The sequence below is a fragment of the Leptospira sp. GIMC2001 genome (assembly GCF_028462125.1).
Taxonomy (GTDB): Bacteria; Spirochaetota; Leptospiria; order Leptospirales; family Leptospiraceae.
In genome coordinates this window covers 2,473,559-2,588,901 of record NZ_CP115468.1, presented here as the reverse complement: position 1 = coordinate 2,588,901, position 115,343 = coordinate 2,473,559, and the positions used below count along the sequence as shown (strand labels likewise).

Below are 115,343 nucleotides of genomic sequence, written 5' to 3'. Positions count from 1 at the left end.
ATAAGAATATAAATGGGACTCCTCTTGTGAACTTTTCAATTGCGAATAACAGATCTTATTCGGTCGCAGGCAATCGTAAGGAAGAAACTCATTATTTCGACTGCGAAGCTTGGGGCAAATTAGCGGACATTATTCGACAGTATGCAACCAAAGGTAAGCAAGTTCTTGTAGAAGGAAGACTTAAGTTAGATTCCTGGGACTCACCTGAAGGCAAGAAAATGAGTAGGATTAAGATTTTTACTGAGAATCTCCAATTATTGGGCGGGTCAGCTGGAGCTGGTTCCAACCAATCAAATGCAGGTTCTGGTGGAGACTCCGGATATGGAAGTGGCAGTTCAGATTCTTCAACTGATTATGATTCATATGATCAATCAGCTACCGAAGACGACATGCCTTTTTAACAATTAAGATAAGGATTGATAATAAATGGAAGATTATAAACAAGATTCAAGACGCGATAGAAATTCTGGAATGGACGATGACGATAAGGGCGGATACAAAGGTAAAGACCCAGATTCGAAATTTGGTAGAAAGAACCCTAAGTATAAGAAAAAAGTCTGCAAATTCTGTGCTGATAAAGACATGGAAGCAGGTCTTGACTACAAACGAGTTGATATTCTAGAAAGATTTATCACTAACCGTGGTAAGATTATTCCAAGAAGAATTACAGGAACCTGTGCTAAGCACCAAAGAGTTCTTGCAAGAGAAATTAGAAAAGCAAGAAGCATCAGTCTTCTTCCGTTCAAGGTTCTGTAAGAGGTTAAATATGAAAGTAATACTACAAAAAGATGTAAGCAATCTAGGTGATGCAGGCGAACTCAAAGAAGTAGCTGATGGATATGCTAGAAATTTCTTATTTCCTAAGAAGTTAGCGATTCGTGCAAGTGATGGAAGTGCCAAAATGGCTCTTCACCAGAAAAGACTTGCTGATCTCAAGAAAGATAAAAGACAAAAAGATATGAAAGGTCTTGCAACTTCTTTGGACGGTCAAGCGATCGAGATCAAAGTGAAACAAGGTGAGAACGAGAAAATTTTTGGATCTGTTACAGCTCTAGATATTTCACAAGCTCTATCAGCTAAAGGATTCTCTGTTGACAAACGAAAAATCGACCTAGACCAACCAATCAAAGCGACTGGTGAATTCAAGATTCGATTGAAATTGTCTGAAGGTGTTCAAGCTAATATCAATCTAACTGTAGTCGGGGAAGCCTGATTTCGGATTCCGAACTCTAGGTTTAATAGGTAAAGGGAGAAGATGAACCCCAGCTCTCTCCATGAAGTAGAGACGGAGAAAGCACTTCTCGGTTCCCTTCTTATGAAGGGTACCGGGGGTAAATCTGACCTTGCCTTAAAACCTGATGATTTCTATTTAGATATCCACAAAAGAGTCTATGGTGCTATAGACGACCTAATCGCTATGGGGGTTGACATTGATCCAGTATCTGTGATCAACCTTCTCAAAGAAACTTCAAGAATCACTGATGAGACAAGAGATGTTGAATACATCATGTCCATATACCGTGATACGATTCCAACGCATTCATTAGAATATTACATTGGTCGAATTAAGCGACTTTCTGATAGGCGAAAATACAATAAAGCATTACTTGATTCTCAAGAAATTCTTCATGAAGCACCTGGTGATAATGACGCAGTTTTCTCTAGAATTGAACAAGCTCTTATGGATATATCTCGCGTGGAGAGATCTAAGGGTTTGCGTCCAGTAGAGTCCGATAGAGTTGATCTAATTGACTATGTAAAAATCCTTCTCGAAAACAAAGGTGGTATAATGGGTCTTCGGAGCCATTATACTGAGTTAGACGAAGTGACTGGTGGTTTTAAACCTCACGAATTGATTGTTCTTGCTGCACGTCCAGGTAATGGTAAAACAACTTTTGCCCTGAATATTGCTCTAAATGTTGCACTCAAAGAAAAGAAAACTGTTGCCATTTTTACAACCGAGATGAGTCGGATGGAGATGTTACTCAAAATGGTGTGCGCAGAAGCGAGAGTGGATTCAAGACTTTTGCAAAGCGGAAGCATTCCCGCCAATCAATCTAGAACGTTACTCAATGCTATAACGAATATTACATCAGCACCAATCTATATTGATGATTCGGGCAATTTTAGTATTCAAGAAATTTCCGCTCGAGTGAGACAACTCAAGACAACAGAGAATCCTGCATTGGTAATTGTAGACTATATTCAGCTTGTCAACGATCCAAAAGTGCAAGGACAAGGAAGACAAGTTGAAGTTTCTAGCGTATCAAGACATTTGAAACTTCTGACAAGAGATGCCGGTTGTCCTATTCTTGCTCTTTCTCAGATGTCTCGGGAAGTGGAGAAGAGATCCAAGGATCAGAGACCAGTTCTTTCCGACTTACGGGAGTCAGGTGCTATTGAGCAAGATGCTGATATTGTTGCGTTTATTCATAGAGAAGAAATTGTAAAGGGAGAAGAAACTCCTCCAGAAAAGCGAGGTAAGGCTGAGCTTATCATTGCAAAGAACAGAGCGGGCGCTCTCAAAACTTTTGAACTATTATTTACACCAAAATACAGCCGCTTTGATAATATAAGCGGCGAACCACAAATACAATCGTAAAGGAAAGATCGTTGAAAGACTGGGTTAAATCAAATTTTAAAAATCGTATTCAAGCAGAAAGCTTAGACAAAAGCCAAATTGGCAAAAAAGTTTTTCTATCAGGTTGGGCATTTCGTTTTCGCGATCAAGGAGGAGTGATATTTATTGACCTTCGAGATCGTTCTGGAATTGTGCAGATCGTTGCAAGAAAAGAATCTCTAGGAGAGCAATTCGCCGTTGCAGAAAAGATTCGTTCAGAGTATGTAATTGCTATCGAAGGGGAATTGGTTGCCCGCGACCCAGAGGCAGTCAATCCAAAGATGAAGACAGGTGAAGTAGAGATAATTCTTACTTCTATTGAAATATTGAATATATCTAAGACTCCTCCATTTTCTTTGGATGAATACGACGCATCTGGAGAAGAAGTTCGATTGAAATACCGTTATCTGGATATGAGAACCCTGGAGTTACGAGATCGATTGATGCTTCGTCATAAATTTATTTTCGCACTTCGGGAGTATCTTGATCGTAGTCAATTTTTAGAAATCGAGACTCCGATTCTGAATAAATCTACACCAGAAGGTGCCAGAGATTTCTTGGTGCCTTCAAGATTGAATCCCGGTGAATTCTACGCACTTCCTCAATCTCCACAGATTTTCAAACAAATACTTATGATTGGTGGAATGGAAAAATATTTCCAAATCGTAAAATGTTTTCGAGACGAAGATCTTAGAGCAGATAGACAACCAGAATTTACTCAGCTTGATATGGAGTATTCATTTGTTGATGAAGAAGAGGTTTTTGCTTCCATTCAAGATATGATGGTGAATGTTTTTGCAAAGGTATTTGGAAGGAATATCGATGGAAAATTTCCTCGCATAACATACAAGCAAGCAATGGAAGAATATGGAAGTGATAAACCAGATTTACGCTTCGGTATGAAGTTGCATGATGTATCATCCATTGTTCAAAATTCCGATTTTCAAGTTTTTACTGCTGCAGTTGAATCTGGTGGAATTGTAAAAGCTATTTGCGTTCCAGGTGGTGCATCTATTTCAAGAAAAGAAATTGAAGATCTGACTGCTTGGTTGGGTAGAGATTTTAGATCGAAAGGTCTTGCATATATGAAGCATGGTGCAAATGGTTTGGATTCTGCCATCACGAAAAGATTTAAACCAGAAGAACTAGATGCAATTGCAAAAACTGTGGGTTCCAAAGAAGGAGATATGGTTTTCTTTGGTGCAGATCGTGCCAAAATTGTTCATGCGAGTTTAGGTGCTTTAAGACTTCGCCTATCAGAAAAATACGATAAGCCAGATCCGAACGAATTGAACTTTTCTTGGGTTACTGATTTTCCTATGTTTGAACTTGATGACGATTCAAAAAACTGGATCGCTCTTCACCATCCGTTTACGGCTCCCAAGTCTGAAGACATGCATTTGCTAGACGAATTGCTTCCAGGCAAACATCCAGAAAGAGTCATACGTGCAAAGGCGTACGATTTGGTTTTGAATGGCAATGAGATTGGAGGAGGTTCAATTCGTATTCATGATGAGAAAACTCAATCTCAAGTTTTTCGAATATTAGGAATAGGTGAAGAAGAAGCTCGAGAAAAATTTGGCTTTTTATTGGATGCTCTTGCTTTTGGTGCGCCTCCGCATGGCGGAATTGCTTTTGGGATTGATCGAATCATGATGATTCTCACGAAAGCGGAATCTATTCGCGATGTGATTGCTTTTCCAAAAACACAGAAGGGAACTTGTATGATGAGTGGATGTCCAACTCCTGTTATCAAAAGTCAATTGGAAGAATTGAAATTGAGAACTGTGACGATATAATTTCCATTCTTTTTTTTCTTGCCAGATCAAGCGAATGGGATAGATTTCTTATTTAGAGGTAACCCATCGTTTGATTACAACCAATCAGAATTTTGACTTTCAAGATAAAGAGCTATATCAGAAGATCTGTGGTATCGGTGATGTCCGTCTCAAGGAAGTGGAAAAGCAGTTTGGAATCAAAATCATACCTCGCGGTATAAGTTTGATTTTTCAAGGTGATGAAGATCGAGCAGGGAATGCGTTTACCTTTTTTACACAAGTTCAGAAAGAAATACTGTCGAGACCTGATAGTGATTTCATGGACACAATTGATCTCGATGGTTTAATCCAGAAAATGTATCCTCCTATGGATATGAATAATAACTCTAACAATACTTATACGGATTCAGAGGGGAATCATTGGACTCCCAAGAATAAAATATTAGTAACTTATAAGAATAAGCCAATTTTTCCTAGAACAGAAAACCAAGAAAAATTTGTTGATTCACTCAAGAATAATTTTATCAGTTTTGGGCTTGGACCTGCAGGAACAGGAAAGACATTTCTTTCTATAGCCTCTGCATGTCGGATGATGCAAGCAGGAGAAGTGGATCGGTTAATACTGACTAGACCTGCAGTTGAAGCAGGTGAGAGTCTTGGATTCTTGCCTGGTGACCTTATACAAAAAGTGAATCCGTATCTTCGTCCCATCTATGATGCGTTACATGAATGCATCGGTTTTGAAAAGACAACGGAATTGATTTCTGTTGGAAAAATTGAGATTGCACCTATTGCTTTTATGCGAGGGCGAACTCTGTCCAATTCATTTATTATATTGGATGAAGCACAGAACTGTACTCTACCTCAATTGAAAATGTTTCTTACTAGATTTGGAAAAAATTCTCGTATGAGTATATCTGGAGATATCACGCAGATTGATTTGGAGTATGGAAGATCTGGGCTCGAGAGAACAACTCAGATTTTAAAGGGTGCAAAAGGAATAGAATTTATATTTTTCAACGAGAATGACATCACAAGGCATCCAATCGTTACAACTATTGTTAAAAGATTTGAAGGAAAAGGTCTATGAATTTTAAATATTTAGAAAATTTCATGGCCAATGTCACAGAAAGTCTAACGCGCGTAAGGCCTTTGTATTTTGTTCGAAACCTTCAATTTGTATTGATTTTTATTACTTTGGCTTGGGTCACATTCATACTGGTAAAGCCTTATTTTGGTCAACCAAAAGTGGATACTTCACCAGATGGTGCCTATTCTGTTGGGAAATCGGCACCTGAGACAGTTGTCAGCAGCAAAGAAATTTATTTCGACGATGAGGAGAAAACCCAGCAAGCCCGAGCGAAAGCCGAACAATCTGTACCTTATCATTTTGACAAAGATTATTCAATTCTAACCAATGTAATAGACCTTCATATTAGTGAAGATGTGGAGGCACTCAAGGAGCACGCCGCATCTTCTAGTAGTTCCAATTACAATTCTCTGAAAGCTGCAATTCCTAGGTGGAGGAATCGGACAAATGATGAGCTGAAGGTATTACTTGATTATCCAAGAAAAGACAAATTAAAGCAATCTATTCAGCAATATTCGAATATTGTTTTTAGTGTTTCATGTGTTTTAAAGGAGAGTCATCCAGAATCCCAGAATTTAGAAAAAGTCGGAGGAAAGATTCATAATGAAGGAAAAAAGGAATCTGAATCTTTTCTATCCGGAGAGAATATATTTCCAAGAAGTGAACTCTATAGAAATACGAATATTGTAAATAAATTGAACTCAGTTGCCAGTGAAAATATCAAAGGATATAGCCCAGAAGTTCTAAATGTAATTGTAAAGATTGGACTTTATTATATTTTTTCTTACCCAGCATGTACTTACAATTCAGAATCTACTGAAAATGCAAGAGCTAAGGCTCGAAAATCAGTTGAGACTGTTAAAAGTAAAATTTCTTCTAATCAAATTTTAGTTAGATCGGGAGAGATAATCACACCAGAAATCCACAATCGAATTGAAATTACCAATCGCTATGCCTCTCGGGCGAATCTATCGTCTATAATTTCAACACTTTTGATTCAGATTATTTTCGTTTTTATTATAGCTAGTTTTCTAATTAAATACAATCATAAGAGACTCAATGATGTTTCGAGTAATGTTGTTGTATTTTCCATGATCTGGATGATTTGCATTTTTACTTTTATAGTTTCGCAGATATACTATAATGTTGATGCGGACTTTATGACGACTTATTACTTTACATTGTTTATTCCGCTTGGAATGGTCTGCTTACTTATTAGTTTTATTTATGATGAGAAGATGGCTCTCGCCATGGGTTTCTATTTATCGTTTTTTATTTTCTTTGCATCCAAAACCAATTCAACGAGTCTATTGCTCGCAATATCGACATCAGTCGTCGGAGCACTCTATGGTGTAAAAATACGCAAACGAATAGATTTTCTTAAGGCTGCTTTGCTTCTTACAATAGTACAAATGGCGGTGTCAACAAGCGGTTATCTTTTCGATTCAAGAGACTATTGGGTTTCCAATCCGAGCGGTTCGTTTATTAATGATTTCTTTAATTCTAATATATTTCGCTTATATTTACTTTGTATCATCAATGGATTTCTATCCGCAATTGCGATGCAATTTCTGCTTCCTATTTATGAATATATTTTTAACATTCCAACAAGGTTCAAACTTGTAGAACTTGCCGATACTGGCCATCCGCTTTTGCAGGAATTATTGACTAAGGCTCCATCCACTTACACCCATACTTTTCTTGTCGCTGCTATGTCTGAGCGAGCAGCGAGAAATTTAGGACTGGATTGGCTACTTACTCGAGTCGGTGTTTATTATCATGATATAGGTAAAATTCCAAATGCAGGATTTTTTATAGAGAATCAGCATTTAATTCCTAAACTCGAGCATATTGATAAGAACAATCCTTCTATTGCTGCCAAAGTAGTCATTGATCATGTGTTAGATGGGATAGAAATGGCGAAGAAGGCAAGACTTCCTCGTGAAGTTATAAATTTTATTCCGGAACATCATGGAACAAGTACAATGGCTTTCTTTTATCATAAAGCTCTTGCAAATCTATCGATCAAACAACGAAGAAATATCTCTAAGTCAGATTTCCAATATCCAGGACCAATTCCACAATCCAAAGAAACTGCGATCGTAATGATTGCGGATTCGCTAGAAGCAGCATCACGTTCACTAGACGAAGTCAATCCACAGGCTTTGGATGATCTTATAAAGAAAATCATCAATTCCAAACTTGCTGAGAATCAGCTAGATGAGAGTGGTCTTACTTTGGGTGATCTGGAAGTTATCAAGACTTCTTTTAAAGAGGTATTACTTTCAAGTCTTCATCAACGACCTAAGTATCCAAAACCAGAAGATACAAAATTGTTAGAGACCCAGCAAAAGAGCAAAGCGAAATCTAAAAATTGATCCAGATTTCTATTGAATCAACTATCCATTCGACGGTTTTAAATTCGGAGGAAATTGATTTAAAAAATATAGAAAAAGATATAGAAATCATATTAAGTTTATTGAATCCGAGCTGGCTTATAGGTTATGAATTTTCACTGAAAATTGTAACTGACAATGAGATGAAAAGTATTAATAGATTTCGTCGTGGTTTCGATAAAACAACAGATGTTTTGAGTTTTCCTATGTTGGACTTGGATAGCCAGCTTCCCATTCAGATAATCGGAGAAATTATTATATCATGGGATAAAGCTAAACGTCAGGCACAAGAAATTGGTCATACTATAAAAGATGAATTCTATAGATTGCTTGTCCATGGAATTTTGCACCTGTATGGTTATGATCATGAGACAAATTCTGAGGATGAAATTATAATGAAGAGCAAGGAAGATGAATTACTCTTGCGCGTATTAGGTGAAGGTGATTGGCTTTAAAAAAAGACAAAGGTCTAGTGATTGCAGTTCAGAATATTGGAGAAAAAGATCGCATTCTCTCAGTACTCGGTGAATCTGAGCCCAGACAAAAATACTTTCTTCGAGGAATTAGAAATTCTAAGACACGGCCGATGCTTGCTGCAGAAATTGGCTCCTATATTGAGCTAAATTATTATGATCGGGAGGGAAAGGATTGGAAAGATGTTAAAGAAGTATTTTTAGTCGAACGATTTGATGAGATTAAATCTTCAGTGCTTGGTCTATATTTTATTTCCTATTTATGCGAGATGGTTTCGTTTCTTTTGCTCGAGGGAGAGAATCATGCAAAGGAAGCAAAATTATTGTTTATGGCTTTTTCGGAAGTGGAAAAAAATGGTTTCCATTTCGGAATTCTCCCTTTCCTTAAAGTGAGAATTCTAGGGTATTTAGGACTCTTACCAGAGGAGTTTCAATGTTGTGATTGCGGAGAAGACCTATGGAGTAAAAAATCTGCTGATTACATTGATAGCAGTTTTGAAATGTTTTGTGGAGATTGTAGAAGTTTACAAAGCAATCGTATCGATGTGATTCGATTCTTTCGAGATTGCAATAGAATTCGATTTAGTGAATTATTTAAAGAGCCTATTCCTTATTCGTTACTAAAAGAACTCGACATAAGTTTGAATCATTTTTTAGATCAATATTTAGGAAGAACATTGAAGACTTCTGCAGAATTTTATAAATTATTGAATGATGAACTACGGAATTAAAACAATTATTCTTGCTCTAAGTTTCTCACTTGTAATATTCTCTTTATTTCTTGGGTTTAAAAAGGAGAATAAAAAGAATTCTACAATTAAGCAAGTCTCAGTGACAAAGGATTCAACTTTTCAAGTTTTTTTACATAGGATAAAACGTGAGAGCTTTGTTGAATTAGAAGAAAATTTCCGTCAGAAATTCAATTGCAAATCTCCGTGCACTCGAGATTCTACCAAGTAGAATGCACTCGAATGATTTATTAAAAGAAAAAGTACTCAGTATCCTAATATCTGCCGCAAATAAAATGGCAGATGATTTAGCCAATGGTCTCGAAACAAAAAGTAGAATTGAATATTCCCGAGATGAGAAATTTGGAGACTATTCCACTCCTTTTGCATTAGAAAATAAAAATTTATTTAAAAAACCTCCACTCGAAATTGCAAATATTTTAAAAGAATATATTACTAAAGAAAAATTGAGTTCGGAAATATTTTCAGAACTGACAGTGACTCCTCCAGGATTTATCAATTTTCGAATCAGCATAGAATACAATTTGCGCTATATTAATAATTTTCTTATGCAGGATGATTTGTATGCAAAAGTTGATAATCCTAAAAAAATCATTTTAGAATTCGTAAGTGCAAACCCCACAGGTCCTTTGAACATTGTGTCCGCAAGAGCTGCATCGTTCGGTGATGCATTGGCAAGTGTTCTAACGACTTTAGGACATAAAGTGGATCGAGAATTCTATGTTAATGATTATGGCAATCAAGTGCAATTATTGGGCGTGGCTTGCATTCTAAGGTTTAAGGAGTGGTTAGGGGAGACTATTCAATTCCAAGAATCAGATGATGGACGAACCATTTCTCAACTGATTGAAACGAATTATTTTCCTGCTGAGAGCTATAGAGGTGAGTACATCATTGATATCGTTCATTCTCTTGTTGGAAAACAAGAAAAAGTTGATTGGATCAAGAATTTATTGAAATCAAAATCGTATGATGAATTGATTGAATTTTTCTCACTTTATGCTGTTCAGTTCAATTTGGGAGAACAGAAAGAAGATCTGAAAACTTTCGGTGTAAATTTCGATCGATTCTTTTCGGAAAGATCCCTTCATGAATCCGATAAGGTTTTGGGTGCTCTTGCAGCCTTTGAAGGAAGTGGCGATATAATCAATCAAGAAGGCAAGAAATTATTTCTTTCTACTAACTATGGTGATGATAAGGATCGAGTGGTAGTTCGCGATGATGGAAGACCAACTTATTTACTGGCAGATATTGCGTATCACAAAGATAAAATGGATCGTGGATACGACGAGATCATTGATATATGGGGACCAGACCATCATGGATACATTGCAAGATTGAGTGGAGCGATGGAATCTATGGGTTATGCAAAAGAAAAATTCAGAGTAATCATCTGTCAGCAAGTCAATCTATTGGAAGATGGCAAAAAAGTTAAGATGAGCAAACGATTGGGAAATTTCCAAAGAATGCGAGATCTAATTTTATACTTAGGTAAGAACGCAAAAGATGTTAGTCGATACTTTTTTGCTACAAGAACAGCGGAGGCTCCGTTGGATTTTGATTTAGATCTAGCTCAAGATGAGTCGGATAAGAATCCAGTTTTCTATCTTCAATATGCACATGCTAGGATATCATCGATTTTTCGTGAGGTTGGGGAGCAATGGCGTTCCGATATTGATTCTGATTTCGAATGGACAGAAGATCGAGCTAGATTGTTATTTTGGATATCTCGTTTTCACGAAGAAGTTTACGATGCGGCAATTTCTTGCGAACCACATAGAATTACTAATTATCTTCAATCCTTATGTAGAGCTTTCACGCGATTTTATGGAAATAAACAAAATCGACTTAAAGACTATGATAACGATACTCGTCTGTATCTAGCATATCTATGTAAGGCGAGCCAAATTGCTATCCGTGAAGGTTTGCACTTGCTTGGAATATCTGCACCTAATAGATTGGATCGAGAATGACAAAAGTTAACCTAACAATAGTAGCGACGGGATCCGAGATCACAGGTGGCAAATCTATCGATACCAATTCAGGTTGGATCGCCAATGAAATAGCAGGCGAGGGCTTAAGCGTGAGGAATTTTATTGCTCTGCCCGATGTCCCAGAAACCATTCTGGAAGAATTGGCTCATATACAGAGCAAAGCAAATAAATCAGATGATATTTTTTGGATAATCATGACTGGTGGACTCGGTCCAACGGAGGATGATTATACTGTAGATGTTGTCGCGAAGCTTATCAATCAAGAAACAGAAGTAGTTGAGAAAGCAAGATTGCGATTAGAATCCATCCTTCGAGTGAGAGGCAAAGATTACGAATCATTATTGCCGAGCGTAATGCGACAGACACGCGTTCCTATGACTTCCAGAGTTTTGGAGAACAAAGTAGGTATAGCTCCCGGATTTATTGTGGATTTGGCAAAAAATTGCTTTCTTGCATGCCTTCCTGGAGTTCCTCCCGAGATGAAAGAAATGTTTCACAAAAGATTACTTCCAATTCTCAGAAAGAGTTTTTCTGAAAAGGAAAGATTTCGCGGAGAGAAATTTCTTTGGAATATCGGTGAATCGTTATACCAAGATCAGTTTATCAGTAAGCATCCCATCATCCAAAGAGGGAATGTTGAATGGGGGGTTACAGCTAAAAGAGGATTCATTAAAGTAACTTTTTTATCAACAAATAAAGCAGAGATCGATACATTGTTAAATGATCTTGAAGCTAAATATCCAGAGCAAATATCCAATGATGTATTCACTGAACTTCATAATAAACTAATAGCTGATGGTAAACAAATTGCAATTGCAGAATCTTGTACGGGCGGCTGGCTTGCCAAATTATTGACTGATCAACCTGGATCTTCTACTTATTTTATTGCGTCGCTTGTAACATACCATAACCAAGCAAAGGAGAATTTGCTATTCGTATCTCAGGAGACTCTTGAGACGAAGGGAGCAGTAAGTGAAGAGACAGCAAGAGAAATGATTGCAGGATTAGAGAAGCATTTCGATATTGATTACTCACTGAGTATTACAGGGATTGCTGGTCCTGAAGGTGGCAACGATGAGAAGCCAGTTGGATTGGTGTATATGGGTGTGAAAGCGAAAGGAAGAAGTGCACGCATCATACGATATAATTTTCCTGGTAACCGAGAACTTGTTCGGGAAGCTACAGCAAATAATGCGATTTTTCAATTGTATAAGGAACTATTTTTATGATTAAATATTTTATTTCTAGTTTGATATTTTTCTTTATATTTATGTATTTTCCCGCAACCAATCATAAATTTTTACCAAATGTAATTGAATCATGGATATGGAATAAGTCCGGTGGTTATGGCACTAGGCCTTATTTGGATGCTGAGAATCCAACAAAAATATTAAATGGATACAAAATGAAGGATCGATTCTTTAGTTTTGTTTCTAAAGAATTTTATTCAGTCTCTTCAGATATCTTGATTGAGTATCCAATTCTTGGACAAGGATTTTACGAATACAAAAAATTAGGCGACGAAGTCTCTTATTATAATGGCTATAAGGAGTTGTATTGGAAGAAACCTTACTCAAGTTATCCTAGACCTGGATACTATGCGGGAGTCATTCCATTGATATCAGGAGATGGAAATACAGTTTTTATTGCAGATCAGAATGGTAATTTGTCTGGTCCTGGCGAAGTGAATGGAAGATTTGTTGTCGATGTCGCTTACTCTTATCAAAATGAAAGAACATTGGTTCTCTTTGCTGGCGGAGAATACTTTTTATTTGATAAAAGCGGAGCAATCATCAATCAATATATTCCAGAAAAAATAAAATATTCTCAAACCTATTTTGCAAAATCAGCATCAGTCTCAGCGGATGGTAAATTATTTGCTATTCACTACCAAATGGGTGATTTCGATTATATAGATGTTCATCAAGAATCTGGAAAAGTTATTTTGAATCATAAACTGCCAATGATCATACCGCATAAATTGTATTTTCAATTATCCAATCTAAGTTATTTATTTATTGGATTAGAGGATTCTTATTTACTCTTGGATGATGATGGGGACGAAATAATAAATTTTTCAAGTAACTCTCTCAATAAAATTTACAAACCAATTTTTATTCTAAATGAATTATTTATTTATCATTCTGAAAATAAAGTTCGTATTGTGAATGCTGATGGAAACTTGATCCGTGAGATCAGCCTTGAATCAAGTCTTTCGCCGATCCGATTCTTACCTGGCAAATCAGAAGATGTATTCTATATTGAAACATCCAATGACATTCGACAAATTGCGATTCGTTAATTCAATTTAGATTGATTAGTTCTCATATATGGAAAGAGATTTGAATCCAGATCGACCAGATTTGTCAATAAGGGAAATAATTTCCGTTTTCTGATCATGCTTTATATTAAAGATCAATTGATCACTGATTTCTCGACAGATATACAAACCCCGTCCATGCGAATCTGAAATTCCAACAGGGAATCCGGTTGTATCGTCACTGGTGATATGTCTATCTAAGCGGTGCAAAATTTCATCTTTTCGAAGAGACCCAAATCGATCTTGGGTAACAAGAATAAAAGAATCTTTACTCTGTCCATATCCAATGGTAAAATAATCTTCTGGTTGAAGGTCAATATTTTCTAGAGGTACAATTAGATCATTGGATGGAATTTCAAATTGATATTTATACCTACCGTCATTGTCTTTGGGTGCACGAATCATTGCGTTAGACGTTAGTTCTTCTAAAACTTGTTGAATAGATTTAGGAGCTCCATTTTGAATCATGAACTTGGAGATTTTGCCAGTGAGAATATTTCTCTCTCGATCTGATTTAATCGTTTTGTAAATGATTCCTGATTTCGGTGGATCTTCATAGGGTTTGTCGGCACGATTAGTGATAACTTCGAAGTCACTATCAAAATATTTCTCTACTCCGAAAATATCTTTCGTGAGAAGTTTATACACCATTACTTCAATAACTTTGATATCTAGAAATGAATACTTTGGAATAATATTCCAAACATCATGTTCCTTAGCAAAATGAATATAGTCATTTATATTATAAGCTGTGATTAGTGAATAAATAATATTCGGATAATTGGTGCGGATGTATTCAACAAGATCTAAACCAGACTTTCCTGGCATTCGGATATCAGTAATTACTAAGTCAATTTTTGTGTTTTGTAAAATTTCTATAGCCTGATCATAATTTTCTGCATCGGAAACTAGATAATTAGTGGATAGTAAATCCTTAATTCCTTCTCGAATAGAATGAATATCTTCAACAATAAGAATATGTTTAGTATTCATGAATCCAACTTGCTTGGGTAAGGTATTGAGATTGTAAATCTAGTTCTATCCTCATAGCTTTTAACAATAATGTTACCATTATGCTCTTTTATAATAGAATAGCAAATAGATAACCCTAGTCCAGTACCATTTGACTGCTTATTATTAGAATAAAAAGGATCAAAAATCTTATCAATAATTTTCTGGGGTATTCCTCCAGCATTATCTTCAATGATAACATGAAGCATATTCTTTGTTTTTCTTACTTCGATTCGAATAAAACCTTTGCGGTAATCAAAAGCTTGTAGAGAGTTTCGAAATATATTCAGAAACACACGTTCCAATTTGAACGGATTGAACGGAAGTAAATAGTGGTTTTCAAATTCCAATTGCCATTCTATATTCTTGCTGAGGACAGGATACAAGCGCACAACGTTTTCTCGAGCTTTGGTAATAGTTTCGCAGATATCACCTTGGCTTACTTTTAGTTTATCTGATTTCGCGAAAGATATGATTTCAGAAACAATCATTGCTGCGCGAGAGGCATCGTTTCGAATCATCTCTAACCTTTTTTCAATAAACTCTATTGAACTTGTTTTAAGACTATTCTGTAGATTTTGCAATGTTAAGCTAATGCCAGTTAGTGGATTGTTCAATTCATGTGCTACTCCAGACACCAATATCCCGATTGATGCTAAATTTCTCATACGTAGAGATTCTTCTTCTTTTTCTTTGATTGATGTAATGTCCGAAATTTTCTCAACAATCGAAGTAAGAATTCCATTTTTCTCAACTGGAAAAAAGTCTATGTAGAGATTTTGAGTTCTTTCTTTTTTCTTGAAGAGAATTTCTCTACTTTTTGATAGAAATTTTCCATTATTTTTTTTGGTAAAAACCTTTTCCATTGGAATTGTGCTGTTACCTTCAAGCATTGGGCAATAGGGGCAGATTTCCTCTCTACCATAGATTGCTTCATAGCAAAGTTGATTCATCAATGGATAATTTTGGTTTGAAAAATCTTTTGTGGATTTGTTAGCTATTTTTATACGGAAATCTAGACCAATTTGGAACAGTGGGTCACTGATTCCGTCAAGCAGAGACTCCAATTCAATAACTTTTTCTTGATAGTTTATTGAACTTGGTTCCATCTCAATACCCTAAGGAATTTTTGAGTTGGTTCAGTTTTTTGTCGTGATAGTTATTCTGGGATTTCTTTTGTAATTCCAAAATTAGATTCACTTGCATTAGTGAGTCTTGTAATAATTTTATATAAAAGTTCTTTTTGAAACTATTGCGTTGGTGATTGATTCCGTCATTGGGAAGGGCGGAGATAGGATAGAGATCACCTGAAGCTCCTTCGAAGGCATGGATTTCAATATCATTCATATTAGAATCCATGGGAGTCTCGTCAACAATGCGTGTGTAATTTCTGGGAGTGGAGCCGGTTTCTTCTATTTGAACATTGTATTCAACTTTGGATAGAACAGAACCATTGAATTCCAAATAGATAGATTTCTCTTCAGAAGTTTTTATATTGAGTCTATCCATTGGATCTTGGACTACATTGTATTTTACAATTTTCATTCCAGTTCGATTTGGATACTTACCTTTGAACGTAACGATTGTGTTAGCTGGCAAAGTTTTAATATTCTGAATAGATAACAAACTTCTAGATCTAGCTAGGCCAGAATACAGGTTACGAATTGTCTCATCCAAACGAAGTTCTTCCCGATCTGCTGCACTTATAGCAGACTGCGGATGAATAGAGTTGAGAGGAAGTAGAGAAATAAAAAAAGCAATAGCTGTAATTTTAAAATACAGACTTTGAATTGAGGATAGATTAGCTCGAATCGGTAAGAAATTTCTACCGATTCTCACAAATTTTGAGATTCTACTCTCCGGCAGGAGTTGTTGCTTCTTGATTTTCTGCATCAGGAAGAGCTTCTATCAGTGAACCTGCGGGCATTGTTTCTGGAACTAAAGTGTCATCTGTTTTTGCAAATAGAAACGAAAGAACTAGAGCGAGGACAATGAATAGTACTCCCGACCATCTTGTAATTTTGGTCATTACATCAGCAGTAGACGCACCAAAAGCGCTGGAAGATCCACCACCGGTTAGCATTCCGCCAGTGCTTCCGCCTTTGCCAGACTGAACCATTACGAGGAAGATTAGAAAAAGGCAATTGATGCCAAATAAGACCAAAACTGTAGTAATTAAAAAACCCATAGTATCTCCAAATTATGAATTGTGCTCCTGTAGGACAATCAAAAACCAAGAATAGGATGATTTCGCCCGAAAAACGGGGTTTATTTATGATATTGGACGGAAGATTTTGTGGATTCTAAATCCAAATTTTCCTATTTATCAATAGAATTGGAATTTATTATGCGCTTATCTACAAATAGATAAATAGCATTGAAAAAGGTGATTGAATTTGAAGGATCTAAACTTTTACGTAAAAGCCTATAAGGATCAACTCGATCAAGGCGATATTCAAGAAGCATATATAGGGCTTATGAAGTATATGTCTAGACTCGGAACTGCCTTGTCAAAAAATCTTACCGATAGCTACAGCTTTGGAAGTCTCTTCCAAGGTTATATGGATTACACCTATTTCTATTACTCTAATGAGTTCCTAAAAGATAGGAAATTAAAAATGGGTTTGGTTCTCAATCATGTAAAGATGCAATTTGAAATTTGGCTATTGGGGCAGACGATTCCGATACAAGAAAAATATTGGGAATATTTTAAAACAACAAAGTGGAACAAAAATCGAACCACAAAACCACAGTATTCGATTCTCGAAGCAGTTCTAATCGAAAGTCCGAACTTCAATGACTTAGATAAGCTAACCAAGAAAATTGAAGAAAAGCTAGTTATTACAACCGATGAAATTCTCCAGGAAATAAAACTGAGCAAAATAAAATAGATGGGGAGAATTGGTGATGGATGGAAAAGAGCAGGGCTTAAGCCCTGGGCAAGATTGCGATTCAATCTATTTAATAACCAATTCTCTTGTCCATTTCGATTTACAACTAAGATTTACAAATGTATTTTATGTGATTTGTGAGAAACTACCCTAATCCGAAAAAATTTGCATAAAAAAAATGGGAACGAAAGCGCGAATCAATTTCTTTGCGTATACTTTGTGTCTTTTGTGGTAATAAAGATTACCACAAAGTTCGCTAGGTTCGCGCAAAGATCACTAAGAGCAATATTAGGTTTGGTAGTTGACTGTTTTATTTTTAGTTTGTAATTATTGTTCAGTCAATTTTTTATTTTTTCTGTGTTCTTTGTGTCTTTGTGTGAATTATTTTTTTTGTGGTAAAAAGGTGTGGTTAAAATAAACTACGAAGAGGTTTCACACAGAGGCACAGAGTTAAATCAAAGATCACGGAGAGTGGTGATGGACTTGGATGTTATTAATGTTGATTTGATTTGGTTAGGATATAATATAATATAATATAATTATAATATAGAGAAACTCCAGTGAGCCATTGCCATCTCTCGCAGCACCCCACGGAAGGGGTGCGTCGGGATTTTGGATCAGGATGTCCAACTCCCGACGAGAGATGGTAAGGCGAACCTATACATCAACCCTCGTGCGAATCCAGCACCACTCAGTCGCTGACGCTCCTTTGTTGTAGTGGTGACTGGACTAAAAGGTGAGTCGGGACTTGTCCAGCATAACTTTCCGAAGGAAATTGTGCTGGGGAGAAGGGGCTACTTCGCCTAAAACAAACCTAAATAAGACGAAACTTTCTGACTAGCACCACCAACCAGACCGCCATCAATATCTTTTTGATCAAGAAGTGATTTGACATTGTCTGGTTTAACAGATCCACCGTAGAGAATTGGCATGGCATCGGCGATTTTATCACCACCAACAAATAGCTGAGAGATTTCCTTACGAATAAAGGCATGTGCTTCTTGTGCAATTTCCGGGGTTGCTGTCTTACCAGTTCCGATTGCCCATACTGGCTCGTAAGCTAACACGAGTTTTGTCATAAGATCGCTTGAGATGTCCTTGAGTCCTTCTTTGATTTGGCTTGAAAGAATATCGAAAGTTTTGCCAGCTTCTCTTTCTTCAATCTTCTCACCAATGCAATAAACCACAGTCCATCCCTTGGTGAGAAGGAAATGAACTTTTTCTCTACAGACAGCATTGGTCTCACCAAGAAATTGTCTGCGTTCAGAGTGTCCGACAAGAGCAAGTTTGATTCCAAAATCTTCACCTTGATCAGGAGAAATCTCACCAGTCATGGCAGTAAGGGCAGATGGATAGATGTTTTGCAATCCGACCTTGACATTGGTTCCAGACAAAATTTCCGAAACGCCTGGAATATGCAAATGGCTTGGGAAAACCCAAGCTTCTTTCTTAGAATCCGATTTGTATCCGTCACGAATTCCCCGAGCAAGTTCAGTAGCTTCACTCAAGGATAGATTCATCTTCCAATTGCCTGCAAGTATTGTTGGTCTCATTCTTTGGCTCCTTCGATCAATGCCTTAACACCAGGAAGAGTTTTGCCTTCTAGGAATTCTAGAGAAGCTCCACCACCCGTTGAAATATGCGTGATTTTGTCGGCAACCTTAGCTTTATTGATTGCGGCAATAGAATCACCGCCACCAACTATAGACACTGCTTTGGACTTGGCAACTGCTTTTGCGATTTGAGTGGTTCCGTTTGCGAATTTATCCATTTCAAAAACACCCATAGGTCCGTTCCAGAAAATGGTCGCGGCATCCTTGATGATTTTTTCGTAATTGGATACGGTTTTCGGTCCAATATCCATTCCCATCCAACCATCCAGAATTCCCATTTTATCAACGGTTTTTGTTTTGGCTTTATCGGAAAATGAATCCGCAATCACGTGATCAACCGGAAGTTGCAGGTTGATTCCTTGCACGCCAGACGAATCAATCAATTGATACGCTTGCACTTCATAGTCTTTTTCAAAAAGTGAAGTTCCAATCGGAATTGCACGGGATTTGAGAAATGTATAAGACATTCCACCGCCAATCAAAATATAATCCACCTTGTCGATTAGGTTCTTAAGAATTTTAATCTTCGTGGATACTTTTGAACCACCAATGATCGCAACAAAAGGTTTCTTCGGACGAGTAACGAGAGAGGAAAGCATTTCGATTTCTTTTCTCATGAGAAGCCCAGCAAAAGAAGGAATCTCATGAGTGATTCCTTCGGTCGATGCATGAGCTCTATGGGCTGCGCCAAAAGCATCGTTGATATAAACATCAGCGAGTTCGCTCAAAGATTTGCTAAATTTTTTATCATTGGCTTCTTCTTCCGCATGGAATCTGAGATTTTCTATGACCAAGATTTCACCATTCTTGAGTGATTGAGTGAGTGCCTTAACTTCGGGGCCAACTACCTTATCAGAAAATGCAACAGGGCAAGTTACCAATTCTTTGAATTTCTCGAAGACCTGCTTCATAGAAAATTCTGGATTTGGTTTGCCTGCAGGTCTTCCCAAATGGCTTGCGATCACAATTTTTGCACCTTGTTTTATAAGGAGTTCAATTGTAGGAAGGGTTTTCTCAATTCTCGTAACATCTGTTACGACTCCGTTTTCTAGGGGGACGTTGAAGTCCACCCGTAGAAATACTCTTTTGCCAGCGAAATTCTCATTTTCAATTTTTGGAAGATTCATTCTTATCCTTTTGAAGCCATATAGCGGATTAGATCCAATACACGATTGGAGTAACCCATCTCATTATCATACCAAGAAACAAGTTTGAAAAATTTATCATTCAATTCAATACAAGCATCGGAATCGAATACAGAAGATAGAGTAGATCCGATAAAATCATTGGACACAACCATCTCATCTGTAAATCCAAGAATTCCTTTCATTGAACCCTCAGCCGCTTGTTTCATTGTTTTTCTGATCTCAGCCAGAGAAGTGGATTTCTCAGTTTTCATTGTTAAATCAACAACAGAAACATCAGGAGTTGGAACTCGAAATGCCATTCCAGTCAATTTTCCTTTTACTTCTGGAATACAAAGTCCTACTGCTTTTGCCGCTCCAGTAGAAGCTGGGATGATGTTCTGAGCTGCCCCACGACCACCACGGAAATCTTTTTTAGATGGACCATCAACTGTTGGTTGAGTTGCAGTCATCGCATGAACAGTTGTCATAAGTCCTTCAGCAAAACCATAATTGTCTAACATAACTTTTACGATAGGAGCAAGACAGTTTGTTGTACAAGATGCATTGGATACTATATGATCTGCACCTGGATTGTATTTTTCATTATTTACGCCCATCACATAAGTTGGGATATCTGCGTCTTTTGCAGGAGCAGAGATTACAACTTTCTTCGCACCAGCAGCAAGATGCTTACTTGCACCTTCTCTATCTGTGAAAAGTCCAGTTGATTCTACTACGAAATCAACACCTAGATCTTTCCAAGGAAGTTTACTTGGGTCTCTCTCAGAAATACATTTTACAAGTTTACCATCAATGATGATTCCTTCATCCGAGTGCTCGACTTTGCCGTCGAATCTACCATGGGTCGAATCATATTTTAGCAAATAAGCTAAGTTATCTGGTGTAACAAGGTCATTGATAGCTACGAATTCAAGATTTTTGTCTTTGATTCCGGAACGAAGTACTAATCGTCCGATTCTACCGAATCCATTGATGGCAATTTTGGTCATGTCCTACTCCGAGGTTTTTTTTCCACTTTGTGTCATAACGGATATCTGTAAACTGAGATTCAGGGCGAAATCGTACCTAAAATGCATTGGAAGGGCACAGTGCCAAAATGCCTAGAGTCCATTGATTCATCTCGATTATCTCCAATTAGAAAAAAGTTATTTTCCGGAATTCGAATCGCACCTAGATTATCACGATTTGTAAATTCTATTGGAAGACTCGGTCTATCGTCTTTCCATACTGCCGGGTATAGATTGGGTGGCAAAATTTCTCCATTTCGAATAATTGTTTTATTGTCTATGGCAATTGTGTCGCTTGGTTTTCCCAAAATTCTTCCAACAACCATGCCCGCCTCTCTCTCACAGAGCACAATATCACCCAAAACTAAATTGTATGGTTTTGTCCATTTATTCAAAAAATAAACTTGATCCTTATTAAGGGTTGGCTCCATGGAAACTGTGGAAATTCGAATCGGATTGTAGAAAACGGAACGGATCAGAACAGCAACCAATCCTCCGATGATAAGTCCGACTACAAGAATTCTGAGAATTAACTTTGGATTGAATTTGGATTGAGATTTTTCTAAATTGTAAGGAACAGCCACAGCATTAGTTTAGGGAAAAACGAACTCTAATTACAAGAATTATTTTTGCAAATGAAAGAACTCATCCTCGAGAAAATCAAGAATCTCAAAGATCAACCAGGTTGTTATCTATGGAAAGATATCAAGGGTGAAGTGATTTATGTTGGCAAAGCTCTAAGGCTTGCCAATCGGATTCGAAGCTATCTAAATCCGAATATTACGGATACCAAAACTAGACATTTGCAAATTGAGATTCATGATCTGGATTGGTTTGCGACCACAACCGAAGTCGAAGCCTTAATTCTTGAATCTACCTTAATCAAAAAATACAATCCAAAATTCAATGTAAGACTCAAAGATGATAAAAGATATCCTTTTATCTGTGTGTCTACGTCAGAAATGTTTCCTATGGTTTATCTATCGAGAAGGCCAAGAGCCAATGGAGATCGATATTTTGGACCTTTCACAGATGGACGGGCTGCACGTGATGCTCTGCAGATGCTTCACAAAATTTTCCCAATACGCAAAACAAAGCTAAAACTTCCTTTAGCCAAACCCATAAGACCTTGCCTGAACTTTCATATTGGACGCTGCCTTGGTCCCTGTCAAGGAAATATCACCAAAGAAGTGTATGGTGAGATGATTGACAGAGTTCTCCAATTTCTTGAAGGCAAAAAAGATATACTAATAGATAATCTTCGTGCTCGTATGATTTCTCACTCCGAAAAAATGGAATTTGAACTTGCCGCTCACTTTCGGGATATGTTAGAGCGCATCAATCATGTTCGAGAAAAGCAAACTGTTGTAAGTGTTGAAGGAGGTGATGAAGATGTTGTTTCTTTTGCGAGGCGAGATAATGAAGGACAAGTTGTACTTCTCGAAGTGCGTGCGGGAAGACTAGAGGCTAAGAAAACTTTTCCCTTAACTGGACTCATTGATTCGACCAATCGAGAATTGCTAGAATCCTTCTTGAGAGATTATTATCTTCAAGCAAGATTTATTCCGACAACTATTTATTTACCGGAAGAAGCTAGGTCGGGAATTGAACCGCTCATGGATCATATTCAAAATGAATTTGGTTTTCGCCCGAAGATTCGAGTTCCAGCCCAAGGTCAGAAAAAATCCTTACTTAGGCTTGCCGAAAGAAACGCAGAACTCTCTCTTACGGAACGAATTCTTGCAACTAAATTGAAAGACCAGACGTTGGCTTTAAAGGAACTCCAAGAAAATTTGAACCTAAGTGATCTTCCACGTGTGATTGAATGTTATGATATAAGTCATATCCAAGGATTTGAACCAGTTGCCAGTGGAGTTATGTTTGTTGATGGCAAACCCTACAAGCAAGGTTACAGACATTATAAAATCCGAGGACATGAAGGAATCAACGATCCAGCGATGATGCACGAAGTTATCGGGCGTAGATTGCAGAGGCTCATCAATGAAGGTGAGCCACTTCCTGATCTAGTAGTCATTGATGGTGGACCAACTCAACTAAACCGAGCATGCGAAGTGGCAATTGCACTTGACATTCACGATCTTCCGATGGTTGGACTTGCCAAAAAGCGCGAAGAAATTTATTTCCCGGGTGAAAAGCAGCCTTACAGTTTTGCGATCAATTCTCCTTCGATGAGACTACTGCGTAACCTAAGAGACGAAGCACATCGATTTGGTGTCACCTATCATAGACTCAGGCGAAATAAGGCAGAATTAAAACTTCTGCTCGACGACATTGCTGATATCGGAGTTACAAGACGCAAAAACCTATTGAAGTATTTCCAAGGCAAAAAGAAAATATCGGACGCGACCTTTGAAGAACTTTTGCAAGTGGATGGGATTGGCGAGGCTACAGCTCGAAAAATCGTCGATGGACTCAAGAAACCGAAATCACAGTAAAAGCATAAATTGCAACAGTAGCAAATATAATCAAAAAAATAAAAATATAAAAATATAAATATAAACCTCCAAATGAATTAAATCTAGAAATTTTGGAATTTTAATTAGGAATCATTCATTTGTAAATCGGTAAAATAAATTAGTAAAATTTACCAAAATTGAATTTTTTTTGTAAATTCTGTAAACCCTCTCTTGATTAGGAAATACCCCAATCAAGAGGGTATCCATACGAATTATCTAAAACTTTGCGAGTTTTTTCGATTCATTTTTATATCAATTTACTTCGCATCCGTAGTCGTTGCACTGTTTGGTTGTGGTAAATCGAGTGAAGATGGTTTTTTTGTCTCACCCAATGCAACCGAAGATAAGATCTTAAGCCTAAGTTATGGATGGGAAGATCCATTGCCTGACGATGTGAAGGATTATCCTGAGAATGGATTCTATCCAACAGTTAGAGTTACCGATAGGCAAATTTGTCTGGATTCAAGGCATCTAGAAACTTTTGATTTAGGACCTAGGCTCAGTATTTGTTTTCTAAGGGAAAATTCGACTAACAGCGAATCTTCGACTGAAGCAAATTCAATTTTACCTGTATCCAATGAAGTATTTGATTCCTTGATTGATACGCTACTAAGACCTGATGATTCTCGATCTTATCCTAGTTTTCGAATACAAAGTACGATTGGTGAATTCTCTTTCTCTTTTGTGACAGAACAGATTCTTCGCAATGAATGGAAGAAAACTCCCGGAGACAATTGGTTCTTTGCTGACGGCAAGCTTATAGATAAACTATCGATCGAACCATCGTACAATTGGTTCGGTAAATCTGGATTTATATCCAAAACTTACGGAATTCCATATTGGAATTCCTACAAAAGATTAAATGAATGTTATGTGATATTCTCTCCTTGGGATATAGATGTTGCGAGCAATACTAGAAGGCTACTGCGAATCCAAATTCCTTGTGAAGCTTGGGAAAAGGAAATGGACGTTTTTATTGCAAATCTTTCGGAATTCAATGAATTCCAAGAGAAGTCTTGTGGAAAAATCAAGCCGCAATTGATTGAATTTTTCAATCATTCCTCATCTAGACTGCATCGATATCTAGAAATTTATAATCCAAATAAATCAAGTATCTGTTTAAATTCATTGTTAGTTGAAGATTCGAAAGGTAAGCGATCTTTGGTTGATTGGAAAGCAAAAATCCTTTTCCCATATGAAAGAATCATATTAGTAGATTCGAATTCGGTATTGGAAGGGATAGTCACGCAGGAGAATTTTCCTTGGACTGATCTTTCGAATGGTAAAACCAAGCTTAGATGGATAGATGCCGAAATTCCAGAAATAGATTTAGCCAAGTATGATTTGAATTCTGAGGAAGTTTTAGTTAATATTTCCGATTCCTTAGATACGATAAAATATTTCTCAGCTTTCCATTATGAGGGAGAATTCTTTAGTCGTGATGGAGAAATCAAAAATTGCGCAAAGCAGATCAGTCCTTATAAAACCAAAGAAAAACATTGCGGTAGTCCAGGAATTCCTAGCTATACTTTACCTGATTCAAATAGATTCTGTTCCATTGATGATCTAGAGCTAACAGAAATCAATGCATTTGGTTTTGTTGAAGTCGATGGAGGAAAAAACACCAGAGCAAAATTTCTAGAAATACATTCTAAACCGAATTTGCAAAACTCAGGAATCCATGAATGCGATATTTCTTCTCTTGCCATTAGAATTGGAAGTAATATATATCCATTATCATTTGAACCTAAAAAGATACGTCCAGATCAATATTTTATAATATCTGCATTTGAAAGCGTTCCAGACTCTATAGTTCGCATACCAAGAAATATCTTTAATCTGAAATGGTCAGATTCCATTGATCTGCTAGACTCGAACAATCTACAAAGTAAAAATATATATTCAGGATTGGATTATTATATCGTAGAACAGGATATAGATGGAATACCTTATTCTCTAGTTCAAGTATCTAGAGAGGATAAAAAGGCTATGATCCATCATCCGCAAGTTCTTGATTCCAAAATTTTACCAAATTACAAAATATTTATGAGTCCTGGATACAGTTCGTTCTCAAACGAAGGCAGTATTCAATCGAATTCATTCAAAGTTTCTATATCCGAATTGAATTGGGCAGGGAGCTTTTCGAATGGAAAATCGATTCTTACGGATCGTTTTATTGAATGGAAAAACGATACTGCCTCAAAAACTTCATTTCTACTGGATTTCCAATATCCGAACAATCCGTCCAGGAATAGGAGATTTCTTGTTCCTAATGAAGGTCAGACTTATGGATTATTGTCCAACTCTTCACTGACCTGCTTCCCATACTCCAAGCCTTTGATTCACAAGGATTTTCAATTGTACAATGATCTAACACATATTTCTATTTTGGATCCTTGGGATCTGACTTTATTGGATCATAGTGAATTGGATCCAAGTCTTGCTGGTTTGAACATAAATTCAACGAATACGAGGAAGTCAGCTGTTCGTTCAATCATTTCAGGCATTTGGAGAAATTCAAATTCATTTTCAAGTCATTGTATTGGAAATAATTTCGGAGATCCAGGAATTGCAAATTATCATACACCATTTGTGTATCATGCTAGCAATTCTTTGGTTGCAGATGATTTAGAAAAAAGAGTCTTCGCCATCCGATCTTTAGGAGAACCAAGAATAAATTTCCAGATTCGATTTTGGCAGCCAAAAGATTTAAAAGAAGTTATCTATGATTTAATTTTTCCATCAAATGAATATGTACAAGATATCACATCAGAGATCCCAGAGAGCAATAGTCTGGTATATGCTTACATTGATGAAGAGTTAGAAGGAATCATATCATCTGGAGGACTTTTAATCGAAGCACTTCAGCCTTTGCCTGGATCCGGTAAGTCCGCATGGATTCAAATCTGCAATCGATCTAATCAAGTATTTAATACAGACCAATTGATCTTGGAGACTGATAAGGGAAGAGATTCACTTCGCCCGAGTGATGGAAGTCTATTTGCTTTTATTTATCCTAAACAATGTGCAGTGATCACAACCAACACTTCGCAATGTTTTCTTCCGAGCTTTATACAAAATAATTTATTTCTTCAATTTAAAAATACTTCTCAATTTCCCGGAGGTTTGAATTCCAAAACGGCAATTGATTTGTTTTTGCAGAATGGCACAAAAGAAATCCATCTACATTCCTATGGCAATAAATATCTGGGAGAAATCGACACTCTATCACTTACCCAAGCAAAAATAGCGAAGATTCGAATGAATACGTTAGGTGGAAGTGCAACCAATTATAGTATCGAGGTAGATGATTTATGAGAAAATGCAAAAATTTAATTCAATATTACGTAAATAAAAATCCATTCGATTTAATTCCAATTCATTTAAAGAAAATCCTATTCGTTTCTATTCTAATATTACTTATCAAAACATCTTCTTTGCATGCTTGGGTTGATGTCGGATGGGAACCAAATTTTTATAGTATCCAGACATTTTACCAAGATACCAAATCAGATTTTAGAAACCGAAGATCCACCCATGCCCAGAGACTGAGTGCTAAATTGGAGCAAGAGAGCGATCTAGCCAAATTGGATTTGGAGGTAAGTTTGGTTTTCGGTGATGGCATTCAAGAAAATATTTATTTGGGAAGAAATGCTAATATAAGTTATGCCATCGGTGAATTCAGTATCTGGCTCGGACGCAAGGAATTTTCAAGATTCGATCGTAACTTATCAATTTCTGAATTGGATGGAGGAGAAGGGATTGGACTTGAAGTTTTGCATTGGGAGAATCTAACTTGGGAAGCTTATCTCTGGGATTACTACCGTGGGTTTCCAATCTGGGAGAATAATCAAACACGCGTATTTCGAGATAAAAATTTTGAGACGAATCGAAAAGGTGAGAGGTCGAGACATGGAACTCGGATATTGTATAAATCGGATTCACTTGATTTCGATTCCGATTTTTTCTATCTAAATCTTGGCAATTGGGGAGAAAAATCGAAGGAAGACTTACTACTTTTAGAATCTCAAGGAGGTGATTCTGATTTTCTCTACAGATTTCGGTCTGGGCTATATTATAAATGGAATGAACTTCGAATCGGTACGAGTTTTCATTTCAATCGTGGGATTCAGAAAACATTTTCGGATCCGAATCGACCAGAGAGATCGCTTCCCATTCGCGGTGAAGCGATTCTTCCACAGATTTCTTGGACGAGTGAACACTGGGGCTTTCGTTGGAAAGGATTTTTTCCCAATACTGCAAAGACAGGAGATAGTCTATCTGAGTTAACAATAGGTTATGTGGGGATGGGCAATCCTATTTCAACTGGAACTTTTTTGAATCGTGAATTGAATTATTTACCTTCGGCTTGGGTTACAGAAGCGGGATTTGAAAATACTGTTTCTGAATTTGGAGCTAGGCAACCTTCCTTATTTTCTGGTTTAGAAATCAACTATGATTGGAGTTTTGTTCGTTTCGCATTGAACTGGGAATATATCGTTCCAAGAAAAATCATCATTCAAGATCCAGGCCAAATCAGTTTTAGAAAATCAGATTATACTGATGAATTCTTTTCTGAGCTAGCCATTCGTCTAGAATACGGTAAGTCCTCGGACGATTCAGCAAGCTTTATTGGTATATCTCCAGGATATTTTTGGACAAGCAAAGATTTGAATCTTCGCGGAAGTATTGTTCATGTTTATGGGAGGTTTGTATTTTGAAAATGGATGAAATATTGCATAATACGAATATATTTTTCCTGACAATGATTTTGTTTTTTCGTAAAATGCTGAGTGTCATTTTTATCTTTATTGTTTTTCAATGCAAATTAGAAACTTCTAATTCGGATGGGGATTTGCTTTGGAGTGTTCTTATTCAACCAGAGATCAGTTGGAAAGTATTTTTTTCCTATCCTGGACGCAATACACCCACTGAGAAAAAGGAGCAGGCAAAAAAGGAACTGATTCAGCTCATTGACTCAACATCAGATGAACTGATTATCCATATCTACGGACTTACTGATTTGGATGTAATCGATTCTATCTATAAAGCCATTTCAAGGGGAGTGAAAGTTCAGATCAAGGTGGACAGTGATCGCAACTATGATGATATGCTGAAGTTAGAAATTCCTTTGAATATATGGAGCGGTTCTGGACTCCATCATCCCAAGGTTGTTATATCGGATAGAAAGAAAATATTTACAGGAACTGGCAATTTTACTAAGCAAGGATTGCTTTTGGATTTTGACAGTTATATAATTTTCCAGATTCCGGAGTCGATCGGAAATGATTTTAAGATATTTATGGATGAACAATACCAGCTTCCATTTTTTCAATTTGATGGATTTCTTTTTTTGAATGCACCCAGAGAAGGTGTCCAGATCCAAAATCGAATCATCGAAGCCATTAGAAGTGCTAAATACAGTATCAAATATCTAATCTATACTCACTATGATCCTATCATTTCGTTTGAGTTGATTCGTGCGGCTAAGAGAGGCGTGCTAGTTGAAGGAATCTATGATAGACCAATCAATCCGGAGGGGATTTTTCTTGCTAAAAATATTACAAAATTTGGATCCAAAATTTATGAAGAGCAGAATGAAGATAGAATCGATAATGGAACGTTTGGACTAGGTGGATTGCTTCACCACAAAACAATGATTATTGATAATGATTTACTACTTAGTGGATCTTTTAATTTTTCTAAATCAGCGAGGGATAACAACCGTGAGTTGTACTACGAGACGAGTGATTATTATCTCATTTCCGAACATTTACAAGAATTCAATCGAATTCGAAATTACTCAGCTCAGATTATGGACTACAATCTTGAAGAACTAGAAAATTCTTTCTACTACAATCCCGATCCTGATTCAACCCCATTTACTGAATTCGATAATAATTCCGCGAACAATTCCAGTTTAGATTATTATGTTTTTGAATATGGCTTTGGACTCTTCCATAGCATGGGAGTTGCCAATTCAATGGATACGAATAAACTTAAATCAATTTCGAGTAATTTATTTTCTAAGAACGGATCGAATTTTAATATTCCCTTAAATGATATAGGAACATGGTTTACGAGACATGATGCTGCAATCAATCTAGAATCCTCCGACTCTAATACAGCAATATTGAATGCTAATGCATTGCTTTCATGGCAGAGAGATTCTTATCTTCCTATCCATTTAGAATCCTTAGAGCAATTTGCTTCATCTAAATGGAGATTGAAACTTGCTACTAATTCAATTGCTTGGACGGAAGTTTTGTTTTGGAATGAATCAGGATTGGTTCAGCGCTATTCGTTACAGCCAATTGAGCAAAATGGTTATACAACGGATGTTTTACTCGAAGGACAAACCATAAAGTCGTTACCGAAGTCAGGAATTTTATTATTTCGAAAAGGAGATGAGAATTTCTCTGCTATAGCTTGTTACAATCGAAAGGGCACCCAAGCTTCGCAAAAGATAGAGAATATATGGAAGGAAAACTTAATTCGAATTAGAGGTGGAATGATTGGAGAGGGAACAAACTGCACTCTTGTTCAATGAGGAAAATACAATGGCGCGGACAGGATTCGAACCTGTGGCCTTTGGGTTATGAGCCCAACGAGCTACCAGCTGCTCCACCGCGCGGTGTATAATGTCATGATTTCTGAGACCATTTTTCTTGCAATTTCAATAAAATTGTTTACTCGATTTTAATTCTAAGTAGTTTGGGTGCTTAATTCGAGCTAAGGTGGTTTGCAACTTGAGTCCTGCAGGAAATGAATTCGTTATCGAACATTATGAAAAGAAAATTTATGACCAGAAGCAATTACTGGAGATTTCAAAAGCACTTAACTCAACTCTTGATTATAGATATCTGATTGATGTGATTCTTAATATTTGTTTGGCTCAGTTGCAGACATTGAATGCTGCTATGTATCTAGAGCCAGAAGTGGATTCTACTATGTTTCGTTTAGAGCAGAGCTTTAAAGGATTCGAAATTGGTGATAGGGAGATTAATTTTGCGATTCCCATGGATTCTCCTATGGTTCATTTTCTTGCAGAAAAACCAAAAGCTACAATGCTCAAAGCAATTTTGGCGATTCCAGAATTGACCAAGGATCCGATCGTTACTTTTTTCCATAAGCTAGGTGCAGAAGTGATCGTGCCTCTTAACGCAAAAGGACGAGTCAATGGGCTTTTGATTCTTGGTGAGAAGATGACTATGAGCGAATACCTAGAAGATGAGAAAGAGTTTATGACCACACTCGCTTCGTTAGCTGGGATCGCTGTTGAGAATGCCCGCTTGTATGAATTGGCAACTGTAGATATGATGACCAGTTTGAAAGTGCATCATTATTTCCAAACCAAACTAAAAGAAGAAATGGATCGTTGCCGCAAGAAAGGTACGAATCTTACGCTTTTGTTTACTGATATTGATAAATTCAAAGTATTCAATGATACTTATGGTCATCAAGCAGGAGACGTTGTCCTTATAGAGGTTGCCAAGCAATTGATCAATAATGCTGGTAAGCATGATATTGCTGCAAGGTACGGTGGTGAGGAATTTTGTATTGTGATGCCTGGAGCGACCGAAGAAGAAGGTTATGAAATGGGCGAGCGAGTACGCAAGTCTGTTGAGAGCATGGTTGTAGCCAATCCAAACGGTGGCGAGGATCTCAAAGTGACATTGAGTGTGGGAATATCGAGTTTCAATACCAATGATCGATCGAATAAAGATTTGATCGAAAGAGCAGATAAGGCTCTGTATCAAGCAAAACATTCTGGAAGAAACCAAACAATTTGTTTTAAGCCTTCTTGAAATATCAACCGAGACTATAAATAGTCGAGGTCGATTTTATGGCAGAAGTTGCAATCAAGGTTTACAATAAGAATGAAGAATCTTTAGCGGAACGTATTCGTGACAGAGCACTTGGTAAATACAATTTCAACTTCTACCCATATGCATGCTATATTGAATATAGAGCAAAAGATCCTAAGACGGGTGTTGAATTTCGGGATTGCGTTGTCGACTATACTCGATGCCCAAACCAGAAATGTATAAAAAAACTTACCTAATCTACTTTATATCTTTTGTTCTAATATTCAATTCTTGTAAGCAAGCAATTCTTCAAAATCCCACTACCAAAAAGTCTGATATCGAATATCGATTTGCAAATGGCCAAATTTTTATTCGATTAGAGGCTCGCACTGGAGTCCAACGTTACCCAAGAAAAATCTGGGCTCTACTCGATTCAGGCTCCAATCAAAATCTCGCAGTTGGGCTCAATGAACCAACGCAATTCCAAATCGCTTGGCAAGACCAGATCCAAAAATTTGATTTTTATCCACTTGGCTCAAATCTTCCTCCTGAATACGAGATGATCCTGGGTCAGCCATTTTTTAGAAAAAACTGTATTGAACTCGAATTTGGAATTCCGAAACAAATTTTTGACAACAAAAACAAAACCTGCGATTGGGGAGTAAATGAGCACGTTCAATCTGTCCAGATTATCCATGAATCTAGTCAATACTATGTAAAAGCAAAAATAGCGGAACAAACTCTCAGTGTAGCCTTAGATACCGGATCAGCGATTACAGCTATTCCTGGACAGAAATTTGGTCATCAGATGTCAGCTCTTCCGCAAGCGAAGAGAGTTTTGGATATCTACGGAAGAAAACAAAAGTTGATTGTCTATAAATTGGAAACCAATATATCGATCGGACAGAATGAATTTTTTCCAACAATTGTTTTAAATTCAAATGAAATTTGGATGGAGGAAGGGGAATATAAACCAACCGTCGGAATGGATTTTTTTCTAACATTTCGCATTTACATTGATTTTGGTTCAAAAATACTGGGAATAGAGAATCATGAGCAATTCAAAAGGTAAAATTATAGTCGCGATGAGTGGCGGTGTTGATAGCGCAGTTGCTGCTGGATTGTTAATCGAAGAAGGATACGAAGTGATCGGTGTAAATCTTCGCACATGGGAATATGAAGCACCGGCATGTGATACCACTAAGAAATCTTGCTGTTCTCCAGAAGACATTCGAGATGCCCAAGATGTAGGTATCTCACTGAAGATACCTTTTTATGTTGTAAAAATGGAAAAAGTTTTCGGTGAACGAGTTATTCAACGTTTTATTGATGATTATAAATCTGGTAAAACTCCCAATCCATGTGTTGAGTGTAATACCTTTGTTAAGTTTGGTGCGCTTTTCGAGAAAGCGCAGGCTCTAGGGATAGAAAAAATCGCAACTGGACATTATGCACGTACGGTTTTTGTTGATGGTAGATGGGCTATAGCAAACGGTGAAGATAAGAATAAAAATCAGGCTTACTATCTTTATGGGCTATCTCAAGAAAATATTAAGAACACCATTTTTCCGTTAGGCGATATGAATAAATCCCAAGTCCGTGAAATCGCCAAAAGAATGGGACTCACCGTTGCAGAAAAACCTGAATCGCAAGAAATATGTTTCATACCCGATAATAATTATCGAAATTTTTTGGACAAAAAAGGTGTAAGCTTTACCAAGGGATTTTTTAAATTACAAGATGGTAGAATCATCGGTAAACATACTGGTAAAGAAAATTTCACAATTGGTCAGAGGAAAGGATTAGGCATTGCTTGGAAGAATCCTCTTTATGTTCTTGGGATCGAAGATGACGGAACAGTTGTATTAGGCGAAGAGGCAGAAACTTTCTGTGAAAGTTTTATAGTAGAGGATTACAGTTTTCAAGGATGGAGTGAATTTGCTCCAGGTGAATCAAGAACTGCTAAAGTTCAAGTACGCTATCGACATAGTCCGGTACTTTGTGAAGTGAGCAAAGTTGAACAAGGACTTTTTGTACGCATTCTAGAAGATGTAAGGGGCGTTACTCCTGGTCAATCTGCTGTATTCTATCCGGAATCTGGAATCCAAATCCTAGCAGGTGGAATCATTCGTAAGGGAAGTATAACAATGGCAAAACGGAATATTTCTTCCCAGGAACCAGTTGGAGTCTAATTGACTTGAAAGAAAGCCGTACTATACTTATTATTGGAGGTGGACTCCTCCAAGTTCCCATTATACAAACCGCAAAAACAATGCAATTGAAAGTAGTCGTAGCGGACATGAATCCAGACTCGATTGGATTTCGAATCGCAGACGATCAGATTATCATGTCCACCAAAGATGTCGAAGGTATGGTTCGTGAAGCCAAGCGCTATGCAAAAGATAAACCAATTCATGGTGTTATAACTGCTGGAACTGATGCTTCTATGACAGTTGCAGCTGTTGCGAATTCTTTAGACCTTCCTGGTATTCGATTCGTAGATGCTGAAGCTTGCTCTAACAAAGTAAAAATGCGTAAGCGATTAAGAGAACACAATGTACCTATTCCTAATTTTGCCCCAGTCTGGAACATTCAGGATGCGAGAGACGCCCTTGAATATCTCAAATTCCCACTTGTAATCAAACCTGCTGATAATATGGGCGCGCGAGGCGTCATCAAAATTGAGAATCGCGAAGAAATGCAGGCTGCATTTAAACATGCAAAGAAATTTTGTCCAACGGGCGAATTGATTTTGGAAGAGTATATGACTGGAGCAGAAGTGTCTGTTGATGCACTTAGCTATAATAACAATTATCGCATGACGGGTATTGCAGATAGAATTATTGAGAGGGAACCTTTCTTTATCGAGATGGGACACAATATGCCATCGAACCTTTCTAAGCAAACTTTGGATGAAGTGGAAAGAGTTATGATCGCTGGAATGAAAGCTTTAGGAATCAATCTTGGCGCAGGCAAAGGTGATATTAAAATTACTCCAGATGGTGTGAAGGTTGGTGAGATCGCAGCAAGGCTCTCTGGCGGTTTTATGTCAGCTTTCACCTATCCCCTGTCAACTGGTGTAAATCTCAATCGTGCTGCTATTCTTATTGCGATGGGTGAAGAACCCGATAACCTGGATCCAGTTCTGAACAGAGTGTCCATAGAACGATCATTGCTCGCAAGGCCTGGTAAATTGTTGGCGATTCATGGATTGGATGTTGCAAAACGTATCGATGGAGTAAATGAGATTTTTATCCAGTCACAGATTGGTGAGATTATAAAAGATCCTACAAATAATATAGAGAAAACTGGTCATGTGATTATCACTGCCGATCACTTAATCGACGCAGAAAGTATTTTCAAAAAAGTACAAGAAACAATTCGATTTGAAGTGGACGAAGTGTTCGGTATATCAGAAAAAGAAATGAATCAGAATGCAAGAATGCGCTTTGGTCGAGAAGTCTGCTGGGTCTGTAAGATCTGTGATGGATCAGATTGTGCAAGTTCGGTTCCTGGTATGGGTGGGATTGGAGTAATGGAGACTTTTCAAGACAATTCCAAATCTCTATCTGAATATCAGATTTTACCAAAATATATTAGAGAAAATACGATTCCAACTATACAATCTCATTTCTTGGGATATCCATTAGAAACTCCAATTATGGGTGCTCCAATGACCGGCGCTGTAACCAATATGAATGGAGCTATGACCGATGAACAATATGCGGACATTGTGTTACGAGGTTTTGTAGAAGCAGGAAGCCTTGCTTGGTTAGGTGATGGTGCAACTCCTGATAAATACAAGCTGATGATAAACTCACTAAGCAAAGTCAATGGGAAAGGGATTCTTATTTGCAAGCCACGTGAAGATGAAGGCTTGCTTCGTGAGAGAATGCAGGAAGCTGAACGCGCTGGAATCGTCGCAATTGGAATGGACATTGATGCTGTGAATTTTAAGACAATGGTTTTGAAGAATCTGAATAGTATCAGTCGTGAAATCAAAGTCTTAGAAAAAATTCGTTCTTTTACTAAATTACCATTTATTCTCAAAGGAATTATGGATACTAGTGATGCAATGCTTGCTGTTGAGGGAGGTTTTTCCGCAATCGTAGTATCCAATCACGGAGGTCGGGTTTTGGACGGATTGCCCGGAACCGCTAGAGTATTACCCAAGATAGTAGAAAAAGTAAAAGGCAAAATCGCAATATCAGTTGATGGTGGAATTAGATCTGGAATGGACGCTTTTAAAATGTTAGCATTGGGTGCAGAGACAGTATTGATTGGACGTCCAGTAGCAATCGCTGCAGTTGGAGCGGACGCTGCAGGTGTCAAATTCCTTATACAGAAATATTCTAATGAACTTAAGCAGACTTTGAGTCTAACCGCTTGCAGAAATATAGCTGATGCTAAACCTGATATGCTATTTAGGAAATTCGATTAAGCTAATATGGAAAAGGAAGTCCGAGATAAAGAAGGAATACATAAAATTCTAAACGCTTTGTTTGGACGACTTCCTGTGAATATAATCGATGATGGAAGGGAATATCCAATTAAAGTCGTCGCCTTGAAGCAGAATGGACTTGTTATATACAATTCTAGAAAAGTTAGTGGGGAAGTTCGTTGTCTAACCTTGATTCACAACGGAACGAAATTTCTAGCCGATTTCAAATTTTTAGGTGGGGATCACAAAGGAACGGAAGTTCTCGCGCCACTTCGAATCCGAATGGTTCAGGCAAGCCGTGAATCGGCGAGGATCCATATCGATGATGCAGATTTTAAACCAATTGTAACGAATATCATCAATCAGAATGAGATTCATAAAGCCCAAGGTTTTGATGACGACAAAGTTGAAGCTGTTATCAAGAAATATACCGAGATTTTAAAGAAAACTTTTGAGCATACGACGATCTATTTTTCTCCTCGATTGGACAATCGCTTGAGATTGATGCAAAATTATGAGAAATCAATTTTTGTTCCTAATCGGAAATCAAGAGAATCAGTGACCCCAGACTATTTTCCATTTGATGAGTATATTAGGATGATTGAAATTGTAAAATTAGATCCAAGATTTACATCCGAAATTTCTATTCCCATTAGATACAAAGGCTATACTCCGTTAGGTTATATTCAAGTGGTGAAGGAAACTGCTCTCAATATGGACTCATTCAATATTATCAATCAAGTATCAGCTGCACTAAGTCGGGATCTAATCGGTACTGGAGTTTTTCAAGAATCCAAAGAAAAATGTGAGATGAGTGATATCAGCAATTCTGGTCTATCTTTTCTTCATCCACAATCAAGGTTATTTTCTCGATCATTTGCTGTCGGTGAGACTGTGATTTTTGATTTGAAGCTCGAACCTAATCAAACAATCATATGTCGCGCTGTAATAAAAAATATAAAAAATACGGAAGTTCTTTTTCGGGTTGGTGTTCAGTTCTATAACCTATCTTTGAGTGAATATAAGCTTCTGGATGAATTCTTAAAGAATAATTCCAAAGATGAAGAATCCAACGATTGATGGATTCAGAAAAAAAGTCCTTCAAAACAAGAACAACTCAAGAAGTAATCGTGCTCGACTACTTAGCAAAAAGGTTTACTTATCTTGACCGCGACCAGTGGATTCAAAGAATAAAGTTAGGTGATGTTCAGATCAATGGATCGCCTATTTCTATTTCGCAACGGGCACTAGCTAATACGGAAATTGAATTTTATATTCAAGAATCGGAGGCAATTGAGCCTATTATCAATAGTAATTGGAAATTATTGTATGAGGATGATTTCCTTTTTATTGTAGATAAACCACCAGATCTTCCGATTCATCCTGCCGGTCGTTATCGTGAGAATACACTACTTTCTCTATTGGAAAAATCCTATCCGAATATTCAATTTCATCCTTGTCATAGGTTGGATCGCGAGACTTCTGGAATTGTAATTTTTGCAAAAGACAGTAAGTCTAGTAAAAAAATTTCGGATCAATTTATCAAATCTTCGATTCATAAGGAATACCGTACTTTCGTTTATGGAGATTTTCCTGAATTCTTGCAAGTGGATGGATGGATTTCTAAGGATATAGAATCTGTTATACGAAAAAAGAAAAGATTGGAAAAAAATTATTCTAGCAATAAGCATTCAGAGAATAGTCAATTTGCTTCGACATATTTTGAAAAAGTTTCCATAAAAAATAATATCAGTTATATTGCAGCATTTCCAAAAACGGGGCGAACGCACCAGATCCGAGCTAGTCTCTATAGTTGCGGCTATCCATTGCTTGGAGATAAAATATATGGTAGAGACGAAGCGAGTTTTTTGAAGTTCATTGAATCGGGGTGGAGTGATGAGTTGAATGAAGTTTTGGGACATAATAGACAAGCTCTACATTGTTATAAAATGCAATTTATTCATCCAGATAACAATGAATATATGGAAATAATTTCCAAACTCCCCTCTGATCTTCTTCCTTATATATAGTTATGTCGCCTAATTGAATATTTAGTGTAGGGGTGAAATTCTTGATTGTGCCGAATATATTTATATATTATGGCAGAACCAATCGTAAAGTTACAACAAGATGATCGCAAACAACTCGGAGAGTTTTGGACTTCTAAGCAGAGGCAATCGCATTCGCTCCATTATGCGGTAAGCTATAGAGCATCTTTTAAGCCTGAATTGCCATCTTTCTTTTTTTCGGAATTTCTAAAAAAGAAAGGTTCTGTGGTATTTGATCCATTTGGAGGAAGAGGGACCACAGCCATCCAAGCCAATATCGAAGGACATTATGCAATCCACAATGATGTGAATCCTTTATCTATTTTTCTTGCTCAGTCAAGACAAAATGTCCCAAATTATAATGAAGCACTGAAGATATTAGAAAAGGTTGATGTAAAATCAAAAGCAGAAGAAGATCCTATGGATAAAAGTCTTTTGGCTTTTTATCACAAAGATACGTTAAATGAAATAAAAAATTTCAGAAATTTCTGTGAACGCAATCCGGAACTAGACACTAATTATTTAAAACTTGTTGCACTTTCCAGATTGCATGGTCATAGTCCAGGTTTCTTTTCTGTTTATAGTTTTCCACAAATGTCAATTCCTGCTGAACAACAACATCGTAACAATATAAAAAAAGGAATCAAACCAGATTATAGACCTATATTGCCACGAATCGCAAATAAATTGAAAAGAGATTTGGCAGAACCTCTTCCGCCCTTTTATCATGAATTCTCAAAAGGGAATCGCTATTCGAGATCCAGTGTTCTGAATTTGGAACCCATTCCGTCCGAAATTGCAGATTTGGTTGTAACTTCACCACCTTTTTTGGATAAGGTGAACTATGAATTAGATAATTGGATTCGTCATTGGTTTTTGAGAATTCCATCTGAGCAGACCAAAGAGATTTCAATTATATCTAGTCTGGAAGAATGGACTGGGTTTATGAGAGATACGCTTCGGTCTTCTGCTCGCATTCTTAAGAAGGGAGCTTTTTTGGTAATTGAAGTCGGTGAAGTAAAGAAAGGAAATAAGATATTGCCTTTAGACGATTCCATTGTTGAAGCCGGTGCGAGTGTCGGACTTGACTGGAGCCGAACCTATATAAATACACAGAAATTTACTAAGTTATCTAATTGTTGGAATGTTTCAAATAATGAAAAAGGAACCAATTCCAATCGTTGTGTCGTTCTCCAAAAATTGAGTTGATACTGAATTAGATTTCTCTTATTGACAGATAGATTTATTCGTTTCAGATTGGATCAATGAATAAGTATTTCTATTTGTTTTTCTTTGTGATTTTTATTGCAAGTTGCAACTCTGAATCAAATTCATCGAATACGGCTGATTCAATGGATGATAAACTTCCGATTGAAGTTCAGTCTTTCCGAGAAGGCAATAAGCTTCAGATACAAATGATTGTTAAGTCAGGATTTGGAATTCAAATTGAAGCTCCTAATCAGATTCAGGCTGAAGGCAAAGATGGACTAGTTGTTCGGAATACTGCACTCGTTGTAGATGGAAGTCCAAGTCCAACAAAAAAAGAATACTACTCTAGTTTGAAGCCTATGACTCTTGATATTGATGGTTCTGGAAGTTTACAGCTTACCGGAAGATTGTTCTATTGTGACTATAGCAAAAATATTTGCCTACCAGGTAAATTAATACGAACCATTCCGGTAGAATAGAAGCATCTTGATCTAGCTTAAAGCTTACATTGAAATCATCGCAGCTGGTTTTCTTTTTCTACTTGCCATCTATGGTTTAGATTAAAAATTATATATAGATGGCACTCAATAAAATCAGTAGACAATTAACTCAAGACGAAACTCTTCCGGCTGCTCAAGCGATGCTGATCGGATCCGGTGTTGCATATGAAGATCTAAATAAACCTTTTATTGGAATCGGAAGTACAGGATTCGAAGGGAATCCATGCAATATGCACCTTGCTGATTTTGCAAAAATTCAAAAAAAATCTGTCTATGATACGAATAAAATGGTTGGACTTGTTTTCAATACCATTGGTGTAAGTGATGGAATTACAAATGGCAATGACGGAATGAGGTATTCACTTCCTTCTCGAGAGATCATTGCCGACTCAATCGAGACTGCTGCCGGCGCCCATTTCTACGATGGAATCCTATTTACTGCTGGATGCGATAAGAATATGCCAGCCGCAATCATGGCAATGGCAAGATTGAATCGACCATCGATCATGATCTATGGTGGAACAATCAACGGAGGACACTATAAGGGCGAATCACTCAATATCGTTTCTGCTTTTGAAGCCTATGGCAAGAAAGTCAATGGTAAGATTGGAGAAGCTGAATATAAAGAAATTATAAAAAATTCATGCCCAGGTCCAGGCGCTTGTGGTGGAATGTATACAGCCAATACAATGGCTTCGGCTATTGAAGCGATGGGAATGAGTCTTCCTTATAGTTCATCTAGTCCGGCAAGAAGCGAAGAGAAAAAGAAAGAATGCCAAGATATTGGGAAATATATTTACAATCTATTAGAAAAAGATATCAAGCCAAGTGATATCATAACTTCGAAATCTTTACGTAATGCAATGGTTGTGGTTACTGTTCTTGGAGGATCAACCAATGCTGTTCTTCATTTACTCGCAATCGCAAGAACAATGGGACTGCCTTTGACACTGGCTGATTTCCAGAAAATTTCCGACACTACACCTTTGTTAGCTGACATGAAACCAAGTGGCAAATACCTCATGGAGGATCTATTCAAAATTGGCGGTGTTCCTGCGATTATAAAATTTCTATTAAAAGAAGGATTGATTGATGGTAGCTGTCTTACTGTTACGGGTCAGACCATCGAAGAAAATCTTAAATCTTTAAAAGGCCTCCCTGAAGGACAGGATTTGCTTCGCCCTTTGAGTGATCCAATCAAACCACAAGGACATATTCAAATTTTATTTGGAAACATTGCTAAGTTAGGTGCTGTTGCCAAAATTACAGGCCATGAAGGTGAGAAATTCGAAGGAAAGGCAATTTGCTTTGATTCAGAAGCAGATCTTAATCAAGGAATCAGTGATGGTAAAGTTAAGGCAGGGCATGTTGTTGTAGTAAGATATGTTGGTCCAAAGGGTGGTCCGGGAATGCCCGAAATGTTAAAGCCAACGTCCGCAATCATAGGAGCAGGATTAGGTGATAAAGTAGCTCTGATTACGGATGGCAGATTTTCCGGAGGATCACATGGATTCGTTGTGGGACATGTAACACCTGAAGCAATGGAAGGTGGAGAGATCGCTCTGATCGAAGACGGTGATACAATAAAAATCGATGCTGTGAACAACACAATAGATATATTGGTTGATGGTGCAGTAATTGATTTCCGAAGAAGCAATTGGAAGAAACCTCCTTATCGAGTGACATCTGGATATCTTTGGAAATACATCAAGAACGTCGCGAATGCAAGCGAAGGTTGTATTACAGATCTCTAATTGAGGCTAGACTTATGGAATTCATAAAAACCAAAAAAAGATTGATTACAGCAATTTTAGCATTATTGACTATGCTATGTTCGGTATTTATGCTATTTCAATATCCAGCACAGGCAAGTTTGAGTGAAGGATATCAGACACCAGTTCTTGCTTTTGAATTTGCGAGAACTCCCGAAGATTTGAATTTCATGACGGGAGATTCTCCCGATGCTCAAGCCAATCGAATTGCCATGAGATTGGGGCAAAGTTATGATTCCTTGTTCCCCTTTCTATATGCAGGTTTGATCGCTATGTGCATTTTCAGTATTGCAAAGCAGTTCAATAGCATCGTTTTTTTTGGAATTTTATTTTCCATTCTCATTGTTCCAAGTGATTTATATGAGAACTCGATTATGAATGCGATAATTGATTCCTTAGACGGTGGACAAAATGTTACAAAACTACTTAGTTCTTTGTATATTGCAACATGGCTAAAATGGGGAAATATCTCAATAGCAATGATGATACTTTCTATAGTGGCTTACCTTAATAAAGATTGGATTCCCAGTGTTTTCGTAAGTGCAATTGCAAGTATTATGATCTTTCTCACTTGGGTTACTGGACAAGCAATCGTTGCTGAAGCAATGATGTTATCGGTTTCTATTTTCTTTATCTATTTTTCTGTTCGAAGCATGATTCTCTATTACCGTTCTAAGCATCCGCAATGAGATAGATTTACTTATGGTTTCGTATTTTTAATGCGGATGAGGCTTCGAAATCCCTAAGTCGTTACCAACTTCCTGAGCTTCCACCACCGCCGAAACTTCCACCGCCACCGCTAGATCGAGATGAGGAAAATCCTCCAGACGATGAACGACTACTGGATCCACCACTGCGAGACGAAGATCCGCTTCTAGAACCACTCGTAAAGTCTCCAACTTTTTCCTTTCTCCATGCTCGCCCAGAAGGTGTGAGAAGAAGATACATTTTAATGCAAAAGACAACGATTAGATAAGTAGGAAGCAACAGTGCACCAGGCTTCCCCAAAATCACCAAAGGAAAAGTTCCATAAAACGGAATCAGAAAAAAATACAAAAACCATCCTAAGTAAGGAACGGTCGCTGCAATAAATGTAAATGGTGTTATGACAATTAAGAATAGAGTCCCAATAAAAATCCTAAAAAATAAAGGGATATCATCAACAGCCGCTTCTTCGACAAAAGTTTTGTATTCTTCCAAAAAAGTTTTGTCTTCGGAATCATTTCCATAGTCATCTGATTGAGTTTCAGTTTTATTATCACTGATGTATTCATTCTTTATAGCTGAAATGATTGCGTCCACTCCTCTTGTCACACCGAGATCATATTCTTTTGTTTTGAAGTGAGGAGTGATCTCGTTGCGTATGATTTGCTTTGCAAGTATATCGGTAAGTGAGCCTTCCAGGCCATATCCGACTTCGATACGAATCTTTCTGTCATCAATGGCAATTAATACGAGAACGCCATTGTCTAGAGATTTTTGCCCAAGAGCCCAGGACTCAGCAACTTTCAGGGAATATTCTTCGAGATTCTCATCTTCTAAATGTTTGATGATGAGGATAGCAATTTGGTTACTGGTTTCATACTCGTGATTTTTGAGTTTTTCTTCGAGTTCAACAAGAGTAGTCTCGCTAAGCAATCCAACTTCATCAACCACATGATGAGTGTAAGGCGGAATGTCTCTTGCTTCTACTGAATTCTTAAGAAGGTTTGTGTTGCTAGGATTGAATAATACAAAGAAGAAAAAAATACCAAAAAGGATTCTAGATGGAAATGGATTACACTTCATAGCAACCATATAGAATCCTATATCAAAAATTTCTGCAATCAGAAATTATGTATTTTAATCTAGGCGAAAGTTTTTCATAGGGAATGCTTTTGTGATTTCTGCCACACCTGCTTTCACTTTAGCTGCATTTTTCTCATCTCCAAGATGATCCAGTAAATCGCAGATGAGATTTCCCACTTTTCTCATTTCGTCCTCTTTCAATCCTCGAGTTGTTAGAGCTGGAGTTCCCAGACGAATACCTGAAGTGATTGCAGGAGGATTTTTATCAAATGGTATACCATTTTTATTTACTGTGATTCCTGCTTCATCCATGGCATCCGCTGCATCCTTGCCAGTCATGCCTTTAACGCTCACATCAACCAATACAAGGTGGTTGTCTGTTCCACCAGATATGACTCTGTATCCACGAGACATGAAAACTTCCGCTAAGGCTTTTGCATTGATGACGACTTGATTTATATAGGTTTTGTAACTTGGTTGCAAAGCTTCTTGGAAAGCAACAGCTTTTGCAGCAATTACATGCATAAGCGGACCTCCTTGAATTCCAGGAAATACTCGAGAGTTTAGAATTTTCTCATTTTCTGATTGCGAAAGAATGAGTCCGCCTCTCGGCCCTCGTAGAGTTTTATGAGTGGTAGTTGTTACATAGTCGCAGATTCCAACAGGCGAGGGATGGGCACCAACTGCAACCAAACCAGAGATATGTGCCATGTCAGCCATGACCTTAGCTCCAATTGAATCTGCGATATCTTTAAATTTAGCAAAGTCTATGGTTCTCGGATAAGCAGAAGCACCGACTACAATCAATTTTGGTTTATGTTCTTTGGCAAGTTTTGCAACTTCATCCATATCCAATCTTTCATCACTGGATCTTACTCCATAAGCAATAGGTTTGAAATATTTACCGCTGATATTGACTGCTGATCCATGAGTAAGGTGGCCTCCATGTGCCAGATTCATTCCAAGGAAGCTGTCTCCAGGCTCAAGGCAGGCAAGAAAAATTGCCATATTGGCTTGGGCTCCACTATGTGGTTGAACATTCGCATATTCAGCATTGAATAATTTCTTTGCTCGATCAATTGCGAGTTGCTCGATGGTATCAGCATTCTCACAACCATTGTAGTATCTTTTACCTGGATAACCTTCGGCGTATTTATTCGTAAGGGTCGAATGATAGGCTTCTAGAACTGCCTGCGAGACAAAGTTCTCGGATGCTATGAGTTCAAGAGAGTTTTCTTGTCTCTCATCTTCTTTTTTTAGTGCTTTAAAAACTTCTGGATCTTGATTCGATAGATGGCTCATAATACAAGGATCAAGTCTTAGGTTTAGAGGAAAAATCGAAAATTTGTCCCATTGAGAAAAATATCAATTACCAAAATCAATCGTCTAAGAAATTGCGTATGGTGACCGATCTAAAAAAAACTATCCCCCAGGATATTCAGTATGATGCAACTGAATTGAGAATTGAATGGAAAGATGGGCATTTATCTAGATACAATTTGCTGGATTTGCGTAAGAAATGTCCATGCGCAACATGCCGTGGTGGTCATGGTGGCAAGGTCGGTGATGCAACTGGCCATATTCAAGCGGCTTCCATCATCTCTTGGTCAAAAGTGGGAAGATACGCAATCAATATTGTATGGAATGATTACCACAATACTGGCATTTATTCATTTGACAATCTTCGAGCATATGGAGATGGATTGAAGGATGCATTTGACCATTAGAATGTAAGTTGTCAAATTTTTTGGTTTTTTTTTGTTTTTAGAAAAAAACGCATGACAAAAACAATGTTATTATGTCTCATTAACCCTAAGCTAGTAATTCCATAAGTTCGGAGCTAAATGTAAATGGGCGAAGGTTCCCTTTCTCAAGATGAAATAGATGCACTCTTACAGGGTGCCGAAGATAACCCATTTGATATGGGAGGCGGGAGCTCTAGCGCTGGCGGTGGGGCAACTGATTCACTTTCTCCTATTGATAGAGATATAATTTCTGATACTTTGGGTGCTGCATTCCAAACTGCTGGGAATGTTCTTGGAACTATATTAGCCAAAAATACAAGATTTAACAATCCTTCTACGGAATCGAGATCCTCTGCTGAGATTTCTCAAGAACTAGGTTCCAAAACTGTATGCTTGTATTCTCAAGTGCAAGGTGCCTTTTCTGGAAGAATCACACTTGTTATGGCTCAAGAGAATGCAGCCAAAATTGCTGGTCTCATGATGGGCGGTGCGTCTCCTTCTGATCAGATGGACATGGCTCAATTGCAAACTCTTAAAGATTGCCTTTCTCCGATGATGGGAACTATTACAGCTCAACTTGGTTTAAAGCTTGGCGGAACATTGTCAGGTTCTCCACCTGATATCGTTTTGGTGAATTCACCCAATGATCTTCGATTGCCAGATGGAACCAACCTGGTCAAAACTCAGTTTAGCCTTAGTGTTGATTCTCTAGGTTCATTCAAAATCAATTATATTCTATCATCCGACAATGCTCAATCTATTTTGGATATTTCCAAAAATGGTCCTTCAACTGGAATGGGCGGTGGAATGAACGTTCCTATGCAAGGTGGAATGCAGATGGGCGGTGGTTTTATGAACCAGCAGCCTCAAGTGGGAATCAAAGGAGTTGGTTTTCCGTCTCTTTCTACTGCAGGACCAGCCTCGGGCAATACGAACTTAAATTTGCTTATGGATGTTCAGATGGCTCTAACCGTGGAGCTTGGTCGAACGAAAATGTATATCAAGGATATTTTAGGGTTAGGTGAAGGTTCAATCATCGAGTTGGACAAATTAGCCGGTGAACCTGTGGATCTCTTAGTCAATGGCAAGCTAATTGCTAAAGGCGAGGTAGTTGTAATTGATGAAAACTTTGGTGTTCGTGTCACCGACATAGTAAGCCCTCAGGATAGAATTAAATCGGATAAATCATAATGGTGCGATGGACTTTTGCCTTAATATTTCTGGCAACTTCATTCAGTGCTGTCTATTCTCAAGAAAAAAGAACAGACTTGGATATGTTGCTCCAGAAAGAATTAGGTCTAGAAACCAACAAAAATTCCAAGGAATCTTCGGACAAAGAAAATCCAGAATCGAAAAAATCGGAATCAGGTAGCGAAGCTATCGAGGAAAGCAATCCAATTCAAGATAGATACGGCAAAGAAGAAGAGGGCGCGAGCACTCTTTGGCTACTTGTAAAAGTGATCTTTGTTTTTGGTGGCCTAACGACTGTTATGATGTATGTCTTAAAGGTTATGTCTAAGACTCGGAATTCACGCTTTCCTGTAAAAGATGTAATGAACGTATTGTCGAGCGTCGCCTTGGCACCAAATAAACAAATACAAATCGTCGAAGTTGCTGATCGCTTACTCGTATTAGGAGTGGGTGATCAATCAGTTAATTTTCTGACAGAAATCACATCGATAGATGAGAAGAATAGAATATTAAAATTGAAGGAAGAGTTCCAACCTAGCCAAGAGAATTTTCTTGTCACTCTGCTGGAATCTTTCAAAGAGCTCACTCCAAGAATGAAGAAGCAAGAAACCGATCTGCAATTTGGGGAAGATGAGGAACTGAAAGAATTGGAAATCCGCCACAAGCAGACTCTTGAGAGACTGAAATTGAGAAACAAAGAATTGGGTATTGATCTAGGAGGAAAGGCATGATAAATCTTTTTGCTTTTTTCTCTGGGCAATCCAGGTCGATTTCTTTTGAAACTCTAGGATATTCTATACGGCTTGATTCATTGGCGATTTTAGGCTATTCCATGAGACAATTCTCGGCTAAGTTCTTTGCGACTTCTATGAGACAGTTTTTGACGAAGTTTTTCGGGAATCGAATGAGACATAATGTAACTAAGTTTTTCGCGATTTGTATGAGACATAATTCGATTATGAGTCACATTAAATCAATGTTAGGCTCAGGTTTGCTCATTGCATTGCTATTTGCATTTTTGCCTCTTGAAGACCTATCTGCCCAATCAACCAAAGGCTCTCGAATCCCAATTCCGAATATTAGCTTTAATGTAGATGAAGCGAAAACTCCAAGAGAGACATCTCTCTCACTAATGGTTCTTTTTCTTGTAACCATTTTATCTTTAGCGCCGGCGCTCATCATGTCCGTTACATCATTTACGAAAATTGTAATCGTTTTGGATTTCGTGAGGAGGGCGCTGTCTTTACAGAATTTGCCACCTAATCAAGTTATGATGGGACTCGCTCTATTTATGACCTTCTTTATTATGGCACCGACACTTGGCGAGATCAATAAGGTTGGCCTTGAACCATACTTGGATGGTAAAATTGATACCAACACATTCTTCGAAAGAGGAATGGTGCCACTCCGAAATTTTATGATCAGACAAATCGGAACTACTGGCACAAAAGATGTAGCGCTCTTTCTTAAACTCGGAAAAGTACAGAACGTTCGATCTTACGAAGATGTTCCTTCTTATGTGCTTGTTCCGGCCTTCATGTTAAGTGAGATCAAAAAAGCCTTTATCATAGGAATTTATATTTTTATACCTTTTATCGTTATAGATTTAGTAGTCGCAGCATCTCTCCTCTCCATGGGTCTTATGATGCTTCCTCCTGTTATGGTGAGTCTACCGTTTAAGATTATACTTTTTATTCTTATCGATGGATGGAACCTGCTTGTCTACGAGCTTGTGCGGAGTTATAAATGACAGAAATAGATGTTGTAACACTAATTAGAAACGCTTTGATTGTTACAGTCAAAATTTCTTCACCCATCTTGATCACTGCTCTTGTAGTTGGTTTGTTTGTAGGAATTCTACAAACAACCACTTCTATCCAAGAGCCTACCATAGCCTTTGTTCCGAAGCTATTCGCGATTTTTCTGGTCATTGTTGTATTTGCATCATGGATGGTGCAAGTGATGACGGACTATACTCGAGATATATTTTTTATGATAGAGAAGTTTTAGCGAAATATGGAAGGATTTGTTTACAATTTCCAAACGTTTATGCTTATGTTTGCAAGACTATTGGGTTTGTTTATGGTCACTCCTGTATTTTCTTCAGAATCGGTTCCTGTTAGCTTAAGAATGATATTTTCATTTCTTGTAACTTTGATTATGTTTCCGGTCTCATTTCAATATATGCCATCTGTGCCCGGAAACATGGTAGTTTACGGACTACTTGTACTTTCGGAAATTTTCATTGGACTAATGATTGGTTTTATTATTGCGATATTCTTCGCTGCTTTCCAGATGGCGGGAGATTTCTTTAATGTTCAGCTGGGTTTTGCTTATACGGAAGTGTTAGACCCGATGAGTCAAGTCTCACTGCCTGTTGTCTCAACTCTCAAGAACTTGATTGCTATACTTGTCTTTCTAACTATTGGTGCTCATCGCATGGTTATTTCTAGCCTTGCTTACTCCTTTGAAAAAGTGAGAATTATTGAATTTACCGAAGAAGTCAATTTGGGGATTTATCGTGCCTTAGAACAGTGCTTAGGTGCGATGTTTCTTGTGGCATTCAAGATCGCGCTTCCTGTATTGGGAATTTTATTATTGGTTACGATCGCTGAAGCTCTAATGGGTAAGGCAGCACCTCAGCTCAATATATTGCAATTGAGCTTTCCTATTAAAGTAGTGATCGGACTTATTGTTTTGATCGCAGTTATGGGTTTTATTGTTAGTCAGATGGAGTCCGCTTTCCAAGTCGCATTTGATAAGATTGATTTATTGTTTCGAGGATGGCCTAATTGAATTCAGTAGATCATAATTCCCTAGAACCAATAAAAATATCTTGGATTCATATCTCCGATCCAGAATGGGATGCTGTGAATAGCAATTATGTTTTTGATCTTCAGTTGTTTGCAGCGGAAGATGAAGGAAGAACCGAACCTCCCAGTGAGAGAAAGAGACGAGACGAAAGGGAAAAAGGAAACGTCCCCAAATCTCAAGAATTGAGTTCTGCTATTGTATTAATTGCTGCGTCCATTGCCATGTATGTGATGGGTGAGTATATTTTCAAAAAATCTGCAGGAATTATGCGTAAATATCTAGAGTTTGCTAGAAATCCTGGAGAATTTACTACGGAAAGTTTTGGAGAACTTTTAAAAAATGCAACTTGGGATATTTTTACGATTCTATCTCCAATACTTGCTGTAACTTTTATTTTTGGAATAATCGGCAATGTTGCTCAAGTTGGATTGCTATTTGCGCCACGTGCAATTGAATTCCGATTTGAAAGATTGAAGCCTAATTTCAAAAGAGTTTTGCCAACAAGACAGACATTGTTTAACTTAAGTAAGTCGCTAATGAAGGTTGCCTTGATTGGTTGGGTGAGCTATATGATTATAACCCACGATTTTCTCAAGCTTTTGCTTACGGGAGATATGGGACTTACTCAAGCATTAGCTATGGTCGGATATTCAGGTTTTAAAATTTTTATTATCATTGGGATAATTTTGTTCATAATTTCTATCGCAGATTTCATGTATCAGAAGTATGAATTCGAAGAAAGTTTAAAGCAGACACCATCTGAAGCGAAGCGAGAAATAAAAGAACAGGTCGGTGATGGTGCCTTGATTGCAAGAAGGCGTCAATTGATGCGAGACATGTTAAGTTCCAATATGTTACAATCTGTCCCTAAGGCAGATGTTGTGATAACAAATCCGATCCACTTTGCAGTTGCTTTATCATTTAATTCTGGAGTTGATGCGGCTCCGCGTGTCGTAGCCAAAGGCGAAGATCAGATGGCGCTTACAATCAAAGAAGTCGCTAAGAAAAATGGAATTCCAATGGTAGAAGATCGTCTGCTTGCTCAGCAATTGTACAAAATGGTTGATTTGAATGAGGAGATACCAAGTAATCTTTATTTGGCGGTATCGTTAGTATTCAAAAATCTTTCAAAATACCAAGAGTTTGCCACTAGGAGATAAGTATGGAAAAGAAAGCTTGGTATCTTAATTCGGATTTTATAATAGGTTTTGGAGCTTTGGCAATCTTAGCTATGTTGATTGTACCGCTCCCAGGTTTTGTCTTAGATCTATTATTGGTTGTGAGTATTGGAGTTGGAATTATCATTTTGCTAACATCATTGAGTGTAAGCGAAGCAATGGATTTTTCGATATTTCCAACACTTTTATTAATTACAACTTTGTATAGATTAGCTCTTAACGTTTCGACAACAAGACAGATCTTAAGTAAGGGACCTGCAGTAAATTCGCAAGTAATCGAAGCTTTTGGAACATTCGTCGTTGGTGGTGAGACCGGACTTGGCAAGTATGTCGTTGGATTCATTATATTTATTATCATAGTGATCGTTCAAATTGTTGTTATCACAAAAGGTGCAACGCGTATATCGGAAGTTGCTGCAAGGTTTACATTGGATGGTCTACCTCAGAAACAAATGGCTATTGATATGGAGCAAAATAGTGGTGCGATTACTGAGCAACAAGCAGCCAAGAAAAGGGAACGACTTCAGCAAGAAGTAAATTTCTACGGGGCCATGGATGGAGCGAGTAAGTTCGTTCAGGGTGATGTGCGAGCAGGACTCGTCATCACAGTCATTAACATTATAGGTGGAATTTTGATTGGTGTTTCTATTCGTGGTGAATCATTTGTTCAAGCAATCGAGACTTATGGAAAGTTTACAATTGGTGATGGTTTAGTTTCGCAAATTCCTGCACTTCTTATCACAACTGCAACAGGTTTGATTGTAACAAGATCAAGTTCTGTTCTATCATTTACTGAAGAATTTCGAAATCAATTATTTTCCAATTCAAGAATTCTCTATATAGTTGGCGCAGCTCTGGCGCTATCAGCATTGATTCCAGGTCTACCATTCTTCTCTTTGTTGGTTTTGGCTTCACTATTTGCTTACCTCGGCTACTACATGGACAAGGCTGCCAAGTTACAAGTTGAACTCATCGAGAAGGGTGAAGAAGCAAAAGTCCAAGACAAAAAACCCGAAGACTATCTTGATGAGATCCGAACGGAAGCAATCGTTGTATCCTTGGGTCTCAACTTGCTTGCATTAGCAGACGTTAAAGAGCGAGGCTCGTTGCTCACTCAGATTGGAAACACTCGCAAAAAATTTGCTTCCGACTTCGGGCTTGTGATTCCACCAGTTAGAATTATGGACAATATGGAGATTGGTCACGATAGCTATACAATCAAGATCAATGGGATTGTTGTAGGCGAGAGCATTATAAAGTCCGACAAATTGATGGCTTTGGATAACCAGAAACAAGTGCATGAACCTGTCGAAGGGGAAAAGTTTATGGAGCCGACGTATGGAATGGAAGCTCTATGGATTGAACCAAGTCTAAAATCGGAAGCGGAAACCAAAGGTTATACAGTAGTTGACCCATCAACTGTTATCATCACTCATTTAAAAGAATTGATCCATACACATGCAGCATCCTTGCTTGGACGTGAAGAAACACAAGCCTTACTAGAGCATGTTCGTAAGAGCAAGCCTACTCTTATCCAAGAGTTGGGATATGAGAAAGAAGGTCGCCTTGGAATCATTCAACAAGTATTGCAGAATATTCTTCTTGAAGGTCTGGCGATTAGAGGGATTGCGATTATCTTAGAGTCCATAGCCAATAATTTATCGAAATCTACGGATCCCAATTATCTGTCGGAGGTTGCTAGACAGGCAATCGCAAGACAAATTGTAAATGAATATGTTGGTGCCGATGGAAAATTGTCTGTAATTGTAGTGGAACCTAAGTTAGCTGAGAGACTTTCTAAGAACTTGGTCGATGATCCGCTAGAAGGCAAGGTGATTGCAGTTCCAACAGATATACGGCGGAAGCTGATCGAAGCGATTCAAGAAGAATACAAAAAGTCAGTGTCGGCTGGGCGATTTACAATTTTTACAACGAATCGCTATTTAAGAATGCCATTATTTGCTTTTGTTTCGCGGGAACTTCCTCCGCGTAACTTCGCTGTGTTAGCTTTGGAAGAAATTCAAGATGTAAGTAATGTTGTGGTGGTTGGTCAATTGAACCTATCCCAAGCAGAAAAACAACAACAAGAGGAGGGTGCTGGAGTTGGCACTTAATAGACGATATGGATTATAAAAAGATACGTGGTAAAGATTTTCAAGACTGTCTTATGCAAATGAAAATGAAGTATGGGCCAGATGCTCATGTATATGAACATAGAATGATCACTGAAGGTGGACTTTTCGGAACAGGACTTCTTGCGAACAAAATGTACGAAATTGATATAGCCATTCCAGAGAAAGCATCATCTAAAGAAAGAGTTGAAAAGAAATTGAATGACCTTCGAGAATTGTTAGAAAAGAAAAAGGTTCGTCCATCAAGTCAAGTGACTGCTAGGCGAAGCCTAGATGAGCTCCCACAATTTTCTAAACCCAAATCAAATCTGCGAGAGACGGAAAGTAAGCAAATAGCTCGCTCTGCAACTCTGCAACGTAGGGAAGCGGCTCAATTGGATCTATTGAATGAATATTCATCTGATGAGGATTTTTCAAATAAGGATGAATCCAGTCATAATTGGAATCATGACTCATCTAAGATTCCAGTGATTGAAACTGAAGAATTGACCCATGAATCAGGAATTTCTTTTCAGAAAGAAATTATTTCCAAAGATCATAAATCCATTTCTCCTGCTCTTGAAAAGTTAAAGAATAAATTTATTCAAGAAGGATTTTCTGCGGGATACCTTGAAGAAATTTTGCCTGAAATTGAGATGCATCTATCTCCTATTGAAAGAAGTAGAGTCTCTTCTGTGTGGGAAAAGGCAGTTGAGATCCTAGAAAATCGAATCAAAGTAGATTCGGATCTATTTAGCGGAACTAAACGCGGTAAGAGAAAAGTGGTTTTTATTGTAGGACCAACTGGCAGTGGTAAGACAACAACCGTCGCAAAACTCGCTGCAAAATATTTCCTACATATGGGTAAAACAGTTTCTTTGTATACAACTGACAACTACCGAATTGCTGCAGTTGAGCAATTGAAGAGATATGCTGACACGATGGATTTACCTTTCTTTGCTGCAAAAGATGTTCGCAAATTCCGAGAAGCTTTGCTTCGAGACGGATCGGAACTTGTTTTGGTAGATACAGCAGGCTACAGTCATAAGGATCGAGAAACTCTTTATAAAATGAAGGAATATTATGCCGCATTAGGAGACAAAGATCAGTTAGAGAGCATTTTAGTTTTGCCTGCAACAGTCTCAACTCACAACGCACGAGAAGTTTTGAAATCTTATGAAGAATTAGGATTCAATCGTATAATTTTATCTAAAATAGATGAAGCAGATTATTTAGGTTCTTATATAGAACTTGCCGATACTCATCATAAGGAATACGCATATTTCAGTGTAGGTCAGGATGTTCCCTTTGATATATTGGGTGCAGAGCGAAAACTACTTGCGGAATGTGTGGTATACCCAGAAAAATTGAAAGGGATGTCAGGGGAAGTGTACACCGCCAGAAGCTGATTCTCCTCCCCGAAAAAAGGTAGGTAATCATGGATCAAGCCGCGAATCTGAGGAAACTGACGGAAGGTAACACAAATCTGAAATTGGTTCCCAACCAGGCTAGAGCTATGACGAAAATAATTGCAATTGCATCCGGTAAAGGGGGGGTTGGAAAAACTACCCTATCTGTGAACTTAGCTATTGCTATAGCTAAGGCTGGACATCGCGTATTAATTTTTGACGGCGATCTAGGTCTTGCGAATATAAATGTCCTTCTTGGAATCATCCCAAAATACAATTTATATCATGTTGTAAAAGGGCACAAAAGCCTAAAAGACATTATTATTCAAACCCAAGAAGGTGTGGATATCATTGCTGGAGCAAGTGGGTATTCTCAACTTGCCAATTTGAATGATGTCCAGAGAAATAATCTTATAAAAGGCTTTGCCGACTTAGATAACTACGATTATATGATCATTGATACGGGAGCTGGAATCTCATCCAATGTGATTGGACTAGTTATGCCCGCCGACGAAGTAATTGTAGTCACCACTCCCGAGCCAACCTCTATTACAGACTCTTATGGATTGATCAAATCAATCGTTTCCCAAACTAAAGATAAGAATCTCAAAATCATTGTGAACCGAGCTAGATCTGCGATTGAAGGTAAAAAAGTTGCAGATAGAGTGATCGATATCAGTGGACAGTTCTTGGAAGTTCAGGTCGAGAATTTAGGCTTTATCTTTCAAGACGAAGATGTTGAGAAAAGCATCCGTGAGCAAAAACCCTATATTGTGAATAGCCCAAGATCTAAGGCGTCTGCCTGCTTAACTCGAATCACTCATAATCTTTTACAATTGGAAGGAAGTGATGGAGAGCCAGAAGGTTTGGCCGGTTTTATTAAGAAATTTTTTAACTTTATCGACTTCCGGGAAAATGAACTCGAAGAGCGGATGAATTCTGACGACTCGGAGCCTCATAACAGTTGAGCTTACAAATTGCCTTCATAGCAACTTTTGGAGTGATAGCCTTAATCATTTCCATGATAGCAGGGTTTATGGTAGGCAACCGAATTGGATATATCATAAGCATATCCATGATCTCAACATTGGCATTCTGTATACTTGGTTTTGGTGTTCATCAGGTTTTGGCTACTCGAGTTCCGGAATTTTTAACATTTCTCGGCAATCTTATGGGAATTTTTACAGAAGCTGCTGAGAGTGCTGCCGGTTCTGGTGGCTTGTCCATGTCAACTTCAGACCTTTCAGACAATGAAATTGGATCATCTTCCAATTCCAATTTTGATGATGATTTAGATGTAAAAACAAAAGTTATGGGTCAAGGTAAATCAGGCAAATTTGGTGACCATCTAGTTGTGGAAAATATTGCTCTCAAAAACGAGCCTAAACTTATGGCCGAGGCAATTCGAACCATGATGGCTCGAGATGAAGATTAATTTTGATTTTTTTAAGACATAAATAAAAAAATACTATCCTTAAATGAGAATTGGTTCGATTTTTACAGTGGATACGAAATTTCGTTATAGCTTCAAATTATGTCTAGAATCATGGAAAAATACAACAGTAGGGATGAGATCGAACTCTGGAAAGAGTATCGTGTCGACAAGAATCCTGAAATACGAAGTTATATCGTAGAAAAATATTCCCCCCTTGTTAAGCACGTGGCGGGCAGAATCGCTATTGGAATGCCGCAAAATGTGGAATTCGATGACCTTGTCAGTTATGGAGTCTTTGGTTTACTAGACGCCATTGAAAAATTTGATCCAAGCAGAGAAATAAAATTCAAAACCTATGCGATGACAAGGATACGCGGAAGTATCTTTGATGAATTGAGATCTGTTGACTGGATTCCAAGATCCATTCGCCAAAAAGCGAAACAGCTTGAGCAGATCATTGGGATGCTTGAGAACAAAGAAGGCAAGAAAGTGGAAGATGAAGAGATCGCCAAGGAATTGGGAATCTCTATGGAAGAATACAACTCACTTCTTACAAAATTATCGGGAACTTCTCTAGTGTCACTGAACGACATATGGTTCTTAGGCGATGAGAATGATGAAGTTTCTTTTATGGAAACTTTGGAATCTCCGATGAATATGAATCCTGACAATATCATCGAGAAAGAAGAGATCAAGAATGTGATCGTTGAAGCAATCAAAACTCTTCCTGACAAAGAAAAGAAAGTCATTGTATTGTACTATTATGAAGATCTAACTTTAAAAGAAATTGGAGAAGTTTTGGAAGTAACAGAATCCAGAATATCCCAATTGCACACGAAGGCCGTTTCTAGATTGAGAAGTAAATTGGGCAAGGTTAAGAACGCCATCACCAAGAGGTAGAAACAAGTGTCGGTAACAGCACTTCTTTCTGATGAACTAAAAGAACTTGATCGAAAAGAAACTGAAGAAGTTGAAGTAATCGGTGAATCGATAGAAGATTGCCTCCGTTTAGCAGCCGAATACTTTAATAGAAAAATTCACGAATTAGATTATCGAGTTATCAAAAGAGGAAAGAAAAAACTTTTTTTCTCTGAGCCATTTCATATCCGCGTTACCATAATTCCAGAAGATGATATATTAAGTGAACTAGAAGGCTTAGATGAAAAGCTAACTGGTGGTGCAGGTAAGCTAACCAATAAAGATCTACGAGAAATCATTGAACCAAAAGATAAAGATGGATTTGCTTCGGTAAAAATTTTCCGAACGGGAGTATTTCTTACAGTTACTCCGCCTCAAGGAAATGGAAAGCCAGTTAAATTAGATGATATAGCTAAGAGACTTTCGTATCGAGGTGTATCTCAAGTTGAACAAGCAAAAGTTAAAAAAATTGTAGAAGAATCTTCAGGCAAACCAGTTTTAATATCTAACCAAAAACCAAGACCCAATATGGAAGCGAGTATGGTAACGGATATTAGCACAGATCAAATGCGTGCAATGGTTACTTTGATACCAGCAAAACCAGGTGGCCGAGACTTGGAAGTGCAAGACATTGTGAATGCTTTGAAATCTATTGGTGTGATCTACGGAACCAAAGAAGACTTAATCAAGAAATATCTTGACGAAGAGAAATTCAATATTGCGTTTCCAGCTGCAGAAGGTGACCCGCCAGTCAATGGTAAAAATGCCGAAGTGAAATACCACGTAAGAACGGAAAAGGCAATAAATTTCCGTGAAGATGCATCGGGTCGAGTTGACTATAAAGATCTTGACTTGATTGAAAACGTTGTCGTCGGGCAACTTCTTGCAGAAAAGATTCCAGCGCAACCGGGTAAGATGGGAAGAAATCTCTATGGAATGCTACTCCCAGCAAACGATGGTAAGGATCTAGAACTCAAGCAAGGAAAGGGAACTATTCTTTCTGAAGATAGACGAAAACTCACAGCTGAAGTCAATGGACAAGTTCTGTATCTTAGCGGTCGCTTGTCGGTTGAGACAGTTTATAGAATCAACGGTGACGTAGGAATCAAAACAGGTAACGTTACTTTCTTGGGATCTATTGTGATCACTGGAAATGTGGAAGACAACTATCATGTTAAGGCTGCTGGAAATATTGAAATTTTTGGAACAGTACAGAAATCAGTTGTTGAAGCAGACGGTGATATCGTAGTAAGACAAGGTATCACGGGTCGAGAAGAAGCACGTATCGAATCCACTGGCGGAAACATCGTAGCAAAATTTATTCAGAATGCAACAGTTATCACAGACAAAGATATCATTGTTCAAGAAGGAATCATGCATTCCAATCTTATGGCTGGTGGAAGGGTTATTTGTCGTGGTAAACGAGCTCAGATCGTCGGTGGAGTGATTCAAGCGACAAGGTTGATTGCAGCGAAAATTATTGGATCTCAAGCCAATCCGCAGACCGAATTGATTGTGGGCAATAACCCAAAAATTCAGAAACAGATTCAAGAATATGAAGCCAAACGCGCAGAAAACCAAACTAAGAAAGACCAACTTACCAAAACTTTAAAGACACTTCAAGCAAGAAGGGAATCCGACCCGGCATCCTTTACTACGGAAAACGCTGAATACCTGAAAAAATTAGAAGCTGGTTCTAATAAATTGACAAAACGGATTGAAGAATATACTGAAGAAATTCAAACACTCACAGCTTATATGGAAGAGCAATCTGCTCATGGAAAAGTTTCCGTTGAGAAGACTCTATTTGGTGGAGTTGTTCTAAAAATTAAAAATGCTGAATTCACAGTAAAAAATGAAGTAAAAGCCAAAACTTTTCTCGAAGAGAACGGACAGATTCGTCAGCTTCCTTATGAAGATCCCGAAGGTCAAAAAAAGGACTGGAGAAAAAAACGAGGTCGTTCTAGAGTATCTTAAATACCAGAAAATCGGAGCCATCCGAGTCCCAGGTCCCAGGAATGTTGTTGGATTTCCTTTGAGCTTGGAGGCGACATGGAGATCGTTGCATTAATTACAATCAATATTGCTTTCGGAGTCGGACTGTATATAGTTGTGTCTGCTAAGCTTACCAAAATTTTAAAGGAAAGCCAAGGCACAGCTTTAGAAAAAAAAATCAGAACCATCCAATCAGAATTTATTAGACAAACCGATTTATCTTATGAACTACTTGAGCGCAAAACAAAAGGTTTGCGAGACTTGGTAGATCGTAGTGATAGAATTCTTGAAATTCTGAAAGTAGAGTCTGGTACAGGAACAGGCGTTAGTATCCAATTGCAAAACCTTATCAATCAGGTCAAAGATATATTGGACGGACGAACTCTCTCAGATGTTTCAAATGGCAAGTTAACCGAAGAATTCCTTTCATCACACCGGGCAGAAAATTCCGAACAGATAAATCAGCCAACTCAATATAGACAATCTGCAAGTTCAGTAGAAACAAAAGAAATGGCTGATACTTTTGCTAAGAAGGATTTGAATAAAGTTCAAGATTCTCTTCCCATTTCTAAATCTACGCAGACATTCAATCCTGATACCGGAATTGTTCGAGGAATTACTAACGCATATATTCAGAATAAAATCACGAAACCTGAGATATCAACCGAAGGATACAACACCTCAAGCAAACTTATCGCAGGACTAGGACGAAAAGTTATGAGTATGATGGGAGCTGATAAACTCAGCATTCAAGAAGATGCAAGAACCATCCCTGAAAAGAGACCATCCGAAACCAATAAATTAGCATACTTGATTGATAATGATCCATTCGAAGGTTCAGATTCGGAACCAGGCTTCCGGGATTTGGAAGAAGAGAAGCGACTAGAGGAAGGAAGCTTTCTCTCAACATTTAAATCAGTAACAGAAAATAAAAATTACAAGGATCAAATTGTGATCTCACCTTCCTCTGTATTAGAAGAGCTTCCAGCAAGTGCAACGAAAATTGATAAGGTCGTTCTTCTTCTAAAAAAAGGATATTCCTATGATGAAATCGGTGATACTTTGGATCTAGGAACGAGAGAAGTTAAGTTGATCGAAACGATTAGAATGGATAAAAGTAGAAGAAGATAATTTTGTGGAAGAATATTTTTTATTGAATATTGGTTTTTCAAATGTTGTTGTATTGTCCAAGTTAGTTGGAATTCTTTCCGCCGATTCAGCAGGAGCAAGAAGGCTCCGATCTGAAGCCAAAGAGAACAAAAATTTGGTTGATGCAACAATGGGTAGAAAAACCAGATCAATAGTCGTTCTTGCCTCTGGGCATATTTTCTTGTCAGCCATCCGTCCTGAGAGTCTGAGCAAGCGAGTCGAGAAAAAAGATAACCAAATTGGTTTAGAGGAAGAAAAAGAAGAATCTAACGAAGTGTAGATTCTGGATAAGTAACATTCGTGGTATCTGATAAATCAAAAAATCCAATTGATGGACAACTTTTTATAATCTCTTCTGTTGCAGGGGGAGGTAAATCAACTCTAATAAATCTTCTTACCAATAAATATCCTGATATCCTTTTCTCAATATCCTCTACTACAAGATCTCCCAGACCGGGTGATGAAGAAGGTAAGACTTATAATTTCCTTACTAAAGAGGAATTCGAAAATGCAATCAAGCAGGATCGATTTCTTGAATGGGCGCTAGTTCACGGCAATTACTATGGAACTCCACGCAAATTCATTGAAGATGGGATTCATTCTGGACATTCCGTTGTATTAGATATCGATGTTCAAGGTGCAAGCTTAGTCAAAGCCAAGATGCCTCATTCCAAATCTATATTTATACTGCCCCCATCGGAAGAAATTTGGATTCGACGATTGAAGGGAAGGGGAACGGACTCCGAAGAAAGTATCAATCGAAGAATCGAAAATGGTAAAAAGGAATTATTGGAAGCATCCAAATTTGACTACAGAATCATAAATGATAATTTGGATGATGCATTTTTGCAATTGGTTCAGATTCTTGGTCTTGGTTAATTTATCTCTTTAAAATATAAATATTCAGTTGGGGACATTTCGAACATCAGAATCTAACCATTTATTGGTGATGATTGCTCTACGTTCTGCAGGAAATAGTGTGAGTAAATAAGTTGTGATCGTTTGACGACCATCTTCTTCTGCATCTTTGTCCATTTGCTCAAAGACTTCTATAATATCGTAGTCAGGCCAATTGACTAGCATATCACGAGCAGCATTTGGTGGCATATTCGCAACTTTGTCTGCAAGGACTTTCACCTTTTCAGATCTTGCTAGTTCCAATTTTTTCTTTTCTTGGATATCTTCTTCCTTTTGAATGAGACCTGTCCTCAATTCTTCTAACCTTTCTCTTTCTTCGGTTAGGCTTTCTTGTGTTTTCTCAATCTCTTTTTGAAGCTTCTCAAGTTCTTCTCTGTCTTCGATTAATTTCTCTTGAGCTTTGGCAAGTTCCAATTTTTCTAATTCTGTCGGAGATTCGCTATCTTGATTTACTAGATCAGGTTTTTTTTCAAGAAAGGGAAAGTAATCTTCAGCATCTATAATTCTAAAATAATCAAATACAAAAAAACCAATGGCAATTAGAAAGAGAATTAAAAAAACCAAATATATTGCTCGTGTTTTATCGGTTAAACTTGCCATGATAACTCCTATTTATTCAGAAACTGGTTGTAGATGGATTTCAAAGTTTTGAAATCTTCTGGTAGATTCTCATCATCTCGTTCTTGTTTCGAAATGGTTTTAAATACTCTTGGTTGACTTATATCTTTCTTCTCATCGATTTTGGATGTGACTAGAATTTCGTGATGTTTAGTTACTGTGATATATTCTTCCAATTCTAAGCGTTCATTTTTATTGATTCTTTTGCGAAATTTTTTGTAGTCTCGTTCTCGTAATTTTAATAGAATTTCTTTTTCTTTTCTAGCTTCATTCAGTCGGATGCGAGCGACATCTAATTCGGGTTGCTTTTTTTCTATCTCGACATTCAAATTTTCAATTCTGATATTCAATAATTTGTAAGAATCTGCATAGTCCAAATACTCTCGAATTCCCGTCTGCCTTGTTCCCATTGTTGACAATCGATTTCCAGATTCGGTTAGCATTTTTTGGAATTCAACTTTCTCATCATTTAAAGCATTTATAGTAGACACAACTATCGATAGGCTCTTGATTGCGTCATCCTCAGTTCTCTTTCGTAGAGTAATTAGAGGATCTAACCTGAACTGAAAACGTTTCATACTGTTCTATTCTAGAAAACATGAAATTTTTTTGTACTCTTTTTTTAAATTTCGGTGATTTTTGGATAAAAAAGAATGAATTCGAAAGGGTTTAAAATTCTTCTTCGGCTACATTTTGGATCAAAATATCTTTGAGGCCTTGGATTGCATCTTTCATATTCCCTTTCTCTTCGATTCTCTGCTTAAGGAAATTATCAATCAAACCTTTTCTCTCAATTGCCATATCGACTTTCGGGTCAGTTCCTCGAATATAGGCGTTTAATAGAATGAGTTCTTCTGTACTTTTGTATTTTGCAATCAACTCACGGACCAGTGTGGAATGCATATAATGGTCTTCGTTTGTGATTTTCATCATGAGCCTTGAAAGAGAAGAAGGTATATCGATCGCTGGATAGTGCGATTCTTCCGCAAGCTTTCTGGAAAGTACAATATGTCCGTCTATGTATCCACGTACTGCATCGGCTATAGGATCATCCATATCTTCGTCAGCATCGGTAAGAACTGTGTAAAAACCTGTAATAGATCCGCCCGATTTGCCACGACCTGCTCGTTCAACGAGTTTGGATAATTTGGAAAATACGGAAGACCCGAATCCTTTCGTAATCGGCATCTCGCCTACAGAAGTTTCCCTGAGTGCATGGGCATATCGAGTTAAAGAATCCATAAAAAGTAAAACATCCTTGCCTTGATCACGGAAGTATTCCGCAACAGAACAAGCAAGTTGAGCACATGTGACCTGCTCCATCTTCGGCGCATCCGATGTCGCAACGAGGATTACAGATTTAGCAAGGGCTTCCCGACCCAGATCATGCTCTAAGAATTCGTTCACTTCTCGACCACGCTCGCCAACAAGCGCGATCACGTTTACATCAGCAGAAGTATATCTTGCTATCATTCCGAGAAGACTTGACTTACCAACTCCTGAACCAGAAAATATTCCAACACGTTGACCTTTACCAACCGTTAGGAGACCGTCGATCGCTCTCACTCCAGTTGGTAAAATATCGGAAATGGGTGGACGATCTAGCGGATTCGGAGTATGAGAATCTGTAAACCGTTCTTCTTTAGCTTCGATATAAGCCTTGTTATCGATAGGTTTGCCAATTCCGTTGAAGACTCTCCCAAGAATTGCATCTGATACGGGGATTGATAATCTTTTGCGTGATGAAAATACAAATGCATTGGGGAATATTCCCTCAACTTCACCTAATGGAAGTAATGTGTAATTGTGGTCCTTGAAGCCAACTAAAACGCAAGATAGAAATCCTCGCTTTTCGCCTTTCTCCACTTCCATGATCTCACCGATTCGGGAATCTGGAGGACCGTTAGAATAGATGACATTTCCTACAACTTGAATCACAAATCCTGATTTTCGAATAGGTTCCGCCTTCTCCAAAACATTGAGGTATTTGGACATGACATCGATTTTTTCTGTGAATTTCTTCTCTATCATCGCTAAACCAAGATTTCTTCAATAATTAATTATGTCTCATGAATTGACAAGTCGAAAAAATCAGAGGAAAAAGAGTGAATTCAGAAGAACAAATGGATTTCTAACTTAGTTTTGTTCGTGTTTTATTTAGATTTCCATTGGCTTTTCTTAGATCCAGAACGCACTTCGACGGAATTGGTTCCAATCCATCGCACAGTATGATCATTCGATTCGGGAACCCATTCCATATTTAGGGAATGGACGGTTGGGCTTGAATCAGCAATGTTCCAAATTGCAATCTTCCAAGCTGTCTCTAAGTTAATGGACGCGTTATCAGATTCCAGTTGATTCTCAGAACAAATCATTGCAATAGCATCGCCAGTAGGAGAGGGAAGTATCGTTGTTATATTGGAACAATCTGTCCAGAATTTAGCATTCTTTAGTCCATTTACTCGAACGTCTGTTGCCACTCCCGCCTTACGAAGATTGGTTCCGTATTCATCGTTGATTCCTTGAACCCAGAATAAGCGATCATTGGTTGGATTGTAATGAATCATTCCAGGAAGAATCCAAGAGCCTATATTTTCAATTTTGATTGACTGTTTATTTTTGCCTTGTGGGTAGATTGCAATTTTTGTTTCGTAATTTTTCTTTTCTGTTGTTCCCATAAGAGGATTCAGTGAATCTTTTTCTTTATAGACAACTTGGTATTCAAGTATAGAACCATTATAATTTATTTCTTCTTTTGGAAGCTCAGCATCTCTCCAAAAAAAACTGCTGCAAGAGAAAAACATAAAGCATGACATAACAATTATTTTCCAGAATTTCATAAAGTAACCTACTTAGTATTTATTAGAAAGTTATAATATAAAAATTGCAAACAAAAAAACCTTCCAAACAAATGTCAGGAAGGTTTCTTCATGAGAAGCTAGTGTTGTTTGAATCTGATTCTTATCTGTGTCCGTCCGCTTTGATTTCGCCGTGATCTTTGTAAAGACCTGTAGCTGTCAAAGAAGGCGCTCTCAAATGTCCACTGTATTGTGTATAGGTAACATTAGAGTTGAAAGGCCAGATTCCTTCACTTTGTGTTAGGGATGGTTGACATTTGTTCAATCCACCAGCTTTATTGTATCCGCAAGAAGAATGGTAAGCTACTGCATAGTCATCTTCACCAGGAAGAATTGCAGATGCTCCGATCATTCCTTTGTATCCAGGAACATGGTAAATTGTTACTCCACCAGTGTTGTTATGGTTAAAAGCAGCTCTTGCAGTTGATACAATCAAAGCTTTATCCATAGCATTACCAGCAAATCCAAAAGTCGCACCATTAAGAGCGCTTGCAAGTTCAGAACCACCAGAAGCTGCTGCGAGTGCAGTTACTTTAGTGATATTGAAACCTTTGCTTGCTGCTGTTCCACCTAGGTTTGCCAACCAGAATTCAATCGCATAACAACCAGCACTGTGGCAAACGATTTTGCAAGTTTTAGTTCCTTTGCAATTGTTTGTAAGTCCTGTTGTGATATTTGTTTGAGCTCTAGAAGTTCCATAGGTTCTTGGATCCGTTGTTCCATCGTAACCGATGAATATTTTAGATCCAGAGACACTACTGGTTGATGTTCCCCAGTAATTGTTTACATCTGTTGTTCCTGTACCGTTGTGGTTTGAACCTGACTTACCGTGGATGAATACGGTATTTGTTTGGGCACTGACACTTCCTGCCAGAATCAACATTGTAAATAAACCTGCTAAGGCTGTTCGCATAAATTTTTAGCTCCTTTTGCTTAAATATTATACGAAAAGAATATGGCAAAAATATCAACAAATAATTAAATAAGTCGAGAAATTTATTTATGACTTATTTTTGCCGTAGTTTATGTCTCTAAAAACCGATCTAAAAACGTCATTTTGAGTGTTTTGCCAGTGTTTTTTTGCAATCAGCGATCGAATAAATACAAAAAAAGCCCGACTTTTCAGCCGAGCTTTCCATTTTAGCGATTATTTTAGAATATTTCTAAATTTTAAACTAAATGTTATCTCCAACCACTTGTTTTGACTTCGCTATGGTTCTGATATAAGCCAGCAGAACCTATGGAAGGCGCTCTGTAGTGACCAGAATATTGCTTATATGTCACGCTTTTTCTAAAAGGCCAGATACCTTCGCTTTGTGTAAGGGAACCTTGGCATTTGCTAAGACCACCTGTTCTATTGTAACCACAAGCTGAGTGGTAAGCAACAGCATAGTCATCTTCACCTGGAAGGATAGCAGAAGCTCCAAACATACCTTTGTATCCTGGAACGTGATCAATCCTAACACCGCCAGTATTGTTGTGGTTGAAAGAAGATCTTGCTGTTGATACGATCAAGGCTTTGTCCATTGCGTTTCCAGCAAAACCAAATGTGATACCGTTCAAGGCAGAAGCTAGCTCAGATCCACCAGAAGCCGCTGCAAGAGCAGTTACCTTAGTGATTTTGAAGCCTTTGCTTGCAGCTGTCGAACCTAAATTCGATAGCCAATACTCGATTGCATAACATCCAGCAGAGTGGCATACGATCTTACAAGATTGAGTTCCTTTACATCTTTGAGTTAGAACTGTTGTGATATTAGTCTGAGCACGAGCTGATCCATAAGTTCTTGGATCTGTTGTTCCATTATATCCAACGAAATACTTTGAGCCACTTACTGTGTTCTTGCTTGATCCCCAGTAGTTGTTTACGTCTGTTGTGCCTGTTCCGTTGTGGTTGCTTCCGGATTTACCGTGAATGAATACTGTATGTGTCTGTGCGCTGATTCCTGCTGCGAGGAATAGGAACGCAGTTGCTGCTAAAATTATTTTTTTCATTTTCAATTCTCCTGTTTTCTTGATTTACCTTACAATTGTGTCGAATCTGAAACAAGTATTTTTTTCCTAAGTCAATAAAAAGTTTATGCGAATATTCTGACTTTAGTATGTACTTTTTGTGTAATCTGGCATGATAATTTCGGGAAATAATTAACCATTCAAATGTCTTAATTCAAGAATATTCTTAAAATTATATATATGATTATTCTTTAATTCAGGAATACTGAAATAGTTATCTAATAGATTATTTTTAATCCTATGGAATACTGTTTATCTTTAATTGTTTGCCATTGATATTAAAAGCAATAAAGTTATATGGTAAGTATTCATCTTCAACATTCCATAATTCAAAAAATTCGTCATAGCTCTGCGTTATTTCGCCACTACGAGCATCCATCAAATAAATTATTTTTTGGGATCGATCAAATCCATTTACAATACGGTAGTGTCCATTTTTGGAAGTCTTCGACCAATTTTGGTGAACAATCACTGGAATATTCCTATCAATATAACTTTGTATTGCATGAAGAAAAGCCATTTTTATTTGATAATGTTCAGATTCATTACTTGGAAGCTTTTTGATACGCCCATTATCTACATCAGAGAATTCTTCTAAGTATTGGCGCATATTGATTGTTCCTGTTCCAGGATACAGTTTTAAATCAAATGCATTAGGTTTATCAATATTAATATTCTTATATCGACCTTCATTTTTGAATCTACGTAGGATCGAATACATGATATCGTATTGATCAAATTGATTAACTCCCCAATAATTAAAAATCATTTGTATAGAAGCCGGTCCACAAAGTTTGTTCTCGCTTTGCTTAGTATATAATAAATTTAGTTTTTTATAATCTTTAGTTATTTCAGGGTAGATGTGTTCGCAATTGGCTTTTGAAAGATATAAAATTTGGGAATCACGGTTTATGAGTTTTAATTGATCCTTTTTCTCACCGAGAGGAATCGCTATAAATCTGCTTTTACTATTATCTTTATGGCAATTTAGAAATTGGTTAGTTTCCATTGTTTGCGCTGCGATATCTGAAAGTGATGATGCGAGCAGTATATGTAAAATTAGTGCGCTTATTGCAAAATATTTCATGAATTATATATACATTCAATGAATATCTTGTAAATAAATTATTGCTGCATTTGACTTTTAAAAATAAGTTCCGATCTGCTAAAATATTTTAAAGATTAATAATCAACAAGGAATGCATGAAAAAAGTAATCAACGGATTTACTTAGAGGCAAAAAAAAAGACCCGAAGTTTTATGCTTCGAGTCTTCGCTTTCAAACCAGACGATTTGAATAAAATTAAAAAGTAAACTTTGTTTCTAATTATCTCCAGCCATCATTTGTTAGTTCGCTGTGGTTTTCATACAAACCTGCAGTTCCAACAGAAGGAGCTCTGTAGTGACCAGAGTATTGGTAGTAAGTTACGTTCTTGTTGAAAGGCCAGATACCTTCACTTTGTGTAAGTGGAGATTGGCATTTGCTAAGACCACCAGTTTTATTGTATCCACAAGAAGAGTGGTAAGCAACAGCATAGTCATCTTCACCTGGAAGGATAGCAGAAGCTCCAAACATACCTTTGTATCCTGGAACGTGATCAATTCTAACACCACCAGTATTGTTGTGGTTGAAAGAAGATCTTGCTGTTGATACGATCAATGCTTTGTCCATCGCGTTTCCTGCGAAACCAAAAGTTGCACCGTTAAGGGCAGAAGCAAGCTCAGATCCACCAGAAGCAGCTGCAAGAGCAGTTACTTTAGTAAGATTGAAACCTTTGCTTGATGCTGTTCCACCTAGGTTAGATAGCCAATACTCGATTGCATAGCAACCTGCAGAGTGGCATACGATTTTGCAAGACTGAGTTCCTTTACATCTTTGTGTAAGAACTGTAGTGATATTGGTTTGTGCACGAGAAGAACCATAAGTTCTTGGATCTGTACGACCATCATAACCAACAAAATACTTGGATCCACCAACAGTGTTTGGGTTTGATCCCCAGTAGTTGTTTACGTCGGTTGTGCTTGTTCCGTTGTGGTTGCTTCCGGATTTACCGTGAATAAATACTGTGTGAGTTTGTGCACTGATTCCTGCTGCGAGGAATAGAAACACGGATACTGCTAAAATTAATCTTTTCATTTTCAAATCTCCTGTTTTACTGAACGTAGTTAATAAACATGTCAAAAATGTTGCAAGTTTTTTTTTCCTGAGTCGGAAAAAAATTTACTAGAATTTTTTGCCCCTTTCTCAGCACATAAAGATCTATTTTGCTATGAAATTTCCAAGATCTTTATAGGTTAGAACCTGTTTTTATAAACAATTTTACGAAAAGTTAAGATTTTGCAGAAGAATTCAAAGCATGAGAAGGATCACAGAGGAGATTATGACAGAAAATATTAAGAAGTATTTGCTTTTCGGAGGGATTGGCGTATTGGCAATCCTCTTGGCGGTTTGGATTTTTGGCACGGGTGACGGCGGCGGTTTCGGTAGCTCCGATGACCAGAAAAATGCGGACAGAATGTCACAAACCTACGATCCGACGAGTGGCGGTGATGGAATGGATGGCAACTCGGGTGTTATGGGCGAGGATGGAATGCCTATAAATGATGGAGCGTCTCCGAGTTTATTGTTAGATACCTACAAAGAATGGGCGCAATATCCACCATATTCAAGACCGATGTCCATTTTGAATCATGATCTTGCTTTTCCATTCATCGTGGAAGCTTCTCCAGATTATCTATTCGATACTCCGGAATCTAAAGAACCGAACGGATATGTTTGTTTGTTTCAACCTCGAACATGGGCAGTCATTGGAAATACAGACACTATGCGCGTTACTCTTGAATGTCGTGACGATGCAAGAAATCGCGTCAAGGTATCAATCGACAAATCTCAAGTGTTTCGAGAATTCGAAGGTAAGAGATTTGGAGCTGTCAGTGCAGATGTCAATGACAATGGTCAAGACGGTGACGATCAAGCTGGCGACAACATCCATACTTTTCAATGGAAACCAATGAAGCAAGATTGGGGTGATATGTCCTTGGTTGCTGATATTACTTACGGTCCGGGCAAGAAAACTACAGTTACTTCTGCATTCTTTTCCTCGCCAGGGCTTCCTGCAAAATTTACAGGTGCCTTTTCTGAGAGAGTTGATGAAGGTTCTCTAAAGGTTCGAGCTGTGATTGAAGTGTATAAAAAAGGTCGTTACCATCTAGAAGCAAACTTGAAAGATAAAAAGAATGGCGACTATATTGCTTATGCCACTTACGATGGAACCTTAAATGGTGGGAGCCAAGAAGTAGATTTTATTTTCTTTGGAAAGATTTTGCGTGATAAAGGATTAGATGGTCCTTACATCATTACAGATTTTAGAGGTCATAGAGTGAATCTACCAATTGATCCAGCTTGGTATGACCAAGGAGCAGAAGGTCTCAAAAAGTTGCAAAATGCAAAAACGACAGAACCTGATAAAGAACTCGTTTATCCTTATAAAGAAGGATTTGAGACTAGGTTTTTTGAAGTGGAGACTTTTTCCAAGGCTGCATGGGCAAGCCAAGAGAAAACGGATCGTATAAAGCAATTGGAAGAAGCTGCATCACAGCAGTAAAATAAGGATATAAATATGAAATGGGCTCTTGGTTTACCAGTTTTTTTGGCATTGGTTGTGATGATCGTTTGGGAATCACTACTACTTATAAAATCTCCTCTATATAACGGAGAGATCCAGGTAGCAGGAATCAAAGAACAAGTTGAGGTGATAAGAGATCTCGATGGAGTTCCTCACATTGATGCCAAGAGTCCACATTCCGCCTTTTATGCCTTAGGTTATGTATCTGCTCAAGACAGACTTTTTCAAATGGAAATTATTCGTAGGCTTGCGCAAGGAAGACTTGCTGAGATTCTAGGGGAAGACTTAGTCCCAGTTGACAGAATGTTTCGTAGTCTTTTGTTAGGTGATTGGGCAAGAAAATATGCCCAAGACCAGGCAAGACTTGAGCCAGACGCATGGACAAATTTGGACTCCTATTTGGAAGGAGTCAACGCATTCGTTAGTCAAGGGAACTATCCGATTGAGTTTACAGTGCTCGGATTTACACCTGAACCATTTCGTAGGGAAGATGCCTTAGCATCCCTTGCATATATGGGCTTTTCCTTTGCAGAGGGAATTAGAACAGACTCACTGTATAGCATACTCGCAGAAAAATTTCCCAATTCAAAAATCGAAGATTTATTTCCCAGAATGGATAAAGAAAAAGATGCATCGATCATGGAAGACCAACCTGGAATTCCAAGGTTATCTACATATATAGAAGATAAACAGATAATTGAGAAAAATCCTGAGTTACGTTTACCTTTGAATTCAACAAACAGATCTTCTGATTCGGTAGCAAATGTAAATCGTCGGGAATTGGAACGTTTTGTGTCGAATGTTGATTCAGTATTCAATCAATTTCCACCTATTGATGGTAGCAACTCTTGGGTGTTAGCTGGGTCTAGGACTCAGTCTGGAAAGCCGATTCTTGTTAACGACCCTCATATCGCATACTCGAATCCAGGTACTTGGTATGAAGCACATTTAAAATATCCAGGCTTAAATGTTTATGGATATTTTCTTGCGGGCGTACCCTATCCGTTAGTTGGCAATACTGAGGATAAAGCCTGGGGATTGACTATGCTAGAAAATGATGATGTTGATCTCTATTATGAGACGATCTCAGAGAATGGGATGCAAGTTTATCACAAGAACCAATGGAAAGATCTACAAATCATAGAAGAAGAAATCAAGATCAAAGGCAAAGATTCAGAAAAATATACAATTCGAATTACTCCTCATGGACCGATTTATACGGATTTTGTTAAGGGATATGAAGGTAAACCAATTAGCCTTTCTTGGGTTTTCCATAAAGAACACAGCCCTGTCATAGAAGTTCTGCACCGTGCACTTTTTTCAAAAGGATTGAAAGGTATGAAGGAAGCAATTTCACTTTTGACCGCACCTGGTTTGAACTTTTCATACGCGGATCGAGAAGGCAATATTGGATGGTGGGGAGCTGGACGTTTTCCAATTAGAAATAAAATTTCTAACACAAGAAAAATTTTAGATGGGTCGCAAGGTGATGCTGATATTGTTGGGTATTTGAATTTTTCTGAGAACCCTCAATTGGAAAATCCAAAAAACGGAATCATTGCCACAGCTAACAATCTTCCATCTAAGAAGAATTATGCGAGACTAGGGAGACTAGAAGGCAACTGGCAACCATCCGATCGATTTAGAAGAATTACTGAAGTGCTATCCAAGAAAGAAAAATTCGATTATTCGGATATGGAGAACCTACTTGTCGATATAACTTCTTATTCAGCTCCAGAAATTTGGGAAGTTTATATAAATTCGATTAAGATCGATGGAAAAATCTGGGAGAATCAATCTCCCCAGCAAATCAACCAAGCAAAGGAAGCAATGGATATCCTCTCGCAGTGGAATTTTCAAGGTAGAGTTGATTCCAAAGGAGCAACAGTATATTATGTTCTAACTTATCATGTTATTCGGAATATGTTGTTAGATGAAATGGGTGAAGAAACTTTAAAAATCTATGGAAGTACGGCTGAATACATCAATGCGTTCAAATGGATCATTGAGCAAGAAGATCATCCACTCTGGGATAATGTTGCAACTGATGGAAGAGAAACCAGAGATGAAATTTTAGAAAAAAGTTTAATCGATACAGTTGAATACCTTACAAAAAATGTAAGTGAGACACCTAATCTATGGCTGTGGAAGAATCTCTACAAAGTTGAATATCCTCATGCGATTGGAATGAAAAAACCAATGAATTTGATTTTTAATATAGGTCCGCATTCAACAATGGGTGCTCCAGAAGTTGTAAATAATGTTAAGATGAAGTTATTGGATGGCAAATGGCTCGCTGCATCTGGTCCATCCACAAGAAGAGTTGTAAGCTTTGGAGATATGGATGAGAACAGAACCATACTTCCTACAGGCAATTCTGGGAATATGGCAAGTCCTTTCTATGATGATCAGACGATGAAATATATTAATGGAGAATTTCGAACAACGAATTTTACTCCAGAGAAAATAAATAAGGAAAAGCGATATAAGCTAATTTTAAAAGAGTAGAGCGGAATTCTTACTAATGTAATTCTAATATAAATGTCAGAATCGAAAAGCAATTTATTAGTATCTAGTGTTGTTCAAACTAATGGAAGAATCTCGAAAATTTTTGCCATTGATTGCGATTATGTAATGCCTGGTGTTGCTTGTGCTTACTTAATCATAGATGAAGATCGAGCCTGTTTTGTAGAAAATAATACAACTCTCGCTGTCCCAAAACTCTTGGATGCTCTGGACCAGAATTCGATTCCTCGTGAGAATGTTGATTATCTAATGATCACTCATATCCATTTGGATCATGCAGGTGGATCTAGTGCTCTTCTTGACGCTTGTCCCAATGCAAAATTGCTCGCTCACCCAAAAGCTGCAAAACATGCAATCAATCCAATGCGATTGATTGCATCCGCAAAACAAGTATATGGCGAAGAAGAGTTTACAAAACTATATGGTGAGATTCATCCTGTTCCTGAAGAAAGAGTTCGAGTTATGGAAGACAATGAAACTCTAAATTGGCAGAGTCGTCAGTTTAAATTTGTCTACACGACAGGACATGCCTCACATCATTTCTGTATTTATGATTCACTATCAAATGGAATTTTTACTGGGGATTCTTTTGGAATAGCTTATCCAAAAATCGGTGGAGTAGGCAAATTTATCTATCCAACCACAACTCCAACTGACTTTGATCCAGACCAAGCACGTAATTCTCTGGATTTAATTCTCAACACGGGTGCAGCGGTTGCTTATCTTACTCATTTTGGATCTGTTGGTAATCTACAAAACTTAAAATCGGATCTAGTAGCAGGAATTGATGCCATGCAAGAAATTGCATTAAGTCTTGTTGAAGCTGGTGATTCTCAAGATTTACTTCAATCAAAAGCAGAAATTGGTGTGCGAGAGTATTTCATTGAGCTTGCTCGTAGAAAAGAAATAGTTCTTGGATCAGAAGAAATGGAACTTTTAAATTTCGATGTTAAGTTGAATGCAAGTGGATTGGTTTATTGGGCTCTTAAGCAAAGACTTAAGTCTAAGCTATAACAGCTTATATGAAATTCCAAAAAACATCCTTAATTGTATCTGTTTTGAGTTTTATTATTATTTTATCCTGTTCAAAGGAATTTTATTTTACTAAAGACTTAAGCGAAGAGCAGGCAGGATTTCATGTCACAGTTTACTTTGAAGAGTTTACAGAAAAATTTTTTCTAAGTTCTGAAGATGTCGGAAGAAAAAATTTAGTAGAGATTCTAACTGAGATGTCCCTTGCAGAAAATCCTTCTATGCGGTTTGTTACAACCAACACAACGATTGAGATCTATGATATATTAGGTACACGCAATACATTAACGAAGGCTTGGAAAATTTTTGTGAATGGCAAAGAAATAGATCCCATATCATTGAAGAAGGGAGTGGAAGTGAATTGGAAGTCTAAGATTGAATTTAAATTCTTGCCTTACGAGCGAATCAATCTTTATTCTCAGCCATAAAATATGATTTTTATGGCTTGAGAATCTCAATCTATTATCTTAAGGAAGTTAATTCTCTGTATGCACGGATAAAACCATCCGCCATTGATTTCGTAAAGGTAAGAGACATTCTAGCTTTTTCTGCTGATACCATAACATCATGAATATCTACAGAATTCGGATCATATACTAATTTCTGCGTCATCTCGTCAGCAACAACTTGTTGATCATTAACTTCTTCGAATGCTTTGCGAAGTACATCTCCAAATGTTCCAGCTACTTGATCTGGAGTAACTGCAGAATTGGTTTTGCCATAATGACGATTGTCGGTTCTGTTGATTGCAACTTTATCTCCATCTGGACGTAGAGAGAAAGATTGATTGCTGTCATGTGTCCAGTACGTGGACTTATTGAATATATTTGTGTTGATTTCCATTATGCTCTACCTATTTCCAGTGCTTTATTAAACATCGCTTTCGCTCCATTGATCATCTGAACATTTGCTTCATAAGATCTTGATGCAGAAATCATATCTGTCATTTCACTAACAATATTGACATTAGGCATTTCGACATAGCCTTTTTTGGGTCCAACTTGTATGGCATCTGGATGAGTCGGATCATATGTCAATCGAAGAGGAGCCATATCCTTTTCTACTTTCATCACTTTAACACCTTTGCCTTCACCTGGAGCAATGCCAAAAGGATAGAGCGGACTTTTCCATCGCGTTCTCAAGTTAACGGGAGTCATGATTACTCGATCCCGTCTAAATGGTCCGTCTCCATTTGCATTTCTCGTAGTTGTCGCATTTGCTATGTTATTTGAAATGACATCCATGCGCAGTCTCTGAGCCGACAACCCAGTAGATGAAATATTGATTGAGCTAAACATTCCCATATAATTTACCTTCTTTTAGTTAATAATTTAGGATGATGGTCTCATCATCTGTAAGAGTAAGCGATTGTTCTGATTGAGTCGTTCAACGAGCAACATATAAGTCATCTGGTTCTGGCTTGAATCCACGACTTCCTTTTCAATGTCCACATTGTTTCCATCTGCACGGATGGTAGTAAGATAATCTATATTTGATTTAGGTTGAACAGACTTATAATCTAGAGGTTTAAAAAATTCAAAATGCCTATTATCGGAAATTTTGGTCGGAACCGCTTTATCCTTCTCAATTTTTTCTGATTCAATTGCACGATGAATCATTGATTCAAATATAACTTCCGTACGTTTGAAATTTGGCACGTCCGCATTTGCGATATTGTCCGAGATCGCTTTTCTACGAATTGTGCTAGTCTGCATTCCTCGATGGAGAAGATCTTGGGTTTTCATAAAATGGGTTTTATCAAACATATTTCCCTCTACGAACAAGAGTCGGGAGGTTTTGCGTTTTCTTTTAGCATTTTATGTCGGATTAGAAAGTTTTTTCGAAAAAACTCTTATTCTCAAAACTAAGTTCTTGTCGAAGAGCGATAATTGGGCGATTTAAGGATATAACCCTATGGATCTTTTGTCTCAGACAATTCAAATGAATGGAACTACTTGCGAGATCAATATTGCGGGAGTTTTGAATCATTCTACTATACATGAGATTTGGGACTCAAGTATCAAATGGGTTCATAATGAAAAGCCCAACCGAGTCCTAATTGATGTTCAAAACGTCCATACCTGTGATGCAGCAGGTATCGCGTTTATTTTAGAGCATAAGCATAGACAAGAAGATCTTGGACTTGATTTTGTTTTGAGGGGACTCAAGGAAGATTTTCGATATTTATACGAAATTTCCACTTCCACCCAACTTGGAAAAAAAGAAAAATCTAAGAATTTTTTCCATGATTTGATTATGGATAAACCAGAAGAAATTGGTGAGTTTGTATTCAATCGGTATTCAGATTTCCAGAGTCGAATGTCGTTTATTGGAGAATTCACCGTGAGTTTTTTTCAAGCAATGGTAAGTCCGAAAACGATTCGCTGGAAAGATTTATTTCGTACGGCAGAAAATGCGGGAGTCAATGCATTTCCCATAATTGCATTAATTGGTTTTCTTTTAGGACTTATCATGTCTTTTCAGTCTGCGATTCCCATGCAAAAATTCGGTGCTGAAATATTCGTGGCAAATCTTGTCGGCTTATCTCTGTTTCGTGAACTAGGTCCACTAATGACCGCGTTCATTCTTGCTGGACGAACCGGATCCGCATTTGCAGCTGAACTCGGAACGATGAAGGTAAGCGAAGAAATCGATGCTCTGTCTACAATGGGTCTATCTCCTATTCGTTTTTTGGTTCTTCCTAGAATTTTGGCGACAACATTGGTCTCACCTTTGCTTACTTTGATTTTTAATCTTCTCGGACTATGTGGTGGCGCATTGGTTCTTTATAGTTTTGGATTTCCCTTGGTTACTTTTATAAATCAAATTGTATCGGCAGTTAGACTAACTGATCTTTTTGGTGGTATAATAAAATCAATCGTTTTCGGTGCTACGGTTGCATCAGTTGGATGTTATGAAGGTTTGAGGACAACTAACGGAGCAGGCGCTGTGGGAAGTGCTACTACTCGAGCAGTTGTAAGTGGAATAATCTACGTTGCAATTCTGGACGGAGTGTTCAGTATCGCTTATTTTTATCTGGGCATATGAAAAAGAATAAAAACTCAGTAACAAAAGAAAAATCCTATTATAAAAATTTCGATAATGAGGAATCCATAATCGAAGTCCGCAATCTTGTGAGTGGATACGGCTCTGCAGTAATCATGGACAATCTGAACTTTGATATAAAAAAAGGAGAGATTTTTGGGATATTAGGTGGTTCTGGCAGTGGCAAAAGTACTGTTATGAAAAATATGATCGGTTTGAACCCACCTTTGAATGGTAAAATATTTATTGATGGAAAAAATCTTTGGGAGTCAAACTACCAAGAACGTTTAGCTATACTGAATAAGTTTGGAGTCATGTATCAGCAAAGTGCTTTGTTTGGATCAATGACTGTATTAGAAAATGTAAGATTGCCGATGGAAGAATTCACGAATCTACCTGTAGATGCGATGAATACAATTTCTAGGATGAAATTGAAAATGGTCGGATTGGATGAATTCGCAGAAGTCATGCCGTCAGAACTTTCGGGTGGTATGAGGAAGAGGGCTGCTATAGCACGAGCAATGGCTCTTGATCCGGGAATTGTTTTTCTTGATGAACCATCGGCTGGACTCGATCCAATTACTTCTGTTGAACTAGATCATCTAATCATACGACTCTCGCGAAGTCTAAATGTTACTTTTGTCATTGTAACTCATGAACTAGCCAGTATATTTACCATAGCAGATCGAGTGATCGTTCTGGATAAAGAGACGAAGGGAATTATCGCCGAAGGATCACCGGATGAATTGAAAAATCATTCCAACATAGATTTTGTTGTGAGATTCTTCAATCGACTGCCCAAGGATAAATAGATGATTAAAGAAATTGAGGAGTAGAAGTGTAGATATGAAAACAGGAACTAATTATTTTCGAATCGGGATTTTTGTAATTTCTACATTAGTCATTGCTGCTACTTTTATCATCATACTTGGTGCTGGTGCACTTTTTCGAAAGAACGTATTTATGGAAACCTATCTCGATGAATCCGTTCAAGGACTAGATGTAGGTTCACCTGTTAAACATAGAGGCGTAAAGATTGGAACAGTTGATGAAATAAGTTTTGTACAAAATGAATACCTTAATGATCTTGAGAGCGAAGAGTTTATAAAGTATGGGAGATATGTTATAGTGAAGATGTCCATACCAGGAATTGTCAAGGCATTACCTATTACAAAGATTGATGAATCCATAAAGAGAATGATAACAACTGGACTTCGAGTAAGGCTTGCATCGCAAGGAATAACTGGAACTGCTTATCTTGAAGTAGATTATCTCTCTCCAGAAAAAAATCCTCCTCTTCCTATATCATGGAAACCAAAGAATCACTATATTCCTTCTGCTCCTTCAACCATGTCGAGATTTAGTGCGTCATTGGATTCATTTTTTGATAAATTGGAAGCAACTGATGTTCGGGGTTTGATTTTCAATTTAGATCGATTGATAAATAATTTAAATTCAGAAGTGGAAAAGGCCAAAATTGGGGAAATGAGTCGAGAGGCGACGATGCTTATGTCGGAGATGAGAAAAAGTAACCAGGAACTAAAAGAAATACTCGCACAGCCAGAATTAAAAGTTGCACCAAAAAAACTGGATACTGCTCTAACACAGTTTAGTTCAGCAACCAAACGTTTGGATACAATACTATCTACCAATCAAAATGAAATTTCCTTGGCGGTTGAGAACCTGCGTATTGCTTCAACTGATCTAAAGGATGTCACAAGTAATGCCAAAAAATATCCATCTTTAATATTCTTTGGTGAGCCTCCAGCTAAATCACAAATCTGGAAATAATAAAAAATGAAAGAGATTGTTCACTTGATATCAAATAAAATTTTTTTTACAACTTTGATCAGCGTTATAGTAATTGGAGCTTTTTCTTGTATATCAATTGAAAAAGATTTCCCAGAAAAAAAGACATATCTGATCGAATTGGATTCACCGAAACAATCCACACAAACTTCAAAATTTAAAGATGATATTCTGAAAATAAGACGGGTTTTGATTTCCAATAAATATGATAGCAAAAGTTTCGTGTATAGAAAATCGGAATCAAAATACGAATCGGACTTTTATAATGAATTTTTTATTAGTCCGCAGAATATATTAGGAGAAGAAATCCAAAAATATTTGGATAAAGTCGGAATATTTAAATCCGTTCTAGATATAAGCTCTCGCACTGAATCTTATTATTATTTAGAAATTGAAGTCATGAGTCTTTATGGTGATTTCCAAGATTCAAATAAAACCAAGGCAGTTCTTCAATTGCAGTTTAGAATTTTTGATGATCGAGATAGCAATTATAAATTGATATTGAAAAAGTCATTTGATGAATTTGTTCCTATAGATTCAAGTTCTCCCGAATCCTTAGTTGGTGGATGGAAAATTGGTCTTACGAACATATTGATTCGATTCACTCAAGAAATCAATAGACTAAGATAGATTCGCCGAGTAGATATCATGTCTTGCAATGATAACTGAAATAATTAATTTCTCTATATAGGAGATCAAAATTGATTTTTCATGAACATCAAGCTCATTGTCAGAGAGGGCTTCTTTTGTGTATTTGAGCAAAGTTTTTAGTCTTTTCGAGAATTGAGTGGTCATCCAATCGCGAAATTTGGATACATTTAAACCAAGGACTTTGCCCATACTGCCTGTTGCTTCCCATCTCTGTTTTAGTATTTTAAATTCAAGTGATACATTGTATTGGGAGTGGGTCAGATTGAAAAAATTTCTATTCTCTGATAGTATTACTCTCAAAAGAATCATATCACCAAGAAAATTATCCATTTCTCTACATATCTGGATTCGCTCTCGACCTGTTATTTTGCCATCGTCCATCATGGAAAGGATATAGACATCGTGTAATCTTTTTACATCCCTGAGCATTTCTTGGAATACATTTTGGAAATCAATCGCTTTATCATCATTGTCTAGAACAAGATATGGGACGATTCCATTTCCCGAAAATACTCCATCTTTATTGATATTAAAATTAGTTACCATAATAATTATCGTATTGTATAGATTTGAATGAAATCCACTGTTTGTGCAACCGAACCGGGAGCACCCGAAAGTATTACAACAATATCTCCTTCTTTAACCAAGCCTTCTGATTTAAGAGTTTTGTTCATAAATGCTATCATATCTGGAAATTTATCCATCATAGGCATAACATATGGTTCAACGCCCCAATACAATTTCATCTTTCTTGCGGTCATTAAAAATGGAGTAAAAGAATAAATTGGTACTTCTGGCCTAAACTCTGAGGACAATAATGCAGAAGCTCCACTTCTAGTAAAATTAATAATAGCTTTCGCGTTCATTGAGCGTGCAATCTGTTCGGTTGCAATTCCGAGTGCAGTACGTACTTTCTCATCGTCCCAGATTTCCGTTTTTTTGCTAATCGTTGCATAAATAAATGAAGATTCTGTTTTTCGAATGATCTTAGACATTATATCAACACTTTCTAATGGAAAACTGCCACTCGCTGATTCGGCAGATAGCATTACAGCATCTGTTCCGTCCATCACCGCATTTGCAACATCGGATGCTTCAGCTCGAGTAGGCCTTGGATTGTCAATCATTGACTCAAGCATCTGAGTCGCTGTGATTACTGGTTTTCCTTTTTGATTGAGTTGGTGAATGATTTCTTTTTGTAAAACTGGAACTTGTTCAGTGTCCATTTCCACTCCGAGATCTCCACGTGCAATCATGATCGCATCGCAAGTTTCTATAATTTCTGCAAGATTGTCTATAGCTTCGGGTCTTTCAATTTTTGCAACTAGACCCGTAAAGGTATCTTTCATAAATTGTCTTGCGAATTCTAAATCTGATGCTCGTCTAACAAAGCTTAATGCGATATAGTCAACTCCTAAGTTGAGTGCAAATTTAAGATCGTCTATATCCTTTTCGGTGAGTGCCGGGGCTGTAATGGGTGTTCCTGGAAGATTGATACCTTTGCTTTCTTTGAGAGTGCCGCCGACAATTACTTCGAGTTCAGCTTTTTGATTTTTTTTATCAACGCTAACTACACTCAAGACAAGTTTTCCATCATCAATTAACACGCGATTGCCTACATCCAAATCTGAAATTAAATTCACATATGTGCAACCAAGCTCGCTTTCATCTCCAATAAAATCAGGAATATTGTTGATTAATATTTTTTTTCCATTGATAAGTTGAATGCTGCCTTCTTTGAGTTTAGTTGTGCGAATTTTTGGTCCTTGTAGATCGGCTAAGATTCCTAAAGGTCGCCCAGATTCCTGTTCGCATTCCCGAAGTAATTCATAAGTTTTCTCGTGCGAATTTTGATTGGAGTGTGAGAAGTTGATTCTCGCGATATCCATTCCTGCATCAATGAGACCCAAGATTTTTTCACGTGTGGCTGTTGCGGGACCGATGGTGCAGATAATTTTTGTCTTTTTTTTGGGTTTCATTGGAGATTCAGGCATAGGGTACATTTACGGAGTGATTCACATTTGGCAAGAATCTTTTGGGACAGACATAAGAGAATGATGTCAGTTTTTTAATTGCAACGATATAAATTTGTCAAAAGATGTACACAATTGTGAAAAAATCGAATGCTGTCTTATTTTACAGTCCGTATTATAATTTGGATCTTGGGCGACATGTTTTTCCCGCGCAAAAATATTCCTATATCTATGATTGGATACGTAAAGATCCTATCCTAAAAAATATTCAAATATTAGCTCCAGAACGAGCGAAAATGGAAGATCTCGAACTTGTTCATAGACCAGAATATTTGGATGATTTATTTTCTTATGAGCATAGCTTTCGAACGATGAATTCTGAATTACCTTTATCTCGTAGTATCGTTGAATCGTTCTTATACGGTGTTGGCGGTACCGTTGAAGCTATGGAGAAGACTTCAGAGTTTCAATTTTGTTTTAATCTCGGTGGTGGCTACCATCATTCGATGCCGGATCATGCGGAAGGTTTTTGTTATCTCAATGATGTTGCAATAGCAACAAGATTATTTCTTCTACAAAATCCTGGTAAGAAAGTTCTAATAGCTGATCTGGATTTGCATCAAGGCAATGGCAATTCCTTTATCTTTCAAGATGATTCTGATGTTTTTACTTTTTCCATTCATCAAGGAAATATCTATCCGAAGAAAGAAGATTCTGATCTTGATATTGCTCTCGCACCAGGTACGGGTGATGAGGAGTATCTAAGAGTCTTGGATGAATCCTTGGCAATTATTGAATCCAAATTTCTTCCTGATATAATTTTCTATTTAGCGGGAGCTGATCCCTATATGGATGATTCACTCGGTGAATTGAAGTTATCTCTAGATGGACTGATTGCAAGGGATACAAAAATTCGTGATTTTTCAATCAAACATAATGTATCAACCGTGATTGTAACTGCAGGTGGTTATGCAAACCATCCAGAGGACACAGTAAAGATACATTTTAATTCAATTAAAGTTTTCTGTAGTAAGGACTAAATGGGAATTTTTTCGGGATCTGATAAAAAATCTGACGGAAGCGAATGGCTAGATCTATCCTCACTTGAGATGGTTGATCTTTCACGAGATTTGAATACATCGCTATTGCCAGAAGAAATGGTTTTCGGCAAATTCACCAAACAAGAAATTTTTCATCTTATGGACGATTCTGGTCTACTCGATATGCTAAAAGATCGAGGCTATTCAGATTATAATATTGAAATACAAGTTCTTTCTGAACTGGATAATCGAATATTCATAAAAACGAATGAAGGTAAAGTTTTAGTTCATATTCGTTTAAAATATTCTGACTTTTCTTTGAAAGCCTATCCTGATGTTTTCAAAATGGTATATATTGATTGGCTATTGACACAGAATATTCGTTTTGTTCCAGGAACTTATTCAAAACCATTGTTTTATGGACAAGAATATCCTGGTCTTGCAATTTTTGTAGAAATCACTGAGTTTATTCGATTACTTACCAAAAAAATTGGTGCCCATGGTGTTTTTAATATTCCAGAATATTTTCATGATGCCGTACTTTTTAGAAATAATTTCAAATTTATTGACCCGATAAAGGAAGGTCAATTTCGAGCATTGATTGAACTTTCAGCAACTCATCGTGTCAGAGAGGTTAGCAATGCAATTCATAATAAAAAATTAGTATGGTCAGAGACAGGGTTAGAATTTGAATGGTTTCATGGTGAAATGTTAACTGCTATCGATCCGTATTTGGAATCGATCGTCTTCACCGAAGATTATTTTAAAAAGGTAACTGAAGTAAGAAAGAACAGTTTGTTCAGCTTTTTGCCATCTATATGACTGAATCCTATCTCCCTAAACCAGAGATTCTTGTAATCGATGATGATGAGTCGATCTGCGAGACTCTTGAAGTAATCATACAAAGTCTTGGATACTATTGTGTTTTTTTTACAAACCCAGAACAAGGATTAGAATACTTCAAAAGGGAAGTAAGTCCGCTTATTTTACTCGATGTCAATCTACCTAATTTTAATGGAATTGACTTACTGTCCCAGATTAAAGAGATAAATCCAATGAGCCAAGTCCTCATGATGACTGGAGAACGTGAGATTCAAACGGTTGTCTCATCGCTCTACAATCGAGCTACTGATTTCCTTCTCAAACCATTCAATCTAGAATCTGTAAAGTCTGCCATTGCACGCGCATTCGAATTCTATTATATTCTAAAAGAGAAAGAGATCAATGACGAATCAATATTGAGAGATCTGAGATTGGCATCCAAAATTCAATCCAAGATCTTATCTATGCCCAAGAACCTCTCACACAGAATGTTTGCAGAAGTGAATCCTGCGATGTATGTTTCCGGAGATTATTTCCAGATCTTAAATATTGATGAGAATAAAACTCTAGTTGTAATGGGCGATATAGAGGACCATGGTGTGACATCTGGACTGATTGCACTACTCATGAGTAATCTAGTTAAAGAAATTTCCAATACAAACGAAACTAGTCCAGCTGTATATCTGCAAAAAATGAACTATGAATTGTGCTTCGAGATTGGAACTCATAGTATGACTGCTGTAATTATTCTAATCGATCGCGAAAAAAAACAAATCATATACAGTCGTGGTGGTCATCCTTTTCCAATCTTTTATAAAGCAGATCGTTCTGAATACCAACTGCTCAGTGAAAGATCTGGGCATTTATTGGGAATTATGGAAGATATTGAATTCCATACTCATCAAATCGGTTATGAGAAGGGAGATCTTTTGTTCTTGTATAGTGACGGTCTGATCAATACTCTACAAAGTCCTTTACTTGATTCAATGAACAATATCCACCTCAATTCAAAAAATAGATTTGAACAGATGTTGGATATTCTAAAGGACTATACAATTGAATTAAGGGAAAATTCCCACTTTCAAGATGATATTTCTTATCTTTTAATTGAACTCTAAAAAATACAAAAAGTAAAATAAATTTTCATCTATCCATCAACCGAATTTTTAAATTCTAAGAACTTATGATGAAAATCTGTGAGTCTAGTGATATAATCTCGAATCCATTCTTTGTCATAAACTTTTTCATCTGCGAATGTTCTGAGTTCTAATTCCTTTTCGAAATTCTTTAGTTCTAAAGTTAAAGCTTTTGCTTTAGGGGAGTTTGACTTTTTAAGGATCGATATGGATTTGAATATAAAATGATCTAGCTTTAGAAATAATTTCCGCTTTTTTTGTGATATATTTTTATAATTATCTTTTTTTAGAGCAACATAATCGTTTGCTATCTCCATCGTAAGTTTATAATCTACTTCCAATTTTTCTGGATTATTATGTAGACTTTTTGCTGTGTTGATTTGGAATCCTAAGCAAAAGATTATGATTGGTAAAAGCAGAATTCTACTTTGTCCAATTTCTCGCATCGTATAATATGCGAGCATCGTCAAAGGTATCCAATAAAAACTCATCAAATCCCAATCTGTTGGAAAGCCAAGCATAGGATTGATTGTAAAAGCTTGAATAAAAAATCCTAGTATGGCAAGAAGTATGAATCGAATCTCAGGTTTTTCGAAAAAATCATTCAATTTATTCGAATGAAAAATTCTACAATAGAGAATTGCTAAAACAGGAGCGCAACTAGTGAACCATATAACTCCCATTATATCTTTGAGATGATTCATGGAAATCATTCTCCTCCAAGGATATATCGGCATGGTCAGTGCGTGAGTCTGGCTTGCGTGTATTGTTGCATCGGCAAAGAAAAGAAAATAGCTAAATGTTGGAATTATAAATAATCCTGCAATCATACATGAGACAACAGCATTCTTTAATAATTTACCAGAAGTAGATTGAATGATAGCGAAGTAGATCAGCGCAATTGCCATAAATCCATACACGAGATGGAATAGAGCTCCAATGGTTGCGAGGAAAGCCAATATATATATGGAATAATCGGACTTGCCACGTTGAATGAAATAGATACCAATCATTAAAGTTAGGAATAGAATTATTGAGACTATAGAATAATTTTCTCCATAGCCATAAAATAGCAGAAGTCCACCAGGACTTAGCCAGAAAATACTATCTACTAGACTGCTTGAATTACGATGAAGCTGGAACGTTACAAAAATTAAATAAAGAAATCCGCAAATTGTACTCGTGATTCTATAATAGAATCTTGGATCTCCTCCAAATGTTATAAACAATTTGGAGTGAACGAATGCTTCTAAAAGTTCATCAATTGTTGATTGATATCCAAATATGGATCCTTCTAAAAAAACATTTTCAAAAAGTATAATCCCGTCTCCATAATTTAGATTACAGATATTATAAATGATAAATAGAATAAATTGAACTCCAAAAATCCAAGGCGCATACTTCAAAAAAAGCAAATTGGAATCAAGAAAACTGAGTCGATTGCGAAACTGGAAAAAGAATAGAGTGCCCAAGAATCCAATGAAAGAACCATATAAAACATAACTTCTATTGGTCTCGTATCCCCAATAATTGGAAAAAAATAATAGAATAATATTTATAATAAAAGGGAATAATAGAAAAATAATTTCTTTCATTTCAATTGGAATCCTTGTATGTTTCATTTGGAAATTCTGGATCGAGATCCATTGTAGTTATGTTATAAAAACTGCCTTTTCGTATATTGAAAAAAAACATCTCTGGCATGCTAAAAAAAATACCATTCCATCCCTTTTTGAAAGTGTCTCCACTATCATCTATTGCCATGGGAACGCCTATCAGTAATTGAGACAATCCTGTTATAAGATTTGTCGCTCCGAATATAGGACGGAAAAATACATTCTCATCAGTAAATAGTAGAAACCAATCATCCTCTTCGTTGAAATTGTAGATCGTTGAAGTCGGAGTAAAATTTTCTCGAAGAAACACCAATCCTGAATTTTGTGATTTTCGCATATCTCTTATTAGTTGTCTGCGGTATGAAAGGATAATTTTTTGTGATTCGATAAAATAGTTGTTTTGAACATCGTAGTTTGCGTAGAAGGGAACGAACGAGAGAGATGCATTGGGATTGATTTGCTTACCAAGAGCTTGGGTAATTTTTATACTTTCTTGGTTATAGAATTCATCTATTGATCTAAAAATTTCTGAAGTGCAATTTTGGAAGATTAAATGGTATGGATAGATTTTCTGTAATTGAATTAGATAATGATCATATTCTATAGTTGCTTGTTTATTCGATTCTGCTAATTCAGGTTGAGGAATATAGAAATTAGGTAAATTAGCTGCAATTCCTCTTTTATTGGGCATGGTTTTGATTGGGAAATTTCTTATAGGACGATCGAATTGCACTGCGTTTTGAATTTCATTGTAGCGATTGGCTGCATCGGTAAGATCGATGAATTGTTCAATCGTTAGGGGATTCTCGCTTTCTAGATATTTATTTCTATATCGATTGAATAAAAGTAGAGTTTCGTCTTTCAATTTGTCAATATTTCTTGCTCTATTCCAGATGATCTTCTCGGATTGATGAGGAAAACTATCCGGGAAATGAAAGTATCCGCTCTCTAGACTCGCCTCAAGACTCAGATAGAAAACCAAAATCTGACATCCGAGTAGACCCCAATGATTGGATTCCTCATTGTCCGAGATCTGTTCGATCAATTTCAATTCAAGGTTCTTGCTTAGGTTTTGCAATTTGATTCTTTCTTGGTCAGAGATCGGGTTGATAAATTCTGAATGGAGCGAGAAAGACTCTAGAGGTTTTAGTTTATGATTATTTTCTATAGCGTCATAAAATACATATTTTTGAACGAGGTCTGTATAAGTCTCAGAATAGAAATCTTGAAATGTTGTATAGGTTGAAGAATTGATTGATTGATCTTTATGGATATTGCTCTTATATTTTAGATTCTGGATTTGTTCAACTATTTTGGATTTTTCTCTTTCTGGATCAAAATTATTGATTTTACTGCGAATAATATTGATTAGGTGATTTTTGGATGGTTTGGAATTCTGGGAGAAATAACCAATTCCTTCAATGGGGTAGGTATTTATTTTTCCAGATAAATATTTAGCGAATATATCTTTGTTTGCTTGTAAATATTTTAAATTTTCAAAATGCTTTTCTTGAATTAGAAATAATCGATCGAATCCGGTTTCGATTTTATTCATATCGGATTTTTTTAATTTCAAATCTGAGACAATGATTGTCCGATTTTCTTGAATATTGTAACTAAAGCGAAAATCAAACCAACTCTCTCGGACAATGTGAAATATTTTATCTGGGTAGTATTGAAAATGATAAACATAGTCGCCGATTTTTAGAGCAGTATGACCACCACTGGATTGACCCGAGTTCGCATCAATATAGAGAAATGAAATCTTTTTGTCTTGGGAGAATACTGCAGAAGAAATGAAGATCAGGAAATAAAAGAACAGAATGGAGAAGAATGATGGTTTACGAGACAAAGTGAATCACAATCAAAGATTATAAATCACTGATATTGGGAAAAATATTTCCCAATATCAATAAATAGTTTCTATAATTCAAAACCTTCGAGAATTGCTTCTTGAATGCTTGGCTTGCCCGCACAAGATTGATTTGCAATGTCCACTACATGATTTCTTGCATATCCCGCTTCGCGAAGTCCCGCTCCAATTGCAACGTAAGTTGATCTATGTTCTCTCCAGTTGAGAATCCCATTTCGTCTTGCGATACGATTGATGTCTTTTTCGATATGAGCCGTTCTCTCTTCATCTTGCGAATACAGTGCAATGAGAGTTCTAACATCTTTCTTGTAAGATTCAGAATCTGCTGCTTTATCAGAAGATGATTTACTTACAGAAGAGACAGACTTAGATATAGATCCAATTGCTGTACTTACAGATCCACTCACAGAGTCTGCTGCTTGAGATATGGAAGTTGATGCAGCCGCACAATTACCTAGTAGTGTAATTGCAAGAATGCAACCAAGGATGGCTGGAAAATTTTTATTCATGATCGCTCCTAAGATACCTTAAAAATCTAGAAAAGTTTAACTGTCGGTCAAATCTTTTTTACGATTCGATCGAAAAAACCCTAGAACCGTAAGCTGGCAATTCTATCTCTAGAATTTGGCTGTCATTATCATATTGAACTGAAATTTCTTTATTTCCTGTCCAATAATCAATCCATTCTGTATTTCGAATAGCTACAGGAGTCTTCATTTTAATTGTCTTAGATTTGTCTGTTGGATTCCAGACACCTAGATAACCTGCAGGATTCCAAAGTCCCTCTGGAAATTGACCTTCAAAAATTCCAATCGGCAATGGAGTTTTAGCTTGGCAAAGTTTCGAAAGTTCTAATGTTTTCTTAAGCATTTCCAATCTCTCTGGTTCGAGTTTAGTCATGTCGTCGCTTACGAGTAGCATTCCTCCGGAAACAGCCATGACTGAAGCCATAATCAATGTTTGGTTGTAGTTCATGCTATTTTTTTTCTTTCGAACTACGAGACAATCGGGATCATTGAACCAAAATTTTCTATGCATAGATGCCCGAGTAAGATCATTGATTAGAGCTTTTTCCGTACACAATGCATTCTTGTCACGAACCAATCGTCGTTTCAGCTCTGCACGCCAGAAAGGGGCAACATCACAGCTGATTCGCATACCTTGGAAATATCCAACCGATGGAAAAATCGGCGCACCACAACCTAATAAAAATGTATCTTTACCGACAACTTTGCGAATCAATTTTAGCGCATTTTGGTATCTTGCTTGTGGAGTGATGTTCGGATTGTATACAACTCCTGGCAAAAGTCCAGCGTACAAAAAGTCCAGCTTCAAGTAAGGATAGCCCCAATCCTTGGTTATCGTTTTGAAAACTTGTGTTAGAAATTCCAATGACTTAGGATGGGTTAGGTCCAAACAATACGTATAGTCTTTGCCCCATAAAGGATTCCATAACGCAGGAACCGGATCGCCATTTTCATCTTTCAAAACGGCTTCAGGATATTTGTTATAAAATTCTGATTCTTTTCTAACTAAAAAGGGAGCAAGCCAGATCCCTGGTTGATATCCTTCTCTTTTGATTTCATCGGCGATGATTTTCATTCCAGCAGGAAATTTCTCGTTGGTCGTAAGCCAATCACCAATTGTTCTTTGATAACCATCATCTACTTGAAAGAATTGAATTGGGATATTTTTATCTTTAATATCCTTTAGGTTATCTAAAATAATTTTCTCTGTAATATCAGTATAGTAGTAATACCAAGAGCACCAACCAGTCGGAACTTTTTTTGCAAGGATTGGAATCTCGGTATTTTTTGCATAGCTATCTATATAATTTGCAATGGCTTTCTCTGGAGATCCACTAAAAGATATTCCTGTGAGTTCGGGAAGTGGAAGTTTGCCGTTGGTTTTGACATCTAGCGAGCAATGAAAATCTAATATGCAAGAAATTTCCAAAATTTTACCGTTTTCATCCACTGCAGAATGGAATCTAACTCCAGGATCTGAACCAACTAATAGGCCACAGATGATTCCGGAATCTAACTCTTTCGAATAAAGGCATATAAAACTTTCTGAGAGAAAATCTCCTTCTTCTCCGCTGTGATCTGAGTAAATATTTTCTTGACTATATCGCAAAAATTCAATCTTCGGAGAAACATCCTTTTCATTGGGATTATAACTTGTTGACAAGCTCCAGGATTGATATCCATGTTGGAAAATTTTGAACCCGTTACCGTCTTGAATCATATCATCCATAGCAATTGTTATAGTTTTTAGATGAAATCCAACTTGCGGACGAGTTGTATCAGCCCACTGGATTATAGGCTTGTATGTTCGAGAATTGCCTTTTTTTGTGATGGAAATTTTGCCTTTAAAATTGCCACATTCACTCAAAGAAGAAGTTTCTATGAGATCTGCTATGGAAGAATTGGTTTCTTCGTCGAATACTCTATATTGAAAGATAGTTGTGCGTTCCATGGCGATAATTTTGAATTGAAACCTCTATTACAGTAAAAAAACTATCCTCTATGAGTCAAAAACAATCCTCCATCCGTCCTCTCGTATTTCAAGGAGATTTATCTGAAGAAATCACAAAAGAATATGAAAAAGATGACCATCTTGCTGTTGATTGTGAAATGATGGGACTCAATCCAAGGCGAGATCGATTGTGTGTAATTCAGATATGCGATTCTAAGAATAAAGCTTCTCTTGTCCAAATTTTACCAGGTCAGACTCAAGCTCCAAATATTCAGTTATTATTTGAAAAAAAATCTATAATTAAAATTTTCCACTTTGGACGTATGGATTTAACCTTTCTGAAAGCGCGTTTAGGTATATCAGTCAATCCTGTTTTTTGTACAAAAATTGCGAGTAAACTAGCGCGAACATATACTGACAAGCACGGACTCAAAGAATTGGTTAAAGAATTTTTTGATGAATCGATGGATAAAGGCAAACAATCCTCCGACTGGGGCAAAAAAATTCTGAGCAAAGAACAATTGGAATACGCAGCAGGTGATGTGAAGTATTTGATTGCTTTAAAACATATTCTTACTGAGATGCTCGTTCGTGAAGGAAGATTAGAATATGCTGATAAATGTTATGGATTTCTCGGAACTCTTGTGGATATGGATCTTCTTGAGCTTAAGGATATATTCGAGCATTGAAGAAAAAGATCCCAGCCAAGATCTATATTTGCCAATCTTGCGGAGAGAATTTTCCAAGATGGTCTGGCAAATGTCCAGGATGTGAGTCCTGGAACACAATCATCGAAGAAACTGGCTCTGGATCTAAGTTTACCGAAAAGAAGCGAACAATTCTAGATCCAAAAAGATATGAAGATCCAATTTCGATCAATAAAATCGAAGAAGAGAAATTTCAGCGTATAAAGACTGGATTTTCGGAACTGGACTTGGTTCTAGGAGGAGGAATTGTTCCTGGAAGCCTGGTTCTCATTGGAGGCGAGCCTGGAGTAGGCAAGTCGACTTTAATTCTAGAAGTTGCAAAAAATCTATCTAACAAAGATAAGGTTCTATATATATCAGGTGAAGAGTCAGCTTCTCAAATAGGACTTAGAGCTAAACGATTGGGTATTCAATCTGATAATATTTTGCTCTCTTCCGAAGGTTATGCAGAGAATATCATTCAGATGATTGAGCATATTCGACCCGGAGTAGTCTTCATAGACTCGATACAAACTGTACAGAGAGAAGCTCTTCCGAATCAAGCGGGAACGGTGACACAATTACGTGAATGCACACAGATTTTCCTAGAAACATCAAAGAGATTGTCTATTCCAATATTCTTAATTGGTCATATAACTAAAGAAGGATTGATTGCGGGGCCCAAAGTTTTAGAGCATCTAGTGGATACAGTACTGTACTTCGAAGGAGATAAGCTCAATTACTATCGAATTTTACGAGCTGTAAAAAATCGATTCGGATCGGTTGGTGATATAGCTGTATTTGAAATGAAGACTTCCGGATTGGAAGAAGTGATCAACCGGAATGATTTATTTTTATTTAGAGATGCAGATACGCAAGAGGGTTCTGTACTTTCTGTTGTCCTTGAAGGATCAAGAGCGCTCAGTGTTGAAGTTCAAGCTCTCGTTGCAAAGACAAGCTTCAGTCAAGCTCGCAGAATGTCAGAAGGTTTAGACAATAAAAGATTGATTCTTCTATGCGCTGTCATTGAGAAATATCTAGGAATCCCTCTTTCTCAATCAGACGTTTTTGCAAACTTGGCCGGAGGATTGACTGTTGATGAACCCTCACTTGATCTAGCAATCTGTTCTGCAATTCTATCATCTGCAACAAATCGATCCGTGTCTTCTACGACCGCTTTTCTCGGAGAAGTGGGTCTTTCGGGCGAAGTACGTAACGTTGGCCAATTAGGGCTGAGATTAAAAGAGTTGGAAGCGATAGGACTTGAAAAAGTGATCCTACCTGTGTCAGCTAAGAATGAATGGAAAAAAGAAAATTCTGGATTCCAGCTAATTGGAATTAAACATCTTCGTGAATTAACAGAATACTTTGATTGATCACTAAGTTAATCCATCCTTTGACTTTGATTCAATAAATAATTTATAATTTTGGTATTTTGTACAATCAACCTATTCTTATAGCTATGTATGGATTATTGTAAAGTTAATCACGTCTAAGTATTTTGAAATTATTCAAGTTTCTTAGCCGTGTTTACCTTGGATTGTACTGCTGATCCATCTAATTTATGTGATCCCTCGTATTTGCTTTGCCTAGTTTTGCATCCACTGATCAAGAAAAATAAAGAGCAGAGAAGTAAAAATAGATAAAAATAATTTCTAATCCCTTTGTTTGGTAAATTACTATTCAAAATCATTTTCTTTCTCCATTTGCTCTCTAATATTTCTAAGGGCTTTTTTTATCGCAATGAGAGATGAAGCCTGGTACGGATAATCGTATCCATAGTAAAGAACTTCCATGTATTCCGTATCGTTACTTTTACTTGAATAGGTTTTGACTAATTCTTTCTTTTTATTGAATTCCGCAACTTCTACTTCAAAGTAGGCATCATATTTTATTAAAGGAATTCCCAATAGTATCGGAGGAACTATTGCAACAAGCAGTACTAAAGCCGGATAACCGTTTATATTTGTTTTGCCTTCACGTACTATCACGCTAAGATAGCCATCTGGACTAGAGGATTTATTTTTAATATTCAATGAATTTTGAATTGTATCATACGCTAATTTGCGGGAAATATCTAGATGAGAATCTATTGATCTAGCATACTCTTCTTGTCCACTTTTCTTAAAATAATTGTATGAATCTTTCTGATAATCTATAGAAACGAGATTATCCTCTATGCTTTCGTAGTTAATAACAAGTTTATAATTTTCATATCTTTTAGGGACGTCAAATTTATCATTTGGAATATCTTTGAGCATTTTGGTGCAATTCGACATCACCATTAATAATAAAATTGTCAAAAATTTCTGAGAGATTTTCTTCATAAGGTTTCTATATTACGCATCCAAATTTATTTACAGTGAATTAAAGGAAATTTTACTTCCCCCGATAATTCAAATATACGGTTTTAAAAACTCAAGAAGATTTTTCTTTACAACCGCAATTTGAATACCGAGAAAAGTTTTTCAACTATTTATTGACCCAAGTATTTCCAGCATCGGAAGATACAAGTATCGTATCCCGACCAACTGCAACCAATTTGTCGTTACCATATGCAACACTCCTTAATTCCACCGTTGACCCGGAGGATTTTGAAGTCCAATTGATTCCATCCGGACTTGATAAAACCAAGCCAGACATACCGACTGCAATAAATTGATCCTTAGCATAGACAACAGCTCTAATCGTTGAAGTTACACCCGATGAAGCAGCAGTCCAAGCTAGACCATCTGCCGAGTAATAAATATTTCCCGAATTTCCGACCGCGACAAAGCGTGTTCCATTATATGCAATTCCAAGTAATTGTTTTGCTGAACTCAAACCGGTTACTCCATTGCTTGAAAAAGTAAGAAAAATGGATACAAACGAACCAACTTTGATGGATGCGCTATTGGATTCTTCTGCACCAACGACAACCATGCGATTGGAATTTGAGGCACTTTCATAATAGGCGGGAAACAATGAACTACCAAGACTAACTCCTGATGAAAAACTCAGACCGTTTGTTGATGTATAGATATTTCTACTACCGAATGCAACCAAAGTTGATCCAAAGTTTCCAAGGCTTCGTAAAAAAGTTGTGTTGGAAAAGGTACTAGATATATCCGACCAGCTGATACCATCTGCTGATGTATAGTGAACGCTATTTCCAATTGCAGTGAATCGATTGTTGATATATCCTATATCATTGATTGCCTGATTTGTATCCAAACTTATTCTTGTCCAGCTATCTCCATCAGCAGATACATAAATCTGTCCACCGCTTCCAACCCCATAGAATTTATTATCTAGGTAACGAACCCGATTAAAAAATATATTCTTACTAGTTAGAAGGGATTGTAAAGCTAGCAATTGAAAGAGTGGATCTGGTTCATCCTTCTCTTCTTTACAATTGCTGAATTGTAAAGAGGTTGCTATTAATACTAAAACTAAGAACTTTTTCATTTCTTGATCTCCGCGATTATTCAAATTTCTTATAATCTTAACACCGAAATCAAATTCTGTCGTCCCATTCTATAATATAGAACTCAGTATTTACATTTTTTTAGTTTATAGGATCAGTTTGAACTAGTTTGCTTTTTATATTCGCTAGGAGTAAGATTTACGATTTTTTTGAAACTTCTGTTGAATGCAGATTTTGAATTGTAGCCAACTGCTATAGCAATTGAAAGAATTGTTCGGTCCGGTTCATGAATTATCATATCTTTTGCTGCTGCGATTCGATGCATATTCACATAATCAGTAAAGCTCATTTTCAGATTACGATTTAATATTTCGGAAAGTTGGTGTATAGAAATTCCACAAGACTCAGCTAGATCTGCGATTCTTAAATCCTCATCTGCATAAAAATGTTCATCCTTCATGAAAATTTCCATATTTTGTATAATTTTATCAACATCCAATTGGTTTAATTTGCTTTTCTCATATCTGCTTTTTTGTATGGAAATTTCATATTCAAGAATTGCATTGGGTTGGTATTTTCCAAATAAGTATATAGCCACTACAGAAATTGAATGACTCATTGCGCTTATACGGATCAATTCCAAGCTAGATAAAATATAACCAATAATATCAGCAAGTATCATTATGTGAAGAAAGGCTAGAAGTAAATACAAATAGATTTTTAGTTCATCATTGATTCTTTTAGAGAAGGAACGAAGTTCTTTGAAAATAAGAAAGGCAGATAAATTAGAATAAAATAAAATAAGTAACTTTGGTCCAATCACCCAGGACATAAATCCCCAGTCGATCCGATCTCTCAATAAAGGTTCTAACGTAAATAGATTCGCAATCAATTGCAGTTGAGCGCTAGAATTAAGTTTTAGCCAAAAAATCACAGGTAATAACGAAAAAACGAATGGTATGAAATGAATATAAATCCTATATCTATGATTTCCTACCGTGTAAAAATTGAATAAGTATAAATAGATGGCAGGTCCGATTGCATATAAACAAGGAACAGCAATCCCAAAAGCAATCGGAAATTTATTGATCAATCCGGAAAAGTAAGCAGCTTCAAAGCATAATCTATATCCTGAAATTGTGATCAAAAAAATTGTTGTAGAATCTAATTTTCTATTTTGATTGAGAGTTGCTCCAACAACCCAGACAAAGCTAAAAATGCCAGCGAAAAAAAGAACCGCAAAATCAAATGGATAGTGCATATTTTAGAAATTTATTTCTTAACTATTGTGTCAATATTGAATTTGATTGGTCTTTTTCCTAGTATCTAAAAAACACTTGTAACTCCAAGAACAAGCGAATCTAATGTCTAGAAGAAAAATTTAGACCAATAAAATAATTTATTTATACAAGGAATTACTGGATGCAAACAATTTCAGAAGTCAGTCAGAGATTACACCAAGCAAGAGAAGAAATGCATAAAGGAATTGTAGGCCAAGATGATTTGATCGATGGATTGTTGGTTGCGATGATCTCCAATGGGCATGTTTTGATTGAAGGACTGCCTGGACTCGCTAAAACTCGAGCTGTAAATTTATTGTCTCAAATCTGTAAGGTTCAATTCAATCGTATCCAGTTTACTCCAGATCTTTTGCCTGCAGATGTTGTCGGAACCAGAATATTCAATCAAAATAAAGCGAGTTTTGAAAACCAATATGGCCCAATTTTCGGAAATTTTATTTTGGCTGATGAGATCAATCGTGCCCCGGCAAAAGTTCAATCTGCACTATTGGAAGCTATGCAAGAGAGACAAATTACTGTGGGCGATGTAACCAAAAAATTGCCTGAGCCATTTTTAGTTTTTGCGACACAGAATCCAATAGAGCAAGAAGGAACGTATCCATTGCCTGAAGCCCAATTAGATCGTTTTCTGTTGAAGCTTTTAGTTGGATATCCTAAGAAAGAAGAGGAAGCAGAAATTGTAAGAATGGTTGTGTCTGAGATCAATCTTCCCGTTCTTTCGCCAATATTTGATCCAAAAGAAATTATTATCATTCAAGAAATTTCTAGAAAAATTCATTTAGATGATTCATTGATTCGATATATCGCAGAAATTGTCCTCGCAACTAGAAATCCGGAAGAATATAAATTAGAAAATTATAAACAATGGATATATCATGGAGCTTCACCTCGTGCATCTATTGCTCTTGCGCAGACGTCTCGGGCTGTTGCACTTCTGAACGGAAGAGATTTTACGACCGCCGAAGATATAAGAAGCATTGCTATGTCTGTTCTTAGACATCGGGTTGTGATGAATTATATGGCTGAAGCGGAAGGGATAACTTCTGAACAATTTATTGATAATATTCTTTCTGCTGTCAAAGCACCTTCTTAAGTAAAAAGTGAAAATGGAAGATGCGAGCAATCAATCTAAGCTTGAGTTATTAAAAAAAATCCACCTATTAGAGTTGATTTCAAAGAAGAACGCAAACTCTGTTTTAGATGGACATTATAAAACTGAAATTCCAGGCAAGGGCAGTGAGTTCAAAGAAGCAAGAAAATATGTGAGCGGTGAATCAATTCGATCCATTGATTGGAATATGACAGCAAGACTTGGAGAGCCCTATGTAAAAATTTTCGATGAAGAGCGCGAGCGGAGTATTATCATCGCAATTGATATAAGCGCTTCCATGTATACAGGTTGGCAAGAAAAATCTAAAATTGAACATGCAATTGAGATTGCCTCAACTCTAGCATATAGCGCTGTTAAGTCGGGAGATCGATTGGGTTATGTTTTTTTCCAAGACAAGATTATTGAAGACTCTCGTCCGAAAGTTGGTAGACGACAATTGTATCAAGCGATATCGAGAATGGTTCACTATCGGGATAATCAAATAGATGGCGGAAAAACAGATATTCGTTCTGCTATTCATGCTATAGAAAAACAAAGAGGCAATCGCTTCGTGGTCTTTGTTATATCTGATTTTATTGATCTAGACTTACCTGATGATTTACGGTATCTAACTAGTCATCATGATTTGGGTCTATTGCATATTTATGATCCGTTCGAATATTCAGAAATGAAATATCTTCGCTTTTCTATGGAGGATCCGGAAGATTCTAATTTCCAATTACATGGGAAAAAAAATGAATCCAAAAATCTTACAGAAGTGCAAGAACATTTGAAAGAAATATCAATCAAATATGGATTATCTTGGGAATCATTTTCAACAGCTATGCCAACTCGCCCGACTTTAGGTCATTATTTTCAAAAGAAAAAACGGATTGCGAGATAATGAAATTAAGTTCTGAAATTATTTCACCTTTAGAAATCCTTTCTGAATCAGAGATTTACTTTTTGAAATATATAATTCCCGTAATTTTATTATTCCCGTGGATCATATTTGCAATTTATAAATTTCTAATTTGGATTGCAAAATTCTTTAGCAAGGACAGAGCCAATTCCGATTTTGAGCTGAATAATTCTTGGTTAAACGATACGATTGTACCGAGAGAACGACCTCCTATTTTGAGTGACCTTGAAAGGTTGGCTCTTGAAAATCCTAGGAGGGCATTGAATGAGTTGAGTCGGTATTGTAGAATTGTTCACTTAGGTGACGAATTTCATAATCCATCTTTAGAATTCTGGATACGAAAAGTAGATCTTTCTTTGAATCCTCGATGGATAGATATCACTTCCGTAAAACATAAAGGTAGTTTTCGAACTGAATTTTCTGTGGTTTATTCTGATATTCTCCTCAGTTCTTACCAAAAGCTTGAACCAAAGCCAGAATCTGTTATCAGCCTAATTCAAAAAGTGAGAACCGATCTGCGAGGTAAAATTTATGGGATTTGAATCACCTTGGCTCATAATTCTGTTAATAGGTGTTAAGTGGTTCTTGCCTAATGATCGAAATCAGAATATAATAAAATATTCACCAGTTGGATGGCTAAAGAATAATAGCTCAGGAAATATATCGAAGAATCATTCAAATAATCTTAAATGGAAAATCGTAATATGGATGCCTGCGCTAATCTATAGTCTTCTTGTAATTGGATTAGCACGAGGATACTATACTTCTACTCGAGAATCAGTTAGACTTGATGGAATCGATCTTGTGATAAGTTTGGATTTGTCGGCAAGCATGCAGGCAAACGATTTTACTCCTAATAGACTTGAAGCGATGAAATCAATGGTCGGAGAATATTTATCTGAAGGTAGAGGGAACCGAACAGCAATTTCGGTGTTTTCTGGAAAAGTCTTTCAGCACTATCCATTTAGCCAGAATAAATATGTTCTGCAAAGAGCAATCGAATCGATACATTTCCAAACAATCAATCATAACACTGCTGGCGGAACAGCGATCGGTGATGCAATTCTTTTCTCCATATCTATGTTAGATAAAGTTAAATTGGAGAATCGTAAGCAAGCGCTAGTAATCATTACGGATGGTGAGAATACCGAAGGAGTTGATCCCATTCTTGCGGCTAAGTCTTGTCTTGAAAAAGGTATACATCTTTATATTGTTGGGCTTGCGGGACTAACTCCCGTTCCCGTTTTCTATAGGGATGCACCCTTTCTCGGATCGGATGGACAGCCGTTGATCACTAGTTTACAAGACGAAAGTCTTGAAGCCATTGCTACGTCAGGAGGTGGTCAATACTATCGTGCAACACAAGGAGATAGTTTTCGATCTATATTGCGTGAGATCAATGAACTAGAAAAGCATCCTTTAGATGTGAATGATGTGTATGAGAATCATTCCATTAGCTTTTGGATTGGCTTAGCTGCCTTATTAGCATTTTTGATTCATCTAGTTGGTGGAGGATTTTGGTTTAGGAGACCAATCTTATGATGGGATTAGAATTTCAATATCCAATTCTTCTTTTGTTGATTCCTTTACTCTCACTAATTCTCACTTGGTTTTGGATAGTTCAATATCGTTCATTGCAAGAATTACAAAAAATGGTTCATTTTAGTAAATTATCTAAGCTAACAAGACTTATTCATATTAATAGGAAATCGGATCCATCCTACAGAAATTTCTGGATATACTGTTTTTTGAGTTATATTTCTTTGATTTCTCTTAATTTTGCAATAGCGTCACCTTTTACTCCTGGTGATGCCGAGATACAGAGTCGACAATCATCTATACTATTTGTAATCGATGCTTCTTGGAGTATGAGCGCCGTCGACAATCAAAACTATGAAAAAGAATATCCACTTAAACCTTTTAGTCGATTCGGAGAAGCTAAAGTTCATGCGATGGCATTAAGTAAAGAGCTAACAGATTATTCATTTTCGGTAATTACATTTGCAGAAAATGCTGTATCACATACAGATCCTCATCCAGATATAAATTGGATTCAAACTGTCCTCGATCAGATCCAGTTGCATAATATTTTTTATTCTGGAAATAATTTTGATGAGCTCTACAAACTCATTTTGAGTTCTTCGCGATTCAGTTCACAAGGATTCCAAATTGTGTTCTATTCAGACGGTGACGTAAGCCCAGAAGAAAAGGAAATCGCATTAAATGGACTATCCGTTTTAGAAAGATTGGAGATTCCAATTCACGTTATAGCAGTTGGAACCGAAGCAGGCAGCAATATAAAATTGTCCTACAATCGCCTACGATCTGAAAAACTTTCCCCTCAATCGAAGTCTAGCGATGCGTCCGGACAAGAATATCGGACAAAGGAAAATGTTTTGGTACAAGAACGTGTATCCAAGATGGATAGAAATTTTTTACAAGAAATTGCCAATCGAACAAAGGGAATATTTATCCAAACCAATGAAGGAAGTTCCGGAATTTTAGAACTCGTTAATGAAATTGAGAATAGAAAAGATTACTCGCAGACTCTTTTATGGGAGGCCGGTGGAAGAAAAGATCAGAGTTTCTACTTCTTATTACTTCCTCTTTTCTTTATTTGTCTGGAGATGTTTTGGCTAAGGAGAAAGTCTTATGGTCATTGATCAATCTCCAGATTTTATAGATGATATGATCCAATTCATTAAAAAATGGAAATGGTGGATCATTTCGCTTATTATAATTATTGAAATTTCCATTTATTTCTGGGCACAGAATAGGTTGAATCATCCATCCATAAACCCTAACAGAATTGGAATCAATCAATACACTACTAATAAATATGATGCTGCTGAAGAAAAATATATAGAGAGTGCCAGTTTTAATTTTCGAAAGGAAATCCCTCTCTTCAATTTAGGTTTAAACTATTACCAAAAGAAAGATTACGAAGAAAGTAACAGAGTCTTAGATGGTATCAATTCAAATAACCGTTTTTTCTGGGAAGTCTACAATGCATTAGGTTTTGTATTGTTTGATTGGGGACATTCTGTTCTCGATAAAGAAGAATGTAGCTATGACCAAACTCTTGTTCTGTGGGAACTATCTGAGAAAAAGTTTAATTATGGTTCGTATATTGCTTTTTTTCATCTCTTTCCCTATCGAGAAGCTATTGCCATGAGAAAATCAAGATTGGAAGTAAAAGACGCAATAGCTAAACTTCCTGAATGGCGAGATAATTGTTTGAATCCACCTGAGAATCCAGATCAAGAACCTGATTCTGGAAGTGGAGGAGGTGATGGAAAAGAAGGGTCTGAGTCAACGGAAGGAAAGGGGGAAAATGAAAATGAAAACTCCAAGGGAAATAATGACTCCAAAGGAGATGAAAACACCAATGATAATCCATCTACCAATAAGGATAGAGAAGGAAATGAGGGCAGTGATTCCACTGATTCCACCGATAAGAATTCAGAAAAAAAGAAAGATCAAGAAAAAGAATCCCTATCTGATAAACGAGAAAAAAACCGTCAAAATCGAGAAGAAAAAAAGGAAAACTTAGAAATTTCTAAATCAGAAAAAGAAGAATTGCAGAAAGCAAAAGAGCGAATCCAAAACTCCAATTCAAATAAAGATTATACAAGGCATAAAGAAGAAATAAATATTATAACATCCGTTAAAGAAATAGAAGAGGCAATGAAAAATGCCAAGTGGTAAAATCTTAACTTGTTTATTGTTTCTTTTATTGATTATTAGTTGCACAGCGGAAATTGAACGTCCTAGTGTTGAGTTTCTTGACTCCGATGTCAGATTTGAATCATTGGATCAGAATTCCAATCAATGGGTTCCATTAGAAAAAAGAATCATGAATTTTGGCAATAATAGGAAACCCATTTGGATAAGAACCAAATTTCGAAATAATTCCGAGAACATCCAACAACAAATTTTAGAAGTGGGAGTTTCTTATTTAGATAGGATTCATTTTTATTTAGTAAAATCTAATTCTGTTGAAGAAAATTTCTCAGGAGTTTTAGAAGATTTTACTAAACAAAAAATCTTTCATAGACACCCAAGTATGCGAGTCGATTTAAATCCTCGAGAAGAGGCGATGCTCTATATTCGAGCAGAGAACTCAGGATTAATTTCTTTACCATTGCGACTTTGGAATGCAGAAGATTTCTCGAAAAAAACTCAAGCGGAATATATGATTCATGGATTGTATTATGGAGCTATGCTTGCTTTGCTATTTTATAATCTTATTATATTTCTTTCGATACGAGAAAAGAGTTTTCTCTATTACTGTATATATCTTTTCGCTGTTTTCTATAGCTATTTAATGTTAGGAGGTTTCTTGAAGCAATTCTTTAGTCCAGAAGACTCTATATTCGTGAAACCAGGATTGTTTATTTCTACTTATACTTCGATTGGCTTTGTTCTCTTATTTACTGTCGAATTTCTTGAAATCAAAAGTTTTAATTTAATCCTAGATCGAATCTTGCGTTATTTTGCCTACTGCTGTCTTGCAATGGCAATTCTGTCTCCACTTTTTCATTTTGGATTTCTTGTAAAATCATTCAATTATTTATTACCTCTTTGCACCATAATGATGATAGTATGTGCTTGTTTCAGTTATAAACATGGGATCGGACAATCAGGCTTCTTTCTTCTCGCCTGGGTAATTGTTACGGCAGGCGTGATTTTGGAGACTTTAACAAACTTGGATATTCTCCCTATGGAATTTGTTTTGGGTAGATTCGGAACCCAATTGTCTTCGTTATGTGAAGCTTTCCTTTTCTCATTTGCTATAGGTCGTCGTATTCGTAGATTGGGAATCGAGAAGGCTGTCTATCGAAGTAAACTTTTAGTCATAGAAAAGGATTTGGAAATAGCAAAAAAAATTCAGAGTAGAATTTTACCTCATTCAATTCCGAAGCTGCAAAATGTAAATATATACGTTCACTACCAACCACTTCATGCAGTGGGTGGAGATTTTTATGATTTTCACCAAATTGATGACAAGCATATAGGAGTTTTGGTAGCCGATGTGACTGGCCATGGCGTAAGTGCTGCAATGGATTCCTCAACCGTAAAAATTGCATTTCGTAACGATCTTCAATTTGCGAATTCTCCTAATAAAATGCTATCAAGTATGAATCGTTTTTTGATAGATCTTTTGGATTATAGATTTGTAAGTGCGGTGCATGCTTATATTGATATGGAAAGAAAAGAGATGGTTTATGCAACTGCTGGTCATCCACCCATTGCTATATTAAGAAATAATGATATTCACATTTTGGAATCCACAGGATTTTTATTAGGTATGGTTCGCGATTGTGAATACTCGGAACAAAGATTTGCTCTTCAAAGTAAGGATCGAATCATTTTTTATACAGATGGATTGAATGGAGATATAAGCATCGATGATACGCCCGAAGATATACTAAAGTCTGCCATTGAGAAAATTTCCTACAAAAATCCAGAGCAGTTTTGTGAATCGGTTATCGAAGAATTGAATCAGCAAAGGATGCAAGTAAGCGATGATATTACTGTGGTCGTTGTTGAAATTTTGTAATGAATTCTATCATGTAGATCCCTCACCATTTGCAATCAAATTAGATCACAGGTGAGGGAATTGAGGAGATACTGAATCTAAATTATTTACCTGTACAAACTTTTACGTTTGCTGCAGTCGAGCAGGAAGTTGTTCCGGAGATTTTGCAACCCGCGTTTTCACATTTTTTTCTGTTTGGATAGGTGTCACCACCAGGAAGAATGCATTGTTGGCATCCATTAGAACTTCCAGATCCGCACATTACACATTTATCACTTGCCATAAGTCCCATTGTTGGAACTGCTAGCGCAAGCAGAATGGAAAAAAGAATTGATTTTAAAATCATAGTGAACCCCTTATTTTTTTGGACTCTCAATGTATTCGAAACCGAAAAACTTGTCAACTGAAAATGAAAGAAATTTACTAAAACCTATAGGTTAATAAATTCTTGAGAATCGCGGAATGCAATTGAATTTGAATTACCGGATGAGAAGTATCCACCCTAAATTGAAATTAGGATGGATATTTATTTGAAATGGTTTTATTTGAAAACTTTTGCTTGAATCGCTTCTTCGATAACGGAATCGAGCATTGCTTGAGTTCCGGAATCAAACTGACTTGATGTGAAATAAAAGGGAGTCAGGGGCAAAACAAACCAAGAAATCCATGTTGTAAAAGAAGCAGATCGTTTGTATTCTCCAACTGTTTTGTTTTTGCCATCTTTGATCGTATATGTCATTTCGAAGTTGTCCACAGCATAGGATGGAATGATCATTAGGGTAAGTCCACTGAAGAAAGCGAGTATAAGATTCGGATCTCCGGTATCCAAAGCATCAATTGTTAATTTATAATCCGCTTTTTCAATATTGTCTGTAACTTCTTTGAAAACTTTGGTTTTGGTGAGATTTTTTATATAAGCATCACGAACTTTTTTTCTCATATCATCCGACAGGATAGTAGTTGTTCCGCTCATTACTGATTTTTGATTATAATCGATACTCAGAATTTTATTCGAGATTGCGTTTTCTACGAGGCTGGCTTCTTCTTTGAATCCTTCAGGATAACTAATAAAAGTTGCACAGTTTTGTGTAACCATGATTGCTACGACAATTAAACTAAGTTTGATTTTGGTCATTGATTTGCGTCCTAATTTTTGATCCATTCGGCAAGATATTCATATCCAAATGGATGTTAATGTAAGTAAAATCATTGTGTGATTCTAAAGTCAAGTTATCTACTGAAATAATTATTTGATTTACTTTGCTTTTGGCTTAAAATCCATATTGTCCCAATAATCTTTTCCATAATCAAAAAATAATTCGTCTCCGGCTTTTACAGCTTTCATTGCAATGAAGCGAGCAGTCTTCCATCTTACAGAAACTATTAGTTCAGCATTAGGTTTTTCGGAATGATTGATATAGCGAGTGTAATTCGACTGCTTGCCTTCACCATAGATCCACCAATCTTTACAAATCCATAATAGATATCTTGATTCCACATAACGGTCCGAATTTGCTTGGTCGTCGTCTAAAATTTTTCCTGTATAGAAACCAATATGGTCTCCTTTTTTAAGGTTAACTTTAGGAAACAATCCCATCCCGATTCCAGGAATCTTGGACTTCTTGATTTCAAAATCACTTTCAGTATAGATGATAGGTTTGATAACTTTCTTTTTATTGGCTTTCTTTTTGGCGGATTTATGTTTCATATACTTCTTTGGTCAGAGTAAAAATTACCTAACTCTTTTCAAGTATGTATTCATTTTCACGTTGCTTGATTCCGATCCTTATAAGGAATCATGGAAGAGAAAATCGAAACACCACAAACTATCACTTCGAATAATGTCGTCAATCTAGGAATGTATCGCTTGAAAAAGTCTTTGCAGAAAGAGGGTTTCGAGATCGTGGAAGATCCAAAAGGTAAGATTACTTTGGTTGTTCGAGTATCGAAGTAAAATTAAGAATCGTATCAGTTACGATAAAAAACAAATCTTCTAATTTACTGCGCTTCACTTCTATCCGCATTTCTGCTTCATAAATTGTTCTAGGCTACGTCTAGCTTGGAACTTGGGTGAGAGTAACAAAAAAATACTTAGATTTCTCTTGGCTGCTTTGCAATTTTTCTTTTCTGCAAAGTCTCGAAAAAGATTCAACCTTGCATCAGCAAGAGCAGGCTCTCTTTCTATAGCTTTGTAAAACCAAGAAACATTTTTTTCGTTCTCAGCTTTGATTAGCATCGGCTGAGTGATCTCGCCAAATTCTTGGTATTTTAACCGATCTCCTGGATGAGATATTCGAAATCGCACTACATCCGATATGAGCGATCTGCAAGCACCCGTCCATTCTTCAATTTTGGAATCTTCTTTCCATTCATGCTTGAGCAATCCAGCAAGACTTGTTCCATCCGAACATCCCGCACGGTAAAAAATATATCGCATCGCTTCTGGGCTTGTCGCAAGAATTTCTCTTTTGCCGTCTTTTCCTAATTTTACAATTTTGGAAATGGCTAAGCTATCGTTTGGATTGATAGGAATATTTTCGATTGGTTTTTGATCGAGAAAACTCAGACTCGCGCAGTTGAAAACAAGAGCAATTATCAAGATAGGTAGATATCTGAATGTCTCACTAAGGCTGGGAAGGTAAGGGAGTTTAAAGCTTGTCACTCAAGAGTCATTTTGGAACGATGTCTCTTAAGGGTCAATGAAATTGCCCGTTTAGCTCAGCGGTAGAGCATTTCCCTCGTAACGAAAAGGTCGCCAGTTCAATCCTGGCAACGGGCTGTCAAAGGTTATATCATGTCATTTAAAGTTATCCAAGGCAAAAGAATCGCAGAAGCACAGAAGCATTGTTTCATCGTATCACGATTCAACGAATTTATTACAGATAGACTATTGCAAGGCGCACTGGATGCCATTGAATCTCATGGCGGAAGGCTCGAGGATGTTACCGTTGTCTATATTCCAGGAGCTTTTGAATTTCCTTCAACCGTTGCTAAGGTTCTTGCATCAAAGAAATTTGACGCAGTCACTTGCCTAGGTTGTGTCATTCGAGGTGCCACTTCTCATTACGATTTGGTCTCAGGTGAGTCTGCAAAAGTTGGGTCACTATCGATCGAACACAAAATTCCTGTGATTTTTGGCGTAATCACAACAGAAAATATTGAGCAAGCAATTGAAAGGGCTGGATCAAAAGCCGGCAATAAAGGATTTGAAGCTGCGGTTACTGCCATTGAGATGGTCAATCTCTTCCGCGAGCTTTAATGGCATCTAGAAGAAAAGGAAGAATTCTTGCCCTTATGGGACTCTATCAGATTGATCTGGTCAAAACTCCCATTGACGAAGCCCTCACTTTCAAATACTACGATAAACCTACAACCGATGATGAGCGCGATTATGCGAAAGCTCTGATTAAAGGTGTTGTGGATAACTGGGAACTGATCGACAATACTATTAAGGACAACTCGAAGAATTGGGATATTAAGCGAATCTCAATTGTGAACCGTTGTATTTTGAGACTATCAATTTATAGTCTTATGAACGAACAATTTGTACCCCACCAAGTTGTCATTGATGAAGCTCTTGAGTTAACAAGAGAATTCGAAAGTGAAGAATCGGTTGGATTTATCAATGGATTGCTCGATGCCGTTCACAAAAAGTTAGTCCTCTAGGGAGGCTTTGGTTTTGGAAACCTTCAGAAAAAACAGACTCCGTTTTGAGATCCAAGATGATAATGAAATACATAATCTCCAATCGAAAGAAGAGGATTATTATAGCGAAGTTCCTACTAAGAGACGTGGAAGTGCACGTCTTCTCGGATTCTTTTTCTGGGCGTTTATTTGTTTGATAATCGCTGGAGCTATTAGCTTCGGTGTTTGGTGGCAGTTTTATCGAGAGAAATCGATGGATGTATCTGACCTTGCAGAAGGTGAGCTACTTCGTGATAAGAGAAGTCTAGACCAAATCCTAGAAAAGCCATACCTACCTTCATCTCATGTCAGTGCTGAGTTGAACAAATGTATCCAACTCTTTCGAGAAAATTACACTCAGCGTGCCTTCCTTGCTTGTGAAGAATTTCTAAACACTCCCAGTTCCGATGAAGAAAAGTCAATCGCTATGACTGTTCTTGGAGTTCTTTTCGATAATGCAGGTCGTTATCCTCTTGCAGTTGAACGATTGGAAAAGGCGACTAGGTATGATCCCAAGAATTTTCATGCCTATTACAATCTATCACTTGCTTTTCGACATATGGGAAGAATGGAAGAGGCAAGAAAGGCTGCCAAGATCGCAAGAGATATTGCACCTAATGATCCTAAGGTGGCAATGCTCAGTGGCAATTTATTCTCTGAATTGGGGGATACAGACGCAGCTCTCAAAGCCTACGAATCTGGAATCTCTCCCGCAATTGCTGATGCTGGACTTCTCTACAACCTCGCACTCGCTCAATACAAAAAAGGCAAAATTGTAGATGCCATAGATAATTTTGAGAAGTCGATACAGCAAGAGCCTGGGAGTCGCGTGGCAGTTCTTGCTCATGGGCATCTTGGCAAAATATACTTCGACCAAGAAAATTGGAAGAATGCAGAATACCATTTCAAAGAAGCTGTTCGATTGCAAAAAGATAATGCGAGTAATCTTTTCAACTTGGGACTCGTTCTTATGAAGCTTGGTAAAAAAGAAGAAGCAGTTTCTATGTTTCGACAAGCACTCGATGGAGGTACGAATGATTCTGAGGTCTACATTCGTCTTGCAGAAGTTCTAGATTCTCTCAAACTTCCAAGCCTTGCCATCCAGTCGTTGCAAAAAGCACTTGCAATACGTCCCAATGATATTGATTCCTTATTTGCATTAGGTGATATCTATTACAAGCGTGGTGATCTTATTGGAGCGGAACAAACATTTAGAAAAATTATTTCTGCAACACCAGGTGATTCTTACACAGAAACCGCGCTGATCAATCTGGGAATTATTTTGGACGAGATGGAAAGAAGTGGTGAGGCGATTCGAACATTCGAACGAGCCTTAGAGCTTAATCCCAAAAACTACAATGCGTATTACAATCTGGGCATTGCATCTTTGCATGCAGGTGAGCCAACTCGAGCAATCAATGCTTGGAAGAAAGCATCAGTTTTAGAATCGGGCAAAAATTTTAAAGCTCGAGAGAGAATTGCAGACTATTATGCAACCAGTGGACTCAATACAGAAGCAGTTTCCGCCTATGAAAGTATAATTTCGGACAATCCGTCCGCTCATCCGATCCGACTAAAGCTTGCGACCGTTTATAGAAAAATTGGCCAGTCAGAATCTTCAGAGAGGCAATTGCTGAATGTTTTGCAAAATTCTGAATCGGGATCGGATATAAAAGAAGCACATAAAATTTTGGCATTGGTTTATTCAGAAAGTAAGAATCCTGAGCTAGAAAAAAAAGCGAGAGATGAAGCCTACCGAGCATCTCATATGGACCCAAAAGATATGGAAAGTAGACTTGTCCTTGCTAAGATTCTTTCCAACTCTCATTCCATGATGGAGCGAGAAAAAGCAGTGGATGAACTAAAAGTCATAGTGAACTCCGATGTGTCTCCGAACATTACAGCCCAGGCATATAATCTAATGGGAGTATGCTACTATCGCAATGAAGAATTCAAAAAAGCTCTTCAAAGTTTTGATATGGCTTTAGGTCTAGATCCAAGTCTGACCGATGCCTACGACAATAAGCGTGCAGCTCGTACGGCGTATGAAGACAGTTTAGGAGGAAGGGGAGGTATAAACTGAGTATCGCTTTTGATTTTCTTCCGAGTTCAGAATTTCCTGAATGGATAGAAGTATGTAGACTAACGGGTGTACATCGATTTATTAAGGCTAAGACACGAGATTATGAAGATAGATATTTTCTTGAGGAATACAAGAATCAATACAACAAGACTTATTATGAAGACGAGGCAAATCTAAGAAAGCTTGCAAATTCTAGATTGGATTCTTTGATTCAAGTTATGGGTTGGAGATCAGATGATCTAAAGAATAAATCTTTACTCGAAATAGGATCGGCAACTGGATTTTTTTTGGATGAGGCTAGGAAACGAGGATTTCAAGTTGAGGGTATTGAAATCTCAAACGAAGGATATCGTTATTCGACGGATGTTTTGAAACTTTCTGTGTTCAAAGGCGGTTTACTTGATTTCAATTCCAGTGAAAAAAAATGGGATGTCGTAGCATCGTTTTTTACCTTGGAACATATTCCAGAGATAATGGAGATTTGGATCAAAATTTCTTCTTTGTTAAGGAAAGGAGGTGGATTGATTCTTGCCTTACCAAGTTTCTATGGTCCAACTTTTCAAACTAACCCAAAACAGTGGTTTGAGACACATCCCAGTGACCATTTTTTTGATTACGATCACCGTTCCTTGAAAAAAGTCTTGAATTGCTTGGACTTGCACCTAAAACTAAAAAAACCACTCTCTCATCACCCAGACCGGGATAAAGGTTGGAAAGGTTATTTACCGAACCCCGGCTACAAGTGGATATCCGATGTTTTATGCTACGGAGACACCTTTCAAATTATTGCAGAAAAGAAGTAAAAAATGGAATTTAAAGAATTAGAACTATTGCCAGAGCTACAAGAAAATTTGAGTAACTCTGGTTTCATCAACCTAACAAAAATACAGGAGCTAGCAATCCCTTTTGCACTGACGGGCAGAGACCTCACTGGACTTGCTCAGACTGGAACTGGCAAGACACTTGCCTTTTTGGTTCCTGCAGTTCAGAAATTATTGACTGATCGACCTACGTCAGGTAAACCTTTTATCCTAGCACTCGCTCCCACAAGAGAACTTGTTATACAAATTGCGGAAGAAGGAACTAAATTATTAAAGGGCACAGGCTACAGTGTTGCGACTATTATCGGCGGAACAGATTACAAAGGCCAAGAAGAATCGCTTAGCAATAATCCAGGACTTATTGTCGCAACGCCTGGTCGGTTGATTGATTTTGTCAAATCTAGAAATCTAGACATAACACAAGTTAAGATTGTGATCATCGACGAAGCGGACAGAATGTTCGATATGGGATTCGTTATGGATCTCAAATACGTATTTCACAAATGTAAAGATCGTTCGCAGACTATGCTTTTCTCAGCGACTCTATCTTTCGAAGTAATACAACTAGCCTATAAATATTTGAATGAACCGGTTGAAGTTCAAGTCGATGCTGATAAACTAATTAGCGAAAGAATTGAGCAGAAACTATACCATCTTGGCCGAGAAGAAAGATTGCCTTATCTGGTGAATTTGATCTTACAAGATAATATGGAAGGTTTAGGATTTATTTTTACGAATTATAAATCCAATATTCCATTGATCATTCGAACCTTGCATAAATATGGAATTTCTACTGCAGGGTTATCATCTGATTTTGATCAGAAAAAAAGAATTCGACTGCTTAAGGATTTCAAGTTAGGTAAATACAAAATCATGGTTGCAACAGACGTTGCATCTCGGGGTATCGACGTCGCAAATATTGACGTAGTTTACAATTTTGACCTTCCGATGGATTCAGAAAATTATGTTCACCGAATTGGAAGAACAGCAAGAGCTGGGAGAAAAGGTAGATCGATCAGTTTTTGTTCTGAGAACGATTATCCAGAACTGGAAAGAATAGAAAAATATCTCAAAGTAAACATTCCTGTTCAAGCTGTAGAAGATAATTTATTGACTTTTCCAGAAGGCGATTTTGAAGCTTTCGTTCCAGACGATCCAGCAATCATGAAGAGCTTAAATGATGCAAGTGCGGATCCTGTTTATAAAAAATCAGGACGGGATTCCGGAGGGAAATCATTTAGGGACAATCGTTCGAGAGATGGAAAACCTTCTCGAGATGGTCGTAACCAAGGAATGGACAGTAGAACTCCAAGAGAGCCAAGGGATGCACGCGCTCCTCGTGAGCCAAGAGAATCTAATAAAACGGTAGATTCCAAAGGTAAAAAGTCTTTCTCTGATCGAAATCACAATCAAGCCAGTAAGACAAACTCTGATTATGCGAAGAATGGTAATTCCAAGAATAATAAAAATCGGAATGATAATAAATTCCACCAAAAGTCAAATTCCAATTCGAAAGTTGATAAATCTAGAAGGAATTTATTTGATATCGAAGAAGTAAGATCAAAAGATAAAGAAGCGAAGAAGTCAATTTGGGCAAAGGTAAAGTCTCTTTTTGGACGCTAATCTTTATTGTTTTCTTGCCGTGTAATGTTTATTCTGAGTCGGTCACTCTAAAAACATACGGTAAGAATTCATATATCACTCTGGAAGACTTGATAACAGTTCTTCCAGAGCTTAAAGTTCAATCTGATCACAATATTTTATTGACTGAAGTGAATGGGAACGGAGCAAAGTTGCGATTTCGTTCCAGCTCTTCTTTTTACATATTAGATAATAAGGTCATAAAGATTCCGCTTAAGGTAATCTATTCTAAAGGGAAAACTTTTATTCCTCCAGATCTTGCTGAAGCGATTATAGTCAACCTCATACCTTATGAAATATTTTATCAATTCCGAGATCAAACTTTAGCATTAGAAGTAAGATCAAAGGATGCTGGTAAAGGATTTCTTCCCATCCGAGCAGTTGTAATTGATGCAGGTCATGGTGGTAAAGATCCAGGTACTTCGGATACAAAGGGCAATAACGAAAAAGACATTTCTCTCAAAGTTGCAATCGGTCTATCAAAAGCATTAAGCAAAGAATACCCCGAGATGGTCGTCTACCTTACTCGAGATAAAGATGTATTTATTCCACTTGAAGAGCGATCAGTCCTAGCCAATAAATTATTGAAGGATACAAAAGAAGCTGTGTTTATCTCCCTTCATTGCAATGCTTCACTTTCGAATAAACCAAGTGGCTACGAAATCTATTATCTTTCTCAGACACCAACGACTGAGCAGGCAAGAGAACTAGCGATACTTGAAAATAAAATTTTGACTTCTAATTATGTATCACCCATTTCCAATATTCAAGCAGGTATGATGTCTAGTTTAGTTCAGAGGAGATCCAAAAATCTTGCGGATCGGATCGACACGGAATTTCAAAAAGGAATTGGATCACTCATTCCATCAAGAGGAGTTAAAAAAGCTGATTTTTCTGTATTGCGCGGAAGCCTGATGCCTGCAGTCTTGATTGAAATGGGTTACTTATCTCATCCAAAGGAGTCGATTTTTTTGAACTCGGCTAAATTACAAAATAGAATTATCAAAAGTATCATTCGAGGGATTCAGTCTTATGGCGATGGAAAAGAATAAAATAAATAAAGCATTTAAAGATTTTTGGATTTGGATTCAATTGAAATGGAAGAATTTCTATGAAATTGCTATTGATTCAAAAGGTGAAGTTCCTAGAAAATTTTTATTTTTATACACTATGTGGATATCATTTATAATATTCATAAGTTTTTCCTTCTTGGTTGATAAGAATCCTTTTAGGCTATTGATTCCCTTTCAAGTTTTTGCACTTCCAATATCCGATCCAAGAGTAGAAGCCGTTGTATATGTATCTGATGGAGAATCACAAACATACTTATCCGTACGAAAAGTTCTGAAAGTATCGAATGATAGAGAAGATATTTTAAAGCTAATAGAAGAAGTTGGTCGCCCTCCATACCACTCTAAAATGGATTCGATAACTAGTGATATTGGAAGCTCGAGTCTAAAAAAGCTTCCCAATCTATCTGTTGCCCTATTGAGTTCCTGGATAATAGATGATGGAAAAGTTTTAGTGTTGGATTTCTCAAGTCGGGAGATTGAGAAAGAACTTTCCAAATACAGATACGCCAAATCAAGAGGCGAAGAGATGATTGATGAAGAATCGGAAGTTGAAGATACAGAAAGCTACTATTCGGCTCCTGCCAATTTTATCGATTCCAAAACGCAAAGAGAAATAGAAGAAAAAAAGATAAAAAATCTAAATCTTGCATTATCCTGCATTTCGCAGACTATCAAGGCAAATTTTCCAAAGATTCAAAATGTAATGTTTCGGATAGATGGAAAAAATCCTACGAAGACTGGATTATTTGCATCCTTTGCCGACATTGATAAAGAATAGAAAACGGAGAATGTTATGAAATTATCTATCACTCAATTCCTAGGTGCTATTCTGATTTCTTCCCAACTGATGTCTGTGGAAGTTGCACCAACAATGAAGAATATATCAAGGTTTGAAGATGATAGAATAGCATTTCATTATATTCATAACATTGATAGCGAAGGCAAAAGATTGAATGGATCTGACCCTAAACTTGATCCTTCACTTGCAAGTCTAGTGGTTATAAAAGATTCGCAAACTTATATTTTTCGTGATGGGTATGATGATCGAATGGATGTGAATCGAAAAATTAACGCATATCAAAAGTTAGTTGCAGAGTATCGAACAAGGAGAGCCTGGCTCAAGGAATTTCGAGATATCGAGCAAGAAAAAAGTAAATTAGCAAGCCAACCTGAGGAATTTAGAAAAGGAAGCAACCAGACTGATAGGCAATTTCATTCGTTGTTTATGAAATATGATAATGTCTATCGAACCCTAGACCTCGAACGGAAAAAAGCCAACGCTAATGAATATAGAGCCAATAAATTCTCTGGTTCAGAGAGCCCTGATCATATTAAAGCTAAGAAAGCATCTGAATCCATAGAGTTGGAAATCAAAGATCGAATTGATTTCTTGACTCAAGCTTTGTCGACCGAAGCTACCAAGGACAAAAGCGAAGAGGCAGACAATAAAAATTCTGACTCAATACCTAAATCAGACTCGGAAAAAAATACAAATCCGAGCAAAGTCGACAATGGATCTTCTGCAGGAAAACCCGCAGAGTCAGAGAGCAAGGTGAGTGATGGCAATGCAACGAATAGATCCAGAACACCAGTTCCCGAAGTTCAGAATCCAGGCGAATGGAATGAAAAGAATTTCTATGACAATAATATTGACGGAATTTTAGATTATTTCTCTTATTCAAGGTCGGCAAGAAATATTGATCTCGAAAAAAGAGATATCGGAGAGGAGAAAGCTGTTTCAAGTCGTTATACCGAGATTTATAAAACTCTTGTGGATAGATTGCTAGATGCTCACTTGAGAAAATTCAAATACAATTATACAAGAAAAAATGAAACTGGATCTAGGATACTCAAAGAAGACAATCCGTCCGGTAAAGGCAAGAGAATTACTCTACTTGCTGGGGATAATACGCGTTATGTGTTCGAAGATTGGGACGGAGATGATAAGGTTGAGAGTTTTGAAGTTAGTAACCAGAGTTATCCATTCAGATGGGCATCTGACTCAGCAAATATCATTTCTATTCGCAATTGTAAAACCGAAAGTATATGTAAACAATTTGAAAACATTATACGCGAATCTGAATCAGGAATCTGGGCGAATTTAGAAGACGTGAAAAATTACAGTCAAGGGAAGGGAATAATTGGTTCTGAGGATGAATTAATTCGCGACTTTGATCAATTGATCAAGGGAAAATAGGATCAGGTTGATCAAAATTTTTAATGATTATTGGTATTTGTAATTTTGGGTAAGTATAAATACCTTCTTAATTGATTTTTTCTACTTTTTTAATCCAAGAGTATTCACCAATGGTTAATAATGTTTTGCAATAACCAAAAGTTTCACAAAAAGTATCTTCACTGTGGCTTTTGATAAGAATGTTTATTATCTTGTGCTGAGTTAAATAATTCTCTATTTCATTATTTGATTTTTTATTCATATCCTTAAAAAAAATATCTCCGGTAAAATTTGGACCAAGATAAACATAACCTGCTCCCCAAGCAAAAGTATCCTGAATTGTTATGAGAGAGTTGTCGTTTACCCCATTCCTCTCTGCCTGTAAAAATAATTGTAAATTATCATTGAGAAAGTTCCATTGAATTTTTTTTGTAAGTATGATCGAATATAGATACATAGTACTTATTATTATAGTTACTAGATAAACAATCGCCAATTTCTTGAATTTTTGATTTATAAGATTGAAAATTTCGTAGATTCCTGAGATAATAAAGAAAAGTATAATTGGAAAACTGAAAAATATGAATCTAAGCTCTTTGTGAGCAACCATAGAATGGACTAGTATAAAGGCAGCAGTTCCAACAATGATCGGATAGAACTTTTTGAAATTGAAATAGATGCCTGGAATCAAAAATAACAATAAAGCACTTAAATACCTATTGAATTGTTCAAAGTAAAAGTAGAACGGACTGGTTCCCCATTGCGCACCTACACCTTCCAAAATATTCACTTTAAAGTAGTTAATGGATGAAATAAATGGCATTCCATAATAAACAAAATCGGAAATTAAATAGATTGAAAACCCGAAAATGAGTCCTAATATTAATTGTTTAATTGCCTTATTTAAACCTAGAGTCCATAATTTATATATTAGTAATACTGAATAAACCAGAAAAAAAATAGCCATTTGAAATCGTAATCCATAAGTTAAACCCAATAAGAATCCTGGTATCAAAATATTCTGATTGAATTTTTCAACCCGAATTTGAATTAGAAATATTGAGAATAAAATTATGGATGTGGTAATGCTTTCAGTTAGGGTTCGAAAACCGAAATAATAGTTTAAAGGAAATAAAATGTATATAAAAGAAAAAACTATTAATTTTACGTTTTTGAAAATTTTTGATTCGGATTTCGAATGTTGCAGATAGTAGTATGCGATTGAGAGAGTTGCGCAGAAATATATTGCAGCAAGCATTGCACGTGTGGAATTGAATAGAACTATAGGATTTTTCGAAAACAAATAAATGAATCTTATCCAAATTGAAAGCATTTGGGGATAGAGAACTGATCTAGCTCGATCTTTAAATTCCCAGGCGATATTCCCTCTGCCGGTAACTATATGATAGGCAAGTTCCATCGTTTGAAAAATTTCATCAGGCCAGTTGAACCCTTTCGAATAATATATGCTAACGATTATTAACGGAATCATTGCTGCGGAACTAATTAGGATCCAAGCATGCGATTGAAAGATTGGCTTAACGTAAAGTAGCGTGAGTCGAAGTATTTTCATTTTCTTACTTTAACATAAAATATATAAACAATCGAAATCTCTCAAGCTTAATCACTGTTATGACTTATGCTTATCGATGCAAAATATAAAAAATATAAATTTTATGCCTTATTGATTAACTTCTAAGGATTTTTATTTATCTGATTGGGTTGGTCGGTGAGTGAGTGAGTGAGTGAGTGAGTGAGTGAGTGAGTGAGTGAGTGAGTGAGTGAGTGAGTGAGTGAGTGAGTGAGTGAG

At 37.0% G+C, this 115,343-nt stretch carries 109 protein-coding genes and 2 tRNA genes (1 of these 111 cut by a window edge); 74 read left to right on the top strand and 37 right to left on the bottom strand.

From position 1 onward, the window contains the following. From O4O04_RS13480 to O4O04_RS13425, 12 genes are all read left to right on the top strand, one after another. Positions 1–401 carry the 3' portion of a single-stranded DNA-binding protein gene (locus O4O04_RS13480; RefSeq protein WP_272532275.1) on the top strand. It extends 58 nt beyond the left edge of the window, so 401 of the gene's 459 nt are visible here — the last part of the coding sequence; its start codon lies beyond the left edge, outside the window; it ends in the stop codon at positions 399–401. Positions 402–471: 70 nt separating this feature from the next. After that, complete coding sequence (gene rpsR, locus O4O04_RS13475) at positions 472–756, top strand: 30S ribosomal protein S18 (protein ID WP_272536103.1); 285 nt, start codon at positions 472–474, stop codon at positions 754–756. A 10-nt stretch (positions 757–766) separates the two neighbouring features. Continuing rightward, on the top strand, positions 767–1,213 hold the full coding sequence (rplI, locus tag O4O04_RS13470) for a 50S ribosomal protein L9 (RefSeq protein WP_272532274.1): 447 nt from the start codon (positions 767–769) through the stop codon (positions 1,211–1,213). Between the two features lie 42 nt (positions 1,214–1,255). Then, positions 1,256–2,602, top strand: a complete 1,347-nt coding sequence (gene dnaB, locus O4O04_RS13465; RefSeq protein WP_272532273.1) for a replicative DNA helicase — start codon at positions 1,256–1,258, stop codon at positions 2,600–2,602. Between the two features lie 11 nt (positions 2,603–2,613). Then, the gene (aspS, locus tag O4O04_RS13460; protein ID WP_272532272.1) at positions 2,614–4,419 is read left to right on the top strand and encodes an aspartate--tRNA ligase; all 1,806 of its coding nucleotides are present in this window, start codon (positions 2,614–2,616) and stop codon (positions 4,417–4,419) included. A gap of 73 nt (positions 4,420–4,492) precedes the next feature. Beyond that, on the top strand, positions 4,493–5,488 hold the full coding sequence (locus tag O4O04_RS13455) for a PhoH family protein (RefSeq protein ID WP_272536102.1): 996 nt from the start codon (positions 4,493–4,495) through the stop codon (positions 5,486–5,488). Then, the gene (locus O4O04_RS13450) at positions 5,485–7,866 is read left to right on the top strand and encodes an HD family phosphohydrolase (protein WP_272532271.1); all 2,382 of its coding nucleotides are present in this window, start codon (positions 5,485–5,487) and stop codon (positions 7,864–7,866) included. The genes O4O04_RS13455 and O4O04_RS13450 overlap by 4 nt, the downstream gene beginning before the upstream one ends. Then, positions 7,863–8,339, top strand: coding sequence for an rRNA maturation RNase YbeY (ybeY, locus tag O4O04_RS13445; protein ID WP_272532270.1), 477 nt, complete (start codon positions 7,863–7,865; stop codon positions 8,337–8,339). Before O4O04_RS13450 ends, ybeY begins: the two co-directional genes overlap by 4 nt. After that, positions 8,330–9,088 carry a DNA repair protein RecO gene (gene recO / locus O4O04_RS13440; RefSeq protein ID WP_272532269.1) on the top strand — a complete coding sequence of 253 codons (759 nt, stop codon included), beginning with the start codon at positions 8,330–8,332 and terminating at the stop codon, positions 9,086–9,088. The genes ybeY and recO overlap by 10 nt, the downstream gene beginning before the upstream one ends. Positions 9,089–9,318: 230 nt before the next feature. Further along, the gene (gene argS, locus O4O04_RS13435) at positions 9,319–11,079 is read left to right on the top strand and encodes an arginine--tRNA ligase (protein ID WP_272532268.1); all 1,761 of its coding nucleotides are present in this window, start codon (positions 9,319–9,321) and stop codon (positions 11,077–11,079) included. After that, entirely contained in the window at positions 11,076–12,329 is a 1,254-nt protein-coding gene (locus O4O04_RS13430) for a nicotinamide-nucleotide amidohydrolase family protein (RefSeq protein ID WP_272532267.1), read from the top strand. The genes argS and O4O04_RS13430 overlap by 4 nt, the downstream gene beginning before the upstream one ends. Then, complete coding sequence (locus O4O04_RS13425) at positions 12,326–13,402, top strand: hypothetical protein (RefSeq protein WP_272532266.1); 1,077 nt, start codon at positions 12,326–12,328, stop codon at positions 13,400–13,402. The genes O4O04_RS13430 and O4O04_RS13425 overlap by 4 nt, the downstream gene beginning before the upstream one ends. Positions 13,403–13,417: 15 nt before the next feature. On the opposite strand, the gene O4O04_RS13420 is transcribed toward O4O04_RS13425, so the two are convergent. Genes O4O04_RS13420 through secG form a run of 4 tightly spaced genes read right to left on the bottom strand, consistent with a single transcriptional unit; the run spans position 13,418 to position 16,619 of the window. Continuing rightward, the gene (locus tag O4O04_RS13420; RefSeq protein WP_272532265.1) at positions 13,418–14,413 is read right to left on the bottom strand and encodes a response regulator transcription factor; all 996 of its coding nucleotides are present in this window, start codon (positions 14,411–14,413) and stop codon (positions 13,418–13,420) included. Continuing rightward, complete coding sequence (locus O4O04_RS13415) at positions 14,410–15,540, bottom strand: LIC_12097 family sensor histidine kinase (RefSeq protein WP_272532264.1); 1,131 nt, start codon at positions 15,538–15,540, stop codon at positions 14,410–14,412. The genes O4O04_RS13420 and O4O04_RS13415 overlap by 4 nt, the downstream gene beginning before the upstream one ends. Position 15,541: 1 nt before the next feature. Beyond that, the gene (locus O4O04_RS13410) at positions 15,542–16,270 is read right to left on the bottom strand and encodes an LIC_12096 family protein (protein WP_272532263.1); all 729 of its coding nucleotides are present in this window, start codon (positions 16,268–16,270) and stop codon (positions 15,542–15,544) included. Positions 16,271–16,283: 13 nt separating this feature from the next. Continuing rightward, positions 16,284–16,619 (bottom strand): preprotein translocase subunit SecG, encoded by a 336-nt coding sequence (secG, locus tag O4O04_RS13405; protein WP_272532262.1) that lies wholly within the window; start codon positions 16,617–16,619, stop codon positions 16,284–16,286. A 208-nt stretch (positions 16,620–16,827) separates the two neighbouring features. On the opposite strand from secG, the gene O4O04_RS13400 reads away from it, so the two are divergent. Beyond that, positions 16,828–17,322 (top strand): DUF7000 family protein, encoded by a 495-nt coding sequence (locus O4O04_RS13400; RefSeq protein ID WP_272532260.1) that lies wholly within the window; start codon positions 16,828–16,830, stop codon positions 17,320–17,322. A gap of 803 nt (positions 17,323–18,125) precedes the next feature. On the opposite strand, the gene tpiA is transcribed toward O4O04_RS13400, so the two are convergent. Genes tpiA through lepB form a run of 4 tightly spaced genes read right to left on the bottom strand, consistent with a single transcriptional unit; the run spans position 18,126 to position 21,674 of the window. Next, complete coding sequence (gene tpiA / locus O4O04_RS13395) at positions 18,126–18,875, bottom strand: triose-phosphate isomerase (RefSeq protein ID WP_272532259.1); 750 nt, start codon at positions 18,873–18,875, stop codon at positions 18,126–18,128. Further along, the gene (locus O4O04_RS13390; protein WP_272532258.1) at positions 18,872–20,062 is read right to left on the bottom strand and encodes a phosphoglycerate kinase; all 1,191 of its coding nucleotides are present in this window, start codon (positions 20,060–20,062) and stop codon (positions 18,872–18,874) included. The genes tpiA and O4O04_RS13390 overlap by 4 nt, the downstream gene beginning before the upstream one ends. Positions 20,063–20,064: 2 nt before the next feature. Beyond that, positions 20,065–21,072 (bottom strand): type I glyceraldehyde-3-phosphate dehydrogenase, encoded by a 1,008-nt coding sequence (gene gap, locus O4O04_RS13385; RefSeq protein WP_272532257.1) that lies wholly within the window; start codon positions 21,070–21,072, stop codon positions 20,065–20,067. A 59-nt stretch (positions 21,073–21,131) separates the two neighbouring features. Next, a complete protein-coding gene (gene lepB / locus O4O04_RS13380) occupies positions 21,132–21,674 on the bottom strand; it encodes a signal peptidase I (protein WP_272532256.1) in 543 nt (180 codons plus the stop codon). Between the two features lie 51 nt (positions 21,675–21,725). Here lepB and uvrC point away from each other — a divergent pair, with 51 nt between their 5' ends. From uvrC to O4O04_RS13360, 4 genes are all read left to right on the top strand, one after another. After that, positions 21,726–23,546: an excinuclease ABC subunit UvrC gene (gene uvrC, locus O4O04_RS13375; protein ID WP_272532255.1), complete on the top strand. Its 1,821-nt coding sequence runs from the start codon at positions 21,726–21,728 to the stop codon at positions 23,544–23,546. Between the two features lie 192 nt (positions 23,547–23,738). Continuing rightward, positions 23,739–26,885, top strand: coding sequence for a hypothetical protein (locus tag O4O04_RS13370; RefSeq protein ID WP_272532254.1), 3,147 nt, complete (start codon positions 23,739–23,741; stop codon positions 26,883–26,885). After that, complete coding sequence (locus O4O04_RS13365; protein WP_272532253.1) at positions 26,882–28,288, top strand: LA_2168 family protein; 1,407 nt, start codon at positions 26,882–26,884, stop codon at positions 28,286–28,288. The genes O4O04_RS13370 and O4O04_RS13365 overlap by 4 nt, the downstream gene beginning before the upstream one ends. Positions 28,289–28,290: 2 nt before the next feature. Beyond that, complete coding sequence (locus O4O04_RS13360; protein ID WP_272532252.1) at positions 28,291–30,117, top strand: phospholipase D-like domain-containing protein; 1,827 nt, start codon at positions 28,291–28,293, stop codon at positions 30,115–30,117. An 11-nt stretch (positions 30,118–30,128) separates the two neighbouring features. Here the strand turns inward: O4O04_RS13360 and O4O04_RS13355 are convergent. Further along, positions 30,129–30,201: transfer RNA gene (locus O4O04_RS13355), tRNA-Met, on the bottom strand. Positions 30,202–30,316: 115 nt separating this feature from the next. On the opposite strand from O4O04_RS13355, the gene O4O04_RS13350 reads away from it, so the two are divergent. The 11 genes from O4O04_RS13350 (at position 30,317) to O4O04_RS13300 (ending at position 42,034) form a co-directional block, all read left to right on the top strand. Then, complete coding sequence (locus tag O4O04_RS13350; RefSeq protein ID WP_272532251.1) at positions 30,317–31,375, top strand: sensor domain-containing diguanylate cyclase; 1,059 nt, start codon at positions 30,317–30,319, stop codon at positions 31,373–31,375. Between the two features lie 38 nt (positions 31,376–31,413). Beyond that, complete coding sequence (locus O4O04_RS13345) at positions 31,414–31,632, top strand: hypothetical protein (RefSeq protein WP_272532249.1); 219 nt, start codon at positions 31,414–31,416, stop codon at positions 31,630–31,632. After that, a complete protein-coding gene (locus tag O4O04_RS13340; RefSeq protein ID WP_272532248.1) occupies positions 31,611–32,447 on the top strand; it encodes a pepsin/retropepsin-like aspartic protease family protein in 837 nt (278 codons plus the stop codon). The genes O4O04_RS13345 and O4O04_RS13340 overlap by 22 nt, the downstream gene beginning before the upstream one ends. Continuing rightward, positions 32,428–33,567 (top strand): tRNA 2-thiouridine(34) synthase MnmA, encoded by a 1,140-nt coding sequence (gene mnmA, locus O4O04_RS13335; RefSeq protein WP_272532247.1) that lies wholly within the window; start codon positions 32,428–32,430, stop codon positions 33,565–33,567. Before O4O04_RS13340 ends, mnmA begins: the two co-directional genes overlap by 20 nt. 5 nt (positions 33,568–33,572) lie before the next feature. Beyond that, entirely contained in the window at positions 33,573–35,816 is a 2,244-nt protein-coding gene (locus O4O04_RS13330) for an alpha-hydroxy-acid oxidizing protein (RefSeq protein WP_272532246.1), read from the top strand. A gap of 6 nt (positions 35,817–35,822) precedes the next feature. Further along, positions 35,823–36,896, top strand: coding sequence for a PilZ domain-containing protein (locus O4O04_RS13325; protein ID WP_272532245.1), 1,074 nt, complete (start codon positions 35,823–35,825; stop codon positions 36,894–36,896). Then, positions 36,896–37,846, top strand: a complete 951-nt coding sequence (locus O4O04_RS13320; RefSeq protein ID WP_272532244.1) for an RluA family pseudouridine synthase — start codon at positions 36,896–36,898, stop codon at positions 37,844–37,846. The genes O4O04_RS13325 and O4O04_RS13320 overlap by 1 nt, the downstream gene beginning before the upstream one ends. A 69-nt stretch (positions 37,847–37,915) precedes the next feature. Beyond that, positions 37,916–39,073 (top strand): site-specific DNA-methyltransferase, encoded by a 1,158-nt coding sequence (locus O4O04_RS13315; RefSeq protein WP_272532243.1) that lies wholly within the window; start codon positions 37,916–37,918, stop codon positions 39,071–39,073. Positions 39,074–39,129: 56 nt separating this feature from the next. Continuing rightward, positions 39,130–39,552 carry a hypothetical protein gene (locus O4O04_RS13310; RefSeq protein ID WP_272532241.1) on the top strand — a complete coding sequence of 141 codons (423 nt, stop codon included), beginning with the start codon at positions 39,130–39,132 and terminating at the stop codon, positions 39,550–39,552. A 98-nt stretch (positions 39,553–39,650) separates the two neighbouring features. Then, entirely contained in the window at positions 39,651–41,327 is a 1,677-nt protein-coding gene (gene ilvD / locus O4O04_RS13305) for a dihydroxy-acid dehydratase (RefSeq protein ID WP_272532240.1), read from the top strand. A gap of 14 nt (positions 41,328–41,341) precedes the next feature. Next, positions 41,342–42,034, top strand: coding sequence for a hypothetical protein (locus O4O04_RS13300; protein WP_272532239.1), 693 nt, complete (start codon positions 41,342–41,344; stop codon positions 42,032–42,034). A gap of 61 nt (positions 42,035–42,095) precedes the next feature. On the opposite strand, the gene O4O04_RS13295 is transcribed toward O4O04_RS13300, so the two are convergent. Next, a complete protein-coding gene (locus O4O04_RS13295; protein ID WP_272532238.1) occupies positions 42,096–43,142 on the bottom strand; it encodes a TPM domain-containing protein in 1,047 nt (348 codons plus the stop codon). A 45-nt stretch (positions 43,143–43,187) separates the two neighbouring features. Then, positions 43,188–44,435, bottom strand: a complete 1,248-nt coding sequence (gene glyA / locus O4O04_RS13290; RefSeq protein ID WP_272532237.1) for a serine hydroxymethyltransferase — start codon at positions 44,433–44,435, stop codon at positions 43,188–43,190. A gap of 98 nt (positions 44,436–44,533) precedes the next feature. On the opposite strand from glyA, the gene O4O04_RS13285 reads away from it, so the two are divergent. The 16 genes from O4O04_RS13285 (at position 44,534) to gmk (ending at position 59,957) form a co-directional block, all read left to right on the top strand. After that, positions 44,534–44,860, top strand: a complete 327-nt coding sequence (locus tag O4O04_RS13285; protein ID WP_272532236.1) for a DUF971 domain-containing protein — start codon at positions 44,534–44,536, stop codon at positions 44,858–44,860. A 123-nt stretch (positions 44,861–44,983) separates the two neighbouring features. After that, positions 44,984–46,069 carry a flagellar motor switch protein FliN gene (gene fliN, locus O4O04_RS13280; protein WP_272532235.1) on the top strand — a complete coding sequence of 362 codons (1,086 nt, stop codon included), beginning with the start codon at positions 44,984–44,986 and terminating at the stop codon, positions 46,067–46,069. Further along, positions 46,069–46,800, top strand: a complete 732-nt coding sequence (locus O4O04_RS13275; protein WP_272532234.1) for a FliO/MopB family protein — start codon at positions 46,069–46,071, stop codon at positions 46,798–46,800. The genes fliN and O4O04_RS13275 overlap by 1 nt, the downstream gene beginning before the upstream one ends. A gap of 203 nt (positions 46,801–47,003) precedes the next feature. After that, complete coding sequence (gene fliP, locus O4O04_RS13270; RefSeq protein ID WP_442915963.1) at positions 47,004–47,819, top strand: flagellar type III secretion system pore protein FliP; 816 nt, start codon at positions 47,004–47,006, stop codon at positions 47,817–47,819. After that, positions 47,816–48,079 (top strand): flagellar biosynthesis protein FliQ, encoded by a 264-nt coding sequence (gene fliQ, locus O4O04_RS13265; protein WP_272532232.1) that lies wholly within the window; start codon positions 47,816–47,818, stop codon positions 48,077–48,079. The genes fliP and fliQ overlap by 4 nt, the downstream gene beginning before the upstream one ends. A gap of 6 nt (positions 48,080–48,085) precedes the next feature. Then, on the top strand, positions 48,086–48,865 hold the full coding sequence (gene fliR, locus O4O04_RS13260) for a flagellar biosynthetic protein FliR (protein WP_272532231.1): 780 nt from the start codon (positions 48,086–48,088) through the stop codon (positions 48,863–48,865). After that, a complete protein-coding gene (locus tag O4O04_RS13255) occupies positions 48,862–50,043 on the top strand; it encodes an EscU/YscU/HrcU family type III secretion system export apparatus switch protein (protein WP_272532230.1) in 1,182 nt (393 codons plus the stop codon). Before fliR ends, O4O04_RS13255 begins: the two co-directional genes overlap by 4 nt. Before the next feature lie 2 nt (positions 50,044–50,045). After that, entirely contained in the window at positions 50,046–52,175 is a 2,130-nt protein-coding gene (locus O4O04_RS13250; protein WP_272532229.1) for a flagellar biosynthesis protein FlhA, read from the top strand. Between the two features lie 8 nt (positions 52,176–52,183). After that, positions 52,184–53,581: a flagellar biosynthesis GTPase FlhF gene (gene flhF, locus O4O04_RS13245; protein WP_272532228.1), complete on the top strand. Its 1,398-nt coding sequence runs from the start codon at positions 52,184–52,186 to the stop codon at positions 53,579–53,581. A gap of 29 nt (positions 53,582–53,610) precedes the next feature. Then, complete coding sequence (locus O4O04_RS13240) at positions 53,611–54,549, top strand: MinD/ParA family protein (protein ID WP_272532227.1); 939 nt, start codon at positions 53,611–53,613, stop codon at positions 54,547–54,549. Continuing rightward, complete coding sequence (locus O4O04_RS13235; RefSeq protein WP_272532226.1) at positions 54,546–55,016, top strand: hypothetical protein; 471 nt, start codon at positions 54,546–54,548, stop codon at positions 55,014–55,016. Before O4O04_RS13240 ends, O4O04_RS13235 begins: the two co-directional genes overlap by 4 nt. A gap of 99 nt (positions 55,017–55,115) precedes the next feature. Then, complete coding sequence (gene whiG / locus O4O04_RS13230; protein ID WP_272532225.1) at positions 55,116–55,916, top strand: RNA polymerase sigma factor WhiG; 801 nt, start codon at positions 55,116–55,118, stop codon at positions 55,914–55,916. A 6-nt stretch (positions 55,917–55,922) separates the two neighbouring features. After that, entirely contained in the window at positions 55,923–57,911 is a 1,989-nt protein-coding gene (locus tag O4O04_RS13225; protein WP_272532224.1) for a DUF342 domain-containing protein, read from the top strand. A gap of 75 nt (positions 57,912–57,986) precedes the next feature. Continuing rightward, on the top strand, positions 57,987–59,060 hold the full coding sequence (locus tag O4O04_RS13220) for a hypothetical protein (protein ID WP_272532222.1): 1,074 nt from the start codon (positions 57,987–57,989) through the stop codon (positions 59,058–59,060). 4 nt (positions 59,061–59,064) lie between these two features. After that, a complete protein-coding gene (locus tag O4O04_RS13215; RefSeq protein ID WP_272532221.1) occupies positions 59,065–59,358 on the top strand; it encodes an extracellular matrix/biofilm biosynthesis regulator RemA family protein in 294 nt (97 codons plus the stop codon). Positions 59,359–59,378: 20 nt separating this feature from the next. Beyond that, positions 59,379–59,957, top strand: a complete 579-nt coding sequence (gmk, locus tag O4O04_RS13210; RefSeq protein WP_272532220.1) for a guanylate kinase — start codon at positions 59,379–59,381, stop codon at positions 59,955–59,957. 24 nt (positions 59,958–59,981) lie between these two features. Here gmk and O4O04_RS13205 read toward each other — a convergent pair whose 3' ends face one another. From O4O04_RS13205 to O4O04_RS13170, 8 genes are all read right to left on the bottom strand, one after another. Then, complete coding sequence (locus O4O04_RS13205; RefSeq protein WP_272532219.1) at positions 59,982–60,596, bottom strand: periplasmic-type flagellar collar protein FlbB; 615 nt, start codon at positions 60,594–60,596, stop codon at positions 59,982–59,984. 8 nt (positions 60,597–60,604) lie between these two features. Then, on the bottom strand, positions 60,605–61,192 hold the full coding sequence (fliJ, locus tag O4O04_RS13200) for a flagellar export protein FliJ (protein ID WP_272532218.1): 588 nt from the start codon (positions 61,190–61,192) through the stop codon (positions 60,605–60,607). A 91-nt stretch (positions 61,193–61,283) separates the two neighbouring features. Next, positions 61,284–62,645: a FliI/YscN family ATPase gene (locus tag O4O04_RS13195; RefSeq protein ID WP_272532217.1), complete on the bottom strand. Its 1,362-nt coding sequence runs from the start codon at positions 62,643–62,645 to the stop codon at positions 61,284–61,286. Positions 62,646–62,767: 122 nt separating this feature from the next. Then, on the bottom strand, positions 62,768–63,454 hold the full coding sequence (locus tag O4O04_RS13190) for a hypothetical protein (RefSeq protein ID WP_272532216.1): 687 nt from the start codon (positions 63,452–63,454) through the stop codon (positions 62,768–62,770). A gap of 121 nt (positions 63,455–63,575) precedes the next feature. After that, positions 63,576–64,385 (bottom strand): hypothetical protein, encoded by an 810-nt coding sequence (locus O4O04_RS13185; RefSeq protein WP_272532215.1) that lies wholly within the window; start codon positions 64,383–64,385, stop codon positions 63,576–63,578. Positions 64,386–64,654: 269 nt separating this feature from the next. Next, entirely contained in the window at positions 64,655–65,464 is an 810-nt protein-coding gene (locus O4O04_RS13180; protein WP_272532213.1) for a hypothetical protein, read from the bottom strand. A 256-nt stretch (positions 65,465–65,720) separates the two neighbouring features. Further along, positions 65,721–66,569: a C39 family peptidase gene (locus tag O4O04_RS13175; RefSeq protein ID WP_272532212.1), complete on the bottom strand. Its 849-nt coding sequence runs from the start codon at positions 66,567–66,569 to the stop codon at positions 65,721–65,723. Between the two features lie 239 nt (positions 66,570–66,808). Continuing rightward, on the bottom strand, positions 66,809–67,618 hold the full coding sequence (locus tag O4O04_RS13170) for a hypothetical protein (protein WP_272532211.1): 810 nt from the start codon (positions 67,616–67,618) through the stop codon (positions 66,809–66,811). A 244-nt stretch (positions 67,619–67,862) separates the two neighbouring features. Between O4O04_RS13170 and O4O04_RS13165 the strand changes: the two genes are divergently transcribed. The 4 genes from O4O04_RS13165 (at position 67,863) to O4O04_RS13150 (ending at position 73,093) form a co-directional block, all read left to right on the top strand. After that, positions 67,863–69,086 carry a hypothetical protein gene (locus tag O4O04_RS13165; protein WP_272532210.1) on the top strand — a complete coding sequence of 408 codons (1,224 nt, stop codon included), beginning with the start codon at positions 67,863–67,865 and terminating at the stop codon, positions 69,084–69,086. A gap of 15 nt (positions 69,087–69,101) precedes the next feature. After that, a complete protein-coding gene (locus O4O04_RS13160; protein WP_272532208.1) occupies positions 69,102–71,615 on the top strand; it encodes a penicillin acylase family protein in 2,514 nt (837 codons plus the stop codon). Positions 71,616–71,741: 126 nt separating this feature from the next. Beyond that, positions 71,742–72,647 carry an MBL fold metallo-hydrolase gene (locus O4O04_RS13155; RefSeq protein WP_272536100.1) on the top strand — a complete coding sequence of 302 codons (906 nt, stop codon included), beginning with the start codon at positions 71,742–71,744 and terminating at the stop codon, positions 72,645–72,647. 8 nt (positions 72,648–72,655) lie between these two features. After that, positions 72,656–73,093, top strand: a complete 438-nt coding sequence (locus tag O4O04_RS13150; protein ID WP_272532206.1) for a hypothetical protein — start codon at positions 72,656–72,658, stop codon at positions 73,091–73,093. A gap of 34 nt (positions 73,094–73,127) precedes the next feature. On the opposite strand, the gene fliE is transcribed toward O4O04_RS13150, so the two are convergent. Genes fliE through flgB form a run of 3 tightly spaced genes read right to left on the bottom strand, consistent with a single transcriptional unit; the run spans position 73,128 to position 74,431 of the window. Beyond that, a complete protein-coding gene (gene fliE, locus O4O04_RS13145; RefSeq protein ID WP_272532205.1) occupies positions 73,128–73,508 on the bottom strand; it encodes a flagellar hook-basal body complex protein FliE in 381 nt (126 codons plus the stop codon). Further along, positions 73,508–73,969, bottom strand: a complete 462-nt coding sequence (gene flgC / locus O4O04_RS13140) for a flagellar basal body rod protein FlgC (protein WP_272532203.1) — start codon at positions 73,967–73,969, stop codon at positions 73,508–73,510. The genes fliE and flgC overlap by 1 nt, the downstream gene beginning before the upstream one ends. 27 nt (positions 73,970–73,996) lie before the next feature. After that, a complete protein-coding gene (gene flgB, locus O4O04_RS13135) occupies positions 73,997–74,431 on the bottom strand; it encodes a flagellar basal body rod protein FlgB (RefSeq protein WP_272532202.1) in 435 nt (144 codons plus the stop codon). Positions 74,432–74,579: 148 nt separating this feature from the next. Here flgB and O4O04_RS13130 point away from each other — a divergent pair, with 148 nt between their 5' ends. From O4O04_RS13130 to O4O04_RS13115, 4 genes are read left to right on the top strand one after another with little or no spacing between them, the layout of a single operon-like run. Beyond that, positions 74,580–75,713 (top strand): ABC transporter permease, encoded by a 1,134-nt coding sequence (locus tag O4O04_RS13130; protein ID WP_272532201.1) that lies wholly within the window; start codon positions 74,580–74,582, stop codon positions 75,711–75,713. Further along, positions 75,710–76,522, top strand: coding sequence for an ABC transporter ATP-binding protein (locus tag O4O04_RS13125; RefSeq protein WP_272532200.1), 813 nt, complete (start codon positions 75,710–75,712; stop codon positions 76,520–76,522). The genes O4O04_RS13130 and O4O04_RS13125 overlap by 4 nt, the downstream gene beginning before the upstream one ends. Positions 76,523–76,556: 34 nt before the next feature. Then, a complete protein-coding gene (locus O4O04_RS13120; RefSeq protein WP_272532198.1) occupies positions 76,557–77,501 on the top strand; it encodes an MlaD family protein in 945 nt (314 codons plus the stop codon). A gap of 6 nt (positions 77,502–77,507) precedes the next feature. Continuing rightward, positions 77,508–78,149 carry a hypothetical protein gene (locus O4O04_RS13115; protein ID WP_272532197.1) on the top strand — a complete coding sequence of 214 codons (642 nt, stop codon included), beginning with the start codon at positions 77,508–77,510 and terminating at the stop codon, positions 78,147–78,149. Here O4O04_RS13115 and O4O04_RS13110 read toward each other — a convergent pair. Together O4O04_RS13110 and pyk are read right to left on the bottom strand one after the other, a co-directional pair. Then, positions 78,141–78,716, bottom strand: a complete 576-nt coding sequence (locus O4O04_RS13110) for a hypothetical protein (protein WP_272532196.1) — start codon at positions 78,714–78,716, stop codon at positions 78,141–78,143. The two genes, O4O04_RS13115 and O4O04_RS13110, sit on opposite strands and share 9 nt — an antisense overlap. Before the next feature lie 5 nt (positions 78,717–78,721). Then, a complete protein-coding gene (gene pyk / locus O4O04_RS13105) occupies positions 78,722–80,164 on the bottom strand; it encodes a pyruvate kinase (protein ID WP_442915895.1) in 1,443 nt (480 codons plus the stop codon). Positions 80,165–80,268: 104 nt separating this feature from the next. Between pyk and O4O04_RS13100 the strand changes: the two genes are divergently transcribed. The 3 genes from O4O04_RS13100 to O4O04_RS13090 are packed head-to-tail and all read left to right on the top strand — an operon-like array spanning position 80,269 to position 83,123. Then, positions 80,269–81,183 (top strand): histone deacetylase family protein, encoded by a 915-nt coding sequence (locus O4O04_RS13100; protein WP_442915894.1) that lies wholly within the window; start codon positions 80,269–80,271, stop codon positions 81,181–81,183. After that, positions 81,184–82,005 (top strand): hypothetical protein, encoded by an 822-nt coding sequence (locus tag O4O04_RS13095; protein ID WP_272532193.1) that lies wholly within the window; start codon positions 81,184–81,186, stop codon positions 82,003–82,005. It begins immediately after the preceding gene. Further along, complete coding sequence (locus O4O04_RS13090; protein ID WP_272532192.1) at positions 82,002–83,123, top strand: fused response regulator/phosphatase; 1,122 nt, start codon at positions 82,002–82,004, stop codon at positions 83,121–83,123. The genes O4O04_RS13095 and O4O04_RS13090 overlap by 4 nt, the downstream gene beginning before the upstream one ends. Before the next feature lie 29 nt (positions 83,124–83,152). Here the strand turns inward: O4O04_RS13090 and O4O04_RS13085 are convergent, their stop codons facing one another. The 4 genes from O4O04_RS13085 to O4O04_RS13070 all read right to left on the bottom strand — a co-directional run bounded on the left by O4O04_RS13085 (position 83,153) and on the right by O4O04_RS13070 (position 89,108). After that, positions 83,153–84,736, bottom strand: coding sequence for a hypothetical protein (locus O4O04_RS13085; protein ID WP_272532191.1), 1,584 nt, complete (start codon positions 84,734–84,736; stop codon positions 83,153–83,155). Position 84,737: 1 nt separating this feature from the next. Further along, positions 84,738–86,609: a hypothetical protein gene (locus O4O04_RS13080; protein WP_272532190.1), complete on the bottom strand. Its 1,872-nt coding sequence runs from the start codon at positions 86,607–86,609 to the stop codon at positions 84,738–84,740. Between the two features lie 71 nt (positions 86,610–86,680). Further along, the gene (locus O4O04_RS13075) at positions 86,681–87,139 is read right to left on the bottom strand and encodes a putative lipoprotein (RefSeq protein ID WP_272532188.1); all 459 of its coding nucleotides are present in this window, start codon (positions 87,137–87,139) and stop codon (positions 86,681–86,683) included. 58 nt (positions 87,140–87,197) lie between these two features. Beyond that, on the bottom strand, positions 87,198–89,108 hold the full coding sequence (locus tag O4O04_RS13070) for a glycoside hydrolase family 36 protein (protein ID WP_272532186.1): 1,911 nt from the start codon (positions 89,106–89,108) through the stop codon (positions 87,198–87,200). Positions 89,109–89,158: 50 nt separating this feature from the next. Between O4O04_RS13070 and O4O04_RS13065 the strand changes: the two genes are divergently transcribed. Then, a complete protein-coding gene (locus O4O04_RS13065; protein WP_272532185.1) occupies positions 89,159–89,797 on the top strand; it encodes a ribonuclease D in 639 nt (212 codons plus the stop codon). Continuing rightward, positions 89,794–91,170 (top strand): DNA repair protein RadA, encoded by a 1,377-nt coding sequence (gene radA / locus O4O04_RS13060; protein ID WP_272532184.1) that lies wholly within the window; start codon positions 89,794–89,796, stop codon positions 91,168–91,170. The genes O4O04_RS13065 and radA overlap by 4 nt, the downstream gene beginning before the upstream one ends. Positions 91,171–91,301: 131 nt before the next feature. Here radA and O4O04_RS13055 read toward each other — a convergent pair whose 3' ends face one another. From O4O04_RS13055 to O4O04_RS13040, 4 genes are all read right to left on the bottom strand, one after another. After that, the gene (locus tag O4O04_RS13055) at positions 91,302–91,487 is read right to left on the bottom strand and encodes a hypothetical protein (protein ID WP_272532183.1); all 186 of its coding nucleotides are present in this window, start codon (positions 91,485–91,487) and stop codon (positions 91,302–91,304) included. Beyond that, a complete protein-coding gene (locus O4O04_RS13050) occupies positions 91,474–92,121 on the bottom strand; it encodes a hypothetical protein (protein ID WP_272532182.1) in 648 nt (215 codons plus the stop codon). Before O4O04_RS13050 ends, O4O04_RS13055 begins: the two co-directional genes overlap by 14 nt. A 145-nt stretch (positions 92,122–92,266) precedes the next feature. Continuing rightward, entirely contained in the window at positions 92,267–93,241 is a 975-nt protein-coding gene (locus O4O04_RS13045; RefSeq protein WP_272532181.1) for a WD40/YVTN/BNR-like repeat-containing protein, read from the bottom strand. Positions 93,242–93,354: 113 nt separating this feature from the next. Beyond that, positions 93,355–94,461: an AraC family transcriptional regulator gene (locus O4O04_RS13040; RefSeq protein ID WP_272532180.1), complete on the bottom strand. Its 1,107-nt coding sequence runs from the start codon at positions 94,459–94,461 to the stop codon at positions 93,355–93,357. A 161-nt stretch (positions 94,462–94,622) separates the two neighbouring features. Between O4O04_RS13040 and O4O04_RS13035 the strand changes: the two genes are divergently transcribed. From O4O04_RS13035 to O4O04_RS13005, 7 genes are read left to right on the top strand one after another with little or no spacing between them, the layout of a single operon-like run. Continuing rightward, a complete protein-coding gene (locus O4O04_RS13035; protein WP_272532179.1) occupies positions 94,623–95,594 on the top strand; it encodes an AAA family ATPase in 972 nt (323 codons plus the stop codon). A 13-nt stretch (positions 95,595–95,607) separates the two neighbouring features. Continuing rightward, a complete protein-coding gene (locus O4O04_RS13030; protein ID WP_272532178.1) occupies positions 95,608–96,495 on the top strand; it encodes a DUF58 domain-containing protein in 888 nt (295 codons plus the stop codon). After that, positions 96,495–97,055, top strand: coding sequence for a hypothetical protein (locus O4O04_RS13025; RefSeq protein WP_272532176.1), 561 nt, complete (start codon positions 96,495–96,497; stop codon positions 97,053–97,055). Before O4O04_RS13030 ends, O4O04_RS13025 begins: the two co-directional genes overlap by 1 nt. Further along, positions 97,045–98,055: a vWA domain-containing protein gene (locus tag O4O04_RS13020; RefSeq protein WP_272532175.1), complete on the top strand. Its 1,011-nt coding sequence runs from the start codon at positions 97,045–97,047 to the stop codon at positions 98,053–98,055. Before O4O04_RS13025 ends, O4O04_RS13020 begins: the two co-directional genes overlap by 11 nt. Beyond that, on the top strand, positions 98,052–99,176 hold the full coding sequence (locus O4O04_RS13015) for a VWA domain-containing protein (protein ID WP_272532174.1): 1,125 nt from the start codon (positions 98,052–98,054) through the stop codon (positions 99,174–99,176). The genes O4O04_RS13020 and O4O04_RS13015 overlap by 4 nt, the downstream gene beginning before the upstream one ends. Then, complete coding sequence (locus tag O4O04_RS13010) at positions 99,166–100,221, top strand: E3 UFM1-protein ligase 1 family protein (protein WP_272532173.1); 1,056 nt, start codon at positions 99,166–99,168, stop codon at positions 100,219–100,221. Before O4O04_RS13015 ends, O4O04_RS13010 begins: the two co-directional genes overlap by 11 nt. After that, complete coding sequence (locus O4O04_RS13005) at positions 100,208–102,076, top strand: SpoIIE family protein phosphatase (RefSeq protein WP_272532172.1); 1,869 nt, start codon at positions 100,208–100,210, stop codon at positions 102,074–102,076. Before O4O04_RS13010 ends, O4O04_RS13005 begins: the two co-directional genes overlap by 14 nt. Before the next feature lie 82 nt (positions 102,077–102,158). Here the strand turns inward: O4O04_RS13005 and O4O04_RS13000 are convergent, their stop codons facing one another. The 3 genes from O4O04_RS13000 to O4O04_RS12990 form a co-directional block, all read right to left on the bottom strand. After that, positions 102,159–102,401: a hypothetical protein gene (locus O4O04_RS13000; protein WP_272532171.1), complete on the bottom strand. Its 243-nt coding sequence runs from the start codon at positions 102,399–102,401 to the stop codon at positions 102,159–102,161. 195 nt (positions 102,402–102,596) lie between these two features. After that, complete coding sequence (locus O4O04_RS12995; RefSeq protein ID WP_272532170.1) at positions 102,597–103,217, bottom strand: hypothetical protein; 621 nt, start codon at positions 103,215–103,217, stop codon at positions 102,597–102,599. A gap of 93 nt (positions 103,218–103,310) precedes the next feature. Continuing rightward, a complete protein-coding gene (locus tag O4O04_RS12990) occupies positions 103,311–103,763 on the bottom strand; it encodes an SET domain-containing protein (protein WP_272532169.1) in 453 nt (150 codons plus the stop codon). Positions 103,764–103,853: 90 nt separating this feature from the next. On the opposite strand from O4O04_RS12990, the gene O4O04_RS12985 reads away from it, so the two are divergent. Continuing rightward, a complete protein-coding gene (locus O4O04_RS12985) occupies positions 103,854–104,009 on the top strand; it encodes a hypothetical protein (RefSeq protein ID WP_272532168.1) in 156 nt (51 codons plus the stop codon). Between the two features lie 60 nt (positions 104,010–104,069). Here the strand turns inward: O4O04_RS12985 and O4O04_RS12980 are convergent, their stop codons facing one another. Continuing rightward, the gene (locus tag O4O04_RS12980) at positions 104,070–104,654 is read right to left on the bottom strand and encodes a hypothetical protein (protein ID WP_272532167.1); all 585 of its coding nucleotides are present in this window, start codon (positions 104,652–104,654) and stop codon (positions 104,070–104,072) included. A 108-nt stretch (positions 104,655–104,762) separates the two neighbouring features. On the opposite strand from O4O04_RS12980, the gene O4O04_RS12975 reads away from it, so the two are divergent. From O4O04_RS12975 to O4O04_RS12935, 9 genes are all read left to right on the top strand, one after another. Next, positions 104,763–104,834 (top strand) — tRNA-Thr (locus tag O4O04_RS12975). Between the two features lie 15 nt (positions 104,835–104,849). Further along, positions 104,850–105,314, top strand: a complete 465-nt coding sequence (gene ribH / locus O4O04_RS12970; protein WP_272532166.1) for a 6,7-dimethyl-8-ribityllumazine synthase — start codon at positions 104,850–104,852, stop codon at positions 105,312–105,314. Beyond that, positions 105,314–105,721 carry a transcription antitermination factor NusB gene (gene nusB, locus O4O04_RS12965; RefSeq protein ID WP_272532165.1) on the top strand — a complete coding sequence of 136 codons (408 nt, stop codon included), beginning with the start codon at positions 105,314–105,316 and terminating at the stop codon, positions 105,719–105,721. The genes ribH and nusB overlap by 1 nt, the downstream gene beginning before the upstream one ends. A 13-nt stretch (positions 105,722–105,734) precedes the next feature. Next, positions 105,735–107,822 carry a tetratricopeptide repeat protein gene (locus O4O04_RS12960; protein ID WP_272532164.1) on the top strand — a complete coding sequence of 696 codons (2,088 nt, stop codon included), beginning with the start codon at positions 105,735–105,737 and terminating at the stop codon, positions 107,820–107,822. Beyond that, positions 107,819–108,625, top strand: a complete 807-nt coding sequence (locus O4O04_RS12955; protein WP_272536099.1) for a class I SAM-dependent methyltransferase — start codon at positions 107,819–107,821, stop codon at positions 108,623–108,625. The genes O4O04_RS12960 and O4O04_RS12955 overlap by 4 nt, the downstream gene beginning before the upstream one ends. A gap of 3 nt (positions 108,626–108,628) precedes the next feature. Beyond that, the gene (locus tag O4O04_RS12950; RefSeq protein WP_272532163.1) at positions 108,629–110,266 is read left to right on the top strand and encodes a DEAD/DEAH box helicase; all 1,638 of its coding nucleotides are present in this window, start codon (positions 108,629–108,631) and stop codon (positions 110,264–110,266) included. Beyond that, positions 110,233–111,336, top strand: a complete 1,104-nt coding sequence (locus O4O04_RS12945) for an N-acetylmuramoyl-L-alanine amidase family protein (RefSeq protein ID WP_272532162.1) — start codon at positions 110,233–110,235, stop codon at positions 111,334–111,336. Before O4O04_RS12950 ends, O4O04_RS12945 begins: the two co-directional genes overlap by 34 nt. Then, a complete protein-coding gene (locus O4O04_RS12940) occupies positions 111,317–112,135 on the top strand; it encodes an LIC_10740 family protein (protein ID WP_272532161.1) in 819 nt (272 codons plus the stop codon). Before O4O04_RS12945 ends, O4O04_RS12940 begins: the two co-directional genes overlap by 20 nt. A 15-nt stretch (positions 112,136–112,150) precedes the next feature. Beyond that, the gene (locus tag O4O04_RS12935) at positions 112,151–113,554 is read left to right on the top strand and encodes a hypothetical protein (RefSeq protein ID WP_272532160.1); all 1,404 of its coding nucleotides are present in this window, start codon (positions 112,151–112,153) and stop codon (positions 113,552–113,554) included. Between the two features lie 67 nt (positions 113,555–113,621). Here O4O04_RS12935 and O4O04_RS12930 read toward each other — a convergent pair whose 3' ends face one another. Further along, the gene (locus O4O04_RS12930) at positions 113,622–115,106 is read right to left on the bottom strand and encodes a glycosyltransferase family protein (protein ID WP_272532159.1); all 1,485 of its coding nucleotides are present in this window, start codon (positions 115,104–115,106) and stop codon (positions 113,622–113,624) included. Positions 115,107–115,343 lie beyond the last annotated feature (237 nt).

What these genes read in the sequence shown, in the direction of transcription:
- O4O04_RS13340 (WP_272532248.1), top strand. Translation starts at nt 31,611, where the DNA reads ATGTATAAAAAAACTTACCTAATCTACTTTATATCTTTTGTTCTAATA.
- O4O04_RS13430 (WP_272532267.1), top strand. Translation starts at nt 11,076, where the DNA reads ATGACAAAAGTTAACCTAACAATAGTAGCGACGGGATCCGAGATCACA.
- O4O04_RS13000 (WP_272532171.1), bottom strand. Translation starts at nt 102,401, where the DNA reads ATGATTTTAAAATCAATTCTTTTTTCCATTCTGCTTGCGCTAGCAGTT.
- O4O04_RS13345 (WP_272532249.1), top strand. Translation starts at nt 31,414, where the DNA reads ATGGCAGAAGTTGCAATCAAGGTTTACAATAAGAATGAAGAATCTTTA.
- O4O04_RS12995 (WP_272532170.1), bottom strand. Translation starts at nt 103,217, where the DNA reads ATGGATCAAAAATTAGGACGCAAATCAATGACCAAAATCAAACTTAGT.
- fliQ (WP_272532232.1), top strand. Translation starts at nt 47,816, where the DNA reads ATGACAGAAATAGATGTTGTAACACTAATTAGAAACGCTTTGATTGTT.
- O4O04_RS13030 (WP_272532178.1), top strand. Translation starts at nt 95,608, where the DNA reads ATGGAAGATGCGAGCAATCAATCTAAGCTTGAGTTATTAAAAAAAATC.
- O4O04_RS13285 (WP_272532236.1), top strand. Translation starts at nt 44,534, where the DNA reads ATGGTGACCGATCTAAAAAAAACTATCCCCCAGGATATTCAGTATGAT.
- O4O04_RS13250 (WP_272532229.1), top strand. Translation starts at nt 50,046, where the DNA reads ATGGAAAAGAAAGCTTGGTATCTTAATTCGGATTTTATAATAGGTTTT.
- O4O04_RS13190 (WP_272532216.1), bottom strand. Translation starts at nt 63,454, where the DNA reads ATGAAATTCTGGAAAATAATTGTTATGTCATGCTTTATGTTTTTCTCT.
- O4O04_RS13220 (WP_272532222.1), top strand. Translation starts at nt 57,987, where the DNA reads ATGGAGATCGTTGCATTAATTACAATCAATATTGCTTTCGGAGTCGGA.
- O4O04_RS13095 (WP_272532193.1), top strand. Translation starts at nt 81,184, where the DNA reads ATGGGAATTTTTTCGGGATCTGATAAAAAATCTGACGGAAGCGAATGG.
- O4O04_RS13070 (WP_272532186.1), bottom strand. Translation starts at nt 89,108, where the DNA reads ATGGAACGCACAACTATCTTTCAATATAGAGTATTCGACGAAGAAACC.
- O4O04_RS13050 (WP_272532182.1), bottom strand. Translation starts at nt 92,121, where the DNA reads ATGAAGAAAATCTCTCAGAAATTTTTGACAATTTTATTATTAATGGTG.
- O4O04_RS13125 (WP_272532200.1), top strand. Translation starts at nt 75,710, where the DNA reads ATGAAAAAGAATAAAAACTCAGTAACAAAAGAAAAATCCTATTATAAA.
- O4O04_RS13315 (WP_272532243.1), top strand. Translation starts at nt 37,916, where the DNA reads ATGGCAGAACCAATCGTAAAGTTACAACAAGATGATCGCAAACAACTC.
- O4O04_RS13090 (WP_272532192.1), top strand. Translation starts at nt 82,002, where the DNA reads ATGACTGAATCCTATCTCCCTAAACCAGAGATTCTTGTAATCGATGAT.
- O4O04_RS13160 (WP_272532208.1), top strand. Translation starts at nt 69,102, where the DNA reads ATGAAATGGGCTCTTGGTTTACCAGTTTTTTTGGCATTGGTTGTGATG.
- O4O04_RS13075 (WP_272532188.1), bottom strand. Translation starts at nt 87,139, where the DNA reads ATGAATAAAAATTTTCCAGCCATCCTTGGTTGCATTCTTGCAATTACA.
- O4O04_RS13325 (WP_272532245.1), top strand. Translation starts at nt 35,823, where the DNA reads ATGGAAAAGGAAGTCCGAGATAAAGAAGGAATACATAAAATTCTAAAC.
- O4O04_RS13045 (WP_272532181.1), bottom strand. Translation starts at nt 93,241, where the DNA reads ATGAAAAAGTTCTTAGTTTTAGTATTAATAGCAACCTCTTTACAATTC.
- O4O04_RS13415 (WP_272532264.1), bottom strand. Translation starts at nt 15,540, where the DNA reads ATGGAACCAAGTTCAATAAACTATCAAGAAAAAGTTATTGAATTGGAG.
- fliJ (WP_272532218.1), bottom strand. Translation starts at nt 61,192, where the DNA reads ATGAAACGTTTTCAGTTCAGGTTAGATCCTCTAATTACTCTACGAAAG.
- ribH (WP_272532166.1), top strand. Translation starts at nt 104,850, where the DNA reads ATGTCATTTAAAGTTATCCAAGGCAAAAGAATCGCAGAAGCACAGAAG.
- O4O04_RS13120 (WP_272532198.1), top strand. Translation starts at nt 76,557, where the DNA reads ATGAAAACAGGAACTAATTATTTTCGAATCGGGATTTTTGTAATTTCT.
- O4O04_RS13195 (WP_272532217.1), bottom strand. Translation starts at nt 62,645, where the DNA reads ATGATAGAGAAGAAATTCACAGAAAAAATCGATGTCATGTCCAAATAC.
- glyA (WP_272532237.1), bottom strand. Translation starts at nt 44,435, where the DNA reads ATGAGCCATCTATCGAATCAAGATCCAGAAGTTTTTAAAGCACTAAAA.
- O4O04_RS13065 (WP_272532185.1), top strand. Translation starts at nt 89,159, where the DNA reads ATGAGTCAAAAACAATCCTCCATCCGTCCTCTCGTATTTCAAGGAGAT.
- whiG (WP_272532225.1), top strand. Translation starts at nt 55,116, where the DNA reads ATGTCTAGAATCATGGAAAAATACAACAGTAGGGATGAGATCGAACTC.
- tpiA (WP_272532259.1), bottom strand. Translation starts at nt 18,875, where the DNA reads ATGAGACCAACAATACTTGCAGGCAATTGGAAGATGAATCTATCCTTG.
- O4O04_RS13100 (WP_442915894.1), top strand. Translation starts at nt 80,269, where the DNA reads ATGTACACAATTGTGAAAAAATCGAATGCTGTCTTATTTTACAGTCCG.
- O4O04_RS13040 (WP_272532180.1), bottom strand. Translation starts at nt 94,461, where the DNA reads ATGCACTATCCATTTGATTTTGCGGTTCTTTTTTTCGCTGGCATTTTT.
- O4O04_RS13110 (WP_272532196.1), bottom strand. Translation starts at nt 78,716, where the DNA reads ATGGTAACTAATTTTAATATCAATAAAGATGGAGTATTTTCGGGAAAT.
- fliR (WP_272532231.1), top strand. Translation starts at nt 48,086, where the DNA reads ATGGAAGGATTTGTTTACAATTTCCAAACGTTTATGCTTATGTTTGCA.
- O4O04_RS13005 (WP_272532172.1), top strand. Translation starts at nt 100,208, where the DNA reads ATGCCAAGTGGTAAAATCTTAACTTGTTTATTGTTTCTTTTATTGATT.
- O4O04_RS12950 (WP_272532163.1), top strand. Translation starts at nt 108,629, where the DNA reads ATGGAATTTAAAGAATTAGAACTATTGCCAGAGCTACAAGAAAATTTG.
- flhF (WP_272532228.1), top strand. Translation starts at nt 52,184, where the DNA reads ATGGATTATAAAAAGATACGTGGTAAAGATTTTCAAGACTGTCTTATG.
- argS (WP_272532268.1), top strand. Translation starts at nt 9,319, where the DNA reads ATGCACTCGAATGATTTATTAAAAGAAAAAGTACTCAGTATCCTAATA.
- O4O04_RS13085 (WP_272532191.1), bottom strand. Translation starts at nt 84,736, where the DNA reads ATGAAAGAAATTATTTTTCTATTATTCCCTTTTATTATAAATATTATT.
- gap (WP_272532257.1), bottom strand. Translation starts at nt 21,072, where the DNA reads ATGACCAAAATTGCCATCAATGGATTCGGTAGAATCGGACGATTAGTA.
- O4O04_RS13390 (WP_272532258.1), bottom strand. Translation starts at nt 20,062, where the DNA reads ATGAATCTTCCAAAAATTGAAAATGAGAATTTCGCTGGCAAAAGAGTA.
- O4O04_RS12985 (WP_272532168.1), top strand. Translation starts at nt 103,854, where the DNA reads ATGGAAGAGAAAATCGAAACACCACAAACTATCACTTCGAATAATGTC.
- dnaB (WP_272532273.1), top strand. Translation starts at nt 1,256, where the DNA reads ATGAACCCCAGCTCTCTCCATGAAGTAGAGACGGAGAAAGCACTTCTC.
- O4O04_RS13240 (WP_272532227.1), top strand. Translation starts at nt 53,611, where the DNA reads ATGGATCAAGCCGCGAATCTGAGGAAACTGACGGAAGGTAACACAAAT.
- O4O04_RS13055 (WP_272532183.1), bottom strand. Translation starts at nt 91,487, where the DNA reads ATGATTTTGAATAGTAATTTACCAAACAAAGGGATTAGAAATTATTTT.
- O4O04_RS13185 (WP_272532215.1), bottom strand. Translation starts at nt 64,385, where the DNA reads ATGCGAACAGCCTTAGCAGGTTTATTTACAATGTTGATTCTGGCAGGA.
- rplI (WP_272532274.1), top strand. Translation starts at nt 767, where the DNA reads ATGAAAGTAATACTACAAAAAGATGTAAGCAATCTAGGTGATGCAGGC.
- O4O04_RS13420 (WP_272532265.1), bottom strand. Translation starts at nt 14,413, where the DNA reads ATGAATACTAAACATATTCTTATTGTTGAAGATATTCATTCTATTCGA.
- O4O04_RS13115 (WP_272532197.1), top strand. Translation starts at nt 77,508, where the DNA reads ATGAAAGAGATTGTTCACTTGATATCAAATAAAATTTTTTTTACAACT.
- ilvD (WP_272532240.1), top strand. Translation starts at nt 39,651, where the DNA reads ATGGCACTCAATAAAATCAGTAGACAATTAACTCAAGACGAAACTCTT.
- O4O04_RS13275 (WP_272532234.1), top strand. Translation starts at nt 46,069, where the DNA reads ATGGTGCGATGGACTTTTGCCTTAATATTTCTGGCAACTTCATTCAGT.
- O4O04_RS13175 (WP_272532212.1), bottom strand. Translation starts at nt 66,569, where the DNA reads ATGAAATATTTTGCAATAAGCGCACTAATTTTACATATACTGCTCGCA.
- fliE (WP_272532205.1), bottom strand. Translation starts at nt 73,508, where the DNA reads ATGGAAATCAACACAAATATATTCAATAAGTCCACGTACTGGACACAT.
- O4O04_RS13150 (WP_272532206.1), top strand. Translation starts at nt 72,656, where the DNA reads ATGAAATTCCAAAAAACATCCTTAATTGTATCTGTTTTGAGTTTTATT.
- O4O04_RS13300 (WP_272532239.1), top strand. Translation starts at nt 41,342, where the DNA reads ATGGAATTCATAAAAACCAAAAAAAGATTGATTACAGCAATTTTAGCA.
- O4O04_RS13170 (WP_272532211.1), bottom strand. Translation starts at nt 67,618, where the DNA reads ATGAAAAGATTAATTTTAGCAGTATCCGTGTTTCTATTCCTCGCAGCA.
- O4O04_RS13035 (WP_272532179.1), top strand. Translation starts at nt 94,623, where the DNA reads ATGCAAACAATTTCAGAAGTCAGTCAGAGATTACACCAAGCAAGAGAA.
- O4O04_RS12940 (WP_272532161.1), top strand. Translation starts at nt 111,317, where the DNA reads ATGGCGATGGAAAAGAATAAAATAAATAAAGCATTTAAAGATTTTTGG.
- O4O04_RS13205 (WP_272532219.1), bottom strand. Translation starts at nt 60,596, where the DNA reads ATGGCAAGTTTAACCGATAAAACACGAGCAATATATTTGGTTTTTTTA.
- O4O04_RS13320 (WP_272532244.1), top strand. Translation starts at nt 36,896, where the DNA reads ATGGATTCAGAAAAAAAGTCCTTCAAAACAAGAACAACTCAAGAAGTA.
- nusB (WP_272532165.1), top strand. Translation starts at nt 105,314, where the DNA reads ATGGCATCTAGAAGAAAAGGAAGAATTCTTGCCCTTATGGGACTCTAT.
- flgC (WP_272532203.1), bottom strand. Translation starts at nt 73,969, where the DNA reads ATGGGAATGTTTAGCTCAATCAATATTTCATCTACTGGGTTGTCGGCT.
- O4O04_RS12935 (WP_272532160.1), top strand. Translation starts at nt 112,151, where the DNA reads ATGAAATTATCTATCACTCAATTCCTAGGTGCTATTCTGATTTCTTCC.
- uvrC (WP_272532255.1), top strand. Translation starts at nt 21,726, where the DNA reads ATGAAAGAACTCATCCTCGAGAAAATCAAGAATCTCAAAGATCAACCA.
- O4O04_RS13010 (WP_272532173.1), top strand. Translation starts at nt 99,166, where the DNA reads ATGGTCATTGATCAATCTCCAGATTTTATAGATGATATGATCCAATTC.
- O4O04_RS12990 (WP_272532169.1), bottom strand. Translation starts at nt 103,763, where the DNA reads ATGAAACATAAATCCGCCAAAAAGAAAGCCAATAAAAAGAAAGTTATC.
- flgB (WP_272532202.1), bottom strand. Translation starts at nt 74,431, where the DNA reads ATGTTTGATAAAACCCATTTTATGAAAACCCAAGATCTTCTCCATCGA.
- O4O04_RS13020 (WP_272532175.1), top strand. Translation starts at nt 97,045, where the DNA reads ATGGGATTTGAATCACCTTGGCTCATAATTCTGTTAATAGGTGTTAAG.
- mnmA (WP_272532247.1), top strand. Translation starts at nt 32,428, where the DNA reads ATGAGCAATTCAAAAGGTAAAATTATAGTCGCGATGAGTGGCGGTGTT.
- O4O04_RS13025 (WP_272532176.1), top strand. Translation starts at nt 96,495, where the DNA reads ATGAAATTAAGTTCTGAAATTATTTCACCTTTAGAAATCCTTTCTGAA.
- O4O04_RS13155 (WP_272536100.1), top strand. Translation starts at nt 71,742, where the DNA reads ATGCCTGGTGTTGCTTGTGCTTACTTAATCATAGATGAAGATCGAGCC.
- O4O04_RS13180 (WP_272532213.1), bottom strand. Translation starts at nt 65,464, where the DNA reads ATGAAAAAAATAATTTTAGCAGCAACTGCGTTCCTATTCCTCGCAGCA.
- O4O04_RS13310 (WP_272532241.1), top strand. Translation starts at nt 39,130, where the DNA reads ATGAATAAGTATTTCTATTTGTTTTTCTTTGTGATTTTTATTGCAAGT.
- O4O04_RS13015 (WP_272532174.1), top strand. Translation starts at nt 98,052, where the DNA reads ATGATGGGATTAGAATTTCAATATCCAATTCTTCTTTTGTTGATTCCT.
- pyk (WP_442915895.1), bottom strand. Translation starts at nt 80,164, where the DNA reads ATGCCTGAATCTCCAATGAAACCCAAAAAAAAGACAAAAATTATCTGC.
- O4O04_RS13130 (WP_272532201.1), top strand. Translation starts at nt 74,580, where the DNA reads ATGGATCTTTTGTCTCAGACAATTCAAATGAATGGAACTACTTGCGAG.
- O4O04_RS13360 (WP_272532252.1), top strand. Translation starts at nt 28,291, where the DNA reads ATGGATGAAATATTGCATAATACGAATATATTTTTCCTGACAATGATT.
- O4O04_RS13165 (WP_272532210.1), top strand. Translation starts at nt 67,863, where the DNA reads ATGACAGAAAATATTAAGAAGTATTTGCTTTTCGGAGGGATTGGCGTA.
- O4O04_RS13425 (WP_272532266.1), top strand. Translation starts at nt 12,326, where the DNA reads ATGATTAAATATTTTATTTCTAGTTTGATATTTTTCTTTATATTTATG.
- O4O04_RS13450 (WP_272532271.1), top strand. Translation starts at nt 5,485, where the DNA reads ATGAATTTTAAATATTTAGAAAATTTCATGGCCAATGTCACAGAAAGT.
- O4O04_RS12930 (WP_272532159.1), bottom strand. Translation starts at nt 115,106, where the DNA reads ATGAAAATACTTCGACTCACGCTACTTTACGTTAAGCCAATCTTTCAA.
- O4O04_RS13365 (WP_272532253.1), top strand. Translation starts at nt 26,882, where the DNA reads ATGAGAAAATGCAAAAATTTAATTCAATATTACGTAAATAAAAATCCA.
- O4O04_RS13295 (WP_272532238.1), bottom strand. Translation starts at nt 43,142, where the DNA reads ATGGTTGCTATGAAGTGTAATCCATTTCCATCTAGAATCCTTTTTGGT.
- secG (WP_272532262.1), bottom strand. Translation starts at nt 16,619, where the DNA reads ATGGGTTTTTTAATTACTACAGTTTTGGTCTTATTTGGCATCAATTGC.
- rpsR (WP_272536103.1), top strand. Translation starts at nt 472, where the DNA reads ATGGACGATGACGATAAGGGCGGATACAAAGGTAAAGACCCAGATTCG.
- fliN (WP_272532235.1), top strand. Translation starts at nt 44,984, where the DNA reads ATGGGCGAAGGTTCCCTTTCTCAAGATGAAATAGATGCACTCTTACAG.